The sequence below is a fragment of the Kocuria rosea subsp. polaris genome (genome assembly GCF_001483755.1).
GTDB lineage: Bacteria > Actinomycetota > Actinomycetes > Actinomycetales > Micrococcaceae > Kocuria > Kocuria cellulosilytica.
On the sequence record NZ_LQBK01000004.1, the window covers coordinates 109110 to 224452 of the forward strand.

Here is a 115343-nt window from a genome sequence, read left to right on the forward strand (position 1 = left end):
GGGTGCTGCGCCGGATGACGGCCGCCTTCGGAGCGGCGTTCCTGCTCGACGCCGCGGCCCGCGTGCTGATGGCCTACACGCTGCCCGTCGACGTCGTGCCCGCGGCCGGCACGGGGCTGCTCGTGCTGCTCCTGGTCGTCGTCGTGCAGACCGGCAAGGCCTGGGGCCGGCGCCACCTGGGACCCGGCACGGAAAGCGCGGCCGGCGGACCGGGAGGTCCTCCGGGAACGGCCGCGGGCACGGGGTCCTGACCGGGGAGCCCGCCGCCCGGGTCACCGGCCGCCCCGGACGCGGTCGAAGGTCTCCCGGGCGACCTCCCACGAGGTCTTGCCGACGTCGAAGTGGTCGGTGAGCATGTACACCGCGATCCAGCTCTGGTAGGTCCAGGCGCGGTCGAGGAGCCCGGGGTCCCCGGGGCCGGTCCAGCGCTCGTGCACCGCGCGGACGAAGGCCTCGCCGTACTCGTACAGCTCCGCGAAGTCCACGGCCGGGTCGCCGAGGCACATGTCGCTGAAGTCGATCACCCCGAGGCGGGCCGCGGCGTCGTCCCAGAGCAGGTGCCGGCTGTAGACGTCGTTGTGGACCACCACCGCGGGCAGTTCGGCGGCGAGCAGCGCGTCGACGTCCGCGAGGATCCGCTCCACCTCCTCGAGCTCCGCCGCGGTCAGCACGGCCGGCAGGTGCGCGGTGGCCGCGCTCCGGACGTCGGCCTGGTCCTCGGCCAGGGAGGAGGCGGGCACCCGGGCCAGCGGGGTGCCGGGCACCGGCGCGGTGTGCAGGGCGGAGAGGAAACCGGCCAGCTGCGCCACGAGCGCGCCGCGCGCGGCGGCGTCGAGGGAGGCGAGGACCTCCGGCTGCAGCGTCCGCCCGGGCAGGAGGGGATAACCGGCGAAGGAGCCGTCCGGCGCCACACGGTCGTAGCGGGGGATCCGCACGGGCAGCCGCGGCGCGAGGTGGTCCAGGACCGCGATCTCCCGGCCGAGCGCCTCCGTGTAGGGCGGCTCCTGCGGGAAGCGGAAGACCAGGGCGTCGTCCAGGACGACGACGACGTGGTCCCAGCCCTCCGTGATCCGCCGCGCCCTCGACCACCGCAGGTCCGGGAAGGCCGCGGCGATCCGCTCCAGCTCGTCCATGAACGTTCTCCCTGTCTCCGTGATCCGGTCTCAGCAGCCCGGGGAGATCAGCCCGGTCTCGTAGGCGAGCACCACCAGCTGCGAGCGGTCGCGGGCGCCGAGCTTGGCCAGCAGCCGGGACACGTAGGTGCGCGCGGTGGCGGGCGAGAGGAACAGGGCCTGGGCGATCTCGTCGTTGGACAGCCCCCGCCCCACCTGCTCGAGCACCTCCCGCTCGCGGTCGCTCAGCACCCGCAGCGGGGCGTCGTCGAGCACGGTCTCGGGCCTGGCCGCGATGGAGCCGAGCACGGTGCGGGTCACCGAGGGCGCGAGCAGGGCCTCCCCGGCGGCGACCACCCGGATCGCCCGGCGCAGGTCGGCGGGGGACACGTCCTTGAGCAGGTATCCGGCCGCCCCGGCGCGGATGGCCTCGAAGACGTGCTCGTCCTCGTCGAAGGTGGTCAGCACCAGCACCCGGACGTCGCCCAGCGCCGGGTCGGCCACGATCCGGCGGGTGGCCTCGAGACCGTCCAGTTCGGGCATGCGGATGTCCATGAGCACCACGTCCGGGTGCAGCTCGCGCACCCGGGCCAGTCCGGTCCGGCCGGTGGCGGCCTCCCCGACCACGGCGATGTCCCCGTCCCGTTCGGCCAGGGCCCGCAGCCCGGTGCGCACCAGTTCCTGGTCGTCGACGACGACGATGCTGATCACGGCTCCAGCCTCCTCGGCAGCGTCGCGCGGACCTGGAAGCCACTGCCGCCCCGGGCGCGGCTGTCCCGTGGACCCGCGGCGAAGGAGCCGCCGAGCAGGCCGGCGCGCTCGGCCATCCCGGCCAGGCCGCGCCCGCCGCCCGCTGCGCCGGTGTCCGGGGACGCGCCGCGCCCGTCGTCGGCGATCCGCAGCTCCAGGGTGCCGTCCCGCAGCCGGGCTTCCACCAGGGCGTGCCGGGCCCCGGAGTGGCGCAGGACGTTGGTGAGGGACTCCTGGAGAATGCGGTAGGCGGCGGCGTCGATGGTGGCGTCGAGCTCGTCCGGGTCGACGTCGATCCGCGCCGTCACCTCCACGCCGGCGTCCTCGGCCGTGGCGACCAGCTGCGGGAGCCCGGCGAGGCCGATGCTGCCGCGCTCCGCCGGGTCCGCGCCGGGAGTGCGCAGCAGCTTCACGGTGGTCCGCAGCTCTCGCAGCGTGGTGGAGGCCGCCGCACGGATCTGCTCGAGCGCCCGGGCCACGGCCTCGTCGTCCCGCCCGACCGCCTCGGCGGCCACGTTGCTGTGCACGGCGATCACGGACATCGTGTGCCCGATGGTGTCGTGCAGATCCCGGGCGATCCCCGCCTTCTCGGCCTGCATCCGGCGGCCGGCCTCGTGGCGCTCCTCGGCCGCGGCGAGCGCACGCAGCCGCTCCTGGTGCGCGCGGAGCTCCCGGCGGGCGCGGACGCTCACCCCGAGCGCAATGGCCGCGGCGACCAGGGCGACGTCGGTGAGCAGGTCGTAGCTGACCAGATAGGCGGCCGGCAGTCCCTCGTCCACGCGGAAGTAGGCGGCCACGGACACCAGCACCGCCCCGGCGGCGGCCGCCGAGCGGGTGCGGTCCGCCTCGGCGGCCGAGAACAGGGCGGCCACGGCCGGCAGGGCGATGCCGATCGGCGGCAGCTGGAACACGTAGTAGACGAAGATGCCGAGCACCGTCAGCACCAGCACCAGCCGGGGCGCGTGCCGCCGGGCCAGCAGCAGTGCCCCGAAGCCGGCCGCGAAGAGGTAGGCGAGGGCACCGGCGCGGCCGGTGCCCTCGAGGTCCGCGGCGGCGATGACGGCGACGAGCACGGCCATCGCGGCCGCGAGCGCACCGTCGACCAGCCGGAGGTCGGCCTCCTCGGCCGCCCGGCGCACGGGACGGGCCGCCACGGTGCTGGGCATGCTCCCAGGGTAGCCACGCCGCCCGCGGCCGTCGTGGGCCCCGGCGCGACAGGCGGGGTCACCCGCAGGCGACCGGGGCCATCGCCCCTCGGCGACGCAGGAGACGCGCTCCGACCGATGACCGCCGGAACGGTGCTCCGTAGCGTCGAGGCCATGACGAACCGACCCGGAACTCCTGCGAGCACCCGACCCGCCGTGAACTGGCTGCTGGTGCTGGGCCTGGGCGCCGTCGCCCTGGTCCGTCCCCTCGCCCGGGTCACCGGGGCGGCGGACGTCCTCGGGGCGCCCGCCGGGCCGCTGCTGCTGACGGGCCTGGTCACCGCCGTGTGGATCGGCGTGGTCGGGCTCGGTTGCGTGCCCCGCCCCGTGCTGACCCTGGTGCTGGCCGGTCTCGCGTACGGCGTCTACGTCATCCCGCTGAGCGCCGTCCTCTCGACCGTGCTGACCGGCACGCTGCAGGGCCCGGTCGCCGTGCCGGTCGCCGTCGTGCCGATCCTGCTCGGCAACGCCCTGTGGGGTCTCGTGGCAGGCCTGCTGGCCCTGGGCGTCCAGCGCCTGCGGGGAGCCCCGCGATGACTCCCGCCCTCGCCGCTGGCCGCGCACGTGGCCCTCGCCCTGAGCGCGTCCGACGAGGCGCTGCGCGTCCTCGAGGCGGCGCCCGCCCACTCGCGGCATCCCACGGTGGTCCTCGCCGCGCTGCACGATCTCGCCCTCGCCGGACGCGCCCCGGCACGGACGCGGTGGGGCTGGTCGATGTGGGCTGCTCGACCGCTCGGGCCTGCGGACCGAGGCCCTGGGCCGCTGCTGGTCGCGGGGCCGTCTGCCGGCGTGGACGGCGGGATCCTAGCGTCCGAGCCCGCGGCCCGGCCCCCGTGCCGGGGCAGGGTCGTACCCGTCGGGGTTTCTACGCCGGGGTCGCCTCCTCGGTGCCGTGCAGGTGGGCGCGCTGCTCGTTCTGGTTCAGGGCCAACTCTTGCGTTACCGGCAAGAGTGCATGCCATTGAAGCACTGTCTCGCTAGGGTGAGGGCATGACCGAGCACACGCATTCCCTGACCTCCACCGACTCCTCCCACGGGCACCGGCACGAGGAGGGCCTGGCCCGCCTGCTGGACCTGGACGCCGCGATGTCCGGCACCTCCGGGGACGAGGTGGCCGGCTGGGCCACCCGGTACGCCGGAGGCAGTCCGGACCGGATCGCCGACCTGGGGAGCGGAACGGGCACCGGCGCCCTCGCCCTGGCCCGGCGCTTCCCCGCCGCGGAGGTGCTGGCGGTCGACCGATCCCCCGTCATGCTCGAGCGCGTGCGGGCCGCGGCCCGCGAGCAGGGACTGGAAGGCCGGGTGCACGCGGTGCCCGCCGACCTGGACCAGGAGTGGCCGGCCCTCGGAGCGGTGGACCTGGTGTGGGCTTCCTCGTTCCTGCACGAGGTCGCCGACCCCGGCGCCGTCCTGGGCCACGTCCGCGGCGCACTGCGGCCCGGCGGGCTGCTGGCGGTCGTCGAGCTGGACGGCCTGCCACGCTTCCTGCCCGAGAACCTCGGATTCGGCCGCCCCGGCTTGGAGTCCCGGTGCCACCGGGTCCTGGCGGACGCCGGGTGGAACGCCCACCCGGATTGGCGGCCGCTGCTGGAGGCGGCCGGGTTCGAGGTCCACGGCCCGCACACCGTCAGCGCCTCGGGACACGAGGATCCCGCGGCCACCGCTCACTACGCCCAGGCCTGGCTCGCCCACATGCGTCCCGCCCTCCAGGAACGGGTCGGCGCCGACGATCTCGCGGTCCTGGACCGCCTCCTGGCCCCGGACTCCCCCGAGACGCTGCGCCACCGCCGGGACCTGAGCTTCCGGGCCGGCCGCACCGTCTGGGCGGCCCGGCGTCCCTGAGCGCCCGTCCGCCCCGGACGACGAGCAGGGTCGCCGCACGGCGACCGGAACCCTCCTCCGCGCGCGACCGAACCGACGCCTCCCGCCTGATGCCGGAGCAGGGCGCTGCTCCGTAGCGTCGGCGGCATGAAGCACCTGCCTGACACCCCCGCGGCGACCCGCACGCCCGGCCGCTCGCCCGGAGAGCCCACCCGGCCCGTCGCACACCGTCTCGCCCTGCCGGTCCTGACCGCCTACCTGTGGATCACCATGACCCTCTTCGGCGCCATCGTGCTGGAGACGTTCATGGTGTACCCCAATGTCTTCCACGACCCGCCGGCCTCCCTGGAGCTGGGCATGGAGTTCCTCGCCGTGAGCGGCCCCTCCGACTTCTTCCCCCCGCTCGGCCTCGCCGCCTGGGTGCTCGGGGCGGCCTCCCTGGTCCTGTGCCGGCGGATGCCCACGGTGCGCTGGTGGGTGCTGCTGAGCCTGACCATGTTCGTGGCGGAGGGGGTGGTCTCGATGCTGTACTTCTGGCCGCGCAACGACATCATGTTCCTCGAGGGCACGGCCGTGCACTCCGCCGAGCACCTCCGCCAGGTCGCCGACGAGTTCGTGACCTGGCACGCCCGCTCCCGCATGGTCCTCAACTCGGTCGCGGCAGTCGCCGCCTTCACCGCCTTCGTCAAGGCCTACCGGCACCGGCTCCTCGGTCCGGAGGCGACCAGCGGGCACCGTCGCCACCCATCGGGCGCGCGAGCGTAGACACTGGAACGGGGTGTCCACGGCCGGACGCGGACACCCCGGTTCCCCGAGAGGATCTTCCGGCCCGGACGCGAGTCCCGGCCGGGGACCACCGACTCCAGGAGGTCCCGTGCGCGGATCAGCCGTCGTCGTCGGGGCCGGCATCGCCGGCCTCGCCACAGCCCGCGGCCTGCTCGGCGCGGGCTGGGACGTGCACGTGCTCGAGCGCTCGCCGGGCCTGCCCGGCACCGGCACGGCCCTGGGCATGTGGCCCGAGGCGATGCGGGCCCTGGACCGGCTGGGGGCGGGGGAGCGCGTCCGGGCCACCTCCGTCGAGCAGCGCGGGGCGCGGCTCCTCCGGCCGGACGGGACCGAGATCGCCCACGTCGACCTGGACCGGGCCGCTCGGCTGGTCCCGCGCCCAGCGCTCCTGGCGGCACTGGCCGAGGGCCTTCCCCCGGGCCTCGTCGCGTGGAACGCCCCGGTCGCCGACCACCGTGCGCTGCCCGCGGCCGACCTCGTGGTCGCCGCCGACGGCGTGCACAGCCCCGTCCGCGCCGTGCTCTTCGGCGTCGCCCCGCGCCCGCTGGGCACCGTGGCCCTCCGCGGCACCGTCCCGGGCCGGGCGGACGGGACCACCGAGACCTGGGGGCCGGCGCGGCTCTTCGGCATCACCCCGCACGACGACGAGCACACCAACTGGTTCGCCAGCGTCCGCGCCGACGTGCTCGCCTCCGCGGGGCGCGGCCGCACCGACCCGGAGGTCCTGCGCCATCTCTACGGGGACTGGCACCCGGCCGTGCGGCGCGTCCTGGACGCCCTCGGGGACAGCCCGATCGACCGGCGCACGCTGCTCGACGTGCCCCCGTTGCCCTCCTGGGTGAGCGGGCGGACCGCGCTCCTCGGCGACGCCGCCCACGGCATGGCACCGAACCTCGGCCGGGGCGCGTGCGAGGCGCTGCTCGACGCCACGGCCCTCGTCGATGCGCTGACCGCGACCCCGGACGTGCCCGGCGCCCTGCGCCGGTACGACGCCGCGCGCCGCCGGCGGGTCACCCGTACGGTGCGCGTGGCCCGCCTGGCGAACGGCGTCAGCACGGCCCGGCACCTGCTGCCCGTGCGCAACGCCGTCGTCAGCGCGGCGGCACGGCTGGTGTGACCGGCCGCGCGCCCGCGTCCCGGGCCGGTGACACTGCCGTCCCCGGCGGAACCGGGCGTCAGTTGCTGACGGCCGGGGCGTCCCGGATGTAGGCGGTCTCCAGGATCTGGGAGGTGGTGAACCGCGCGATGTCGGCGGCGGTGGCCGAGGAGCCCACGGCGCCGGGGCCGAAGAACCCCACGTACTTCAGTCCCCGGGCGCTGCCGCCGGTGACGTGCATGAACCGCACGATCGTCCAGTCCAGCCCGGACTCTGCGACCACCTGCAGCATCCCTGCCATCTGCCGGTAGGCGCGCGGATCGAGGTGGCGGGCCAGGAACCGGTGGACCTTGATCCGGGTGGTGGGCCTCTCCTTGGGGCACAGGGTCACCACCGGGGTGCCGTGGCCGATGTAGCGGCGGATCCCGCGCCGGCGCATGCCGGCCACGATGTGACCGGCGCCCTCGACCAGGTCCAGGCCGCGGGCACGGGGCCGCACGCGCGGGTCCAGGGTGTTGACCACCGCCTCGGCACCGTCGAGTGCGGTGTCGACGGCCGCAGGGTCGGTGATCTGCCCGGTGACCAGCTCCACGTCCTCGCCCCAGGCGGGCGGCACGTGCGCGGCGTCGGTGACGAGGGCGACGACCTCGTAGCCGCGGAACAGCAGGTCCTCGACGAGCTCCTGGCCGATGGGACTGACAGCCCCGAACACGGTGACCTTCATCTGTCCCCCACCCGGTCCCGTTGTACGGACGAATTGCTTGCACCCTAGATCACGGCATTTTTAAATGAAATGCCATGGAGGACGTGTGACGTCCACAGATGGGGGCGCCGGCCGTCGAGCGGCAGGGCGGACCGGGACGTCCGCAGCATGCCGGGGCCGCCCCACCAGGGGCGGAACCGGATCAGGGGCGGGTGTCCCCGGCGCTGACGGCGTCCCAGCCCGTGGGCTGTTGTGGGGACAGTGCGGCCGAATTGTGACTCATCGGTAGCCAGTAAGCTGATGACAACACATCGACCGGGCTTCTCTCCCCTCCCACCCACGAAGCGAGACGACGATGATCACCCCCGAGATCCTCCAGGCCGTCAAGGACCTGGTGCAGACCCCGCCCCCGGCCGGCGTGCGGGTGGACCGGTTCGAGATCGTCGACGAGGTCGCCGAGCTCTCCCTGTCCTTCCGGGCCGACGTGCTCGAGAGCGTCCTGGCCTCCGAACTGGCCGCCACCGGCGGCCCCGCCGACTGGGACGACCCCCGCGCCCCGATGGACGAGGGCTCACCCACCTGGGCCTATGCCGGCGGGATCGCCGCCCTGCTGCACCACGGCTACTTCAACCAGACGATCCTCGCCCAGCACGAGGCCGCGCTGCAGCAGATCCTGACCGAGCACGGCCATCCCGGGACGCCGGTGACCGCCACCGCCACCTACACCGCCGCCGAGCTCATGCCCCACTACCGCAAGCTCAAGGCCGAGCACCTCGAGCAGCTGAGCGCCCCGCAGGGCTGAGGGGCGGGACGGCCGGGCGGTGGGCACGGGGCTCCGCCGCTCCGGGCCGTGGGTCCGGTCAGGTCCCGGGCGGCCGGTACTTGATCTGCTGGGCCTGGTGCAGGGCCTCCAGCGTCTCCTCGACGCTCATGAGCACCGTGGTCTCCAGGGAGCTCACGGCCCCGCCGCCGGTGATGGCCAGGGCCACCGCGGCCATGGACACGTCGTCGGGCGCTTCCCAGAGGCTGTAGCCGTCGTGCTCGCCGAAGGCGTACCAGAACCCGTGCAGCGTCCCGCCGACCGATTCGATGCAGTCCTGGCCCGCCGGGCGGCGGTCCTCGGGGTGGGAGATCAATCGGGCCCAGGTCTCGGGGGTGTAGCGGAATTTCGACAGATAGAGCGGCATCGTCCTGTCCCCTCGTGTCCGTCCCGTCGGATTCGATCAGGAGTGTGCTGACCGTAGGCACGCGGCGGGGCCGGCCCCAAGGGGGTCCGCCGGATCGTCGCCGGTCCGTGACCCATGGCGTCTCCGTGTCGGCGCCGGCGGCGTCCGGTCAGCTCGAGGCGCCGTCGCGGGCGCGGTCCGTCCACGGGCCGTCGCCGAGCTTGGCGTAGGACGCCGCGACGATCTGCTCGAGGACCTCCAGGTCCACGGCGTCGAGGTCCTTGAGGTAGATGCAGCCCACGCCGGTGGTGTGCGGGCCCAGGCGGGCCAGGTTCTCCTGGTGGGCGTCCACGCCGTCGTACACGTAGACCGTCGTCGCCGCCTTGCGTGCGGCGAAGCCGGCCGCGGGGGCATCCCCCTCGTGGCCGCTCGCGTACTTGTAGTGGTACTGGCCGAAGCCCACAACGGTGCCCCACATCTCGGCCGGTTGCCCGGTGACGCGGGTGAGCAGCGGGACGAGGCGCTCGGCGTCGGCCCGCCGCCGCTTCGGCGTGACCCCAGCGAGGTGTTCCTCGACCGGTTGTCCTGTCTTCTCCACGGCGGGCTCCTCGGGGTCGCTGGGACGACGATCGTCTCAGGGACCAGGGTCCCCGGCCCGTCCGACACGGCAGCGCAGGGATGGCCGATCACGGCCGCCGGGGTGGCTGGAGGCGGAACGGCCCCCCAGCACGTTCCGTCCCCAGCGCTGTCCCCCCGTGGGCGGATGACCGGCGGCGGGCTGCGGACTGCGTTGTCCGGGCAGCCTCTCTGCCGGTCAGGAAGGTCGCACCGGGGCCCTGGTCGGCCCATGGATGGCGCCCCTTCCGCCCACCATGATGTGGACCGGGTCACAGCCGAATCAAACGGGCGTGCAACATCGGCGGCTTTGGACGAGACATTCATGTGCACCAGCAAACAACCCCTTTGGTCCGATGGCCGCTCCTTCCGGGCGGGCGCGCCACGGTGTGCCATGGACCCGGCCCGTGCCGTGCTCCGGTCCCCGGCGGGCCGGCCGTGGGGTCAGCGGTACAGGGTGGTGCTGGGCGGCACGCCGTAGATGGCGCGGTAGCGGGATGCGAAGCGCCCGGAGTGGGCGAAGCCCCACCGGGCGGCGATGCCGGCCACGGTCTCCCCGGTGGTGGGATCGGCGTGCAGGAGCTCGGCGTGGGCGCCGGCCAGCCGTGCCTGGGCCAGGTACTCGGTGGGGCTGAGCCGGTGCGGGTGATTGGCGCGGAAGGCCTGGACCAAGGTGGGGGTGGGAGTGTTCGCCGCCCGGGCGGCGTCGTCGACGGTGATCGGCTGGTGGGCGTGGTCGTCGATGAACTGTTTGGCGATGCGGTAGCGGCGGGTCTGGGCGGCCATGGACAGGGCGCGCAGCTCCTGGTCCCCGACCAGGGGGAAGCACTCGAGCAGCGCCACGGCCAGGTGCCGGGTGAGGCCGGCGCGCACCAGCGGGGCGTCGAAGGCCCCGGAGTCCACGAGCTCCTGGGCCAGGCGGGTCAGGGAGGACCAGTACTGGCCCAGCCGGGGGGTGAGCGGGTGGGCGGAGGCGAACGCCACCGGGGTGTTCTCGGTGCCGTAGACGGTCTCGGCGATGTCCTGCACCACGTCCGCGGTGAGGTAGACGTTGCTGGCCCGCAGGGAGTCCACCACGAACAGGGTCGGGCTGGACGGGGTGATCAGCACCGGGGCGCCGATCCCGGTGCCGGACTCGGTGCGGGTGGACCAGTCGCACCGGCCGGCGGTGCGCTGGACCACGCTGAACATCTCGGTGTCCCCCCAGGAGGAGTAGGACCCTTCCACCTCCACCCGCGCCAGGGACACGTCCTCGTCCCCGGTCCTCTCCTCCCGGTAGGACAGGCCGCGCTCGGAGGGCTGGAAGGAGAAGCGCGCCCCGATGGTCTCGAACAGCAGCATCACGGCGTCCGGGTCCTCGGCTGCGAGCTCGAGATGGAAGGCCTCGCTCACCGGATCCACCCCCCTGGCCCGGGCCGCGCACCGGGGGCGGCGAGGACCGACCGGGTGTCCCGGCGGGACAGGGGCGCGTGGATGGTCATGTCAGGACCCTCGTCATGGAGGTGCAACGGGGCAGGGGTCGTGCTGGGCCCTATGATCCTCCCCGGCTCCGGCTACCACCAGCGGATCCCGGCCCGTGACGCCGGGCCGTCCCCCGGGTTCCGGGCCATCCGGCCCCGTCGGGGTCAGCAGGGCTTGAAGAACTTCCCCCCGGGCGCGTAGCACCGCGGACCGGTGTAGCCGGGGATGTCCGCGTAGTACCCCGGAGGGGCCTGGTTGACGATGTTGGCGCCCGGGTTCGGGGCGGGCTTCGGCGCAGGGGCAGGGGCAGGGGCCGGGGCCGGTGCGGGAGCGGGAGCCAGCCTGGGTGCGGGCGCAGGGGCCGCCGGGGCGGGAGCCGGGGCCGGTGCCGGCGCGGGCGCCCGTCGGACGGCGTCGGCTGCCGCCTGCCGGGCTGCTTCTGCCTGACGGGCCGCTTCGGCCTGCCGGTCGGCCTCCGCCTGGCGTGCTGCCTCGGCCTGCCGGCGCTCCTCGTCTGCCGCCGCGCGCTCTGCGGCCTCCGCCTCCGCCGCGCGGCGCTGCTCGGCGGCGCGCTCCTGGAGGGCGGCGACGTCCTGGCGGACTCCGGCGATCCCCCGCTTCAGCGACGGCATCCCGACCAGGTGGCGGACGTGCGGATGGGTGTCGCCGTCGATCGCGTCGAGGGCCGCGAGGAAGGCGACGGCGGCCGCGACCTCACCGGCCGGGTCGGCGAGATCCGCAGGCGTGGCGTCGGCGAGCGCGCTCGCGGCCTGCTGCACCTGCGCCGGGACGGTGCAGCCGTGGGCGGGGTCGAGCAGGCCGGCCTGCTGCTGCTCGGCCTCGGCGAAGGCCTCCTCCACCGGCGGCAGGAAGCGGTCGTTCGGCGCGATGTAGAGCGGCGTGCCCAGGCCCTGGCGGGCGATCTCGGCGTTGACCAGGGTGCCGTTCTGCAGGAACACCCCGGCCAGGGTGCGGTCGTAGGAGTCGGTGCGCTCCTGGTCGTACTCGAGGCCCACCACGGTCCCCTGCGGCAGGAGCTCCTCCAGCAGGGCGGTGGCCTCCGGCCCGAGGCACTCGACGACCTCGTTCGGGTCCTTGGTCTCCGGGGTGTCGATGTTGAGCAGCCGCACACGGACCACCTCGCCGCCCCGCCGGACGTCGACGGTGTCGCCGTCGATCACCCGCTCCACCACGGCGCGCTCGCCGCGCAGCTCCGGGGCGGCGGACGTCTCGGTCGAGGAGGTGTTCGACGACGACGGCGTCGCGTCGCTGGAGGCCGCCGTCCCGCCGCAGCCGGTCAGGAGCAGGAGGACGAGCGCCGAGGCGCCCAGGCGGAGGGAAACCGGGGGAGGTGTCACGGGGGGTCCTGTCAGGAAGTCGTCAGTTCCCCTCCAGCTTATGGATGCACATGCAATCACCGGGGGAGGCTGATGTCCCCAGTTCAGGGGGTGGAGCTTCTTGCGCGGGGGAGTGGTGCGTCCGTCCTGCTCCGGGGGAGCGTCACAATGCGGGGTCCAGCGGCACCGGCTTGTCGTATGCGAATGCAAAGACATGAAATACAGGGACACCGTTCTGCTCTGCTCGAAAGCTGTCCACCATGACGCCCTCCACGGACCCCACTTTTCAGCCTCCTGTGCCCATCCGCACCTTGGGGTTCGCCGCCTTCCGGCTCCTCGGCCCGGTGGCGGGTACCACCGCCCAGGAGTTCTCGTCGAGTCCGTCGAGCCTGTTGAGCCGGAGCCCAGGGCAGTCGGTCATCGCCGAGACGCTGCGCCTCCAGGGTGACGAGCCGCCCCGGGCGTGGTGGCAACGACTGGTCGGGAGCAGTCCCCTCGGTGCCTCCGGCCGATCCTGGTTCCATGGTGCACTGGGAGAGATCGCGGTCGGTCAGATCCTCCGCGGCCTGGGCTCGGAGTGGACGGTGCTCCACGCTGTTCCGGTCGGCGCCGGGGCCTCGGACATCGACCACGTCCTGGTCGGCCCCGCGGGAGTGTTCACGCTCAACACGAAGAACCACGCGGGCAAGAAGGTCTGGGTCGGTGAGCGCGCGATCCTCGTCGACGGGCACAGGCAGCACTACCTCTCCCGCGCTCGTCATGAGGCGGCGCGGGCGGCCAAACGGTTGAGCGCGGTGGTGGGGGAGCAGGTGCCGGTCACCCCGGTGCTGGTGCTGATCGAACCGAAGGACCTGACGATCAAGCAACGACCCGCGGGGGTCCACGTCATCACCGACCGGCGACTGCTGCGCTGGCTGCGGCGCCGTCGCCCCGCCCTGGCGCCTGAACAGGTCGCCCGGATCACGGCCGCAGCCGTGGTCCCGAAGACCTGGCACAACAGCCCCCCGCCGTCCGAAGACCCCATCGCGCTGCAGGAGCGCTTCGACGGGCTTCGGGCTTCCGTGCGGAGCGCGCGGCGCCGGCGTGCGCTGTGGGAACTCGCACTGCTCATCGGGGGCGTTGCTGCCGCCGTCAACACCGGCCCGGACCTCCTGGCGGCCCTGCTCGGCGCCGGTCCGGGGTTCGGAGCGAACGCATAGTCCCAGTCCCTTCAGTGCGTGTGCTGTGTGACACCAATACCGCGCCCCTGATCGTTCCTGTCGGACCGGTTTCGTAATACGATTCATGGTGTGGAGATCCACCGATCCGCCCGCAAGCACGGCATCGGCGACGCCATGAAAGCCGAACCCCGGTACTTGGACCTGTTGCCATGAGGAGGAGAGCTATGACCAGCACACCGCGGACCTCCAAGGGCCGCCCTGTCACCGAGAACCAGATCGATCGCCTCGCTCGGGAGGCGGAGGCCGGATACGATCCGGCGGAGCTCCGGCGATCCGGCGGACGCAGGCCGATCGGCTCCGCCGCGGCCCGAGTCGTTCCCGTCCGCCTGGACCCCGAGCTGGACGCCGCTCTGAAGCAGCGAGCGCAGTCCGACAACACCACTGCCAGCGAGGTCATCCGCGACGCCCTCCACGCGTGGCTCAAGAGCGCCTGACGGGACTGCGGCCCCTCTGAGCGACGGGCAGGCGGCGTTCAGAAGTGCAGCACGGCCGGCGCGAAGGCGCGCCCCCAAGGGCTCGGCGGAGCTCGCGTTCTCAGCGGCGGGCCGTCATCTCCCGTCCGTCCGGACCATTCCGGCCGCTCGGACCTAAAATGGAGACCCGCAACGGACTTTTCCGGAGGAGCGTGCGTGATGGCTTTCGTGCAGCTGATCGAATACACCACCTCGAGGCCGGAGGAGGTGGCCGAGGTCCTCGCGGAGTGGCAGCAGTCCTCCCAGGGGAAACGCACGGCTCGCCGCGTCCTGTCGGCGACGGACCGCAACGATCCGAAGCGCTTCGTCGAGATCGTCTTCTTCGACTCCTACGAGTCCGCCATGGAGAACTCGCAGCTCCCGGAGACCCAGGAGTACGCCCGGAAGCTGACCGAGCTCATGGACGGGGAGCCCGTGTTCCGGGACCTCGACGTCGTGGAGGACCGCGAGCTCTAGGGCCCGGCAGCGAGTGTTCTCCGCGGAGGTGACCGTGACCGCCGACCACGAGATGCACTCCTACCTGACAGCACACCTCCCCGAGATGCTGGACAAGCTGAAGGAGTGGGTGCGGATCCCCTCGGTGGCCGCGGCCCCGGAGCACGAGCACGATCTGCTGCGCTCGGCGCACTGGCTGGCCGGGGCGCTGCGTGACACGGGCTTCCCCACCACGCAGATCTGGCCGGGCGCCTACGGCCCGGCCGTCCACGCCGCCTGGTGCGAGGCTCCCGGTGCACCCACGGTGCTGGTCTACAGCCACCACGACGTGCGGGCGGTCAAGGAGGAGAACTGGGACCAGACGTCCCCCTTCGACCCGGTGGCCCGGGACGGGCGGCTCTACGGCCGGGGCGCCTCGGACGCCAAGGGCCAGGTCCTCGCCCACCTGTGGGGCGTCCGGGCGCACCTGGCCGCCACCGGGCGAGAGGTGCCGGCCGTGAACCTGAAGTTCCTGGTCGAGGGCGAGGAGGAGGCCGGGTCCCCGGGCCTGGCCCAATTGATCCAGGACCACCCGGAGGAGCTGGCCGCGGACGTGGTGATCTTCTCCGACACGCTGCTGTGGCGCGCCGATCACCCAGGACTGTGCACCGGGGTGCGCGGGATGCTCAGCGCGCACCTGGAGATCCACGGGCCCTTCACCGACATCCACAGCGGGGCCGTGTCCGGGGTCGCCCCCAACCCCGCCCTGGAGATGGCCCGGGTCCTCGCCCAGCTCTACGACGAGGACGGCAGGATCACCCTGCCCGGCTTCTACGACCGCGTCCCGGAGATCCCCGACGCCCGGCGGGCGGAGCTGGCAGCACTGCCCTTCGACGAGGGGGACTGGCTGGCCCGCACCCACACGCGCAGCATCGGCGGGGAGGCCGGCTACACCGTGCTGGAGCGGCTGTGGGAACGGCCCGCCCTGGAGGTCATCGCCCTGATCGCCGGCGACCCCACGGAGGTCTCGAGGGCGGTGATCCCCTCGATGGCGGCGATGGACCTGAGCATCCGCACGGTGGTCGGCCAGAAGGTGCAGGAGGTGGCCGAGCAGCTGCGCACCTGGGTGGCCGAGCGGGTCGGGGACGGCTACGAGTACGAGCTGACCGTGTCGACCAAGACCTCCCAGGAGGCCTACCGCACCCCGGACCACCCCGTGGTGGAGGCCCTGGCCCGGGCCATGGCCGCCGGTTTCGGGGTGGACGAGGTGGGACGGATGGGCAACGCCGGGGGCGGGCCGGCCGACCTGCTCGCCACCGCGCTGGAGGCACCGGTGGTGTTCTTCGGCACCGGGCTGCTCGAGGACAACTGGCACAACAGCGACGAGAGCGTCCGCACGGACCTGCTGCTGGCCGGGGCCGCCACCCTCGCCCACCTGTGGGACGAGCTGGGCCGGGCGTAGTCGGGGCCCGGGGGGCGGGAGTCGCGGCAGCGTGCGCGCTCCCTGTTGCGGACGCCTCCCCGGAGGCGCACAGTTCTGCTATGAGAACGACGACGCCGTTGTTCGTGCTGGCCGTGGTGGTCGCGGCCCTGGCCCAGCTGGTGGCCGGCTACTTCTACATGGCCAGCGGCCTGATGGCCCCGCTGTGGGCCATCGCGCTCCTGGGCGTGTGGTGGGTGCTCCTCACCTACGTCGGCGTGCGGCTGGTGCAGCGCCGGTCCTACCTGGTGCTCCTCGTCCCCGTCGTGGCCGGCGTGACCTGGTTCGCGGTCATGACGTTCGGGGAAGCGGTCCTCGGCTGGACGCCCTGAGTTCTCGGGCCGATTTCCGTTCACGGGGCGGTCACCTCGGGGTCGTCTGGCAGGCCTACTCTCGGCGACGCCGCGACTGCTCACCCGCGCGGCCCGTCCCGAGGAGTCTGCCCATGCGCACGTCCATCGTTTCCGCCGCCGTCCTGGCCCTGGGCCTGGGGTGCCTGAGCACCGGCCCGGCCGCCGCGAAGCCCGCGGCCGAGGAACTGCCCGCCGCCCCCGCCCTGTCCGGTTTCTCCGTGCTCCCCGCCGACACGTTCGTGCCCGGCTCGGAACCGTCGGGTGCTTTCCTCGACGGCCGCACGACGCCCGCCTACCCGGGGCAGCCCGTCCAGGGCTTCTCCGGGGTGCACGCCGCCGGTGACGGCACCTGGCTCGCCATGTCGGACAACGGGTTCGGCAACAAGGCCAACAGCCGCGACTTCCTGCTGGCCGTCCACCGCATCGCCCCCGACCTCGACGGAGGAGAGACCCAGGTGCTGGACACGATGCATCTCTCGGACCCGGAGGGCCACATCCCCTGGGACATCTGGCGCGACGGTGGGTGCGAGGCGGCCGGCGACCTGCCCGCCGGCTACGAGTGCCCCGTCCCGGACCGGGTGCTGACCGGCGGGGACTTCGACCTCGAGTCGATGCAGGTCGCCGAGGACGGCACCCTGTGGTTCGGTGAGGAGTTCGGCCCCTACCTGCTGCACACCGACGCCGAGGGACGCCTGCTGGAGGCCCCCATCAAGCTGCCCGGCGTGACCTCTCCCTCCGACCCGGACCCGGAGGCCCCGGCAGCCAACCTGGCGAACTCCAAGGGCTTCGAGGGCATGGCGATCGCCCCCAACTCCCGCACCCTGTACCCCATGCTCGAGGGCGCCACCGACGAGGACAAGACCGCCGGACTGGCCGCCGACCGTCGCATCTACGAGGTGACGCTGGGGGCGGGGAGCACGGCGACGACGTTCACCAGGGAGTACCTGCGCTACCGGATGGAGGCCGCCGACCACAACGTGGGCGACTTCATCGCGATCAACGCCCACGAGTTCCTGGTGATCGAGCGCGACGACACCCAGGGCACCGAGGCCGATTTCAAGAGGATCTACCTGGTGGACACCCGCGATCGTGACCGAGACGGATACGTGGACAAGCGTGAACTGGTGGACCTGATGGACGTGGCGGACCCGCAGGGGCTGGCCTCCGAGGACGGCACCTACCGGATGCCCTACTTCACGATCGAGGACCTGGAGATCCTCGACGAGAACACCATCGCGGTGCTCAACGACAATAACTACCGCGCCACCGGCGGGCGCGGGGAGGACGTCGTCGACGTCACCGAGTTCGCCACGATCGACCTGCCCGAGGACCTCAGGGTGGACCACCGTCTGCTCCCGGGTGCGGTCGAAGGACGACAGGGCGGGACGCACGGCCCGTCCCGGCCGGGCGAGACCCCGGCGCACTCCGCGACGGCCGCGGTCTCCTGGGTGGACTCCATGGTGCTGCCCGAGTAGGGCGACGCGGGGCAGGGCATCGACCCGGCCATCCGCGAGACCACCAAGGGCGTCAACGAGATCCAGGTCTAGAAGGCCTCCACCGCGGGCGCCACCAAGGTCTCCCGTCGTGCCGCGCTCGCCTGGGGCATGCCGCTCCCGTGCCGATCGGCGCGCTGCCGCTCAGGCTCGCGCCCGGTCGACCGGGTTGGTGAACCAGCCTCCCTGCGTCAACGCCTCGAGGTTCTCGCGCAGGAGGTCCGCGGCCCCAATGGGCCGGCCACCGGCCATGTGCGGGGTGATGGTCAGGTTGGGGGCCGACCACAAGGGGGAGTCCGCGGGCAAGGGTTCCTGGGCGGCGACGTCGATGGCCGCGCCGGCGATGGACCCGGTGCTGAGGGCCTCCACGAGAGCGTCCTCGTCCACGGTCGATCCCCGGCCCACGTTGACCACGAGGGCGTGCGGCGGAAGGGCGTCGAGCGTCTTGCGGTCCAGGGCGCGCTCCGTCGCGGGGTCGTGGGGCAGGACGAGGACGAGCACGTCGGTCCCGGGCAGGTGCTCGGGCAGCTGCTCCGGGGTGATGACCGGGTGCCCGCCGCGTTCGCCGGAACTCCGCGCGACGCCGGTGACCTGGCTGCCCAGAGCGGTGCACAGGTCGGCCAGGTGCTGCCCGATGGCGCCGAACCCCCAGATGAGGACCCGGGCATCGATGAGCGTGGTGACCCGGCCCTCGGGGTGCAGCGGCTGCAGGCCGCCCAGCTGCGGATCCCAGGTGCGCTCGCCCTGGCTCCGGGCCGCGGCGGGCAGCCGGCGGACCAGGTTCAGCAGGAGCGCCAGCGCGTGCTCGGTCACGGGACGGGTGTGCAGGCCGACACCGGAGCAGACGACCGCCTCCGCGCGGAACCCCGCCGCCAGCACGCTGTCCGGCCCGGCCGCCAACGCCTGGACGAGCTCCACGCGGGTGAGTCGGCGGGCTGTCTCCTGCAGGACGTCGCCGGAAGTGCCCCAGACGACGACGGCCTGCGCGTCGGCGTGCTCCGGCGGGACGGGCTCCGTCGCCGCGTAGCGGACGACCTCGTGGCCGGTGAGGTCCCCGGGGTCGATGTCGGTGGTGTCGGGAATCAGGATCTTCATCAGGTCATCGTCTCCCGGTCGGGACGGTGCGTCGAGCAACGGGGTGGCCGGCACGCGGTTGAGGCCACGGTGCAGGGCCCCGGTCCGTGTCTCTCGGCGTTCGGCCGCGTCCACAGCACGGGAGCTCACATGAGGACGTGCGGGGGAGAAATTTCCGGGGTCGGGATGATCTCCTCCATCGCCTCGAGGACGGCGTTGACGGCCGCCGAGTTCTCGTTCTTCCGCCAGACGATCACCGCGGCGAGATGCATCGGGGGCCCGGCGAGGTCGCGGTAGACCAGTCCGGGCGTGGCGATGTGCTGGACCGAGGACACTGTGATCGTGACCCCGATGCCCGCGGCGACGAGGCCGAGGATGGCGTAGGAGTCGGGTGCCTCCTGCAGGATCCGCGGAGTGAACCCGTGGGCGGCGGTGATGCGCATCATCGCGTCCCGCACGGTGGAGCCCTGGGTCGCCGGGAACGTCACGAACGGTTCGTCGGCGAGATCCTCCACGCGGACCGCAGTCCCGGCGGCCAGCGGGTGGTCGGCGGGCAGTGCGACGACGACCCGCTCGTGCACGAAGACGCGGCTGTTCACGTCCGAGCGTCGCACCGGCAGACGGGAAAAGCCGATGTCCACGGTGCCGGCCGCCACCTGGGCGGGAGCGGTGCCTCCGTACACCAGGCTCTGCAGAACCAGCTCTATGCCGGGATGCTCAGTGCGCACCGCGCGGGCCAACCGCGGAAGGAGCTCCCGGCTGCTCGCCCCGGCATAACCGATGCTCACCTTGCCGAAGACCTCGGAGCGGCCGACCAGCGCCGCGTGGCGCACGGCGTCCGCGTCGCGGAGCAGTGCGCGGGCGGGGTCCAGGGCGGCGGCGCCGGCATCGGTCAGGTGCACCGAGCGGGTGCTGCGGTCGAACAGGGTGGCGTTCAGCTCCCGCTCCAGCCTTCGGATCTGCTGGCTGAGCTGCGGCTGGGACACCCCGAGGCGGTCGGCGGCCCGGCTGAAGTGCAGTTCTTCTGCCACGGCCACGAAAGCTCTGAGGTGTCGGGTGTCCATTGTCCTATTTATAACGTTCTCGAATGCCTGTCGGAACGATTGTTCATTGGACGCCAATAACTTCTGCTGGCATCTTGAACCGTGGTCGTTGTCACACGTAGAAGTGTGCTGAACCACAGTCGGTCAACCGCCCGGGTGGAGGACGAACATGTCGAAGGAAGCGCTCGGGAGATCTCCGCGGTGGGTTCGACGTCCCGAGGACTCCACGTGGGGTGACTTCGGGCCCGACGACGCGCTCGGCCGCCTCAATCTGCTGACGCCCGAGAAGGTCCGGCAGGGCGTCGCCGAGGTGCAGGAGGGGCTGTCCTTCGCGCTGAGCCTGCCGCTGACGCTTCCGGGCGGCACAGCACTGAACCCGAATCGGCTGCCCCCGGTGGTCCGGCCGAACCGACGGCAGGGCCGGGTCAACTACAACTGCCGGATGGGCGAGCTCACCGCTGGTGCCACCGACGTGCTCAGCGACGACCTCGCCGTCCTCCACCTGCAGTACTCCACGCAGTGGGACTCGCTGGCGCACGCGGGGTCGATGTTCGACGCCGACGGCGACGGCGTGCCCGAGCCGGTGTACTACAACGGCTTCCGCGCCGGCACCGACGTGGTGGGACCGTCGTCGGTGGAGGACTCCGGCCTCGAGACCCTGCACGGTTCGACCACCTCGTCGGCCGGGCCGCTCGGCATCGACGGCATGGCGCGGACCGGTGTCCAGGGCCGTGCGGTGATGATCGACCTGCACGCCCACCTGGGCGACGACCGCGTCCTGGTGGACTTCGACCACCTGGAGGCGGTCATGGCCGCGGACCGGGTCGTGGTCGAGGAGGGTGACATCGTGTGCCTGCACACCGGCTGGAGCGAGAAAGTCCTGGCGATGGACGGAAACCCCGACCCGGAGCTGCTGCACGGCTCGGGCGCCGTCCTCGACGGGCGCGATCCCGCCCTGCTCAGGTGGATCACCGACTCCGGGCTGGCTGCCCTCGCCGCGGACAACTACGCCGTCGAGGCCTTCCCGGCGACCCCTGCCGAGCCGCCGTGCGCCCTCCTGCCCCTGCACGAGCACTGCCTGTTCAAGCTCGGCGTCCACCTCGGGGAGCTCTGGCGGCTCACGCCGCTGGCGGAGCACCTCCGGGCCCATGGGCGCAGTCGTTTCCTCCTCACCGCCCCTCCCCTCAACCTCCCCGGGGCGGCCGCCTCGCCCGTGACACCGATCGGAACCGTCTGATGAATGCTCACCCGCCCCGCCGCGTCCTCGTCACCGGGGGCGCCTCCGGCATCGGCGAGGCCATCGCCGAGCGCTGCCGTGCCGACGGTCTCGAGGTGGTGGTCATCGACCGTGCGGGCGGGGGGATCCGCGCCGACCTGTCGGATGCCGACTCGACTGCCGCCGCCCTCGACGAAGCGCTGGCGGACGGGCCCATCACCAGCATCGTCAACAACGTGGGCGCCGTCTTCCCCGGCTCCGCCGAGGAGCAGACCCTCGACGAGCTCGAGGCGGCGTGGTCGCTGAACCTGCGCAGCGCGATGCAGTGCACGCAGGCGCTGATCCCGTCCATGAAGGACGCCGGGTTCGGTCGGATCGTCACCATTTCCTCCCGTGCCGCACTCGGCAAGGAGCTGCGCTCCGCCTATGCCGCCACCAAAGCGGGGCTGATCGGGCTGACCCGTGTCTGGGCCCTCGAGCTGGGACGTCACGGCGTGACGGCGAACGCCATCGGTCCGGGACCGATCAGCACCCCGCTGTTCGAGGAGGCGAATCCGGCGGGCAGTCCGCGCACCCGGGCGATCGTGGACGCCGTTCCGGTCCAGCGCATGGGGACGCCCGAGGACGTCGCGCACGCCGCGTCGTACTTCCTCGACGAGCGCTCGGGCTTCGTCACGGGCCAGACCCTGTACGTGTGCGGCGGCATGACGGTCGGATCGGTGGCGATCTGACATGGCGTCCCGGGACACCCCGCTGGCCGTCGTCGGCGCCGGCAGCATCGGCGTCGCCTTCGCCCTGGTCTTCGCCCGGGCCGGATTCGCAGTCCGTCTGCAGGACCCCGACCGGCGCCGCCTCGAGCAGGCACCGGAGGAGATCCGCTCCCGGCTGGAGGCGCTCCTGGAGCACGGTCTGCTCCAGGAACCGGCCCAGGACGTCCTCGGGCGGATCCGGTGCGTGGAGGACCTGGCGGAAGCCGTGCCGGGCACTGCCCTGGTGCAGGAGTGCGCCCCGGAGCGGCTCGAGCTCAAGACACAGCTCTTCGCCGAGCTCGATCGGCTCGCCGACACCGGGACCGTGCTGGCGTCGTCGTCCTCGGCCCTGACCGCCTCGTCCTTCGCCGCCGATCTCGACGGCCGCGGCCGTTGCCTGGTGGCCCACCCCGGCAATCCGCCGTACCTGTTGCCGGTGATCGAGCTCGTGCCCGCTCCGTTCACCGCGTCCTCGAGCGTGGACCGCGCCCGGTCCGTCTACCAGCAGGCTGGGCTCAGCCCCGTGCTCGTGGAGCGCGAGGTGGAGGGCTTCGTCTTCAACCGGCTCCAGGGGGCCCTGTTGCGGGAGGCCTACTGTCTCGTCCGGGACGGCGTGGCCTCCGTCGAGGCCGTCGACCAGGTCGTGCGGGAGGGCCTCGGTCGCCGCTGGGCGTTCATGGGGCCGTTCGAGACCGTCGACCTCAACACCCGCGGCGGCATCGCCTCGCACGCCGAGAAGATGGGCCCGGCCTACTACCGCATGGGCCGCGAGCGCGGTCAGGACGACCCCTGGACCGACGACCTCGTGGGAACCGTGACCGACGAGCGCCGGGAACTCCTGCCGCTGGAGCACTGGGAGCAGCGCGTCCTGTGGCGCGACGAGCAGCTGATGCGGCTCGCGGAGCTGTTCCGGCGACACGATCCACCGCACCGCCCCTGACATCCCGCACGCCACCCGATCACGACGAGGACCCCATGAAAACTGCCGCCAAGCTGTTCACCAACCTCACCAACAAGTACCTGCCCGATCCTCTGGTGATCGCCATCGGCCTGACCGCCTTCACGATGCTGCTGGCCATGGTGATCCGCGGGAACTCGTTCCTGGAGGTCACCACGCAGTGGGGCGACGGGTTCTGGGACCTGCTCGCCTTCTCCATGCAGATGACCGTGATCCTGGTGGCCGGCTACATCCTCGCCAAGACCCCCATGGTGGACCGGGGTCTCACCGCCATCGCCCACCGGGTCACCTCGCCCCGGGCGGCCATCATCGTCGCGACCCTCGTGGGCGGCGTGGGCAGCTGGCTCAACTGGGGCTTCGGGCTGGTGCTCGGCGGGCTCATGGCCCAGAAGCTGGCCCTCAACGTCAAGGGACTGCACTACCCGCTGGCCATCGCCGCCGGCTACAGCGGCTTCGCCCTCTACGGAGTCGGCCTCTCCGGGTCCGTGCCGCTGCTCATCGCCACGCCGGGGCACTTCCTCGAGGACCAGATCGGTCTGATCGACCTCGGGCGCACCATCTTCGATCCGGTCATCCTGGGCATGGTGGTCGTCCTCCTGATCGGCCTGCCCCTGTTCAACGCCGCGCTCCACCCCAAGGACCCGGCCGACGTCAAGGAGATCGATCCGACCACGGTGGCACCCGCACCCGAGAAGCTCCAGGCCGACAAGTCCGGCCTCTCCGTGGGGGAGCGGCTCAACGCCAGCCCCGTCTTCAGCATCGGCATCGGCGCTCTCGCGCTGATCTACCTGGTGCAGCACTTCGCCCGGGGCGGAGGCCTTGACCTCAACACCGTGAACTTCGCCCTGCTGTTCCTGGGCATCCTGTTCCTCACCCGCCCGATGTACTTCCTCGACACCCTCAACGACGGGATCCGGCTGGCGGCCGGCATCGTGGTCCAGTACCCCTTCTACGCGGGCATCATGGGCATCCTGATGGGCTCCGGCCTGGTCGTCACCTTCGCCGCGTGGATCGGAGACATCTCCTCCGCGGAGACGCTGCCGTTCCTGTCCTTCCTCAGCGGCGGCTTGATCAACCTGTTGGCGCCCTCGGGCGGCGGCCAGTGGGCCGTGCAGGGCCCGGTCATGATCGAGGCGGCCAACCAGCTCGACGCCGACTACGCCAAGACCGCTCTGGGCGTGCAGATCGGCGACCAGTGGACCAACATGGTGCAGCCGTTCTGGATCCTGCCTGTCCTGGCCATCTCGAAGCTGAAGCTGGGCGAGGTCATGGGGTACCTGGTGCTCATCCTCGTCTTCATCGGCGTCGTCTTCGGCGCCGCCGTGCTCCTGTGGGGTTTCCTGGGCTGAATCCTGCTGACCGCACGAATCCGGCCCGCCCCGCGCACTCAGTGTGCTCGGGGCGGGCCGGATTACTTGGTCGCCCGGCGTCCAGCTACAGGTAGTTCTTCCCGTCCAGGTACGCCTTGCGCCAGCGCTGGATCTTCACCTCGCGGAAGAGACCGCCCCGGGAGAACGGGTCCGCCTCGATCAGAGCCTCGGCCTCCGCACGGGTGTCGACGTCGACGAGGTAGAGGCCTCCATCGGCCGTCTCGCCGTCGTCGGAGAGCTTCGCCCCGCAGGCCAGCAGCTTGTCGGCGACCGTCTCGAGGTACCGCAGGTGCTCGTCCCGCAGCTCCAGGCGCCGGTCGTAGGCGTTGGTTCGGTCGAAGGTCTCGATCATGTAGGGCACTGTGGTCTCCTCCGCGGTTCGTTCGGCACAGCCATCGTGCCACCCGCCTGGCCTCTCTCGGCGCCGGGCGGGTGGGGGAGCACCCGTCGTCAGGCATGCCATCGCCGCGCCAGGCACCGGTCACACACTCTCCCGGCTGATGCGAGCCTCGGGAACGTGCTCGTCCGCAGGGGACGACGGCCGACGGACTCGCCGGAAGCGGGCGCCGTCCGATGGTGCGGAGTCGCCGAGGAAGACCAGGCTGCGCCGCAGCGTCTGCCGCCAGCCGTCCCAGCCGAGGTCGCGCCACGGCACCCGCTCCTCCGCGGGAACGGCCAGGCGCCCGATCACCGTGTACACCGCCAGCACAGCGGCTGTGGCCGTCAGCAGAAATAGGAACGCGATCATGATGAGCTCCTTGCTCGTCGAGTGCCGGCCGATCCGGCTCACTCTCACGCTGACAAGCCTGGTCGCTCGGCGATCTCCGCACGAGTGGCAGAAATGACTACTGTCGATCACTTTCTGCCATTTCTGTCAGTGCCTCTTTTCGGTGCCGGCATGGGCCAGTTCTTCGCCCCTGATGGCGACCATGACGGAGCACCTCGGCCGCGCTCTCTCGGCCGAGGCGCTTGCGTGGCTGTGCTCAGGAAGTGGTCGCGAAGCGGCGGCGGTACTGCTGCGGGCTGAGCCTGCGGATCCGGGTGAAGTGGTGGCGCAGCGTGGCCGCGTTGCCGAAGCCCACGTCCGCGGCGATGCGCTCGACGGGCAGGTCGGTCTCCTCGAGCAGCTGCTCGGCCCGGTGCAGGCGCCGCGCGGTGATCCAGGCGTGCGGCGTGGTGCCCGTCTCGTCGCGGAAGCGGCGGGCGAAGGTGCGCGGGGACATGGCGGCGCGCCGGGCCAGGGCGTCGACGTCGAGCGGTTCGTCGAGGTGTCCCACGATCCAGGTGAGCAGCGGGTCCAGCGTCTCGGCCCGGCGCTCGGGGACCGGTTCCTTGATGAACTGGGCCTGCCCGCCCTGGCGCTGCGGCGGCACGACCATGCGCCGTGCCACGGTGTTGGCGGCCGCCGAGCCGAACTCCTGGCGCCACAGGTGCAGGCAGGCGTCGAGGCCCGCCGCGGTGCCGGCGCTGGTGAGGATGCTGCCGTCCTCGACGTAGAGGACCTCGGGCACCACCTGGGCGGCGGGGAACCGCACGGCCAGCTCCGCCGTGTGCATCCAGTGGGTCGTGCAGCGGCGGCCGTCGAGCAGGCCGGCCGCCCCCAGCACGAAGGCGCCCGAGCAGATGGACAGGATCCGGGCGCCGCGGTCGTGGGCCGCGCGCAGCGCGTCGATCACCTCGGCCGGGACCTCCCGGTCCCGGGACATGGCCGGGAGGACCACGAGATCTGCCTCGGCCACCCGGTCGAGCCCGTGCTGGACGGCCACGTCGAAGCCGGCGATCGTGCGAACCGGCCGCCCCCCGGGACTGCACACCGCGAAGTCCATCACCGGCAGGCCGTTGGCGGAGCGGTCGATCGCCCAGGCCTCGCAGGCCACGCCGAGCTCGAAGGGGGAGACCTCGCCGAACACGATGACGGCCACGTTGCTGATCATGGGTCCATGCTCCCAGCAGCGTGGCAGGAAGTCGACGGCAATATAGAAAGCGATACTCGCGGCGGCACAGCCAGACGAGGAGAATCGGGCCATCAGGACCGGAGCGCGGACGGACGGGAACAGGGCGGTGGACGATGGCGAGCACGGGTGAGGGCGAGCGCCGGAAGGTGGCGGTCCTGGGGGCGACCGGGGAGCTGGGCTCACGGGTGGTGGCGCATCTGCGCGAGCGCGGCGTCGACGTCGTCGAGGTCTCGCGCCGACAGGGCACTGACGTCTACTCCGGGAAGGGCCTGGGCGCCGCGTTCGACGGGGTCTCCACCGTGGTGGACTGCCTCCACCTGCCGACGCTGTCCCGCCGGCGCGCCGTCGACTTCTTCAGCACCACCGCCCGCAACGTGCTGGCCGCGGCACAGCGGAACGGTGTGTCCCGGATCGTGTGCGTCACGATCCTCAACGCCCGGGACCCGGAGGTGCACCGGTGGCTGGGCTACTACGCGGGCAAGGCCGCCCAGGAGCAGACCTACCGTGCCGGGCCGGTCCTGGTCACCGTCGTGGCCTCGGCGCAGTGGTACGAACTGGCCGAGACCCTGCTGTCGCAGCTGCGCATCGGCCCGCTCTCGGTGGTGCCGGGGATGCGCTCCCGGCCGCTGGCCGCCGAGGACGCCGCCGCGTTCGTCGCCGACCGTGCCCTGGAGCCGGCCAGCACCGCGACACCCGGCGACGCCGTCATCGCCGGGCCCGAGATTCGCGACATGGCGGAGCTGGCCCGAGCGCTCGCCGAGCGCCGCGGAGGACGCCGAAAGGTCCTCCGGGTGCCGGTGTCCTTCACCGCCCTCGGCAACGGCGGCCTCCTGCCCCGAGGGGATTTCACGACCGCCCCGGCCCGGTTCGAGGACTGGCTCCGCGGCACCCCTTGAGGAATGTGCTCGCCAGCACGGACAGGCGTGTTCCGGGCGGCACGATGAGCTCAGCCGGTACCCGTCGACCCGTTGGGTTTACTGCTTCATCCGGTCGGAACGGTCCGTGGTCCGGTACTGGCAGAGCCCCCGGACCGTCACCGGGTGGTTCCGACCAGGTCGCCCAGGGCCCGGTTGTGCGGCATTCTCAGGAGGGACAGCCGCTCGTCCTGGCCGATCAGGCCACCCATGGGAGAGACCTCGCGCATCTCGATGCTGCCAGGGTCGGGGGAGTCGAGGACCGTACGCAGGGTCTCCACATCGCGGGTCTCCACGATGCGGCGCCAGCGGCCGAGGTTCTCGACGTGCGGATGCCCTTGCACCGAGCTGCTGAGTCGCTCGAGGTTCTGGAGGATCTGCGGCGTCCAGGAGGACAGGGTCTCCTCGTTCAGCTTGGGGACCAGTGACCGGTGGAGCAGCAGGGTGCGCAGGCTTGACCGGTTCATCTCGGTGTCCTGGGGCATTGCTCCTCCTCTCCTCCTGGTGACCGATTCTACCGTCGCGCATGATGTCCGAGGGGGCTGGTGGCTCATCTCTGGTGCCCAGGTGAAACCTCCCCAGGCGTGGCCAGAAGAGCATCACGTTGGCCGCGCTCTGGGGAAATCGAGGGGGGCCGGCGGTCCTGCCTGGGCGACGGACGGCCCTGCTGCTAGCCGATCGGTGTCGGCGGTCGTTCCCCGCTGAGCACGGCGAGCGCGTTGTCGGCGGCGAGCACCGCCATCGCGGTGCGCGTCTCCACGGTGGCGGAGCCCAGGTGCGGCAGGAGCACCACGTTGTCGAGCTCCAGCAGCTCGGGATGCACCTGGGGCTCGTGCTCGTAGACGTCCAGCCCGGCGCCCGCGATCCGACCGTCCCGCAGCGCGGACGCGAGCGCCGCCTCGTCGACGATCGGTCCGCGCGCGGTGTTGACGAGGTACGCCGAGTCCTTCATCGCCGCCAGCTGCTCGGCGCCGATCAGATGGTGCGTGGCGGGCCCGTAGGGGCAGTGCAGCGAGACGACGTCGGAGACGCTCAGCAGCTCGTCGAGCTCGACCCGCCGGGCGCCCAGCTCGGCGGCGATTCCGGGATCGATCTCGCTGCGCGACTGGTAGACGATCTCCATGCCGAAGGCCCTGGCCCGGCGCGCAGTCGCCTGGCCGATGCCGCCCATGCCGACGACGCCGAGGGTCTTGCCCTGCAGGCTGCTGCCGAGCAGGAAGAACATGCCCCACTTCCAGTCCTGGCCGGAGCGGATGAGCCGTTCCGCCTCGCCGAGCCGGCGCGTCGCCATGAGGATGAGGCCGAACGCGATGTCGGCGGTGGCGTCCGTGAGCACGCCGGGGGTGTTGGTGGCCACGACGTCCCGTTCGGCGCAGGCCGGCACGTCGATGTTGTCGTAGCCGACCGCGACGTTCGCGACGACCTGGAGCTGCGGGCCGGCGGCGTCGAGCAGCTCGGCGTCGATGCGCTCGGTGAGCAGGCTGACGACGGCATCGGCGCCGGCGACCCGGCGCAGGAGCTCCTCGCGGTCGATCGGCTCCGGATCCGGCCAGGCGTCGACCTCGTGGGCGGCGCGGAGCTTCTCGATCGCGGCGTCGGGAATCCGTCCCGTGACGACGACCCGGCTCATGCCGTCTCGATCCACGCGCGCAGGCGGCCGAGGCCGTCGCGGATGTCGTCGACGTCGATGCCCGAGTAGGCGAGCCGGATGTACTGCCGGTCCTCGCCGGGCTGGCGCCGGCCGAAGTGCTCGCGCGTGCAGAAGGAGACGCCGGTCTCGTGCAGTGCGGCCGTGGCGAAGTCGCCGACCGCCGTGTACCCCATGCGTTCCATGGCGGCGGTGACGTCGGGGAACAGGTAGAAGGTCGACTGCGGCACGGCCACGTGCATGCCGGGGGTGGCGTTCACGAGCTCACAGGCGACATCGCGGCGCTCGCGCAGGATGTCGAGCGTCTGCTGCACGGGCTCCTGGGTGCCGCGGAGTGCTTCGATGCCGGCCCACTGCACATAGTGCGTGGTGCAGGACTCGTCGTTGGTGTTGAGCGTGCTGAGCACCTTCGCGATCTCCAGGGGCGCGACGGCGCAGCCGAGGCGCGAGCCGGTCATAGCGAACTTCTTGCTGAAGGTGTAGAGGATGACGGTGCGCTCCGCCATCCCGGGGAGCGAGGCGATCGAGCTCGAGACCCCCTCGTAGCGCGTCTCGAAGTAGGCCTCGTCGGAGAGCACCCAGAGATCGTGCTCCTGGGCGAGCTGCGCGACGGACTCGCGCTCGGCCGTCGTCGACTCGGCCGAGATGGGGTTCTGCAGGTCGTTGTAGATGATGGCGACCGTGTTCGGGGTGATCGAGGCGCGCACCTGGTCGAGGTCGATCGCGAAGCCGTCCTCCGTGGGGAGGTAGCGGTACGGCACGGCCGTGCCGCCGAGGTACTCGATCTGCGACTCGTAGATCGGGAAGCCGGGGTTCGGGTAGAGCACTTCCTGGCCGGGGTTCATGACCGCCTGCAGGAACTTCGTGATGACGGGCTTGCCGCCCGTCATCACCACGATGTTCTCGGGGCTGAGGCCGATGCCACGACGTGAGCCGATGTCCTCGGCGAGGGCCTCGCGTAGCTGCGGGATGCCCGGGCCCGGGCAGTAGCCGGTGTAGCCGTCGGCGATGGCCCGGTCCATCGCCTCGACGATGTGCGGGGCCGTCGGGATGTTGATGTCACCGAGGTGGAAGGGGTACACCCGGTTCCCCTTCGCCTTCCAGGCGGCGGCGGCCTGGGCGACGCTGAAGGCGGTTTCGGTGCCCAGCCGGTCGAGCCGGTGTGCGAGTTCCCGCATGCTGTTCCACTCCTCGTCGAGTTGGCGATCGATCCGCTGGCGGACCCGCACCGAGCATACGACTCATATATCAGCCTGGGAAGAGTGGTTTCCGGATGATGTCCTACATGGAGGCAACGAGCGCCGGAAGGGCGACCCTAAGGCTCATTCAGGTGGTCACTCTGTCATTCACTCCTCATTCAGGCTCAAAGAGTGAATGACAGAGTGAGTGAGGGAGTCCCGTGAGTGCGGAAACTGACCAGTACGAGGTCACTCAGCTTCTCGCCAACCAGGGTCAACCCACTGATGCCCAGCGCATGGCCCTGGCGATGCTCCACCACGGCACCGAGGTGTCCAACGAGCGGTTGCCCAGTTGGGGACTCGACAGCCGGGAAGCCACCGCGGCACTCACCGACCTCGTCGACCGGGGGTTGGCCGAGCGTTCTGGAGGGAGACGTTATGCCCGGTATCAGCTCTCACCGGACGTCGCGCTGTCTTTCCGAGTGGCCGGCCCCGATGTCGACCCACCGACGCTTCTCGGTGTCCTGAGGCGCCCCGTAACGAGACTCGGGTGTGCGGTTCCCGTCGGGACGGGAGCCGCACACCCGCATCGGGCGTGGAGTGTCAGCGCACGCGGAGGTAGACGGGGCCGGAGCCGACGTTGACGGTCTGGATGACCGTCTGGTTGCCGTTCCAGCCGCCGTGGACGGCCTTGCCGCCGCCGATGTACACGGCGATGTGGGCGAAGCCCATGCCGCCGTTGGCGTAGTAGACCAGGTCACCGGGCTGGGCCTGGGCGGCGGAGACCCGGGTGCCGAGCTTCAGGTAGGAGACCGGCCACCCGTGGTGCTTGACCCCGGCCGCGCGCAGGGCCTTGGTGACCAGGGCGGTGCAGTCCTGCCGCACGCCGAGCTGGTTCTTGGCCGCAGCGGCGATGGTCGCTGCCTTGCCGGACTGGGACTGGGTGCTGAGGACCTGCTGGGGGGCTGCGGCGGGGGCGGCCTGGGCCGGGGCCACGCTGCTGAGCGCCAGGGCGCCGCCGGCGACCGCCAGGATGGCGGTGCGCCCGAGGCGGAACGAGCTCTGGGCGCGGTGGCGGGGCGTGCGGGACTGGAAAACGGGCATGAGTGATGTCCTCCCTCTTGCCTGCGAGGTGAGCTGTCGGATGCGGGTGGGAGACACCCGGTCGCAGGGTGGGGGCCCTGACGACTTAACCCCTAGGTCCCGGGGGAGGGACCGTTTCTGGTTCCCCCGCTTCTGCCGAGCGATGTGTCTGGGGGGCCCCGGGCACCGGCAGAATTCGGCGATGTGCACGGGGACGCCGATCGATAAGGCGATCGGCACGGAGAGAACACTAATCGAAAAATAACGGAAAAGTCTCGTTTAGATCACGGGCGTGTCTCGACATTGGTGCTGATCCGGCAGGGCACCTCCGCCACCGGACGACGCGGCGCGGTGAGGGGCGCCTGTGTGGATCCCCCAGGAGGCTCAGCACGAGACGAGAGTCGTCTTGACCTGGAGCTCTGCCCAGATCCTGTCGACAGGCAAGCACGCCCCTGCCCTGGGGCCGAGTGCCGAGTGGCGCCACCCGTAGCAGGGCGCGACCGTTTGCCGGGAAAGGTCCACAGAACATTAGATCGCCCACGGGGCCGGCCCCTACTTCAAGGGTCGGGACAAGCAATTCCCTCCGGCAATCTCCATTCCTGTCCCAGGAATTCGCAAAAAGAAAGAAACGCGTTTGCGGCGCGTCGATCTCGCTCTCCTGGCGTCTCGCGAGCCTCAGGCTGCCGAGGAGGGGATGCGCCCCGACGCCCCGGCCTGCCGGCATGCGGAGGGCTCCGGTGCCGCAGCACCGGAGCCCTCCGTTCGGCTGTTCAGCCGCTCAGGCGACGCTGAAACCCTCGTACTGCCGGGAGGCGACCTCGTCGCACTTGGCGCGGTAGGCGCCGACCCCGCCCACGTAGGGCATGAACACCCGCGGCTTGCCGGGCACGTTCGCGCCCAGATACCAGGAGTTCGCCTGCGGGAACAGGGTCATGTCCGCGGCGTCGTTGACGTGCTGCACCCACGCGTCCTCCGCCTCGGGAGAGGCCTCGGAGCGGACGAGGCCCTGGTCCTCGAGGTAGCGGATGTGGTCGGTGATCCAGTCGACGTGCTGCTCGATCGAGGTCACCATGTTGCTGAGCACCGACGGGCTGCCGGGACCGGTGACCAGGAACAGGTTCGGGAACCCGGCGGTGGCCAGCCCGAGGTAGGTCCGCGGACCGGCGGCCCACTTCTCGGCCAGGGCGAGCCCCTCGGTGCCCCGGATGTCGATCCGGTTCAGAGCCCCGGTCATGGCGTCGAAGCCGGTGGCGAAGACGATCGCGTCGACCTCGTACTCCTGCTCCGTGGTGCTCAGCCCCCGCTCGGTGAGCCGGGTGATCGGCGCGGGCCGGACGTCGACCAGGGAGACGTTCTCCCGGTTGAACGTCGTGTAGTAGTCGGTGTCCACGCAGATCCGCTTGGTGCCCACGGGGTGGTCGTACGGCTTCAGCAGCTCGGCGACCTGCGGGTCCTCGACGATCTCGTCGATGCGCTCGCGGATGTACTGGGCCACGACGTCGTTGGCCTCCTTGCTGATCGCCAGGTCCGAGAAGCACTGTCCGAGGCGGAACCCGCCCAGCGTCCAGTGCTCCTCCATGACCTTGCGCTGCTCCGCCGGGTCGGTTTCCAGTGCGGAGGCGGTGCTGGGCGGGAACGGCAGCCCGGTCGGGGTCTGCCGGGCGATCTCCCGGATCCGCGGGTAGTCGGCCTTGATCTGCGCCCACTCCTGCGGGTCCAGCGGCTGGTTGCGCGCCGGGACGCTGAAGTTCGGGGTGCGCTGGAAGACTGTGAGGTGCTCGGCCTGGCGGGCGATCTCGGGGATCGACTGGATGCCCGAGGACCCGGTGCCGATCACCGCGACGCGCTTGCCGGTGAAGTCCACGCCCTCGTGCGGCCAGAAGCCGGTGTGGTAGACCTCCCCGGTGTACTCGGCCAGGCCCTCGAAGTCCGGCACGCGCCCGGCCGAGAGGCAGCCGGTGGCCATGATGCAGTACCGGGCGCTGACCGTCTCCTCGGTGCCGTCCACGGTCGAGCGGGTGGTGACGGCCCACCGTGCCGCGGCGTCGTCGTAGACGGCGGAGACCACCTCGGTGTCCAGCTGGATGTCGCGGCGCAGGTCGAAGCGGTCGGCCACGTGGTTGAGGTAGCGCAGGATCTCGGGCTGGGTGGGGTAGCGCTCGGTCCACTCCCACTCCTGCTCCAGCTCCCGGGAGAAGGAGTAGGAGTAGTAGGGGCTCTCCACGTCGCACCGGGCCCCGGGGTAGCGGTTCCAGTACCACGTGCCGCCCACGCCGTCGCCCTTCTCGACGACGGCCACGGACCGTCCCTGCTCGCGCAGGCGGTGGAGGAGGTAGAGGCCGGAGAACCCGGCGCCGACGACGACGACGTCCAGCTCGCGCACCGTGCTCATCGCTCGCCCGCCTCCTCCAGCTCGGCCTGGACGTCCGTGGCGATCGACTCCACCACGAAGTCCAGGGCCTCGGCGCTGGCCGGCAGCACGTTGACCATGGAGAAGAAGCCGTGCATCTGGCCCTCCCAGCGGCGCTGGTGGACCTCCACCCCCGCCTCCTGGAGCTTCTCGGCGTAGGCCTCGCCCTCGTCCCGCAGCACGTCGTGGGCGGCGGTGATGACCAGCGCCGGCGGCAGGCCGGAGAGGTCCTCCGCGTGGAACGGCGCGGCGTCCGGGTGTTTGCGCTGCTCGGCGTCGGGCACGTACTGGTCCCAGAACCAGGTCATGAACTCGGTGGTCAGCAGCGTCTGGTTCTCCTCCTCGGTGTAGGAGGGGCGGGTGAAGTCGGCGTCGGTGACCGGGTAGATCAGCACCTGCTTGGCGATGGCCGGCCCGCCGTTCTCGCGCGCCCGCAGGGCCATGACGGCCGAGAGGTTGCCGCCGGCGCTGTCCCCGCCGACATAGAGCGGGACCTGCGCCCCGGCGATCTCCGCCAGGTGCTCGCCCGCCCAGGTCAGGGCGGTCCAGGAGTCCTCCACCGCGGCGGGGAAGGGGTGCTCCGGGGCCTTGCGGTAGTCCACGAGGACGACGGCGCAGCCCGACTTCTCGGCCAGCTGCCGGCCCAGGGTGTCGTAGCCGTCGATGTCCTGCAGCACCCAGCCGCCGCCGTGGAGGTAGACGAACACGCCGGCCGGGGACTCCCGCGGCACGTGCACCCGGATGCGGAAGCTCCCGCCGTCGGAGGCGTCCAGGACGTGGTCCTCGGTGCGGTGCATCTCGGGGCCCGTCCCGAACATCTCGTTCATGGCCGCGGCGGTGGCGCGGGCCTCGGCGGGGCTCATCTGCCACATGGGCTTGGCGTCGGGCCCGGCGGCCTCGGCGGAGGCGGCCAGGAAGGCGAGGGTGGCGTGGTCCAGGGACATGGGTGTCTCCTCATCGACGGAACGGTTCCGGCACCGCTCGTGCTGAGTGATGCAGGTCACATGACCGTAGACTGCACAATGCATTGTTTCTAGGGGGTGCCCGAATGTTTCTTGCGCCCCGGTGGCTACGCTGGGGGCAGCACCGGCCGGCCGCCTGTTGTTGTGACACCAGCGGCGACGTCCGGACCGGCGAGACGGAGGGACACGACAACTGTGGCGTTCGAGATGCCGGCCACCCGGCGGGAGGCGGTCGCGGAGCACCTGCGGGAGGAGATCCTCTCCGGGGTACTCGCTCCCGGCGCCCCGATCCGCGACGCCGAGATCGCGGCCCGCCTCGACGTGAGCATCACGCCGGTGCGTGAGGCCATCACCGAGCTCATCGGCGAAGGGCTCGTGGTCAGCACCGCCAACAAGCGCCGGCACGTCGCCGTGCTCACCCAGCGGCAGGCCATCGAGCTGATGGACGTGCTGGGGGTCGTCACCGTGGCCGCGCTCGAGCGCGCCGTGCCCTCCCTCGACGACGGCCTGCTCGACGCGCTCGCCGACACCGTCACCCGCTTCACCCAGGAGGCGGGGCAGCACCACTTCGAGGAGTCCCGCACCGGCCTCATCGACGCCGTGCGTGTGCTGCTGGCGGCCGCCGACAACGACGAGCTGACCGCCATGGCGGAACAGGTCATGCTGCGCTCGCTGCGGCGGATCACGCTCTATCCCTCAGGCCACCTGGTGCCGCTCTGGGTCGAGGGCTGGCAGGACATGCTGCAGCTGCTGCGTGCGGGCGCCGGTCCGGAGGCGGTAGCCCGGCTGCGGGCGTTCTTCACGGAGCTGACCATCCGGATGCGGGAGGACCGGCCGCTGGACGCGACGGTGGGACCGGCGGCGCAGGGCTGATCGCGCACCGGGGCATCAGCTGCAGCTGGGACACTTTTCGTAGAACTGCAACGATCTGCCGCAACTCCTGCAGGATGGCGCAGCCCATGGCCAGTTGAGGCTTCCTGCGTTGATCTTCTTCGCGAGCTGGGGTGTGGGCAGAGGAACCGCATTGTCGGGCACATCGGGGCAGTACAGGCGGTAAGCCGCGAGCCGTTCCTGGGCCGCCACTGTTTCGAGCTCGTAGACGTCGTCTATAGGACCGCGGTTCTGCCGCTGAAGCCACGCATTGAACCCGGGGCCGACCACGCCGGATTGCTTGCGCACGACGAGTGCCGTGATGGCCGGCAGATCGTGCTCGACGCAGTGGTCGAGCACGTCGAAAAGGGGATTCGTGATCCACCTGTTCAGCAGGTTCGTGGTGCGGACCTTGGTGGTCTCGAACAGATGATCACCGAGATCCTGGTAGGTGATATAGCCGCCATACGTCGAGGCGACGGACTGGAGCTTGGGGATCGCCTGCTCGGCCCACAATCTCCGCGCTTCCCGAGGAGGAAAGGGGACTTCACGGTGCGGTTCTTGCCATGTTCCCGGCAGTTGGCTCGTCATGGTCAATCCTCTCAACGAGGAAGGCAATGTTCGCATTCACAAATGTACTCCGAATTTGCGCTGGATTCTCGTTGGTGGCGTAAGTCCGCACGGAGAAATCTGGGCCCTGCGCGCAACGGAACATTCACGCTGACAGTCCGGTACCGCTCGCCACAGCGTTACAAAGGCGCCCACAGTCGAAGGAGAGCGACCGGCTCGAAATCCACGGGCAGGTCAAGAACGGATACCCGGTGTCCCGGACTGCTGCTCCGTCGGGACGGCGGCCGAAGAATGTCCCCTCTGCTGAATGTGTGTCTGATCTTCATGTGGACTGAGACAGCGGCGTCCGCCCCGGACCCGGCCGGCCGGCGAAGGCCTGGACGATGTCGAGCCAGGCGTCGGCGTCGGGGCCCTCTGCGACGAGGCTTCCGTCCTGGCGGTGCCGCCGCCGGGTGGCGAGCAGGGCGAAGTCCAGGGCGGGGCCGTGGACGCGCTGAGCCGCCACGGCCGGTCCCCAGGTCCACGTCTCGTCCTCATGGGTGAGCTCCACGCGGAACGGCTCGGCCGGCGGGTCCAGCCGGCGCTGCCGGAAGGCGTAGTCGCGGGTGGCCACGCCCAAGTGGGCGACGTGCCGCAACCGGTGCGAGGCGACTGGCGGAACCCCGAGCGCGTCGCGGACGTCTTGGCCGTGGGCGAAGGTCTCCATGATCCGGGCGCTGGCCATCATGGGCGCGCCCATGGGCGGGCCGATCCACGGGATGTGCTTACCCTCCGGCACGGCGGAGAGCCGCTCGAGCACGCGACGCCGGCTGTCCTGCCAGGACGCCAGGATCGGGGCCGGGGGCCGTGCGGCACCCTCCTGGGCGCCGCGGTCGACGACGTCGGCCTCCGCCCGGAACCGCTCCCGCAGCTGTGCGAAGACCTTGGGCTCCTCGAGGGCGGTCAGCACGGTCCGCTCCGTCCAGGTGAGGTGCGCGACCTGGTGGCGGATCGTCCACCCCTCCGCCGGGGTGGGAGAGTCCCAGCCGGAGTCGGGCAGCTCACGCAGCAACGCCTCCAGGAGGTCGCCCTCCACACGCAGGTCGGCCAACAGGGCGGTGAGGTCGGGGTTGGTCATGGACTCACCATATTTTGGAGAGACCCTCAGGATCGGTCGCACCGCTCTTGAAGCTCGGCGATGACTGTTTTCTCACGCGTGTTGACGGCACCGTCCACAGTTGCCACCCGCTCGGCTGCGTCGACAATGTCGCTCAGGTTTCCTGGTTCGGCGTCCAGGCGTCGCCACACCTCCGCGGGGTCGACATCGACGAGGCGAGCAAGCTGTTCGTCGATTACCTGGTGCCGATCTCGGACCAGCCTCACTAGGTGACGGATCAGCAGGGCCTCGTCGTCGGCGATTTTGCCGTCCGCCATGATGACGAGCCAGGCGACCCACAGCATCAGCTGCGGATGCCGACTCCGCTCACTCAGATTCTCGGCGAGTTCGATCACCCGCGCCTCGTTCCGGAAGACAGCTTGCGCGTGCCGCCCCGCGACCAACGTCGTGTAGCGGTTCAGCACCACCGCGAGCGGAACGCCAACGAGCGGAATGCCGATCTTGATGACGTTGCGCTGCAGAAGGAACTTGCCGACCACCGGAAGCCCCTTCCCAGCGGCCAGGACTCCTTTGGAATAGAAGCGCTTGATCACCGGCCGCATGACGGCTGGGACGGCCTTGATCACGCCCCCACTCACGGCTTCCCCGCTCTTGATCGTGAAGGCCACCCGAATGAGCTTCCACAGGTCATCAGGGTCGGACAGGTCGAGGGGGACCCGGTAGAGGACTGCGACGTCGTAAGCCAGGCGGAGCTGGAGCCGGGTGATGTAAGCGACATCGACCATCATGGTCGTGACGGCGGCCGGGACGGTCGCCGCCGAGGCGCCACCAAGGCTCCCGAGGGTGGCGATGATGGCCGCCGAGTAGGCGCCGGCGGAGATCCCGCCTTCGAGCGCGGCGTACCTCGTTGCCATCTTGATCCGCTGGTCGACGATGGCGTCCGCGGGTACGCCCTCGTACCGTGCCTGGAAGTACTGCCAGTTGACCTTGTCGGTGTAGGAGCCCAGGGCCTGAGCGCTGAGCTTGGTGAACCATCCTCCCGACTTGATGTCGTCCGGGCTCAGCCCCGTGACGAATTCCCTTAGCTTGTCTCGTTCATCCTCGACGACTTTCCGGTCGGCGTCATTGGCATCGTCGGCGTCGATACCGTCAATGGGAGCTTTGGACATGTCGAGTCCTCCCGAGTGGGTCAGCGTCCAGCTTGGTTGCCGGACTTTGGACGAACTCACTGACCTCCCAACAGGGTGGCCCAGCGATGAGCACGGCTGTTGACTCTCAGCGGCGTAGATCCAATGTTTTTACATACTAATGGCGCAGGCGACATCTCCGGGAGCGCCGAGCCCTTTCACGTTCAACAGCGAACAAGTTTCGCGGCGGGGCGCTGCCAGCGGCGGACCCAAATCAAGTTAGGCACCGTTGATGGGCGCTCGGCTCACATCACATCGTCTGGCGAGGCGATGTTCCGCCGTTTCCACGCTCTCTGCAGCACCGCCCGGTCCTTCCTGGGGCGTCCAAAGTGCGGCCGCTCCTATCCCCGGCCAACTCATGCCCTCATTCCCGTCTCTCCCATGATTCGAAGAGTATGTATGAACGCGAATCTATCGTTCAGCGGGGGGTGCCGATGTCCGATGGGCGCGGAGATGACGGCAGACGAGACGGCTTGGGTGTGCAGCGGTGAGCGCAGCTCAGTGCGCCCCAGAGCTCTGCACCGCCAGGTCCGACACCCCCGGGTTCCTGAAAGGAGCCCATGGCCCTTCACTGCCCTCTACACCGGCACCTCCTCGTGGTTGCCGCGTCACGACCTTGGTGCCGCGGTGCCTTCTGAAAACGCCACCACCTCGGAAATCGAACAACGGGTGAAGCAGAAACATGAGGCCGGAATGCCGGTGCGCCAAGGAGTGCCGATCCAGTGGAGCTACGGCCTCTTCCGTAACAGGAACCTCGTCCTCACCCCGACTTCCTGGTGCGCGACTTGATGCGAATCCTGGCAAAGTCGAGGGTCTCGTGCCGGCGGCACGTGCAGGGGGTTGGGTCGATCACAGGGACTGGTAGACCTCCGAGATCTTGTAGATCGCCCGTGCTTCCATTTCCACCGGGTCCGAGACCAAAACGCGAGAGCCGATTTCGGTGCGCGCTTCTTCAAGAGATTGCTCGAGCTGGGCGAGCCTGCCCTCCCCCCGTAGCCAAAGGGGGTGGGCAAGGAGTATTCCTCGGTGGTCCGGCATGGACAGTAGCGGAAGTTCGAGTGGACCGACCTCCTGGAGGTCGACTTTGTCCCCGAGGGCCTCGGCCACCTGGCGCCGCAGAGAGCGCGCATTCGCATCCCATCTCCGTACGTCGAGCTGCCGTCCAAGTGCCAAATCGGTCATGTCCAGAGCCAGACGCCAATTGATGGCGCCGTGCAGTTTCTGGTTGTCCCAACTACGTAAACAGTCTGGGCACGAGCCCATGCAGATCGAAGCATGCTCGTGCGTGTCGAAATCATCACCCAACACATGCCGAGCGTGGCGGAGGAGTTCCGCGACGGATGTCTTGCGTGCGAGCTCTACCGCGTAGCCGGCGCCGTTCTCGGCTGAGTCGGCGATGAACACCCGGAAGAGTTCCCGCCCTTGTCGGGTGAACGGTTGAAGGCCTGACTGGAGTTCTTGCGGATCGATGTCGAGCATGGTCTGGGCCGCCCTGCGGAGCAGCTCGGACCACGAAAGGAACGCCGCGTGTCCCCCTGGCATGTGATTCGTCCCAGCCACGACCTTCTCGCCGCTGATCGGGTCAGGCTGCAGTTCGATGGTCAGCACATCGGTGACTTTGAGCTCGCCGATGGCGGCATTGTCAAGATGAAGGTCTTTGTTCGGCTTGGGGGTCCAGCCGGAGTATTGGACAGACTCACCTCCCACGATCACTGACCGATCCGATGGTGAAGCGCGGTACATGCTGTACAGGCGTCCACGATTGTCGTTGTACCGGACGATCTTGCTCTGCTCGTACAGACGCACATCGGTGTGTGCAATTGTTCGGGACTCGGAAGGATCGCCCACCGGGAAGAACGCGGGGGAAGAACTGGACTGCGGTACGGTCCGATCTCGGGTGAAGGGCTGGGTGTATCGGCCGGTGCGGAAGCCCAAAGGCTCATACATGCGGAAGACACGTCGTGGCTCATTGCAAACAGGACAGTCTCTGACGTCGTCGATGGATTTCACCAGCTCGACGATCCCGCACTGGTCGCAGACCTCGACGTGCTGGGCCGGACCCAACGGGTTGTCGACCTGCTGGAACTGACCCTCGCGACGCTCGAATGCCTCAAAGCCGACGCAGAGGTGGACCAAACCATCGCGAACTACTTCTTGCCCCGGGGCGTAGTGACCGATGGCCTGAGTGAGGGAGCGGTCGGCCACGGTCACTGCATCCACGTCACTGGTCGGCTTGTGAGCGGGTGCGTCGTAGAGACCACGGACGCGGGTGGGGAAACCGAACATGGGGAGCAAGCCGCCTTCGGCGAGCACGAGGGAAAGCTGTGCCTGAGAATCGGTGGCCTCGGAGACCAGTTCATCGATCCGCGAGGGCAGATCCTCCTGAAGTTCGCGCACGAGTTCCTGATGGAGCTCCGCAGACAGTTCCACCCCGTGCGTCATGGTCACGACAACTTGCTGCAGGAACGCGGTATCTTTCAGCTGACTCAGCACATGTGGCTTGTACCCGGCCCACTCCTCGACGGTGCCGAAGGACCCGTGAAGGCTCTCCGGTCGCCATTCCGGCGAATTGGGAACGCGGAGGAAAGCTTGGTGTAATACCTCGGAGGCGACTACCCGCCGAAGGATCTGGAGCCGATCGGTAGTCAGGAAGGGTTGGGGAGGAACGTCCCCGGTCATGCGCTCGGGGTGCTGGAAATAGTACTCGTCGTGGGCGGAGTCGCGGCAGGCGGTCACCGCGTAGGAGAAGGCCTGACCGGCACGTCCGGCTCGTCCCACGCGTTGCTGATAGTTGAAACGTTGCGGGGGCATGTTGGCCATCAAGGTCAGGTTCAGCGCTCCGATGTCCACGCCGGCTTCCATCGTGGTGGTGACGCTGAGGACGTCCAAGGAGCACGTGAGTTCGTTCTCGGCAGGCTGCGGGCGTTGGACGCCGCGGAACCACCGTTGGCGACGGCGTTGCTCCTCCGGCGGCTTGGTCTGGGCCGTCAGTTCCGCCACGGCAATGCGCCGGCTCTGTTGCTCGGACATCCATGCCACGTAACTGTCCGGTACCTCGGATAGCGGCAATTGCTCCAAATCTGTGCCGCTGCAACCAGCATTGGCGCAGGCCCCACCGGATGGGTGGAGGTGCACGTAACGACACGTGCGGCAAACCCACGCGTCGCCACCTGGTCTGGAGACCAGCAAGCCGTCGAGGGCGGTGTCGGGGCTCACGGTCCAGGTCTGGACGTCGACGAGGCCGTAGCGTCCGAGCAAGTGAATGATGCGTTCCCCGAGTTCGTCCGGGTTCAGGTCGTGAACGGTTGCCACCCGAAGCATGTAGTCCTTGATTGCCAGCGGCATGTCCCGGGGACGGGGCTTTCTCAGCGAACTCCCAATGCCCAGGATGCGCAGGACCGAGGACAGCACGTGCAGCATTTTGTCGCCGGACAATGGGGTCGCGTCGGGAATGTGACTCGGACGCACCCAGCACACGAGCGCGCTCTCGAGGTCATGGCGCTTGGAGGCGTAGAGAACGGACAACAGCTCGGTTTGCAGCTGTCGAGTGATGCTGAGCTGTCGCTCGGCAGCCACGGTGTTGGAACGCCGTTGCCAGAGGCCTGTACGGGGAGGATCAAAACACTCGTACCAAGGCACCATGTCCGCATCGTGGCCGGCCGACTCACCGGGGCCTCCCGGGTTGACCCCCAGCTCGACGCAACGGTGGATCACCTGATCGGTGAGTGCCTTCCAGGACACGCTGTCGGTCTGTTGGCCGGCTGCCCATTCATCCCACACTGCTAGTTGCTCGGTAGTGGCGGTGCCGGTCGCTACGGGAACGACGACGGTAATCAGGTCAGGTCTCTGGGCGATGACTTCCTGTGCGAGCTGTACCAGGTCCGACGGCATGCTGGCGGAGCCCTCCGTGAAGAGCCGTTTGACCGCTTCCGTGCGGTCCGCCGACCACGCGTTGCGGACGGCGTCCACAGCAACCTGTGTGAGGACGTCGGAGTACTGCCGCCGATTCAGGGAGGCGGACGTCCGGGCGGCGAGGTCGCGGTTGTCCGAGAAGATGATGGTCTTGTAGGCAGAGGGGTCCTCACCGAGAGTGCGGGGAATCTGCCTCATGAAGGTCTGGATGATTTCCTGATTCTGCGCACGGTGCGACCGGATCGGGGAATAGATCGCGCCGGCTTCGAACATGGCTCGGTCCTGGCGACGGTTGGTAGAGGTACGACAGGCGGGACATGCGCTGGGAAGTGCCGCGACGTTGTCCACCGCGCCGCGTGCGCCGGCGGAGGCCAGCAGGACCGTCACATCATGCTGCCCTTCCTCAGCGGGGCCGCGGGCGTGCTTCGTGAGAACACCGCTGGCCGACAGCCGGGCAGGCGCAAACCGGAATTGGACGTTGTTGTGGCTCCAGGCCTCTTGAGTCGTTCCATCCACCCGGTGAGGCCAAATCCACCGATATTCGCGTCGACGGCGTGCGCTGACTCGCGGAGAGGCGTCAACGTTCATACCGGCAGGTGAGGCACCCAATATTTCGTCGTCGTCCGATTCGGGGAACGGCAGCCAGTACCCACCGAGGCTGAGGTCGCCACAGTCGGTGCAGACCAGCGCCTCCAGCACGCGCCCTCCACAGTCCGCGCAAGCGGCACGAGGTGACAAGTACAGTCGGCCAACGCTGCGAGGCTTCTGCTGCTCGCTCGTCGAACCGGAGGCCGTAGCTTCTTCCGACGTCGCCGGAACACCATCGCACTTGGGATTGACACAGGCCCAGAGCCCCGGCACGGAACGGCTGAAGAGATGGGCACGCAAGGGGACCCGGGAACCCTCGGCGCACTCCTCGGAGATGCGGGACAGGCAATGACTCAATCGCTGCAGGGCGTCCTCGGACGCATCCCCTGGGAAGAGCCGTTCCGAAAGTCTGGTCAACGATGTGGCGCGCAGACGGGAGATCGGGACGTCGTCATAGCAGGCGGCGGCGATGCGCTCAGGGAGCACCTCGGCCGGAAGTGTTTGCTCCTGGCCCTTGCCGAGGGGCTGGAACGCGGGTATGTCCGCGGGCTCACCCGGGTCCACGCGAAACGTGCTGCGGTCCGCACCGAAGAAGTCCTGAAGGTATTGGAGTCCGCTCTCGTCAGCTTCCAAAGACGCGGACGAGCCGATGATCTGCAGCTGTGGGTGGTCGGGATGCAAGCCGAGGCGGTCGAAGAGCTTGCGCATGACATAGGCGACTTCGGTGCCCGATGTTCCACGGAAGGTGTGCAGCTCGTCGACGGCCACGGTGAAGACGTGGTCGGGAGATACCTTGAGCCACTCCCGAGTGGCTCGGAACACCGGGGCCTCGAAATCGCGCATGAGGACGGCATTGAGCATGGCGTAGTTGGTCACCATGATGTCCGGCGGGGCGGCCACCACGTCCCACTTGGTCATCAACTCGTTGCGGCGAGGATCCGTGAACAGGGCTTGGTCCTTCTCGTCGATGTCGCGAAGAGCGTCGAACTCCTCGGCCATGGACCGGAGCTGGTCGCGCACATGCCTGGATCGCGACGCCGTCGGTTTCTTGCCGTCTCGGAGGATGCTCCCGAGCGTGCCGCCTGTGTAACGGGCAAACCACAGGCGGGCTTGCGGGTTCGACTGCTCGATTCGTCGGCAGGCATCCCGGAGGCGAGTCAGCTGATCCTCGACGAGAGCGTTGGTGGGATACATGACAAGCGCGCGGACCGCCGCAGGGCGGGTCTCGGTCCGGCGGACCGGGCGCCAGGCGATGTCGCCGGGTTGCTCCCACCAAGCATCGACCGGACCCGGAGAAACCGCCCAGTCTGAGGATTCGGCCACCAGACGGGTCAGGATCGGCAGCAGGAAGGCTTCCGTCTTGCCGGAGCCTGTGCCGGCCGTCACGATGGTGTGCCGTTTGTCGGGGTGAGCGCCGAAGCTGGTGAGAAAAGCGTTGGCTTGGTGCCCACGCAGTTTCACAGGTGCGTCGGTGTCGGTGTAACGCCCGAACAGGGCCCGACCGACCACTTCCGCGGCAAGCGGGTCTACGCTACATCGCCGGGCGATGTCTTTGAGCTTGATATTGGAGGCATAGGGAAGCACCGGCTCCAGGAGCGGCTCAGCGAGGAGCCGGCCGGGTTCCTGGAGGAGCGCAGCACGCTCCTTGGCCAGTTCTTTGTCACGCAGCATGAACTCGGATTCGTAGTGGCGCAGGTACGCCTCTTGGAGGTCGGCTGCCAGATCGGACGGTGGGGGCAGAACGGGGGTCACAGTCAGACCATCTTTCCTGTGAGAGCAGCGGCGAGATCGATATCGACGTTCGGATAGACGATGGATCTGCGCTGTTTGTTGGATCGGGGCAGAGCAAAGGTCGATAGGACGACGGCTCTCTCATAGAGCCCGGGCAGGCGAGCTCCCAAAGGAACACGGAGCTCCTCGGCCTCGGCGTCATAGCTGATGAGCGCTCGTCGTTCGAGCGCCGCTGCTGCATGCTTGCCGAATTCTTTGTCGACGCGCAGACAGGTCACATCGTCGACCACCAGGTAGTGCTGTGTGATCCATCCACTGGTGTCCCGGTACAGACCGGCGGTCCCTATCCCGTCCACCGCTATCCAGGCAGCCTGTCCCACGGAGAACCAGTCGAGTTCCTGGCACGGTGAGGGCAACGGAATTTGGGGGAATCCGGCCAATGCCTCGGACAGGGGTGGGAGGCAATCGACCAGGACTTCGGCGGATCCGCAGTACACCGTCTCCGGCACCAGATCGTCTGCGAGCTGGGAAAGGTCCGTGACGCGGACGACGGTGGGAGCTCCTTCATCGGTGGGCACTCGGCCGTCCGACAGATCGATGAGTCGTTCCAACTGGGATTCGGACCATCCGCCGACGGCCGCCACGCCGTCACGGAACTCGACGAGCACGGGATCATTGATTTCCCAGTCGACGGCACGCATGTTCTCGTCGCGCCTGATCTCCAGAAACCCCGTCGACTCGAGGTCTCTGACCATCTCGTGCAGGTCGCTGGCATCCAGGTCCGTCTCCCGGGCCATGTAGCGGAGATCGGCCATCGTCCCGTACCCCAGGTGCACCATAAGGTCCTGAATCTCTTCCCGTCCCACCGCGTGCCGCATGGTCCGGGTCAACGGCGCGTAACGCGGCATCTCCTGCGCCGTCATGGGACCCCGCGTCTTGAGGTTGCCGGGGTCGAGCAGGTGCCTCTTTGTGAGGCCGCATTGACTGCAGCCCTTGTAGATCCACACGGCGCGCTTGCTGCGCTTGCGCGGTGTAGGAGGCAGGAGAAACCGGTGAGCCCCCGTGACGAGACACGAAGTCGGATCGGGGACCGGCAGACCGACGTGAGGCCGAGCCGTGGCCTGGCGAAGCTGGTTACGGCCGTCTTTCCACGGCAAGTCAGTACCTGGAACTGTGTTCGTTGTGTCGGCAGGAAACGCTTCTACGCGGGCCCCCTTAACAATGACGTCGTCATCGCCAATCTCCGCGGTCAATAGTTCGGCTGAAATCACCCCGCGCTGCATGTCGAGGTGGGCGAGGCCGGGCCTCTGCGACCACCGGCGCGCGTCCCTGTCGTCACCACGCTTGAGACGCAGGGAGCGTCGAATCTCCCGTACCGCAGAACCGGACGCTTGCGAGGCCACGACCGTGAAGTCCCGGCAAGGAATGTCAGCGGGCACCTCCAGAGTCAGAGGGGGCTCGGCCTTATCTGCCAGAACCTTGGTGCGACGAGCGATCCCGTCGGACTCGACCTCCATCCACTCCAGGCGCACGGAGACGGGTAGTGATTCCGACGCCGTGACAGTCATCGACGGCTTGGATGTGTAGCTCCAGCGGGCGATGCGACCCGGTAGGCGCAGACCTCCGTTGAACTCGACCGACAGCGAGGTGAGGGGGGCGAGCATGTCGAGCCCGTGGCCCGTCTGCGTAGGGCTCGGAGGGCGAAGCAGGACGACCTTCTCGAAGATGTCCCATCCTTCTGGGACGCTGCCATGTCCGGCGAGGGAGTGGACGAATCCGGGCTCGGCACAGTCCGTGAGGAGGGACTTCACCCGGCTGACAAGGTTTCGGTCGTGCCGCACCAGAATGGATATTTCACGGCCGAGTTGGGCCCGAGGCGTTTCCAGGAAGCCTTGGATACTCTCGGAGCGAGAGAAAATAATCACGGGACGAGGAACTCGCTGGTGATTTCGCCCCACCGGGTCGGTGACATCCAGCTGACCCTCGAGTAGCGATCGTTTGTTGATGTTGACGTCCTCAGCGGTGAATGCCACCGCGGTGGGAGTCGCCTGATCGACCGTCAACTGGATCGGCGAGTCCTCGGTCTGCAGGATCCAGCCATCGGCTGCTTCCGTGCCCTGCATCAGGGCGCCGAAGTGAAGTGTTCGTTGCCGAAGTTTCCGGCGTTGGGACCAGTAGGCGAGTTGCACTCGCCCGGGTCGCTTCTCGCCGGCCTCGTTCGGCTCGTCTTCCGGGGCCTCGGGAGTCCACGTGCTCAACTCCACAACGGCGATATCTGCCACTTGTTGACGTGCACTCTCGTTCTCGAGGAGCCGCCGAAGGTTGGCCGTCAGGTCGTGGCTGGTCTCGCACCACTCACGAAGCATGACCGCCATGTCTTCGGGGCTCACACTGCCGCCTGGCTCGAGGTCGAACTGTCGGAACATGCGATGGAGGCGGGGGATGTCCGCCTCCCGGATGAGCGCCTGGGAGGTCGGCAAGCCCACATATCGGTAGCTGAACGCGGCGGCGCTCGGGAGCCCGAAGCGCCCATCGTGAAGTTCTAGCCAGTACGCCAGCGAGTCCCACCAGTTCTCGCTGCTGTGCCGGATGGCAGCTGAAACACGTCCGTGCTCGGACTGCGGAAGCATGAGCAGAGAGGTCAGGTGTGAATAGAAGCCGGAGTCGTGCGCGCCCGCTCCCAGGTCAGCCGTCCCTTGGAGCTCGGCCGCACGTGCCGTGAGTGCCAGCAGTCCCACCACGGGGGGTGCCGGCGCGTCCTGCGAACCGAAGCCGAGCTTCTTCTCGCGTTTGAGGCGTAGCCACCACCGGGTCAGCTCCCGGTCGAAGTGACGGAAAACTGGACCGGAATGACGCTGGAGGACGGCGTGAATGGCAGCCTGAAACTCCGGCTCTGCGCATTGGACCGGCAAATCCAACTGACTGGCCAGGGCATGGAACACGCTGTCTTCCATGTCCAGGTAGACGGGCTCACCGGCTCGGGATTCTTGAAAGAAGTGGTCGACCACGGCGTCGTTCCACATCAAGTATTTGTCCCATGCGTAAGGATTGCTGTATTTCACGGCGTCGTCCAAAGGTCCCGAGAGGTGGATGCTGGAAATCAACGTAACCTACGTCTCAGTAGCAACCCTTGTGCGGCGGGTAACAAATGTAAAAACAACGGTGTTCAGGCAACCCTCGAGCCGGAGGCCTGGAGTGGGGCCTGCGAAGTGGCCAGGAACTTGCCAGCTCATGAGACGCCGTGGAGCCTTCCCCCGAGGTCGAGCGTTAGGTTAGGACCTACGCCTGACACACCGCACCCCCCTGCGAGGATCGATGACCATCACCCCCGAAAAGACCCAGTCCGCCCCCATGGTCCCGGGCGTCATCGTAGTGATCCGTGACGAGGAGTGGATGGTCACCAAGACCGAGCAATCCGAGGACGGCTGGCTCGTCCACGTGCGGGGGCTCAGCGAGCTGGTCAAGGACACCACCGCGGTTTTCTACGACGCCCTGGACGACATCGAGGTCATGGACCCCACCCAGGCCCCTGTGGTCGCGGACAGCAGCCCGCACTACCGCAAGGCCCGACTGTGGATCGAGTCCACTCTGCGCAAGACCCCGTTGCCCCTCTATGACCCGCACCTCGAAGTGTCCATGAGGATGCTCGCCGATTCGCTGGAGTACCAGCGCGCTGCGGTGAAGAAGGCCCTGGACACCGACAATCTCCGGCCCCGGATGCTCATCGCCGACGCCGTGGGCCTCGGTAAGACGCTCGAGATCGGCATGATCCTCTCCGAGCTCGCCCGGCGCGGCCGCGGCGACCGCATCCTCGTGGTCACGCCCCGCCACGTCCTGGAACAGATGCAGCACGAACTGTGGTGCCGCTTCGCCCTGCCCTTCGTACGGCTCGACTCCGTCGGCATCCAGCGGGTGCGGCAGAAGCTGCCGGCCACGCGCAATCCGTTCACCTACTACAAGCGAGCGATCATCTCGATCGACACCCTCAAGTCGGCCCGGTACAAGGCCCATCTGGAAAAGGTCCGCTGGGACGCCGTCGTCATCGACGAGTCCCACAACGTGACCAACGCGGCCACGCAGAACAACGAGCTGGCCCGCATCCTGGCGCCGAACACTGAGACGCTGATCCTCGCCTCGGCAACCCCGCACAACGGCGACGGCAAGTCCTTCGCCGAACTGCTGCGCTTGCTCGACCCCACGGTGGTGCGCCCGGACGGGACATTCAACACCGAGGACGTCGACCGGCTCATTGTTCGCCGTCACCGGCACAGCCCCGAGGTGGCCCGGGAAGTAGGCGCCGACTGGGCCGAGCGCAAGGAGCCACAGAACCTCCACGTCCCGGCCTCGCCGGAGGAGGACGCCGTCGCCCAGGAACTGGCCGACACGTGGCTGTACCCGCTCAGCGGGACGTCCCCCTCCGCCGCGGGTGGCGATCGCAGCCTCTTCCCGTGGACCCTCGCCAAGGCATTCCTGTCCTCGCCGGCCGCGCTGGGCGCCACGATAGGCAACCGCCTCAAGAACGCGAAGGGCGACGAGCACGAAGCACTTCAGCGCCTGCAGCAGCTGACGGAGGAGATCACGCCGAAGCGCTCGGCCAAGTACCTCAAGCTTGTCGAGTACCTGAAGGGCATCGGCGTGGCCAAGGGCTCGGACATGCGGGCGGTGGTCTTCTCCGAGCGCGTGGACACTCTCGCCTGGCTGAAGGACCACCTGCCCCAGGACCTCGGGATGCCGGCCAAGAACTTCGAGGTGCTGCACGGTGGTCTCTCCGATGTGGAGCAGCAGCTGGTCATCGACGACTTCAAGCGCGCCGGCTCGGATGTGCGCGTCCTCATCACCGGCGACGTCGCTTCCGAGGGCGTCAACCTGCACGCCCAGTGCCACGAACTGATCCACTACGACATCCCGTGGAGCCTCATCCGCATCGAGCAGCGCAACGGCCGTATCGACCGCTACGGGCAGGAGTTCCGGCCGCAAATCACCACCCTGCTACTGGACCCGGGTCACCCGAAATTCTCCGGGGATTTCCGTGTCTTGACCCGCCTCATGGAGCGCGAGCACGAAGCCCACGCCACCCTGCACGACGTCGCTTCCCTCATGGGTGCCTACTCCGAGGGCAGGGAGGAAACCGCCCTGCGCGAGGTCCTCATGGGAAAAAGGAAGTTCGACGACGTCGTGCGCTCGCCGGAGGAGGTTCAGGCCAAGGCACAGGCTGCCGCCGCGAAGGAGGATAACGAGTTCAGCGACTTCGACGAACTGCTAGAGGTCCTCGGTGAGACCAAGGCCGAGGACGCCGTGCTGGAGACCCAGCCGCGGAGGACCCGTGGCCTCTACGCCAACGAGCTCGCTTACCTGGACGACGCCCTCCGCGAGGCCTTTGTCGCTCCCGAAGAGCCGCCCGCCCGCGGCGGCGTGAACTGGCAAGTGCACCAGAGCCACGGCATCGCCGAGCTGGACCCGCCCGCGGACCTCAAGCAACGGCTGTCCTACCTGCCGCAGAGCTACGTGGCGGACTGCAAGGTAGCCGATCACCTCAAACTCGCGACGACCCCTGACGTGGGCAAGGGCGAGCTGGAGAAGGCCAAACAAGGCAAGTCGACGAGCACGTGGCCGGAGGCCCACTTCCTCGGCCCGCTGCACCCGGTCACCGAGTGGGCCGCCGACCGCGCGCTGTCCTCGATGGCCCGCCAGGAAATCCCGGCCATCCGCGCGGACGTGGAGAACCCCACGGTCCTGCTCATGGGGACGCTCATGAACAAGCGCGGCCAGGTGGTGTCGAGGGCCTTCCTCGCCGCCACCTTCGACATGCCCATGTTCCCGGAGATGGAGACCATCGAGGATCTCAGTGCCTGGCTCCGAGACGTCGGATTTACGGAGAAGGCCGTCAATCCGGGGCCGGTCGCGAACGCAGCCGAGCTGCAGGATCTCATCGCCCCGGCGGTCCGGCACGCCGAGCAGCTGCTAGGCGAGACGACCAAGGTCGCCGCCGAGGACGCGCAGGAGCGCATCGAGCGATGGACGAACCGTGCTGCCTCGTGGAAGCAACTGGCCCTGGAGGGCACGCAGTTCAGTACGGTCAAGCGTCTGACCAACCGGGTGTCCGAGGAAGAAAAGCTTGCAGGCATGCTCGCGCCCGACCAGCGCCTGCTCCGGCCCTTGCTGGTCCTTACCCCTCAGGACACCCCCGTGGCCGAGCCGCAGCAGGAAGCCCCGACCCTGGAACAGGAGACCGCCTGACATGGCAGCGTACGACTCGATCGTGGTGGTGGAGGACTGGATCAGTGAGCACTACCTGACCACGGATTCCACCAAGGCCTCGTTCAAGGCCAAGGTCGCCGACCGCGTCAAGGAGTGGAAGGCCGAGGAGGCCGACGGCCAGGAGACCGTGCGCTCCCGATTCTCGGCTACTCGGACCCGGCTCATCCCCGCGCTGTCTGCCTTCGGGGACGCGGAGGACGCCAAGGACACCGGCCGATCCCTGGAGGAGGCAGCGGCGCCTGCCCACGAACTCGTCCGGACGGTCCTCGACTACCGGGGTCCCACACAGGGGCAAACCTTCACCCGCGGCAGCGGCGAACTGCAGCTGGAGGCGTGGCGCTCGGGGGAGGGCGACGTCGTCGTCCTGGAGGCCCGTCCCGCCGGGTCACTGGAGGACGTCGTCTCCTCGGACTCCCGGCTCCTCGGCACCGTGGCGCAGGACGGCAAACCCGTTCCTCTGTCCACACCCAAGGCGGTCTCAGCGGTCTACGCCGCTGACGAGCCGCCGGCGTTCGTCGCGGTGCAGGCCGGCCGCTGGTTCGTGCTCACCGAGCGCGAGCGCTGGGAAGAGGGACGCTACCTGGCCGTCGACCTCCTGCTGATGGCGGAACGCAACGACACCACGCGCGACGGCGAGGTCGAGCGCGCCCTGGCTGTCACCGCCCGCGAGTCCGTGGTCCAGGCTGCCGACGGCACCGTGTGGTGGAACGAGGTCCTCGAGGACTCTGTCAAGCACACCGTGGGCGTCTCTTCCGAACTGCGCGAGGGCGTCCGGGAGTCCATCGAAATCCTCGCCAACGAGGTCCTCGAGCGCCGCACCGCCCAGGGACTGAGCAACGACGACATCGACGGCCAGGACCTGGCCCGCCAGTCCCTGCGCTATCTGTACCGGATTCTGTTCCTTCTCTACGCCGAGGCGTCTCCGGAGATGGGCGTTCTTCCGGTCGGCGACGAGAACTACACCGAGGGCTATGGTCTTGATCGACTCCGCGAGGTGGTGCTGACGGATCTCGGCACTCCGAAGGCACACCATGGCACGCACCTGTACCAGTCTCTCGACGTCCTGTTCCGGCTGGTCAACAATGGTCACCGGCCGAGGAATCAGCAGGCCGAGGACGACGTCTCTCGCGCTCCAGGGCTGACCTTCAGCAACCTCTCCGCCGACCTCTTCCTGCCCCGCGCCACCGCCCTCATCGACGAGGCGAAACTCGGCAACTTGGCCCTCCAGCAGGTGCTGCAGAAGCTCCTGCTGAGCAAGGAAGGCCGGGGCAAGGACCGCGGCTTCATCTCCTACGCGGAGCTGGGCATCAACCAGCTCGGTTCCGTCTATGAGGGCCTCATGTCCTACACAGGTTTCATCGCCCAGGAAGACCTGCACGAGGTCGCCAAGGACGGCAACGCCACCAAGGGCTCCTGGGTAGTCCCGGTGACACGCTCCCAGGACATCGCCACCAAGGACTTCGTCACCCGTGAGGATCCGATCACCGGGGAGATCACACCCGTGGTGCACCACAAGGGCAGCTTCGTCTTCCGCCTGGCCGGCCGCGAGCGCCAGCAGTCGGCGTCCTACTACACACCCGAGGTCATGACGAAGTTCGTGGTCTCCCAGGCCATCGAGGAGCTCCGGGGGTCCGGGGCCATCACCGACGCGGAGAGCGTGCTCCACCTGTCGGTCTGCGAGCCGGCTCTGGGCTCCGGCGCATTCGCGGTGGAGGCCGTGCGGCAGCTCGCCGATGAGTACCTCACACTCCGCCAGAAGGAGCTGGGTCAGCAGATAGAGCCGGAGGACATGCCCCGAGAGCGGCAAAGGACCAAGGCGTACCTCGCCCTGCACAACGTTTACGGCGTAGACCTCAATGCCACCGCTGTAGAGTTGGCGGAAATTTCCCTGTGGTTGGACACCATGGTGAAGGACCTTAAGGCCCCGTGGTTCGGTCTACACCTGCGCCGCGGCAATTCCCTCATCGGCGCCCGCCGTGCCACCTACAGCGAGAAGCAGGTCCTCTCGAAGAGCTGGCTCAAAGAAACTCCACGTGAAGATCCGCTGAGCGGAATGGCCGCGGCCATGGAGCACGACGACGTCGATCCTGCCGTCGCTGGGCGGATCCACCACTTTCTGCTCCCCGCAGAAGGATGGGGCGCTGCCGCCGAAGCGAAGGACGTCAAGGACCTAGCAGGTCCGGCTCAGTCGGCGCTCAAAGAGTGGCGAAAGTCCGTGCGCACAAAGCTCACCAAAAAAGACGTCGCCCGCCTCCAGGGGCTCGCCCAGCGGGTGGAGCGGCTGTGGCAACTGGTACTGATCCGCCTGCAAATGGCCGAAGAACAGATCCGCCGCGACATCCCGCTGTGGGGACGCGAGTCGGAACGGCTCCCAACGGATGCAGTTACGCGTGAGGAGATTGAGAGTACTTTTGAGGACCCCAATGGCGCCTACCAGCGTCTGCGGCGGGTCATGGACGCTTGGAACGCCCTTTGGTTTTGGCCGCTGAATGATACACCGGTGACTGTGGCCGGCCAAAAAGTCATTCCTCCCAGCGTAGAAGCCTGGCTGGAGACCCTCGAAGGCCTCCTCGGCGTCGAGCAGATGCTGTCTCGAGTCGAAAAAGCCCGTCTTGTCGCAGGGCAAATGCAGATCGGTCGTGACCTCACCTGGGAGGACCTCAACGCAATCGAGGACCTCGACCGTGTGACGGCCAATCTGCGATCCATTTCCAACCTGCGTCAAAACCACCCGTGGCTGGTCGTATGCGAGCGAGTGGCCAAGGACCAAGGCTTTTTTCACTGGGAGTTGGACTTCGCGCCAATTTTCGCCAATGGGCGATTCGATCTGCAAGTGGGGAACCCGCCCTGGGTGCGTCCTGACTGGGATGAAGACATGTTCCACGCTGAGTTCGACCCTTGGTGGCATTTAGTTTCTGTCGCTACGCAAGCAGAGAAGTTCCAAAAGACAACGCAAGCGAACTCCGATATCGTTCACGTTGAATTCCTTCGTAACATGGCCACCGAAATATCAGGAACAAGGGCTTTCCTGACCAGCGTGGCTACCTATTCGATTATTGCGTCCTTGCGTCCTGATCTATACAGGGGATTTATGGAACGCGCATGGCGATCTATGGCTGATGGTGGAGTAGTTGCTTTACTGCACCCCGAGTCTCATTTTACAGAGAAGAAAGCGGGCTTGCTCCGCGCGGAATCCTATCGAAGGCTTCGAAGGCATTGGCAGTTTGTCAATGAATTGTCTTTATTCGATATCCACCACCGCATCACCTACGGGGTTCACGTTTATGGACCCCGACGCCAAGAACCTAGTTTCCTTATGGCCGCCTCCTTATATCATCCTCAAACCGTTGCTCGTTCACTGGTGCACGATGGTTCGGGTGAAGTCCCTGGACTTAAGGATGAAAATAATAGGTGGGATGTCCGGCCGCATAAGGAACGTATTATCCGTGTCGATCCAGGCGAATTGAAAGTTTGGTCTGATGTATTGGGTGAGGATGCTGCTCATTGGGTTCAGGCCCCCATGATATATCCGATGAACCAGTCGAGCGCATCAGTCTTGCGTAAATTGGCCGAAGCGCCGCGCGCGAGAGATCTTGACCTCTACTACTCTTCGGGTTGGAATGAAACTACGGATCGTAAAAATGGATATTTTGACGTCGGTTCTGCAATCCCTGACTCGTGGAATGATGTAATCTTGCAGGGGCCTCATTTTTCTCTTGCTACTCCCTTTTCGAAGCAACCGAATCCTTCAATGAAAAATAACCTGGATTGGTCGGAGGTCGATCTTGAAGCTTTGCCCTCCAAATTCATTCCGCGCACAAGTTTTCAGAGATCTTGTGGCGATCGATATGACAAAGGATATGCGCGCTGGCTAATCAATGGAATGGAATGTCCTTCGAGGAACTTTTTTAGGGTTGCATGGCGTCGCATGGCCGCCATTCCGGGTTGGAGAACCTTGCAAGCAACAGTCATACCCCCAGGGGCAGCTCATGTGGGCACTGTTCTTTCACTAATTTCCTTTCATGAGTCAACGAAGGTCCAAAATCAGGATATTCTTAACATGTGCGGGCAAATGAACAGTTTGCCAATAGATTTCTTGACTCGCGTTGCTCAATTTGGGGACTTGCGCCAACCTGCGATCGATGCCACTCCGCATATAAAAATGCACCCGCTTGCGATGGATGTAGCAAAATTGTCGGCGAGATTAACTTGCCTTAGTGAGGACTACGCTCCGCTGTGGCATTCTGTATTTGACTCCCCTTGGGAATTATCTAGCCCGGTCCGAAAGTCCGAAGAGCGTCGCCAAGCGCTTCTTGAGATTGACGCCATTGTGGCGATTATGCTCGAAATCACAGTTGACGAACTTTGTACTATCTATAGGACACAGTTTCCTGTTCTTCGTAGCTATGAAAGCAAGGATCTTTATGATGCTAACGGCCGCAAGGTGGCCGACCCTGTCGCCAAGCTGTATCGGACGCGTGGGGAAGATCTAAGTAAGGAAGATCGTTCCTGGACGCACCCACAGTCGGGCATGGAATACGTGTTCGAGTTCCCCTTCCGCGTTCTCGACCGGGAGGAAGACATGCGCGCGGCCTACACTCGCTTCGAGAAGCTCCTCGCCGAGCGGCAGGGACGGGGCGAACTCGCTGAGGTGACCAATGGCTGAGTTGCTTCCCAGCCTCGCCGCGCGAAATCTGCAACAGGGACTGACTGATTACCTGTCCACCACGTTCTCCCTGACCGACGTTGAGGCCCGCGCTGAGTTCGAGGAATTCCTTGCCGACGAACAGCATGGGCTGTTCCAAGGGCCGTTTGTGCGAACTCGACTGCCGTTTCAGGCGGCAATCGAGAGGTGGCGGGATTTGCTGGACTGGTTGCCGTCGTGGTTCACGCCCTATGGACACCAGGCGGCGGCGTTCCGGCGGCTCAGCTCAAAGCCGGATGCGGCGTCGTCGTCGGATTTCCGACGACCGGATCCCACGCTCGTGGTGACTGGCACGGGATCGGGGAAGACCGAGGCGTTCCTGATGCCGCTGATCGACCACGTGCTCCGGGCGCAGGCCCGTGGCGTCGAGGGCATCAAGGCGCTGATCCTCTACCCGATGAACGCGCTGGCCAACGACCAGGCCTCCCGGCTGGCCAAGCTGATCGGAGACAACCCCGATCTGGCCGGCGTCCGTGCCGCCCTCTACACGGGGCAGAACGGGCCGAGCCGTACCAAAGTCAGCGGTGACGGCCTCATCACCGACCGTGGAGTGATGCACGATGACCCGCCGGACATCCTGCTGACCAACTACAAGATGCTGGACATGCTCCTGCTCCGCCCCGCGGACGCGGCCATGTGGCAACGCTCCAGCACGTCCCTGCAGTACGTGGTGCTCGATGAGTTCCACACCTACGACGGCGCGCAGGGCACGGACGTCGCCATGCTGCTACGCCGCCTCGGCCTGGCCCTCAAGTCAGGATGGCCGGAGGACCTCACAGGGGCGCCGTACGGGCTCACCGAGGAGGACCGGGAGCGTCCTTTGGGTCGGGTGACGCCCGTGGCCACCTCCGCGACGCTTGGGGCCAAGGGCGAGCCGTCGACCATGCTCGACTTCGCCCGGACGGTCTTCGGGGAGGAGTTTTCGCCCGATGCGGTGGTCACTGAATCACGGGATTCGGTGGAGGAGTGGTGTGCCGGCAGTGCCGCGGTGGGGTCTACCGAGTCGCGGGCTGCCCTCGCCGAGATCGTAGGGCGCATTGAGGAGCTGAACGGAGCCGTAGCCGAGGCCATGGAGGAGGCAGAGAACCCGGTCGAGGCCGTCGTGCCGATCTTGGCGCGCGACGTGTTCGGCCTGGGTGCCGTGGGCACCTCGGCGACCGATCTTCCGCTGGACGCCGTGCGCGCGCACCCACTGGTACGGGCCGTGTTGGAGCACACCCAGGACGCGATTTCCCTCCGGGAGTTGGCCGACAAGATCTTCCCCACTGGCATGGCTCCCCGTCTGAACCGCGAAGAGGTGCAGGAGTTCCTCAGCCACGTCGTCGCGTTCCTCTCCCACCTCCGTTTCCTGCACGAGCGCTCCGCTCCCACGGTCGAGACGCACCTGTGGACCCGCGAGCTGACCCGCGTCGACAAGGCCGTCGACGCGACGTCGCGCTTCCGCTGGGGCGACGACGGCGTGACGGACGCCGCCGAAGACGGCACCGACGCCCAGACGCTGTGGTTGCCGGCGATCTTCTGCCGTCATTGCGGCCGCTCCGGATGGGGCACCGTCCTCAAGCCCACGGGGGAGGACCTCGATGCCGACCTCAGCGGCATCCGCCGTGCGGCCGCCCACGACGATCCCCGCTTCCGCCCACTCATCTACGCGCCGATCGAGGCCCAGCGCGCGTCGACGGCGTCGTCAGACGCGGGACCGGGGGAGGAGCAGCTGCCCGGACTGCGGTGGTTCGACGCGCGCAACCGGACCCTGCTCGTCGAAGCCCCCGACCCGGACAGCGAAGCGGTCCTCAACGGTGAGATCCTGCCGGTGCTGACGCTTGCCGGCCCTGACGTCGACGACGATGCCAAGGACGACGTATGTCCCGTGTGCCTGACCCGGGACAGCATCCGCTTCCTCGGCTCGGCCGTGGCGACGATGCTTTCGGTGACCATTTCCAATCTCTTCAGCGCTGCGGGACTGGACGCGGCAGAGAAGAAGGCGCTCGTCTTCACGGACAGCGTTCAAGACGCCGCTCATCGAGCGGGGTTTGTCCAGGCTCGCTCGCACGTGCTGACCCTGCGGACGGCGTTGCACAGGGCGCTGGACGAGGGAACCACCACGCTCCAGGAGTTGGTGGACAGGCTCGTGCAGCAGGCCGGCGACGCCGGCGAGCGCTACCAGCTCATTCCCCCGGTGCTCGCGGACCGGAAAGAATTCAAGGACTTCTGGGAGAAGCCGAAACCGCCCCCACGTGCGCGACGGCGCGTCCTCGACCGGCTGCTCTTCGACGCGGCCCTCGAGTTCGGCCTTCAGTCCCGCATCGGCCGGACGCTCGAACTGACCGGTGCCGTGAGCGCTGAGACGGACGCCGAGGGCAGCCCCGCTGTCCTCCTCAGCATCGCCCGGAAGGCGTACGAGTCCACCGCCACCCAGCAGTTCCTTGAGGCTCAGGAAGTCTCCGACGCGGCCCTACTGCAATGGGCTCGCGGCACGCTCGAGCGCATCCGCGTTCAGGGGGGTATCCATCACGGCTGGCTGAACAAGTACATCCAGGAGGACGGCAATCGCTGGTCCCTGTGGGGTGGACGCAATCGCAGCGTCGGCATGCCGGCATTCCCCGCCGGTCGTCCAGCGCCGTCCTTTCCGCGGGTCGGCAAGACCCAGGGCAAGGACCAGGCGTTCGACGCTGTCACCACGAGCCGGTCCTGGTACGCCCGGTGGGCCTCCCGGACACTGGGTGTCCCGGCCGCCGACGGCGCGTTCCTGGCCAAGAACCTGCTCGCCGAACTGCACACGGAGCTGATCCTCCAAGCGTCCACCACCAAGAACGGCGCCACGGTCTACTCCATCCCACCGGGCCGCGTCCTGCTGCGTTCCACGGAATCGCCGCGACACCTGGTGTGCGAGGTGTGCCGCGTGCAGACGCCCGGCTCTGACACGGTGGTGGATCAGCTGGACGGCGCGCCGTGCCTGCAGAACACCTGCCCCGGCACCTTGGAGGCGCAGGAGATTGAGCCGAACTACTACCGGAACCTCTACAGTTCCTCGGACCTGCGCCGTGTCGTCGCCCGAGAGCACACCTCCCTGCTCAAGGACGAGAAGCGGCTGGCCTACGAGGACCACTTCAGGAACTCCGCCGATCACCCCGATGCCCCCAACGTCCTGGTGGCCACACCGACCCTGGAGATGGGCATCGACATCGGGGACCTGTCCTGCGTGATGCTCGCGTCCCTGCCGACCTCTGTCTCCTCGTACATCCAGCGCGTGGGGCGTGCCGGTCGACTGACCGGCAACGCCCTGATCCTCGCATTCGTGCGCGGCCGTGGACAGCACCTGCCCAAACTCCACGACCCCTTGTCCGTGATCAACGGCGACGTCCGCCCGCCGGCGACCTACCTCAACGCCGAGGAGATCCTCCGGCGGCAGTACCTCGCTCGGCTCGCCGACCTTCTGGCCCTGGACCTGCAGGCGCCGCACCCCAGCAGGCCCACCGATGTGTTCTCCGAGAGCGACACCAGCTTCCTCACCGCCCTGGCACGGCTCGCCGACGAGAGTTCGGCCGAATTGCTCCCGGAGTTCCTGGCCGCTTTCAGCCCGTTGCTGAGCGAGGAGGCCGCGCGGGGTCTCCAGGACTGGACCGAGCCGGACGAAACCGGCTGCAGTCCGCTGCGCCACCGACTCCTCGACGCGCTCCGCAGGTGGACCCGCGACCGGGACGAGCTGCGCCACCGCAAGCAACGCATCGAGGAATCCCTCGACGAGCTGCGGGAGGTGGCGGCAAGACCGACGGCGACGGACGAGGAGGTCCGGGCGCTGCGTTCCGCGGAGGCGGCGCTGCGTCGGGTCCGGGGGCAGCTCAGCGACCACGAGGTCAAGGAGTACTGGATCTCGGCCATGGAGCGCTACGGTCTGCTGCCGAACTACACGCTCGTCGACGACTCCGTGAGCCTGGACGTGGGCGTCTCCTGGCAGGACCCGGACACCATGGAGTTCAACAGTGACCGGCTCGAGTACCGCCGTGGAGCCGCCTCGGCATTGACGGAGCTGGCCCCCGGATCGACCTTTTACGCCCAGGGCCTCGAGGTCCTCATCGATGCTGTGGACCTGGGGCCGGAGCAGTCTCGCGTCGTCCGTTGGCAGCTCTGTCCGGCCTGCGGGTGGGTCAACGAGCGTGTAAGTGAAGGTGTGCGCGTCTCCAACTGTGCACGTTGCCAGACTCCGGACATCGCCGACACGAGCCAGGACCTCAGCGTGGTCCCGCTGGCCAAAGTGTCGGCTGAGGTTCGGCGGGACGAGGCAACCATCAATGACACCGTCGACCAGCGCCGCACGGCCGTCTACAGCGTCGCCGCGCTCGCCGACGTGGTCGAGAAGAACGTGGCCAGCCGCTGGTTCGTGGAGCAGAACGGCTTCGGCGTGGAGAGCCTGCGTTCCGTGGACCTCCGCTGGCTCAACATGGGCCGCGGGGACAAGAAGGGGCTCGAGCGCTACGTCGCCGGCCGGCCGTTCCGGGCGCCGCTGTTCCGGGTCTGCGAGTACTGCGGCAAGCTCGACAACGCCACCCGACGCAACTCCCGCTCCGAGCACCGGGCCTGGTGCGTCCACGCGACTGCGGCGGAGGAGCAGACGCTGACCGTGGCCCTGGGTCGCCAACTCACCACGCAGGGTGTGCTGCTGTTCCTGCCGGACTACATCACGGCTGCCGACAGCACCTCGCTGCCCAGCCTCACCTCGGCCTTGCTCATGGGCGTCCGCACTGTGCTGGGTGGGGAGCCGGACCACCTCGACATCGTGCCCGTGAGCGTCGGCACCAGCGACGGTCCGCGCGACGGTCTGCTGCTGCACGACACCGTCCCCGGCGGCACCGGTTACCTGGCCGGCTTCGCATCCCAGGAGAAGGTGTGGGACCTGCTGGAGACCGCGTGGCAAACCGTGCGGGACTGCCCCTGTCGGCTCGAGAACCGGCTGGCCTGCCACCGGTGCCTGCTGCCCTTCACCCGCCCGTGGGAGATGGACAGGACCTCCCGGGCCACCGCTGAACGTCAGCTCCTGCAGCTGCTGGCCGCGACCGACCGGGTCAGCGAGCTCTCCGGCGAACCTCGGCTCGGGGACTGGACAGTTCAGCACGCCCGTCTCAAAACCCCGGAGACCGAGTCCCACTTGGAAGTCCGGTTCCGCGAGGCCCTCGCCAAGCGGCTGGCGACGATGGGCGTGTCCGTCCAGCGGACGCCCGGGATGTACGGGGACATGCTGACGTTCGCGTTCTCCGGCAGCCCACACACCTGGACCCTCGAAGCGCAGAAGCTGCTCCCGCAGGCGGGGACCCGCCCGGATTTCGTGCTATCGACCGCCGACTTCAACATCCCGGACGTTGCCATCTACACGGACGGCTATGCCTTCCACGCCACAGCAGCGCACAATCGCGTGGCCGACGACAGCCAGAAACGCCAGGCGTTGCGGGAGCACGGGATCATCTCGTGGGCCGTGACCGACCAGGACCTGAATCGGTTCGAGGACGACGCCGCCGAGGATCCAGAACCGGAGTGGTTCCGGGCTCAGCTCACTCCCAAGCTGATGCAGGACTACACGCTCGTGCCGGACGTGGTGCGAGCCGTTCCGCGCAATGCCGTGGACCGGCTCCTCAGCTGGATCCGGCACCCGGTACGGAAGGACTGGGCGGCGCTCGCCGACGTCGTGGGCCTGCACTTGCTGTCGAAGCCGGTGAAGACCGACCGGGAACGGCGGTTGTCCTGGGGCCGGGAACTGCTGGGCGAACCGGCGGCTCCTGCACCGGAAGGTCTTGATGTCGCATGGGCGTGGACGCACGGAGCAGTGTCGGCCGTGTTCACTGGGTCCCCGAAGAACCCCTCTGGCATCACTGCGGACCTCGTCCTCGACGACACCAGCACGGGCTTGGCCCAGCCCTCCCAGCACGAGGATTGGCAGATGTGGCTGCACCTGTCCACGCTGTTGGCTTTCAAAACCTCGGGCCTCACCGTGACCACGGCGTTTCTGGTTGATGCGCAGGCGCCCACGGCCCCGCCGTCGTCGTTCCCGGACATCGCACTCACCCCCGAGTGGCAAGACGTGCTGAAGGACGCGCTGGACGAGGAGAAGGAATTGTTGGAACCGCTGGCCGCCGTTGACGCAATTGGAGTTCCCGAGCTCGGTTACGAACTCTCCGGGGAACCGATCGACATTGCTTGGCCGGACCTCCAGATCGGTGTCCTTCTCGATGCGGAGGACGGCGATGCACGCATGGCGGTCCTCGAAGCTGAAGGGTGGACCGTCGTCGAACCCACGGTCGAAAGCGTGAAAGCTGCTGTGGCCCCGCACCTTGTGAAGGACAACGCCTGATGCCCACCATCACGATGATGAAGAGCAAGCAGAAGATCGACGGCTCGCTCAAGAAGAAGGTCTTCGACATGCTGACGAAGATCACCGATGACGACACCACCGCCGGTCTACATGTGGAGCCCGTGAAGAACGCAGTCGATCACCGCGTCCGCACGGCGCGCGTGGACATCAATCACCGGGCCATCCTGTTCAAGGAGACCGTCGAGGATGACACCCACTACATCTACGTGGGCACCTGGCCACACGATGACGCCTACGTCGAGGCGTCTCGAAAGCGTCTGCAGGTGAACCCGATCAACGGTGTGCTCGAGGTGCTCAATGAGTCGCCGGTGCCCTCTGAATCGAAGAACCTGCCAAAGCCCCTGTTCACGCCACCGAAGAAGGGGCCCTCGGAGTCGTCGGGGACCCCGGAGCCGCCCGCGACTCCGGTGTTCGTCAATCCGATCGGGGCTGCCGGGCATACAGTGGACTCGCTCTACGAAAAGCTCGGCTTGGATCGCCGAGTGACCGGCGCTGTTCTCGCCGCTCGGTCGGAGGCCGAGCTGGATACCGCGACCGAGGATGCGCCGGCGTGGCAGCAGGACGCGCTGCTGGGCCTGCGGGCGGGCATGTCCGTCGACGACGTCAAGGACGAACTCCAGTTGGGCACGGTGCCCGACAAAGAGAAGGACCTGCCCGAGAGCGAGCGCTTCAAGAAGTCCTTCGACAAGCCCGCCACGAAGATGCAGTTCACCTACGTCGGCGAGGACGCGGAGGCGCTCAAGGACATCATCGAGAACAGTTCCTTCGACGCGTGGCGTACGTTTCTCCATCCCAGCCAGCAACGGTACGTCGACAAACATTGGAACGGGCCGTTCCGGCTTTCGGGCGGCGCCGGTACGGGCAAGACCGTGGTAGTACTGCACCGGACACGGGCCCTCGCCCTGGCGAACCCTGCAGCGCGCGTCGTCGTGACCACCTACACGAAGGGCCTCGCGGCGTCGTTGGACGACCAGCTCCGGCTACTGGATCCCGACCTGCCCCGTGCCGAGCGGCTGGGAGAGCCGGGCGTCTGGGTCACGGGCATCGATGCCCTCGGCGCGCAGATCGTGAAGTCCGCCTCGCCGACCGAGCTCGCCTCTGCAGGGCTCGCGATCCTGGACTCCTCGGACGTGAGACTGGAGGGCCGTACGGACGGCCGCCAGCAGTGGAACGAAGCACTCTCCGTCACGCAGCACGCGCTAGACGCGGACATCGCCAACCCCACGTTCCTGGGCGAGGAGTACGAGGCGATCGTGCTTGCCAACTCCATCATCACGAAGGCCGACTACCTCCGCGTGTCGCGGGCCGGCCGAGGCACAGCCCTCAACCGGACCCGCCGCCTGGACGTCTGGAACGTGGTGGAGGCGTTCCGGGCGATCTGCCGCCGGCAGGCCACAGCCACCTATGCCGAGGTCGAGGCGCTCGCCGCCGCGGTCCTCGGTTCCCGGATCAGGCCCGGCGTGGCGGACCACGTGGTGGTCGACGAGGCCCAGGACTTCAACGCCGGTCACTGGCTGCTGCTGCGTGCCGCGGCCCCTGTGGGGCCGGACGACCTGTTCATCGCCGAGGACTCCCACCAGCGGATCTACGGACAGCGGATCCCGCTGTCCCGCTTTGGGATCAAGATTGTCGGCCGGTCCCGCCGGTTGACGCTGAACTACCGGACGACCGCGGAGAACCTGCACTACGCCGTGGGCATCCTATCCGGCGATGCCTACCGGGACATCGAGGGCGATGAGGAGTCGACGACCGTCTACCGGTCTCTGCGCTCGGGTCCGGTCCCGACTATCGAGCAGGGTAGGTCGTTCGCCGACGAGCTGGACACCGCGGCAAAGGCCATCTCTCGCTGGCAGGGCGCCTCCGAGGAGGCGACCATCGGCATCCTGGCGCGTTCGAGGCACGATGCCTCCCGCATCGTCGAGGGCCTCAACGAGCGCGGTATCCCGTCCCGGACAAGTACGAGTACCGCAGCCAAGAACGCCAAGGACCAAGGAACGCCTCTGGTGATGACCATGCACGGAGCCAAGGGCATGGAGTTCAGCCACGTGATCCTCATGGGCGTCGGGGCCAAGTCAATCCCCCAGGCGGCTGCGCTGACCTCCCTCGCCGAGGCCGAGCGCCAAGACGTGCTGCAACGGGAACGGTCGCTGCTCTACGTGGCGGCCAGCCGGGCGCGGGACGAGTTGGTGGTGACGTACAGCGGGGAACCATCAGAATTTCTGGCGGCATGAGCGCGCCGCTCCCTTGAAGAATGGTCGAAGTGCGTGTCGCAGAAGAGGCACCGCCACGTCTGGATAAAGTCAGCGCATGGAAAACTTCAGGGCCATCGATCCCCATCTCTGCTCCATTGTCGAGACGGCAGAAAAGGGTGTGGAGCTTCAACGGATCGTCGTCATGTGCGGTGCTACGACGTATGTGGGCATCCCCGTCTCCACCGGTGGGTTCATCAAGGCTACGCACAAAGCCTATGTGGACGAAGTGGTCAAGGGTGTAGGCGGTTGGAAAACCTCCTGGCAGGAGAAGGAAGTAATTGCCACTGAGCGAGTGAACGACATGTTCGCCTCCATCGCACTGCAAGACTCCGGATCGACTCCAGAAGTGCTGTCCCTCCTCAATGCCACCGTCATCCCACCGGGAATGACGAGCTACGAGGTGCCAGCCCTGCGCATCCACCTCGGACAGATCGACTCCTGGTGGACCGCTCCTTTCCTGGACCACCAAGTCAAGATCCGAGGCGGAGGCGTGGGCGTCAGCTTTTGATTTCGTCCCGGGCGGCACCGATATGGTGTCGCCCGGGACTGAGCGGGCGCCCGCTGTTATTCGGAAATTCCGCTCAACACCTCACTCGTGCGGTAGACCTCCAGCCGTTGGGGCGACCAGATCTCCTTCACAAGCCGGGACACGAGCCCACTTCGTTCTGATTGTTCCGCGAGACCGTAGTGTTCGTACGGCCGGAATGGCAGTTCGCGTTCCTGAACAAATTTCGAGAATTGCGGACTGTGCTCATATGCGGAAGCCGTAAGGCTCGCCGCGTAAAGGTTTTGTTTTGCGTAATGCGGGGCCTTCTCCTCGAAGGTTTTATCCTGGAAGCTCCGGTTGACGTCGGCGGGCAACAAGACCAGGCCAGCGATATTCTCCCGCGAGTTCTCAAAATCTCGTTCGGAGTCGAATTGATCCGCATACGGTTCGTAATGATTTGCCCAGATGTGCTCGATATCCAAAGGATTGCCGGATGTTCGATCAACGTACTTGTCGAAAAGGTCCAATCGACCTGACTGCGTCTCGACGTATGCTGTGATCCGCGCGAGCATGTGGTAGACGTACCGCTTGCTGAACTGGTTGATGCTCAACTGGGGGATGCCGTGACGCCCCCTGCCTTGGATCCCATCAAAGCTGACGTCATCGAGCGTCAACTGCTCCAGGAGAATGTCGACCAACTCGTCCAAGGACTTGCGGCGAATCTTCTTCGTCAGGAGATGCATGGCGTAGCTGACGGAGGAGTAACCCACCCGGACGTAGTTCGAGGTCCGGCGCATGATCCAGATGTCCAAGTAGGTCGCGGTGGCTGCGATCTTGCGCCGCACTGTTTCGTCGTCGTCGTTGACGTCCAAGGGGGCGAGCAGTACGGTGCTCTGCCATGTGAACTCGTTGTGGGCGTTGTAGAACACCGGTTCGAGGCCCGCGGTATAGCGCTGTCCGGCGTGCCGGACGAGGGCGAAGGCGCGGGCGAAAAAGGGAAATTCCTCGGTCATCAACCGAAAATTGGCATTTTCGTCACCGACGCCAATGTGCTCCCGGCGATCTCTAACCCATCGGTGGAAGACCGAGCCAATAAGTTCCCAATCTTGGTCCACAGCCCCAGCGCGACGCTCACGGGTGCTTTCAGAGTACTGAGCACGCAGCCATGCCTTGATGCACGCGGCGTCCTGTTCCATGTCTGGGGCGTCGTCAGATGTGTTCAAGCGCAGGACTGTTTCGCGCCATTTCTTGTTGGCATGCCGGCGGTTCTCATCGTCTTCGATGGGAGCCAACAAGTATGCCTTCAGCATGTCGACAGGGCTCAATGGTTTTCCCCTGTCGTTCATGGTTTCGAATATGGCGTACGCCTGGGTGTCACTGCCAGCGCTGATTTCAATGAGTCCAACGTTGGCGACCAGCCAATAGATGAAGTTCGCCAGGGACGAGCCCAGTTCGTTGGCCAAGTCGAACGATTCGATGTCCCTGTATCGAGCAAGAATGTTGCGGACAGACTCGTCCTTGCCCTCAACATTGTAGTCTTCTCCGTTGAACAGGGCCCGCACGACGGGGACACGTTCAGGGATGTCCAGATTGAACTTTTGCTCTCCGTAATCGTCGGAATAGATCAGTGGCTCGAGGGTAGTGATCACACCGAGCCCGCGGTCTTTGGCCTCTCGATAGAGGTGGATGAGCAATAAAGTGAGTGACGTGACGCGCTGTTGACCGTCGACCAGATAGGTCTTCGCGTTCCGGTCGGTCACGATGATTGAGCCCAGGAAATACTGGCCGTATGTCTTGACCTTGCTCGTCGGGTCGCCTTCATCGTACTCATTACGGAACTTGCCGATAAGATCGAAGACGAGTTCCTCGATGTTCTTGTAGTCCCACTTGTATTCACGTTGGTAGTCATCAATGGAGAACGTTCGCGCTTGAAGCAGGTTCTTGATTGATCGGTACGTTGGCTGAATATTATTGCTCACGGAATTCCCCTGTCACGTCCTCGAGCTTCTGTGGTTACTCCCCGTTCTACCAGTGATTCCGACGGTACTGTCGCGGTGGGCACCCGCGTCACCGTTGCCGGTCTCGATGTTGGAATAGGAGTCGTGCTCCCCCACCACGAGTGCACGCCTGGCGCCTGCGGAGGCCCAGCCTGTGCGGGTAGGACCAGCGGCGTCGAGGGGAGGCCGGGCTGGCCCCAAAGACCTATCACGTCCAAGAGCACACATCGGCTCGGCCGTTAGAACGGTTCCTTCCCCGGGGCGGGAGCGCGCCTACTTCCGCCTTGGATCACGTCCGTGGGAGTCCGGCGCTACGTCCGTTGAAGTCGTCCGTTCGCCGCTCGCTTCGAGCGGCTCCGTGGTGTGCCACCGCCCCAGCGCCCGCCACAGCAGGACCCCGCCGCCGGCGATGAGGGCCAGCGGCCACAGGTAGTCGAGCACGCTCAGCAGCGCCGCGGCCTCCAGGGCGATCAGCACGGCGAGCACCGCCAGCGCCGCGGCGGGGATCCACGCCCACCGTTGTCGTCCCGGTCCGCCGGGCAGGACGGCAACCAGGGCGAAGGTGAGGGCGAGGCCCGCGAAGAACAGGGCGCCGGACGCGCGCTCCCTGGACACGGCGGCGTCCCACACGGACGTCACCGCGAGGGTGATCAGCACCCCGGCGGGAATGATCGCCCACCAGCGCTCGTGCTGGCGCAGGTACACCGCCGCGAAGCCGGCGCCCATCGACCCCAGGAACAGCGACCCGCCCCACATCGCGGCGCCGGGCAGCCCGGCCTCGCCCGCGAGCACGGTCAGGCCCAGACCCAGCAGCGCACCGCCGGGCAACGCCGCCCACCAGGTCTCCCGGCCCGTGGCGAACAGATACCAGAAGACGGCGGCGGCCGCGAGGAACAGCACGCCCCAGAACAGCCCGACGGCCACCGCGGCCCCCATCGCCTGGAGCAGCAGCAAAATGCCTGCGACGAGCAGGAGCGCTCCGAACAGGGCGACGACGGTCCGCTGCGTTCTCATACCCCTCACCTCTTTCGCTTCCAGGGTGCGATCGACGACGCATCCGTCGTTCGGCACCGGAATCACCCTCTGGCCCCGTCGGTACCGCCCGGCCCTTCATCTTGCATTTCGATCTTCCCATCCCCTCGAGTTCGGCTCATGCTTCAGGGAACATCGTTCGCGCGCGTCCGTGGGGGAGATCGGCATGCCGGAGCAGAAGATGGAAAGGCACTACCCGAAAGTGGCGGCACTCCGTCCGCGCACCGAAGGGGATGTTCCCGAGGAAGGGCAGCGACAGCTCTACCTCGCGCGCATCGTCATGGCGGAGGCCGCGGCAGCAGAGGCCGCCAGAAGGGTTCCCAGGAATCCGCGGCTGGTGTCGAGCACCCACGGGGAGATCGGCAGGATGTTGTTGGCCATCCCCTCCTATGCCGTCACGGACGTCGACGGCCGCCCGAACCCGCTGGCAGCTGCATACCGGGACCTGGTGTCCAAGCTCGGCCCGGAGGTCGACCTCGAGGTGATCACCCACGAATCCGTCGAGGCCGAAGTGCGCGCCTGGTTCGACGCCGACCGGCAAGGGGACGTCCACGTCATCGCCGTCGTGGATCATCTGCACTTCTCGGTGTGGGCTGAGGACGGCTATGCCATCGTGCAGGACGAGGGCGCGGGAACCCCCGCCTTCGTCGAGCCGTTCTCCTTCCCTCGCTACGGGGACGCCCTCCTCGCGGACATCGTCAGCAACCACACCGACATGGGTCACTCCCAGGCCCCCCTCTACTTCCAGGGGGGAAACCTGCTCATCGGCGACGACTTCTTTTTGATCGGCGCCGACTATCCCGCCAACTCGCTGAGCTACGTGTATCAAGCGATCATCCCGGCTCCGGGAGAAAGCCCTCCGGCAACCGTTCGACGCCTGTACTCGGAGTACTTGGACACGTCCCGAGTCATGCACTATGTGGGAAGCACTGTTCCCGTACCGGCTCAGGCGGTCCGGCCGATCACAGTCGATGGGACGGAATGGCAGGAGATCGTCCACTTCGGCAACAAGGCCGGAACGGTCCAGCCTCTCTTCCACATCGACATGTTCATCACCCTGGCGGGCAGGGGCTCTGACGGCCGATACCGGCTGCTCGTGGGAGACCCCCGGATGGCGGCGCAGATTCTGGACGTGCCGCTCTGGCCCGGTGCCATGCAGGAAGTGTTCGACAACATCGCACTCCACTTGGATGCCCTGGGCTTCGACGTCCACCGGAATCCTCTTCCGCTCACCCATGTGGACGACCCGGCTGACCGATTGCGCACCTGGTACTTCGCGACCAGCAACAACGCCCTGGCGCAGATCGGGAGCGACGGGACGAAGCGTGTGTGGCTGCCCACCTATGGGCACGGCGCATGGAGCGATCTGGCCAGAACGGATGAGGCGAACCGGGAGGTCTGGCAGTCCCTCGGCTTCGAGGTCACGATGCTCGGGGATTTCCACCCGTTCGCCGAGAATCTCGGGGCGGTCCACTGCATCAAGAAGTACCTGGACAGAACCGACGGACAGGGGAGCCTTCCCACCTAGGCCGGCCACTCCGCGACGACGGCGGGAGAGAAGCTCCGCGCCGGTCCGCCCGCCGCGGTGAGTGATGCGGTCAGGAGGTCGTCGCCGCGATCTCCCGCGCCACCCGCTTCGCGATCGTCCCGACGTACCCGGTCAAGCCCGGGCGGAATACGTAGCCGACGAACCGCAGGCCCGGGGCCACCTCGCGGCCGGTGCCGTCCAGCGGCAGGCCGCGCTCGTCCAGCACCCCGAGAGCGCCGACGAGGTCCTCCAGACCGGTCCGGTAGCCCGTGGCGGCGATCACGGCGTCGGCGGGCTCGCGCCGGCCGCCCGCCAGGAGCACGCTGTCGCCGTCGAGCCCGACCACCGCGGGGACGCACTCGATCGCTCCGCTGCGGATTTCGTCGAGGACCTCCGCGTCGACGATCGCGGGCGTGACACCGCGGCTCCTGATCGAGGCCATGGCGCCCTCGACGGGGCGGGGCAGCCCGTAGGCACTGAGATCCCCGACCGTCCTCCGCTGGAGAGCGAAGAGCAGCCGGTCCACGAGCGCGTCCGGCAGGCGCAGCAGCAGCGGGACCGGCAGATCGCCGGGCAGGCCGTGGAGCTCCCGCAGGAGGATGTTGGGCGGGGTGCGCACGGCGAGCAACACCCGCCGGGCACCGCCGGCCGCGAGCTGGTGGGCGATCTCCATCCCGCTGGTGCCGGCGCCGGCGACCAGCACCGTGCGCCCCGCGAAGGGCGCGGGATTGCGGTAGGCCGAGGAGTGCAGGACCTCGCCGTCGAAGGCATCCTCGGAGGCCCAGGCCGGCAGCTTCGGCCGGTTGAGGGCGCCGGTGGCGACCACCACGTGCTCGGCGTGCCGCTCGCCGGCCGAGGTGCTGACGCACCAGCCGCCGCTGTCGGGGCGGATCCCGAAGACCTCCACCCCGGTCTCCAAGGCCAGGCCGCGGTCGGCGGCGTAGCGCCGCAGATAGGCGATGTACTGGTCGCGGGTGGGGAACTGGCCGTACTCGCGCGGAAAGGGCGCCCCGGGCAGTGCGGAGTGGCGCCGGGAGGTGTTGAACCGCAGGGCGTCGTAGCGGCCCGTCCAGGCGGCGCCGGGCTGCGGGCCGCGCTCGAGCACGATGGCCGGCACGCCCCGGGCGCCCAGTTCGGCGGCGGTGGCCAGGCCGGCCGGGCCGGCGCCGAGGACCAGGACGCGGGGAGTGATGTCCATGGCGTGTCCTTTCGGATCAGGGGGCTGGTCCACCCCGGCCACGAGGTGTGGCCGGGGCTCAGGGCCGAGCCTGGAGGACCATGTTGAACGGAGTGTCCGCCACCCGGCGCACGTCCCGGAAGCCGCCCTCGGTGAGGACGTCGCGCAGCGCCCGCTCCCCGGCCTGGCCGCCGAGCGCGAGCCCCACCGGCTGGGACAGGGAGTTGGGGGTGCACAGGAACGTGGACGCCGCGTAGCCGAGCGGCGCCGCCGGGTTGGCGAGGTTCGCCGCGAGGTCGTCGCCGGCCTGGAGCTCGACGAGGACGAGCGAGCCGCCGGGCGCGAGGGCGTTGCGGGCGTAGGCGGCCGCCCCCACGGGGTCGCCCAGGTCGTGGAAGGCGTCGACGAACGTCACGAGGTCGTAGTCGTGGCCCGGGTACTCGTGGCAGTGGGCGACCTCGAAGCTCACCCGGTCCGCCACCCCGGCCGCCGCGGCTCGGGCCCGGGCGATCTCGATGGATGGTTCGTGGGGATCGAAGCCGACGAATCGGGAGCGGGGAAACGCCTGCGCGAGCATGATCAGCGGCGCACCGTGCCCGGTGCCCACGTCCGCCACGGTGGCGCCGGCGGTGAGTCGTTCGGCGACGCCGTCGAGCGCCGGGACCCACTCCGTCACCAGGCTCCGCCGGTACTGCGCCGACCAGAAGCGCTCGGTCTGCTCGAAGACCACGGGGTCGTGCTCGCCCCAGGCGATTCCCTCGCCCGTGCGGAAGGCCTCCAGCAGGGGGTCGACGTCCCGGAACATCCCGCCCGGGAGCAGGCACGCTGCCACCGTCCCGTCGTCGGTGAGCACCGCGGCCCACTCCGCAGGCAGGGTGAAGGTCTCCTCCGCCGCGTCGTATCCGAGGATCCCGGCGGCGGCCTGCTGGGCCAGCCACTCGCGGACGTAGCGTTCGTGGGTGCCGGTGGCCGCGGCGAGCCGGCCGGGCGTGGCCGGGCCGAGGTGCTCCAGCGCGGCGTAGAGGCCGAGCCGGTCGCCGACGAGGACCATCGCCGTCGTCGCGGCCGCGGTGACGAGGCCGAAGTACTCCTGGGCGCGCTGCGCCACGAGGTCCTCGGTGCGGGTGGTGGTCATCGGAGGGTCCCTTCGTCGTCGGTCGTGTCCCACGATGCTCCCCGGCCCTGTCACGGACCTTTCATCGCGCGGTCAGCGGCGGACAATGGGGAACATGGCACAGGACCCGGTGGAGATCGGCGTCCTGGGGGCGCTCGAGGTCCGGCGCGCCGGGACGCCCGCCGCGCTGCCCGGTGCGCGGCCGCGCGCGGCCCTCGCCGCGCTCACCGTGCACGCCCCGCACCCGGTCTCCGTGGACGCGCTCGTCGCGGCGGTGTGGGGCGACGACGCGGTGCCGGCCCGGCCGCGCGGCGCCGTGCACACCGTGGTGTCCCGGCTGCGCGCGGTCCTGGGCGGGGAGGCCGTGCGGGCGGGACCGGCGGGCTACTGCCTGGCGCTGCCGGACGGGGCGGTCGACGCCGGCCGCTTCGAGGCGCTCCGCCGGCGGGCCGCCGGACTGCCGCCGGACCGGGCGGCCGGGACGCTCGACGAGGCGCTGGCGCTGTGGCGCGGCCCCGCCTACGCCGAGTTCGCTGACCGCGGCTTCGCGGTGGCCGAGGCCGCGCGGCTGGAGGAGCTGCGGCTGCGGACCGTGGAGGACCGGGCCGTGCTGGCCCTGCAGGCGGGGGCCGTCGACGACGCCGTGTCCGCGCTCGAGGAGCTCGTCGCCGAGCAGCCGCTGCGGGAGCGGGCCCACGGGCTGCTCATGACCGCCCTCTACCGCGCCGGCCGGGCGGCGGAGGCCCTCGACCGGTTCGCCGCGCTGCGCCGCACCCTCGCCGGCGAGCTGGGCCTGGACCCGGCACCGGCCCTGCGGGAGCTGCAGCTGCGGATCCTCGGCCACGACCTGCCGGAGGGGCCGTCGTCGTCGCCCGTGCGCCCGGCGCCACCGGTCCGTCTGGTGCCGTCCGCCCCGCCGGTGCCACCCGCCTGGCGGCCGGCCGCGGACGCCTTCGTCGGGCGGGAGGACGACGTCGAGCAGCTGCTGCTGGCCGTGGCCGCGCACCGCCTGGTGTGCGTCACCGGTTCCGGCGGGATCGGCAAGTCCCGGCTCGTCGCCGAGGCCCTGCCCGCACTGTCCCGGCGGCTCGACCGCCCGGCCGTGGTGGTCGAGCTCGACGACGCCGCCCCCGCACAGGCGGACGCCCGCGTCGCGGCGGCCCTGGGCCTGGGCGCGGCCGGGGAGCTGCGGACGGCGGTGCTCGAGTACCTCGCGGCCTCCTCGCTGATCCTCGTCCTCGACGGCTGCGAGCGGGTCCTGGGTGAGATCCGCGAACTGGCCGAAGCGGTGGGCCGGGCGGCGCCGCGGGTCCACGTCCTGGCGACGAGCCGGCACCGGCTGGAGCTGCCCGCCGAGCAGGTCCTCCCGCTGGCGCCGCTGCCGCTGCCGGACCCGGCGGACGCCCCGGACCGGGCCGCGCTCACCGCCTCCGTGCGGCTGTTCCTCGACCGGCTGCGCCGCGTCCGGCCGGCTGCCCCGCTTCCCGCGCCGGTCCTGCACGACATCGGCGAGCTGTGCCGCCGCCTCGACGGGATCCCGCTGGCCCTGGAACTGGCCGCCGTGCAGGCGGCCGCGCTCGGCGTCCGACCCGTCCTCGAGGGCATCGGGTCGGGGCTGCAGCTCGACGACGGAGCGCACGGGCCGCTGCGGGCCGTCGTCGCCCGGTCGTACGCCCTGCTCGCCCCGCCCGACCGGGCGCTGCTCGGCCGGCTGTCCGCGTTCACCGGCACCTTCGACCTCGAGGCCGCCGAGCAGGTCGTCCCCGAGCCGGGCGAGGCCCGGGCGGTGCTCGCCCGGCTCGTCCAGGCCTCGCTGGTGCTGCCCGTGGAGGACGGCGCGGCCACGCGGTACCGGCTGCTCGGGATCATCCGGGCCTTCGCCGCCGAGCGCGCCGACGACGGCACGGCCGCGGCCTTCTGGGCCTGGGCGGCCGGGCACGCCGAGCGGTGCGCCCGCGAGGCGGCCGGTCCCGCATGCGGCGCGGCGCTGCGCGGGCTCGAGCTCGCCCGCGGGGACCTGGCCTCCGCCGTCGCCGGCGCCCTCGCGGCCGGGCACCTCGAACCGGCCACTCGCACCGTCGGCGCCCTCGGGCTGTGCGTGCACTGGATCCCGGGCCCGGTGCTGTCCGAGCTGGCTCTCCGGGTGGGGGAGCACCCCGGCATCGACGGGACCGCGGCCGCCGCCCTCGCCCTCGGGGCTGCCACGCTGGCCGCCGACGAGCGCGGTGAGCCGGCCCGCGCGCGCCGGCTCGGGGCGCGCGCGCTCCGGGCGGCCTCGACGCCGGCCGAGCGGTACCTGGCGCTGGCGGCCCGGGGCATCGCGGCCATGTACGCCGGGGACCGGGGAGAGGCGGCGCGCTGCTGGCAGGACGTCCTGGCGATCCCCGGCCTGCCGGACGCGTACGCGGTCGACGCCCACGCGGTGCTGGCGCTGGCCCACGCGGCGGACGGGGCGAAGCAGATGGCCGAGGAGCACGCGGCCGCGGCCCGCCGGGCGGCCGAGCGCAGCGGCGCGGCGTCCCGGGTCGCGTTCGCCCTCTACGCGAGCGGGGAGGTGCTGCTGCCCGCCGACCCGGAGGCGGCGGCCGACGTCCTGCGGGAGGCCGCGCGGCTGGCCGACGGCGTGCGCGCCGAGCAAGTCTCGGCGGTCGCCCGGGTGGCGCTGCTCTCCGCGCTCACCCGGACCGGGCGGGCGGCGGAGGCCCTGGAGCTGGCGCGCACGCTGCTCGAGCTCCAGCGGCGCGCCGGTCACTGGCCCCAGCTGTGGACCACGCTGCGGATCCTTGCCGAGCTGTTCGCCGCCGCCGGGCGCCCGGACGCGGCCGAGCTGGTCCTCGCGGCCGCCGAGACGGCCGAGTCGGCCCCCGGGCTGGCCGGCCCCGACGTGGAGCGCTACCGGGCGCTGCGGGCCACCGTCCGGGAGGGGCTCGGTGCGGAGCGCGCGCACCGGATCGCCACGCTCGCGCGGCTGCTCCCGCGCACCGAGGTCCTCGACCGGGCCCGGGACACCGCCGAGGAGCTCAGTGTCCGCCCGTCCCCGGGTCCGGCCGGCACCGCGTAGGGACGCCGCCCGGTGTCCTCCGGGCGGCGTTCCTGCGGTTCTTCTCGGGCGCCGGAGCACCCCGGACGTCCTACAGCGCGCCGTTCTCCCACGGGCCGGTGACGGCGTAGGTGATGCCGGGGCTCTGCACGTTGAAGAACAGGATCCGGCCGTCCGGGCTGAACGTGGCGCCGGCCAGCTCACTGGTGTTGGGCGAGTTCAGCTCCGCCACGTCGAAGATCCGGCCCTCGGTGGTGACCCCGCGCAGCAGGTCCTTGCCGCCGCCGTCCTCGCACAGGACCAGGCCGCCGGTGTTGGGGGACACGCAGAGGTTGTCCGGGGCCTGCAGCACCTCCGGGTCGGTCGACTCGTAGACCAGCACCAGCTGGCCGCCGGAGTTCCCGCGGGGCCGGTACTCCCACACCTGGCCGAGACCGGCGTCGCCGCCGCTGGTGGAGTTGATGTAGATCGAGCCGTCCCCGTACCAGGCGCCCTCGAGCCGGGCGAAGACCGCGCCGCCCTGCCGGTGGCCCTGCTTGAACACGGCCAGGGTGTCGGTGCTGTCCGGGTCCGGATCGGCGATGTCGACCCACTCGACCGGCAGGGGCTTGCCGACGCGCTGGCTGTAGCGGGTGTCGTACTGCGGCTGGTCCTTCACGGCCAGCATCTGCAGCGTCCCGCCGGCGGCGAGCCGGTCGCGGTCGTTCGGGAGGAACCGGTAGAACCCCGAGGTGCCGCGGTCCTCCGTCTCGTAGACGATGCCGGTCCTCGGGTCGACCGCGACGGCCTCGTGGGTGAACCGGCCCATCGCCTTGAGCGGCACCGGGTCCACCGGCGCGGTGGCGTCCGCGGGGACCTCGAACACGTAGCCGTGCGGGTGCGCCACGTCCAGGCCGGTGAACGTCTCCTCGCAGGTCAGCCACGTGCCCGCCGGGGTGGGGCCGCCGGCGCAGTTGCGGATGGTGCCGGTCAGGGACGGCCAGGTGCTGACCAGCGCCATGGCGGCGGGGTCGAAGACCAGGTTGGTGGTGCCGCCGGCGGCGTTCGGGTCGTAGCTGCGCGCGCCGAAGGCCGGCCCCTCGGCCTGCTCGTGGTTGCGCACCAGGTGGATCATGCCGTTCCCGCCGTCGAACGCGGCCATGCCGTCGTGCTTGCCCGGCGTCGGCGTGCCGTCGCTCATGGGGGTGCCGGTGTGGCCGAAGGCCACGTAGGAGAAACCGGCCGGCAGCAGCAGCTCGCCGCCCGGAGCGGGCCGCAGCGGGCCGTAGCCGCCGTTGTCCGGCGCCTGCATGGTGTCGTCGCCGCGCGCCCGCCCCTGGGCGGCGTGGGCGGTGTTGCCCATCAGCGCGGCCAGGGCGGCGGCGGCGCCCATCGCCCCGCCGGCCTTCAGGAGTCCGCGGCGTCCTACCGCTGCCGTCGTCGGGGTCTGTGCTGTCGTCATCTCGGTGCTGTCCTCACGGGGGGGGTCGGGGGTGCTTCCGTCGACCGAGCCCACCAGGGCAATCCGAACAGCGGGCCAGCACACCGTGAATGCCGAGCGTCGAGGACGTGGCGGATTCCTTCCCGTTCGTGAACGAGGACTGTTGTGGTGCGGCTCGGTGGCCGCGTGGTCCGCGGACCGCGCGCCACGCCCGGGGCGGCCGACGACGACGGGAGCGCTCGCCGGCGTCGCGTCCCTCGTAGGCTGGGACGCACCCGAGACGGACAGGAGGCCGAGGTGGCCGAGACGACGGTGGCCGAGGTGCTGGCCGAGCTGGCCGCCCTCGAGGACCCGAGGGTGCGCGCGGTGAACGAGCGGCACGGCGACGACCACGGGGTGAACCTCACGAAGCTGCGGGCGGTCGCCAAGCGGCTGAGAACGCAGCAGGACCTCGCGCACCGGCTCTGGGAGACCGGGGACACCGCGGCGCGGCTGCTGGCGCTGCTGATCTGCCGCCCGAAGGCGTTCGAGCGGGACGAGCTGGACGCCATGCTGCGCGAGGCGCGCACCCCCAAGGTGCACGACTGGCTCGTGAACTACGTGGTGCGGAAGAGCCCGCACGCCGAGGAGCTGCGGCTGGCCTGGTTCGCCGATCCCGATCCCGTGGTGGCGAGCGCCGGCTGGGCGCTGACCACCGAGCGCGTGGCGAAGCGGCCCGAGGGCCTCGACCTCGCCGGCCTGCTCGACGTCATCGAGGCGGAGATGCAGGACGCCCCGGACCGCCTGCAGTGGGCGATGAACTCCTGCCTGGCGCAGATCGGGATCGAGCACCCCGAGCACCGGGCCCGGGCCCTCGAGATCGGGGAGCGCCTGGAGGTGCTCAAGGACTACCCGACGCCGCCGAACTGCACGTCCCCGTTCGCGCCGGTCTGGATCACCGAGATCGTCCGCCGCCGCAGCGAACCCTAGATCGCGGCCGGGGCCTCGGGCCCCGGGTCAGGACTGCTCCGGCTCGCTCTCCCCGGCCCAGACGCCCCGGACGTGCCGGAGGTGCTGGGCCATGATCGACGCCGCCCGCTCGGGATCGCCCTCCTCCATGGCGTCGAGGAGCAGCTCGTGCTCCCGGGTGGACTCCACGAAGTCCGGCGAGCCGGCCATCTTGTCCAGGCCGAAGAGGCGGCTCTGGTCGCGCAGGGAGCCGACGAGCTCGAGCAGCTTCGGGTTGCCCAGGGCGGCGAGGAGGGACAGGTGGAACTCGCGGTCGGTGTCCAGGAAGCCCACCCACTCGCCCGCCTCGGCGAAGACCATCGTCCTGCGGCTCAGCTGCCGCAGCGGCGCGAAGTCGGTGACCAGGCCGCGCTCGGTGATCTCCCGCACCGCGGAGACCTCCAGCATGGCCCGGATCTGGACGATCTCGTCGAGCTCCTGGCCGGAGGGCGTGCGCACCAGGAAGCCGCGGTTGCGCCTCATCTCGATCAGGCCCTCCCGGGCGAGATCGTGCAGGGCCTCGCGCACCGGGGTGATCGAGACGTTGAGCTTCTCGGCGATCTCCCCGATGGAGTAGAGGGAGCCCGGTTCGATCCGTCCCGAGATGATCTGCGCCCGGATGATGCGCGCGGCCTGCTCCCGGTAGCTCTGCCGGGCGACCGACTCCCCAGGGGTGTCGTTCCAGGTCAGTGGCATGCTCACGGTGTTCCCCTCCCTCCTGCGGTGCTTAAGGTTTCACACCCAGGATAGCGGGGCCGGCCGCCCCGGCCGGTCAGAAGCGGTCGGCGGCCAGCGCTGCCCGGTGCCGGGCGGGGGACCGGCCCGTGACCATCTCCGCGATCAGCCGGCCCGTGGGCGGGGCGAGGCTGATGCCCAGCATGGCGTGGCCGGTGGCCACCAGCACGTGCGGGTGCCGCGGCAGGGGCCCGATGATCGGCAGCCCGTCGGGGGTCATGGGGCGCAGCCCCGTCCACGGCTGGGGCTTCGTGGAGAGGTCGGGCCACCGGGTGAAGTAGGCGGGCAGGCCGGCGAGGACCCCTCCGGCGCGCACCGCGCTGATGGTCTCGTCGAGGCCCCCGAAGCCCATGGTGCCGGCGACGCGGACCTTGGCGGCCAGCGGGGTGACCGCCACCTTGGCCTCCGCCAGGTACAGCGGGTGCGCCGGACCGCCGGCCTCCAGGGGCAGGTCGAAGCCGTAGCCCTTGCCCGCCTGCAGCAGCACGCGCTCGTGGATGCCCCGGAGGATCTGATCGGTCCAGACCCCGGCGGCGACCACGACACGGTCGCCGCGCAGCACCTCGTCGCCGACGACCACCGAGACGGAGGCGTCCGCCTCCTGCCGCAGGGAGGCGGAGCGGCCCAGGCGGAACTCGATACCCTCCCCCGCGCAGGCGGCGGCGAGGCCGGCGGTGAAGGAGGCCGGGTCCAGGGAGCGGTCCCCCAGGGTCTGCAGTCCACCGGCGACTCCGCCCGCGACGTCCGGGAGCTCCCGGTCGAGGCCGGAGCGGTCCAGGGTCCGCCAGGAGAAGCCGGGGATGAGGGCGGCCATGGTCTCCAGCTCGCCGATGTGGGCCTCGAGCTTCGCGGCGTCCCGGAACAGCATGGTCAGGGGGCCGGTGTGGCTCTCGAACTCCACCCCGTCGGCGGCCATCTCGTCGAACAGCTGCAGGGTCTCCGCGCCGAGCTCGGCCAGGACCTTCAGCCCGGCCTCGAACCGGGCGGTGGTGCAGTGGCGGAGCATGGTGAGCATGAACCGGGCGAACTGCGGGTCGAGGACGGGGGAGACGTAGAGCGGGCTGTCCCGGCGCAGCATCCAGCGCAGCGCCTGGGGCAGCATGCCCGGGGCCGGGACCGGGGTCGACATGCTGGGCACCACCCAGCCGGCGTTGTGCGCCGAGGCCTTGGACCCGGGCGGTGCCGGGTCGACGACGGTGACCTCGACGCCGCTCTTGCGCAGGTAGTACGCCGAGGACAGGCCGATGGCTCCTGCCCCGATAACGATCGTTCTCATGGGGTTCCTTCCTAGGGCGTGGGGTGCTGCCCGGGCGCCGGGGTGCACGGTTCCGGCGCCCGGACGGGTGGGTAGTCCTCAGTCCACGGTGCTGTCGAGGTCCTCGTAGACGACGCGGGCGGTGACCAGGTCCTGCCAGCCCATGCCCACGCTCTTGAAGAAGGCCGGACCGGTTCGGGGCCGGGGGCCGCTGCGGACCAGGTCGGCGAGCTCGTGCAGGTCCTCCGCGGCGATGGCCCCGTGCTCGATGCCGATGATCACGTCGCCGGCCTCGCGCAGCGCCGTCGCGACGTCCTCCACGTAGACGGTGCTGCGGGCCACCAGCTCGTCGTCGACCTCGCGGGCGTCGGGCTCGTGCGAGCCCATGGCGACGACGACGGCGTCGTCCCGCACCAGCGAGCCGTCGAAGAGCGGCTCCCGGGCGCTGGTGCAGCAGGTGATGATGTCCGCCCCGGCCACGTCGGCGGCCGTGCCGCGGCGGGCGTCGTGGCCCTCGGCCCGCAGCCCGTCGACGAGCGCGTCGGTGCTCGTCTCCGTCCGGCCGACCACCGTCACCGTGGTCAGAGTCCGCACGGCCGCGACCGCGCGCACGTGGTGCAGGGCCTGCGGCCCGGTGCCGAACACGAGCAGGGCGGCGCTCCCGGCGGGGGCCAGGTGGTCGACGGCCAGGGCGGAGACGGCCGGGGTGCGGATGGCCGTGAGTGCGGTGCCCTCGATCAGCGCCAGGGGCCGGAGGGTGTCGGCGTCGAAGAGCAGGAAGTTGCCCTGGATCTTCGGCAGTCCTCGCCGGGAGTTCCCGGGGGCGACCGTGAGCACCTTCACGCCGGCGTATCCACCGTGCTCTCCGGGCATGAGCAGGAAGCTGCCCTTCTCCAGGGGGACGCTGCTGCGGGGGAGGGCGGCCGCGGGGTCCAGCCCGTCCTGCAGGGCCTGTTCCAGGGCGGCGACGGCCCGGTTCATCGGCAGGTGTTCGGGCACCTGGCCGGCGGTGACGACGGCAATGTCGTGGATGTCGGTCGGGCTCATCGGGGTCTCTCCAGTAGGTCGCAGGAAGTGGTGCGGAAGGCGGCGCGGCGGATCACGTCTCCACCACGCTCGGGCCGGTGTCCGTCCGGGTCCCCGTGGTGGGGTTGCCCATGATGGTGCTGCGGTCGGCGTGGGCCACGAGGGGCAGCTGGCCGGTGCGGAGGTCCTCGCGGTGGCCGAAGATCTCCTTCCGGATCACCTTGGCGAGCAGGAAGACGCCCAGCAGGTTCGGGACGGTCATCAGGAAGAACATGGCGTCGGAGAAGCGGATCACGGTGTCCAGGGACACGGCCGCACCGACCACGATCATGACGACCCACACGAGGTCGTAGAGGCGTTCGGCGATCCAGCTGTCGCCGAAGAGGTAGCCGGTGGCCTTCTTGCCGTAGTAGGAGTAGCTGAGGATCGTGGAGAAGGCGAAGAGCACCACGCAGACGGTCAGCAGGTACGGGAAGACGGAGTTCACCGTGGCGAAGGCCGCGGTGGTGATGCCCACCCCGTCGGACGAGGTGTTGAGGTACTGGCCGGTGACGATGACGGCCAGGGCGGTCATGGTGCAGATGACCACGGAGTCGATGAACGGCTCCCAGGCGGCCACGAAGCCCTCCTGGGCCGGCCGGCGGTTCTTCGTCACGGAGTGGGCCAGCCCGGCGGTGCCCACCCCGGCGGCGTTGGAGAACACGGCGCGCTGGATCCCGATGATGGCCACCCCGACCAGGCCGCCGGTGACTCCCTCCCCGGTGAAGGCGCTGGAGAACATGAGGCCGATCGCCGCGGGCAGCTGGGTGATGTTCACGGCGAGGATCACGAGCACGCAGCCGAGGTAGAGCATGGCCATCAGCGGGGTGAGCTTGCTGGTCCAGCGGGCGATCGAGGTGATGCCGCCGAGGATCACGGTGCCGGCGACGACGGCCACGCCGAGGCCGATCAGCCAGGCCGAGCCGGCGAAGAAGCTGTCCTCGCCCCCGGTGGCCAGGGTCACCTGGGCGGCGAGCTGGTTGGCCTGGAAGACGTTGCCCGCGCCCAGGGCGCCGATCATCATGAAGACCGCGAAGGCGTAGGAGAGCACCTTGCCCAGCCGCGGCAGCCCGCGCTCGGCCAGGCCGTCGCGCAGGTAGTACATGGGTCCGCCGGAGATCGTGCCGTTGGCGTGCACCCGGCGGTACTTCTGGCCCAGGACGGCCTCGGCCATCTTCACCGACATGCCGAGCAGCCCGGCGATGATGATCCACAGGGAGGCGCCGGGCCCGCCGATGGAGATGGCCACGGCCACGCCGGCGATGTTGCCCAGCCCCACCGTGCCGGAGAGCTCGGTGGCCAGGGCCTGGAAGCTGGTGACCTGGCCGGGGTCGTCGTAGCGGTTGTAGTGGCCGCGGATGATCTTCAGGCTGTGCGGCAGATCCCGCCACGGCTTGAAGCCGACCAGGACCGTGAGGAACACGGCGCCGCCGAAGAGCCACACGACCAGCAGCGGCAGCTGAGCCTCGCCGATCGGGACGGCGAAGAACACGATCGACTCGAGGACGTCGACCAGGGGGCCGAAGAAGCCCTCGAGCGCCTCGTCCACGCTCACGCGGGGAACGATCGGCACGGACATCGGCACGGACATCGGAACGGCAGCGGAGGGGCTCATGCCGGCATCACCGCGGACGAGCGGGCGGGAGGGGCTGTGGGGTTCATGGCGGTTCTCCAGACGGTCGGACGGTCTGCGGTGGTGGGTGGGAGGCGGTGGATCGTCGGGCCGCGGCCCGGGGGCTTGGACACCACACGGGCCTGTGATGTGGATCTCCCGGTCATCAGCGTAGCGCACAGAGGTGTAATACCTCACTCTCGTTCCCAGGTTTTTTCCTGCTCGAAACCGGCTCTTGACGCGGAGTGGAAGTGGCTCGGACATGGCCCGCACTGCTCGGGCCTCAGGCATCAGTATCTGTTCGGGAAGCGATTCTGATGATTTCTGCCCACTAATCGTCACTGTTCCTGATGGCTCCCGGGGCGCACACTGGTGTTGTGCACGTCACACTGCCGCCGGCAGGAGTTGCTCGTGCCGCGCCCTCCCTTCCCTGCCGCCAGGAGAACCAGCTGCCATGACCACCGACGTGCCGTCCCTGCCCGAGATGGGTACCACCTCCCACACCACGGGCCCACTGGTCGACGCCCAGGCGCAGCTGGCCTCCGCCGTGGCCACCCTGGGCTACGGCCCGGGCCTGCACGCCCTGCTGGCCCGCCCGCGGCGGGAGATGACCGTGTCCATCCCGCTGCGCCGTGACGACGGCTCGGTGGACGTGCTGACCGGCCACCGGGTCCAGCACAACGTCTCCCGGGGCCCGGCCAAGGGCGGGGTGCGCTACAGCCCGCGGGTCGACCTCGACGAGGTCCGCGCCCTGGCGATGTGGATGACCTGGAAGTGCGCCCTGATCGACGTCCCCTACGGCGGCGCCAAGGGCGGGATCACCGTGGACCCCCGCCGCTGCTCCCGCCCCGAGATCGAGCGGCTGACCCGCCGCTACACCTCGGAGATCCTGCCCATCATCGGCCCCGACAAGGACATCCCCGCCCCGGACATCGGCACCGACGAGCAGACCATGGCTTGGATGATGGACACCTTCTCGGTCTCCTCCGGCTACACCGTGCCCGGGGTGGTCACCGGCAAGCCGGTGAGCCTCGGCGGGTCCCTTGGGCGTGCCTCGGCGACCTCGGCCGGGGTGGTGCACATCGCCCTGGCCGCCCTCGAGCACGTCGGCATCACCGCGGCGCGGGCCACCGCGGCGGTGCAGGGCTTCGGGAAGGTGGGCGCCGACGCCGCGCTGTTCCTCACCGAGGCCGGCGTGAAGGTCGTGTCCGTCTCCGACCAGTACGGGGCCGTCCACCAGGCCGAGGGCCTGAACATCCGCGCCCTCCAGGAGCACGTGGCCGCCACCGGCTCCGTCGGCGGCTTCCCCGGGGCCGAGGAGATCCCCGGCGAGCAGGTGCTGACCCTGGAGGTGGACCTCCTGGTGCCCGCGGCCGTGGAGGGGGTGCTCACCGGGGCCAACGCCCGCGACGTCCGCGCCCGGGTGGTCGTGGAGGGCGCCAACGGCCCCACCACCGCCGACGCCGACCGGGTCTTCACCGAGAAGGGGGTGCTCGTCGTCCCCGACATCCTGGCCAACGCCGGAGGCGTGATCGTCTCCTACTTCGAGTGGGTGCAGTCCAACCAGGCCTACTGGTGGTCCCGCCAGGAGGTCGACCACCGGCTCGAGCACCGCATGCTCTCCGCGTGGCACCACCTGCTCGACGTCGCCGCGGCCCGGGACCTCACCCTGCGGGAGGCCGCCACCGTCACCGCCGTCGAGCGCGTGGCCGACGCCCACCGCACCCGCGGCCTCTACCCCTGATCCACCGGGGGGGCGGGCGCCCGGAGGGCCGGGGCCGGGCACGGGCATCCCGCCGGGGCGGCGCGAATCTCCTGCGGGGCCTCCGGGGCGCTACCGTGAGCTTCGATCGCAGCCCTCGCGCTGCCCCGGTCCGTCCCGAAAGGTCCGCATGCCCTCCGTCCCCGGTGCCGCACCTCGTCGTGGTCCCGTGCTGTCCGCCCGTGCGGCCTTCTGGGTGCAGGCGTCCGTGCTCGTGGTGCTGCTGGCCGCCTCCAGCGCGCCGAGTCCGCTGTACCCGCTGTACCAGGAGCTGTGGGGCTTCCCGCCGGTCGTGCTGACCGTCATCTTCGCCGCGTACGTGGTGGCCCTGCTGACCGCGCTGCTCACGGTGGGGTCGCTGTCCGACCACCTGGGGCGCCGCCCGGTGCTGCTGGCCGCCCTGGTCCTGGAGATCGCCGCGATGGTCGTGTTCGTGGCTGCCGACAGCGAGGCCACCCTGGTGGCGGCGCGCCTGGTCCAGGGCGTGGCGACCGGCACCGCCACCGGCGCCCTCGGGGCCTACGTGATCGAGCTCGAGCCGGAGGGCCGCCGGGGGCTGGGCACCGTGCTCACCGGGGCGGGGCCGATCCTGGGCCTGGCCGGGGGAGCGGTGGCCTCGAGCCTCATCGTCGCGGCCGCCCCGGGGATGATCGACGCCGTCTACCTGGTGCTGCTCGGGCTGCTGGCGCTGCAGGTCGTGGGCACAGCGCTCGGCCCCGAGACCGTGGAGCGGGTCCCCGGGGCGCTGGCCTCGCTGCGCCCGCGCGTCTCCTTCCCGCCGGCCGTGCGGCGCTCGGCGGTGTGGGTGCTGCCCGCAGCGGCCGCGTGCTGGTCCCTGGGCGGGCTGATCATCTCCCTGGGCCCCAGCCTGGTGCGCTCGCTGACCGGGGCGGACTCCGTGGTGCTCACCGGCGTGGTGGTCGCGGCCCTGACGGGCACCGGCGGGATCGCGATCCTCTTCTTCGGCTCGACCGCACCCCGGCGGGTGCTCGCCGTGGGCATGAGCGTCCTGGTGGCGGGCATGGCCGCCACGATCGCGGCGCTCGCCGTCGGGTCCGTGGGCCTGTACCTCGCGGCCACGGTGCTGGCCGGCGTCGGCTTCGGGGCCGGCTTCCTCGGGGTCCTGCGCCTGCTCCTGCCGCAGGCGGCCCCGCACGAGCGGGCGGGGCTGCTCTCGGCGATCTACGTGGTCAGCTACCTCTCGCACAGCATCCCGGCCGTGGCGGCCGGGGCCGTCGCGGGTGCGGCGGGCCTGGTGCCCACGGCCGTCGGCTACGCGGCCATGGTGATGCTGCTGGCCGTGATCGTGCTCCTGGGCCTGCTCCGGAACCGCCCGCCCCGCTCATGATCTCCGGCGGTGGTGCAGGATGAGCAGCCGGGCGTAGCCGTCCATGAGGCGGTCGATGAGGTCGACCTTCAGGCACTCGTGCTCGGAGATCCTCCGCAGGGTGTGCAGGGAGGTCCCGTCGAACCGAACGGGCGGAGGCAGCTCGAGTCCGTCACCGGGCGGCTCGACGTCCAGCCGCCACGCGCCCAGGTCCTGCTGCGGGGTGGCGCCGTGTTCCCGTCGGCGCGCCCACAGCCGGCCGTCCGTGCCCACGACCACGCCGCGCACCACGTGCCACCCGTGGCCGCACGCCACCCGGGAGAACGCGTGGCCCACCAGGGGATAGGACCTGGCGCCGCGCGGAACGTGCGCGAGCTTGGCCGGCTTCAGGCCCTCCCGGCGCAGCAGCTCGCTCGCCTCGATCCCGACCTTCCGCACCTCGTCCAGGGCCCGTTGCAGCGCCGCCGCGTGGGCTCCGGACACCGGTGGGGTCCCGCGGCCGGGCTCCTGCCGTCTCGTAGGCTGTGCGGCGTCCCGGGAGCGGTGCTCGTCCTCGATGCTCATGTCACCCCTCATGTCGTCGGTGTCGATTCTATGTGCGTCACCTCACACGGACGGCGACCAGGAGCGGGCGGGACGGATGTGTCTCCGCCCGGGCCGGCGGGAGGGCCGGGTGGCCGAGGAGCTCTTGTGCGTCACCGGCGACCGACGATGATGGAGGGTGAACAGCCGCTCGGGCACCGGCCACGGCAGGGATCCCCGTGCCGCGAGGCCGTCGGCGGCGGCGACCTGGCCGCCCAGTTCGCCGAGGCCGGACTCCTGGACCAGCTGATGGTCTCCATCGCGCCGGTCACCCTTGGCGCCGGCCGCCCTCTGTTCCCCCGCCGCTTCGACCTGGAGCTGACGGACGTGGCCCGCAACCGCGCGTTCGTCTGCGCGACCTACCGGGTGGTGGGCCCGATGGCGCCCTCGGGTGGAGGGCCGACCTCCTGACCCCGAGGGGGCTCACATCTCGATGCGGTGGGCCTCCCGCAGGTTCACGAAGCGCTCGGGGTTCGAGGTCAGCACGATCGCCTGGGGCCGCTCCCCGGCGGTGGTGATGGCTGAGGCCAGCCGGCGGAGCCGCTGCGGATCGGAGGGGTGCTGGTCAGGCGACGCGGACGCTCCGTCGCAGAGGTCGCCGCCGTCGGGACGGGCACGGCGGAGTACCTGAAGGTGCTCGAGCAGGTGTACGGCTACGTCATCCCCTACCCGATCGAGCAGCTGCACGTGTCGAACCACGACCACCTCGGGCTGGTCCGGGCACTGGCCGCACGCGACGCTGCAACGGCCGTGCAGATCTCCCATCAGCACGTGGACCGGCTGCACCGGACCATGTTCGTGGGGCTCCTGGAGGCTCGCCCGGTGGGGGCTCCTCCGGATCCGCGTGACGCGCCGCCGCCCGGTGGGCGGTGCGCCGCACGCAACAGGTCAGCCGTTGATCCGGCTCACCCGGGCCGGGACGGGGGAGTCCGCCGTGGTGCCGGTGCCCAGCTGCCCCACCTGGTTCCGGCCCCAGGCCCAGACCGTGCCGTCCTGCGTGAGCGCGTGCGCGGCCAGGTGCATCGGCTCGAGCTCCCGGACCGGGGGAAGGCCGGCGACCTGCACCGGGACGGACGAGTTCGTCGTGGTGCCGTCCCCGAGCTGCCCGAATCCGTTCAGACCCCAGGCCCAGGCCGTGCCGTCCGCCGTGACGGCGTACGCGGAGGAGCCGTTCACCGCGACGTTCTCGACCTGGGAGAGCCCGGTGACCCGGACCGGGACGGAGGAGTTCGTCGTGGTGCCGTTGCCCAGCTGACCGGCGTAGTTGCCGCCCCAGGCCTGGACCGTACCGTCCTCCGTCAGTGCCTGCGCGAAGGCGAGGCCTGCCGCGAGGCTCTCGACCCCGGAGAGCCCGGTGACCTGGGCGGGGACGGAGGAGTTCGTCGTGGTGCCGTTGCCCAGCTGACCGGCGTGGTTGCCGCCCCAGGCCCGGACCGTGCCGTCCGAGCGGAGCGCGTAGACCGAGGAACCGCCCGTCGTGAGGCTCTCGACCCCGGACAGTCCGGCGATCCGGACCGGGACGGAGGAGTTCGTCGCGGTGCCGTTCCCCAGCTCACCGCTCCTGTTGTAGCCCCAGGCCCAGACCGTTCCGTCCGTGGTCAGGGCATACGCGGAGGCACCGCTCGCCGCCAGGCTCTCGACCCCGGGCAGTCCCGTGACCCGGACCGGGACGGAGGAGTTCTTCGTGCTGCCGTTGCCCAGCTCGCCGAAGGCATTCGAGCCCCAGGCCCACACCGTTCCGTCCGTGGTCACCGCATACGAGGAGCGTCCGTTCGTCGCGAGGCTCTCGACCCCGGGAAGTCCCGTGACCCGGACGGGGACGCTGACCCGGGCGGGGGAGCCCGCCGTGGTGCCGATCCCGAGCTGCCCGGCGTGGTTCCCGCCCCACGCCCAGACGGCGCCGTCGGCCGTGAGGGCGAACACGGAGGCACCGCCCGTTGCCAGGCTCTCGACGTCGGAGAGCCCGGCGACCTGGACGGGGAAAGAGGAGTTCGTCGTGGTGCCGTTGCCCAGCTGACCGGCGTAGTTGCCGCCCCAGGCCCAGACGGTGCCGTCGGCCCGGACCGCGTAGGCCGCCTCGTAGCCGGTGCCGAGTTCAGCGGTCGGGACGTCCCGGCCCGGCAGGAGCGGGTCGAGACGGTGGAGGAAGGCGGCCATCTGGTCGCGCAGCACGGGCTGGTAGGGGCGGAAGAGCCGGGTGCCGTCGGGCCCGGACCAGCCGGTGGAGATCCCGGTCTGGGCCAGCCAGGAGATCTCCTCGTAGAAGTCCTGGCTGGTGGGCACGTCCGCGAACGGAACCGCCCCGCTGTGCTCGGCCTGCGGCGCCGTCAGCGGGACGACCTGCGGAGCCCCCGGCGGCGCCTGGGCGCGCACCGGAGCCGTGCCGGCCTGGGCGAGACCGGCGGCGCCCAGCAGCATCAGGGCCACCAGCACTCCGAGGATCGAGCGGAAGAGGCGAAATCCGGGACGCACCATGTCCGCGACTCCTTGCCGGCAGGGGCACCGACCGCGGACGTGCTGCGAGGGCCGGCGAGTACTGATGCAAATCATACCGAGCCGTGCCTCGAGCCGTTCCTGTGTGACAGAGGCGCCCGGGAACGCGCCGGTGGGCCCGGGATCCCGAGCGCCCGACTCGTGGTGGTTCCGGCCGGGCTCACATCTCGATCCGGTGGGCCTCCCGCAGGTTCACGAAGCGCTCGGGGTTCGAGGTCAGCACGATCACCTGGGTCCGCTCCCCGGCGGTGGTGATGGCCGAGGCGAGCCGGCGGAGCCGCTGCGGATCGGAGTGGCCCAGGGCGTCGTCGAGCAGCACCGGCACGCCGTCCTCCGGGTCCACGAGCAGAGCGGTGGCGAGCCGGATGAGGATCACCAGCTGCTCCTTGGCGCCCGTGGACAGGGCGGAGAACGGCAGCCAGTCGCCGTGGAGCTTGCGCTGCTCGACCTCCAGGGACCCGCTCACCAGGACCTCGAAGTCCGGTCCGTAGACCGCCTTGCCCAGCTGCTCCACCTCGGTGCGGAACGGCTGGACGTACTGGGCGTGGGCGCGCTCGCGGTGCTCCAGCAGGGTCCGTTCCAGGAGCAGGGCGGCCTCGGCCCGTCGTTCGACCCCGGCGAGGTGGCGCCGGGCCGCCTCGAGCCGCGTCCCGGCCTGGTCGTGGGCCAGCTGCACCCGGTCCCGGCCCATGCCCTCGAGCCGGCCCTGCAGGGAGTTGTGGCGGCTCCGCCGCTCGGCCAGCAGCGTCTCGAGCCCCTCGATCTCGTCCGAGACGTGCTGCCGGTCCCCGAGCACCCGGTCGGCGTCGAGTCCGGCGAGGGCCGCCTCGTGGCCCTCGATCTCCTCCTGGACCGTGGCGAGCGCCTCGGCCGCCGCGGCGGCGGCACGGTCGAGGTCCTCGTCCGGCACCTCGCGGCGGGCGTCCTCGAGCCGGGCCCTGCCGGCGGTGAGGGCCCGCTCCTGCTCGAGCGCGGCGCCCTGGAGGGAGTGCAGCGTGGTCTGGGCGGACTGCAGGGCGGACCGGGCCGCCTCGGCGGCTGCCTCGGCGCGGTGCACGGCGTCCTCGGCCTCGGTGAGGGCGGCCTCGGCGGTCTCCACCGTCTCCTGGGCGTCGGCGGCGGTCGCCGGCAGCGGCACCCCGTCGTCGCGCCGGCCGCCGTACTGCTCGATCGCGGCGGCGAGGCGGTCCCGGTCGTCCCGCAGGCGGCTCTCGTCCTCGCCGCCGAGCAGGCGGTCGCGCTGGGCCGCGGCCTCGCGCACCTGCTGCGCCAGCTCCTGGGCCGCGCGCCACTCCGCGCGGGCCTCGGCGACCGACCCGACGCCGTGCCGCGCCAGCAGCGCGGTGCACCGTTCGCGGGCGGTGCGGGCGGCGTCCCGGCGGGTCTCGATGCCCTGCTCCGGGAGGACCCGCACCCGCCACTCGCCGGGGATCTCGACCTCGACCTCGTCCGTCACCGGCACGGACCACGGCTCTCCCGGGCCGACCTCCTCGGTCTCGCCGCCGCGCACGATCGGGCGTGCGCGGCCCAGCGCGGTGAGCTCCACCCGGGCGCTGCCGGCCGCCAGCTCCGCCTCGGCCTTCTCCGCCGCCCGCTCGGCCCGCTCGAGCTCGTCGACGATCTCCTCGTCGATCTCGGTGCCGGGGCGGGAACCCAGCTCGGCCAGCTGCGCCCGGACCGCCTCGAGGGAGTCCAGGATCTCGAGCGCGCGGCGGTGGCGCTCGACGTCGTCGAGGTGCTTCCGGTCCTCCCGCGCGGACCGGTGGGCGGCGCGGGCCTCCTGCACCGCGGCCTGGGCCGCGGCCCGGCGCTCCTCGGCCTCCTCGGCGTGCTCGCGCACCGGGGCGAGCTCCTGCTCGCAGGACCGCAGGTCCCCGGCGAGCGCCGTGCTGCGCTCCTCGTCGGCGGCGAGCGCGGCCACGAGCTCCGTGCGGCGGGCGGAGCGCTCGCGGGCCCGGTCCAGCTCGGCCCGGGCGGCGTCCCGGCGGCGCTGCGCCTCCTGCCGCTGCCGCTGGACGGCCTCGATCTCCCCGGCGGCCCGGTCCAGCTCCGTCTTCTCCGTGCGGGCGGCGCCGAGCTTCCGGCCGGTGGCGGCGATCACCTCGGTGAGCTCCGCCAGCTCCTCCTCGACCACCGTGATGTCCCGCAGCTCCTCGGCGGTCTCCGCGGCCGCGGTCTCGGCCGCATGGCAGTCCGTCTCGGCCTGGACGAACCGGGCGTTCTTCTTCCGGGTCGCGGTCCAGTACTTGTCGCACTCGGCGCGCACGCGCTCCAGGAGGGAGGCGACCTCGCGGTCGTCGCCCTGGGCCTGGTCGGCGTGGCACTCCAGGGCCCGGCGCAGCGCCGCGCTGTCGGTGAGGGCGTTCTGGGTCAGCCCGCCGGCCTGCATGAAGCGCAGGGCCTTCCACAGCGCGGTGTCGGCTCCGCCCCACAGCTGCTCGGCGGCGTCGTGGGCCTCGCGGCCGGTGAGCGTGCGGCCGTCCCCGCCCACGTGGCGGAGGGTCGTGGACGGCCGCTTCAGCCACTGCTTGGTGTAGACGACCCGGGTGGGCCCGATCGAGAACTCCGCCTCCACGAGGACAGGCACGTCCCGGCCGGCGGGCTTCGCCCCGGTGATCTTCTTGTGCTTGCTGTTGTCCGGGAGCTCGATCAGCGCGTCCAGGGCGTCGATCATCGAGGTCTTGCCGATCTCGTTGCGGCCGGTCAGCACGACGACCCCCGCGTCGGGGAACTCGACCTCGCGGGCGGTCACGCCGCGGAAGTTCTCCAGCCGGAGACGGTGCAGCTTCATCGGGCAGGTCCTCCCACGAGTCGGTACAGGAGTCTGAGGGCGTCCCCGGCGGCGGGCGCGTCCTCGCCCTCGGACGCGGCCAGCTCGCGCAGCTCGGTGACGGCCTCGGCGGCGTACCCGCCGACGTCGAGGTCCTCGAACTCGTGCTGGTCCGGGACCACCGCGAGGTCGGTGTGCCGCTCCCACGCGTTGAGGCTCGCGAAGACCTCGGCCTGCTGCTCGAGCAGCAGGTCCAGCTCCGCGGACTCCGAGAGGTTCAGGGTGCCGGTGAACACGGTCTTGAGGATGATCCGCTCCTTCGGGGTGAGCGCGGCGAGCTCGGCCCGCAGCGCCTCGACGTCGCCGGCGCCGTCGAGCTGGCGTTCGAGCACCCGGTGCTCCCACCGCCCCACCTCGTGGGAGGTCACCCGGGCGCCGGAGCCGTCCAGCGCCACCTCGAGGACGTGTCCGCGGCCGGGTTCGCGGAAGCCCGTGGACTCGTGGGTGCCGGAGTAGTGGATCGCGCCGCGGTCGTCCTCGGGCCAGCGGATGTGCCGGTCGCCGAGCGCCACGTAGTGGATCAGCCCACCGGCCAGCGCCTCGTCCAGGGGCGCGCGGCGCACGGTGACCTGGGAGGTGCGGTCGGGGTCGAGCTCGTCGAGCATTCCGTGGCCGACGACGACGCGCAGCGTCCCGTCCGCCGCCAGCCCCTCCAGGGCCGGGGCGACCGGGTCCGCGTCGGGGCGCTTGCTGCGCCAGGGCGCGGCCACCAGCTCGACGCCCTCGGCGACGGGCCACGGGCCCACCTCGTCCAGGAGGACCACGTTCTCGGGCTTCGCGCCGAGGAAGGCCTCCTGGGCGTAGAGGGATCCCGGCCCGAGGGGGTCGTGGTTGCCGGGCAGCAGGTACACCGGCAGCTGAACCGAGCCCATGGCGTCCAGGGCGCGCCCCACGTCCCGCCGGCTCAGGTTGGCGTGCTCGAAGACGTCGCCGGCCACCAGCACGAACGCGCAGTCCCGGGCGCGGGCCAGCTCCCCGATGCGGCGGATCGTCTCGACCCGGTCGCCGGTGTAGCGGGACTGGGCCTCGCCCTCGAGGTAGTGCCGGGTCATGCCCAGCTGCCAGTCGCTCGTGTGGAGGAAACGGATGCTCGTCATCGAGGCTCCTCGTGCGGTCGGGGGTGCTGTCCTGGGGGTGCGGCTCCTCTGCCACGCTATCGGCACCGGCGGACACCGCAGGCCCCGGCACCCCGGTCCGCCCCTGACGGGCGCCGGGGAGGCGACGGACGGGCCGTCGCCTCCCCGGGCGTGCGGTCAGCGCTGCACGGGGTCGCCGGCGCCGAGCAGCCGCGCGATCGCGCCGCGGTCGGGGACGGCCTCCCAGTCGCCCGGCGCCGTGCAGGCGATGGCCCCGCACGCGGCGGCCGTGCGGAGCCGCTCCGGCAGCGGCTCGCCGGCGATCAGCTCGGCGAGGTAGCCGGCCACGAAGGCGTCGCCGGCGCCGACGGTGTCGACGGCCTGCACCGCGAACGCCGGCACCTCCGCCCGCTCGCCGCCCTCGAAGCCCACGGCGCCGTGCTCGCCGCGCTTCACGACCACCTGCGCCGGCCCCATCGCGGCGACGGCCTCCGCCTGCGCGGTCAGGCCGCGCTCGCCGGTCAGCAGCTCCGCCTCGTCCTCGCCCGCGAAGACGAGGTCGGCGCGGGCGGCGAGCGAGCGGTAGACGGGCACCGCCTGCTCGGCGTCCCACAGCCGCGAGCGGTGGTTGACGTCGAACGAGACGACCGCGCCCGCCCGGTGCGCCGCGTCGATCGCCGCGTCGAGGGCGCGGCGGGCGGACTCGCTGACGGCGGCGGTGATGCCGGTCAGGTGGAGCACGCGCGCGGCGCGGATGCGGTCGAGGTCGAGGTCCGCGGGCCCGAGGCGGGAGCCCGCGCTGCCGGCGCGGTAGTAGCTGATGGCGCTGGCCCCGGCTGTGGGACGCTCCTTGAGCATGAGCCCGGTCGGGGCGCCCGGGTCGCGGGTGACGACCGGCACGACCCCTTCGGCGCGCAGCTGGCGCTCGACGAGCCGGCCGAGCGCGTCGTCGCCCAGCCGGCCCACCCACGTGACGGGCACGCCGAGGCGGGCGAGCCCGATCGCGACGTTGCTCTCGGCGCCGCCGAAGCCCAGGTCCATCGACGGCACGAGCTCGAGCCGGCCGATCCGGGAGGCGACGAGCAGCCCGAGGGACTCGCCCAGGGTGATGACGCTCATGCCGCCGCCTCCTGGACGGCGACGGCCTCGCGCGCGGCCGCCTCGACCGCGCCGGCCCCGGCCGCGACCCGCTCGCCCGAGGCGATCCACGAGCCGCTGGCGGCGAAGACGGCCGGGTGGGCGAGGTACTCGGCGAGGTTCGCCGGGTTCACGCCGCCGCTGGGCATGAAGCCGATGCCGGGGAAGACGGGCGCCAGCGCGCCGATGAGCGCCAGACCGCCGGCGACTCCCGCCGGGAAGAGCTTCAGCCGGTCGAGCCCGAGGCGGATCCCGCGCTGCACGTCGCTGGGCGTCATGATGCCGGGCAGCACGGGCACGCCGGCGGCGAGGGCCGCCTCGACCACCTCCTCGTCGAGCCCCGGGGCGACGACGAACGACGCGCCCAGGTCGAGGCTGCGCCGCAGCTGCTCGACGCTCAGCACCGTGCCGGCGCCGACGACCACGTCCCCGCGGGCGGCGATCCGCTCGATCGCCGCCAGGCCGTAGTCGTTGCGCAGCGCGACCTCGAGGACCGGCAGGCCGCCGGCCACCAGGCCGTCGGCGATCGTGTCGGCGGCGGAGGCGTCCTGGACGGTCGCCAGCGGCACGACGCCGCCGAGGAGCGGGGAGCGGGTTCCGGTGAGGTCGCTCATCGTGCCATCCACCCGCCGTCGACCGGCAGTGTCACGCCCGTGACGTAGGCGGCGGCCGGGCTCGCGAGGAACGCGGTGGCCCCCTGCAGGTCCGCCGGCCGCCCCCACCGGCCGGCGGGGATGCGCTCGAGGATCGCCTGCGAGCGGTCCTCGTCCGCGCGCAGCGCCGCGGTGTTGTCGGTGGCGATGTAGCCGGGCGCGATGGCGTTGACGGTCACCCCGTGCCGCGACCACTCGTTGCTGAGCGCCTTCACCAGGCCGACGACGCCGGACTTCGCCGCGGTGTAGCCGGGCACGTTGATGCCGCCCTGGAAGCTGAGCAGGCTGGCCGTGAAGATGATGCGGCCGCCGCCGCGCTCGACCATCGAGGCGCCGACCGTCTGGGTGAGGACGAACTGGCTGCGCAGGTTCACGTCCAGCACCTCGTCCCACCACTCGAGGGGGTGCTCGGCGGCGGGGGAGCGGCGGATGGTGCCGGCGTTGTTCACCAGGATGTCGGCACGGTCCCGCACCGCGTCGCCGAAGGCGCAGACGGCCTCGCGGTCGGTGAAGTCGACGGCGTGGCCCTCGAAGGCGCGGCCGAGCTCGCGCACGCGCCCGCCGATCGCCCCGCCATCGGCCTCCTGGCGGGTGGAGGCGGCGATGATGTCGGCGCCGGCCATCGCGAGCGCCTCCGCCATGGCGAAGCCGATGCCGCGGCGGGCGCCGGTGACCACGGCGGTCGTGCCGGTGAGGTCGAAGGAGATGCTCATCGGGACACCCCCTGCACGTCGACCAGGATCTTCATCGCGGCCGCGGACAGCAGCGCGTCGAAGGCGGTCATCGTCTCCTCGAGCGGCACGACGCACGTGATCAGCGCGTCGGCGGGCACGGCGCCCTCGGCGAGCAGGCCGACGGCACGCTCGAAGTCCTCCCGCTCGTAGACCCGGGCGCCGAGCACCTCGAGCTCCCGCCAGAAGATCCGGTGCAGGTCGACCGGCACCGGCTCCGGGTGGATGGCGACGAACACGACGCGGCCGCGGGTGCGGGCGTGGCGGGTGGCGTCGAGGGCGGTGCCGCGGGTGCCGGCCACCTCGAAGACCACGTCGGCGCCGGCGCCGGCGGTGCGCTCCGCGACGACCGCGGAGAGGTCCTCGGCGGCGGGGTCGACGACGACCGCGCCCTGCTGCTCGGCGAACGCGCGGCGGGCGGCGTCCGGTTCGGCGAGGACCACCTCGGCGCCGGCCGCGCGCGCGACCACGGCGATGAGCTGGCCGATGGGGCCGCCGCCGATGACCACGGCCGTCTCGCCCGCCGTCAGCCGCGAGCGGCGCACGTCGTGCACCGCGACGGCGAGCGGCTCGACGAGCGCGGCGTGCTGGAGGGAGACGCCCTCGGGCAGCGGCACCACGAGCGAGGCCGGCACGGTCCACTGCTCCTGGAGCGCGCCGGGCGAGTCGACGCCGACGAAGTCCAGCCGCTGGCAGATGTGCTGGTGCCCGGCGCGGCAGGAGGCGCACTCGCCGCACCAGCGCAGCGGCATCACGGTGACGGGCCGGCCGATCTCCAGGGTGTCGACGTCGTCGCCGACCGCGTCCACGACGCCGCTCATCTCATGCCCGATCACGGCCGGGGCCGCGACGCGCGCGTCCATGTGTCCCTGCACGATGTGCAGGTCGGTCCCGCAGATGCCGTTGTAGGCGACGCGGATGGTCACCTCGCCCGGCCCGGGGCGCTGGGGCTCGGCGCCGCCGACCTCGATCCGCCCGCCGCCGATGTATCTCGCTGCTCGCACTGCCGTCTCCTTCGTGAGGCCGGTCCGCCACTTTGTGAAACTCAGTTCTGTTCGGAGTTCCGTCTGGCGCAACTCGGTTCTGTCTGGTTAGAGTAGCCCCTGACCCCGCCAGTGGCGCAAATCACGTCGCCACGGCGACTCACCGAGGAGGAACTCATGCAGGGACGACGGATGCTGGGCACGATGGGCGTCGCAGCGGTCATGACGGCGGGACTGGCGTCCTGCTCCGCCGAGGCGGGAGACGGCGCAGGGACGACCTTCCGCGTCGCCTTCAACCAGGACATCGACCACCCGCAGGCGCAGGCGCTCACCGAGCTCTCGGAGGAGCTGGAGACCCGCACCGAGGGCCGGTACGCGCTCGAGCTCTACACCGACGAGACGCTCGGCGACCAGGCGGCCACCATCGAGCAGGTGCAGTCGGGCACCATCGACCTCGCGGTCGTGGCGGGACCGCTGCTCGAGAACTTCGAACCGGACTTCTCGACCGTGAACCTGCCCTACCTCTACGAGTCGCCCGAGCACCAGCTGTCGGTGCTCAACGACCGCGAGGTCGTCGGGGAGCTCTACGACACCCTGGTCGACGACGACATCCAGGTGCTCACCGCCTACCACGGCGGTGTGCGCAACGTGTACTCGAGCGAGGGGCCGGTCGAGACGCCCGCCGACCTCGCGGGACAGAAGATCCGCGTCATCGGCTCGGACACGAACGTGCGCATGATGGAGCTCATGGGCGGCGTGGGCACGCCGATGGCGCAGGGCGAGGTCTTCACCGCGATCCAGTCGGGCGTGCTCGACGGCGCGGAGAACAACGAGCTCATCTACTCCTCGCTCTCGCACGACGAGATCGCCCCGTACTACTCGCGCACCGAGCACCTCATGATGCCGGACTACCTGGTCGCGAACCCGGGCGTGTGGGAGGGCATCCCGGAGGAGGACCGCGCGGTCTTCGAGGAGCTGCTCACGGCGTCGGTCGACACCGAGCTGGAGCTGTTCGGAACGGCGGTCGAGGAGGCCACCGCCGCCGCCGAGGAGGCCGGCGCGCAGTTCAACGACGTCGACGTCGAGGTGTTCCGCGAGGCCGTGCAGCCGCTGCACGAGGAGAGCGTCACCAGCGACCTGGCCCGCTCGGTCTACGACGCGATCGAGGCGGCGCGCGGCTGATGGCCACCACGGAACTCACGACCACCGCGCGGGCGTGGCTCGACGGCGCGCTCCGCGGGATCTGCGTCGGCCTCTTTGCGCTGCTGGTGCTGCTGGTGGTGTGGCAGGTCTTCACCCGCCTCGTGCTCGGCCAGCCGAGCGCCTGGTCCGAGGAGGCGGCACGGCACACCTTCGTGTGGGTCAGCCTGATCGGCATTGCCATCGCGGTCGGTGAGAAGGCCGACGTCATCATGGACTTCCTCGTCGAACGGCTGCCGGTCCCCGTCCAGCGCGGCGCCGACGTGGTCGCGTACCTCGCGACGCTCGCCTTCGTGCTGTACGTGATGGTCTTCGGCGGCCTCCAGCAGTCCGTCCTGGCGTGGGGGCAGCAGAACCCGCTGCTGCCCCTCACGCAGGGCCAGCTCTACCTGGCCCTGCCGGTCTCCGGCGTGCTGCTGACCGTCTACCTGACCATCCACCTCGTCGGCACCTTCTTCCCCGGCTACCAGGGGCACGTGGGCGTCGACGAAGACCTCGAGGCGGCGGCGCTGTGATCGATCCCGCTGCCATCAGCGCCATCCTGATCGGCGGGCTCGTGCTGCTGCTCGCGGTCGGCGCCCCCGTCTCCGTGTCCATCGGCCTGCCGTCGGCACTGTGCATGCTGCTGATCGTCGACTTCGACCGGGGCGCGGTCACCGCCGCCCAGCAGATGGTCGGCGGGGTCGACTCGTTCGCGCTGCTCGCCATCCCGTTCTTCGTCCTCGCCGGCGTGATCATGAACACCGGCGGCATCGCGGAGCGGCTGATCAACCTCGCCCGCGTGCTGGTGGGTCGCACCCCCGCGCCGCTGGTGCAGACCAACGTGATCGCCAACGCGATCTTCGGCTCCGTCTCCGGCTCCGCGGTGGCCAGCGCCGCCGCCATCGGCTCCACCATGTCCCCGATGCAGCGGCGCTCGGGCTACGACCGGGCCTTCAGCGCGGCGGCGAACATCGCCTCGGCCCCGGCCGGCATGCTGATCCCGCCGAGCAACACCCTCATCGTGTACTCGCTCGCCGCCGGCGGCACGTCGATCGGCGCGCTGTTCGTGGCCGGCTACGTCCCGGGCCTGCTGTGGGCGCTGGCCTGCGGGGCCGTCGGCTTCGCCTACGCGCGCCGGCACCCCGAGCTGCGGGGCGAGCCGTGGCCCGAGCTCTCGGTCCTCCTGGCCACGCTGTGGCGCGCGGTCCCCTCGCTCGGGCTGATCGTGGTGGCGATCGGCGGCATCGTGGTCGGCTTCTTCACGCCGACCGAGGGCTCGGCCGTGGCCGTGGTCTACTCGCTGCTGCTCTCGTTCCTCTACCGCACCGTCTCGGCCAAGGACCTGCCGCGCATCCTGTTCGACGCCACCCGGACGAGCGCGATCGTGATCTTCCTGATCGCGGTCTCGACGATCATGTCCTACGTCATGACCTACGCCCGGCTGCCGCAGCTGATCGCCGAGTCGCTGTTCGGCTGGACCGACTCGAAGGTCGTCGTGCTGCTGATCATGATGCTCGTGCTGCTGCTGATCGGCATCCCGCTCGACCCGACGCCGGCGATCCTGATCTTCACGCCGATCTTCCTGCCGATCGCCGTGTCCTACGGCATCGACCCGGTGCACTTCGGCATCGTGATGGTCTTCAACCTCTCGATCGCGGTCATCTCGCCGCCCTCGGCGCCCGTGCTCTTCGTCGGCGCCCAGGTCGCGAAGCTGAAGCTCGAGCCCGTCATCGTCAAACTGGTGCCGTTCCTGCTCGTGCTCATCGCGCTGCTGTTCGTCATCGTCTTCGTCCCCCAGCTGTCCCTGTGGCTCCCCGGCCTCATGGGCCTGCTCTGAACACCCCACCGGAAGGAAACACCATGACCGCCGTCCACGGCCCCACCTCGCCCGAGCAGATCCCCGGCGCCACCCAGCAGCAGCTGCGCGAGCGCTACCTCGTCGAGGACCTCTTCGTCCCCGGCAGCGTGCGCACCGCCGTCACCCACTACGACCGCGTGGTCGCCGTCGGCGCCGTGCCGACCGACGCGCCGCTGGCCCTCGAAGCCGTGCCGGAGATCCGCAGCGACCAGTTCCTCGACCACCGCGAGATCGGCATCGTCAACATCGGTGCGGGCGGCGCCGTCGTCGCCGACGGCGAGCGTCACCCGATGGCGACCGGCGCGTGCCTCTACCTCGGCCGCGGCGTCCGGGACGTCTCGTTCGAGTCCGACGACGCCGCCGCCCCCGCCCGCTTCTACGGCTTCTCGGCGCCGGCGCACACCACGTACCCGATCGCGCTCGTCGAGCCGGGGCAGGGCACGGTGCGGGAGCTCGGCGACCCGCTGACCTCGAACCGCCGCACGCTCAACCAGTACATCCACGAGAACGGGGTGCGCAGCTGCCAGGTGGTCATGGGCGTGACGCAGCTGCACCCCGGTAGCATGTGGAACACGATGCCGGCGCACACGCACGACCGCCGCACCGAGTTCTACGTCTACTTCGACGTGCCCGAGGACGCCCGCGTGGTCCACCTCATGGGTGAGCCGTCCGAGACGCGCCACCTGCTGGTCGGCGACGGCGGGCTGGTGCTCTCGCCGTCGTGGTCGATCCACTCGGGCGTGGGAACGTCGAACTACTCGTTCGTGTGGGCGATGGCCGGCGAGAACCAGTCCTTCGACGACATGGACGGCGTCGCGATCGTCGACATGAGATGAGGTGGCCATGACCACGGAGCCCCGGGCGCTCGACACGAGACCTGCGCCCTCGGCGGGCGCGAGCGAGAAGACGCTGCGGGTGCTCGAGGCCGCGATCCTCTACGACCGCTTCACCGACATCGTGGAGGAGACCGGACTGGCCAAGGCCACCGTGCACCGGATCCTCGCGACGCTCGTCGAGCAGAAGTTCATCACCGGTGACAGCGATCGCGGCTATCACCCGGGCTCCCGCTTCCTCGGCATCGCCGGGCGGGCCATCTCGCGGCTCGACATCTCCTTCCTCGCCGAGCCGATCGTCGAGGAGCTCGTGCGCGAGGTCGACTGCACCATCCACGTCGGCGTCGTCAACGGCTTCGAGATGGTCTATGTCATCCGCAAGGACTCGTCGAAGCCCTACCGGATGGCGTCCCGCGTGGGCCTGTCCATGCCGATGCACTGCTCGGGCATGGGCAAGGCCGTGCTCGCGTACTGGCCTCCCGAGCAGGTGGACCGGCTCATTGCCGAGGTCGGCCTGCCGCCGCGCACCGACCGGACCATCACGGACGCCGGCCGGCTGCACGCCGAGCTCGCCGAGGTGCGGCAGCGCGGCTACGCGCTCGACCTCGGCGAGAACGAGGTCGGCACTGTGTGCGTCTCCGCGCCGATCCGCGACCACCTCGGCCACGTGACGTACGGCCTGTCGATCTCGTCGATCGCCCTCGAGCACCCCGGTTCGAGCATCGAGCAGTTCGCGCCGCAGGCGATCGCCGCCGCCGACGCGATCTCCCGGGCGCTCGGCTCCTCGGTCGGCCGCGCCGGCGAGTAGCACGACGGCGCGCTCCGGGCCCAGCACTCCGAGCCCCGCGCTCCGGGCCCCGCGCTTCGGCGGCGTGTGCTTGAGTGGACGCATGGAGCCGAGCAGCCGGAAGGACCTGTGGGCGGCCGTCCACGCCGAGCGCGCCCGCCTGGCCGAGGACCTGGCCGGCCTGGACGACATGCAGTGGGCGGAGCATTCCCTGTGCGGTCGGTGGACCGTGGAGGACGTCGTCGCCCACCTCACCGCGGCCGCGAGCACCGGCCGGCTCCGCTGGCTCCGGAGCGTGCTGGGGGCCCGCTTCGACTTCGACCTGCACAACCAGCGGCGGCTCGAGGAGCACCGGGGCGCCACCCCGGCCGAGACGCTCCGGCGCTTCCGGGCCGTGGTCGGGAGCACGAAGGCGCCCTCGGGGGACACCGCGGCCTGGCTGGGGGAGGTCGTGGTGCACAGCCAGGACGTCCGCCGCCCGCTCGGGCTGCCGCGCACGCCCCCGGTCGGGACCGTGACCGCGGTGGCACGGTTCTTCGCGGGCCGGGACTTCGCGGTGCCCAGCCGCAGCACCGCCCAGGGCCTGCACCTCGTGGCGACCGACGGCCCGTTCGAATCCGGAACCGGGCCCCTGGTCCGCGGGACCACGCTGGCGATCGTCATGGCGATGGCCGGCCGCGAGGCCTTCTGCGACGACCTCACGGGTGAGGGCGTGTCGATCCTGCGGTCCCGCTGCTCGCCCGCCTGAGCGAGCAACCTGAGAGAGTGAGGAGAGGACCGGCCGCGCGCCGGTCCCGCACGACACCACACACCCGAGCAGAGGAGACACCTTGGCCGAGACCATCGCCGGCATCACCGTTCCGGACTCCGCCCTCGTCCGCGAGACCACCGAGCTGGTCCGCCGGGCCGCCGACGAGAGCCTGTTCAACCACTCCCGCCGAGTCTTCCTCTTCGGCATGCTCAAGTCCGCCGCGCGCGGGCTCGAGGTGGACCCGGAGCTCGCCTACGTGGGGGCGATGTTCCACGACCTCGGCCTCACCGACGAGTACCGCACCCAGGACCAGCGCTTCGAGATCGACGGCGCCGCGGCGGCGCAGGCGTTCCTGCGGGACCACGGCCGCTCCGCGGCGGAGGCCCGCCGCGTGTGGCTGGCGATCGCCCTGCACACCACCCCGGAGATCCCGCTGCACCTGGAGCCCGAGGTTGCCGTGGTCACCCTCGGCGTCGAGACCGACGTGCTGGGCCTGGACCTGGACCAGATCTCCGAGGAGCACCGCGCCGAGGTCGTCGCCGCGCACCCCCGGCCGGACTTCAAGAACAAGATCCTCCGCGCGTTCTACGACGGCATGTCCGACCGTCCCGACACCACCTTCGGCACCATGAACGACGACGTGCTCGCTCACTTCGACCCGGACTTCCACCGGGAGGACTTCGTGCGCGTCATCCAGGAGAACGCCTGGCCCGAGTGAGCGCCGAGGGCCTCCGCAGTCCGGCGGAGGCCCCGGAGCCTGCGGGCTCGCCGCCGCGCGGTCGCACCGTTGTGCCGATCGGAGGGCAGGAGGAGCATGGAACCCCGGCCCGTCGATGCTCCAGGAGTTCCCGTGGCGTACAAGTTCTTTCCCCACGTCCCCGTCGCCGACCTGGAGCGCTCGCGGTCCTTCTACCAGGCCCTGGGCTGGCGGACGGCTCCCGGCCTGGCCGAGGGGCACAGCATGGTCCTGGACCTCGGCGAGGACTTCGGGGTCACGCTCGTCGAGCGGCGGTTCATGCAGCAGGCCGTCGGCGAGGACCAGGAGCTCGCGGATCCCCGCCGCACGGTGAGCGGAAGCTTCGCCCTGCTCGTCGACATCCCCGAGGACGTCGACGTCCTGGTCGAGCGGGCGGTCGCCGCCGGCGCCACCGCGGGGCACCGGAAGGACGACAGCTACACGAGCCACCGGGTGTTCGCCGACCCGGACGGCCACCGGTGGAACATCGTGTGGATGGACCCGCTCCTGACGGCCCGGGAGTGAGGCGCGCCCCGAACGACGAGACCGGACGCTCCGTGGCCGGAGAGCTGAGGCCGGAACCCCGCCCCGGAGCAGCATTCACAAGATTCACCGGATTCACCGACGTTCACCGGGCCGTGAACGGTGCGGGGGATCGCCGGCATCCGGCCGGTCCGCCAGCTGCCGTCGTGCCTCCGCCCCGGCTCATCCGCGCCGGTAGGCGTGCCCCATCTCGGTGTGGGACCAGCGGGCCTCGAACCGGGAATCGCCGCTGCGCCGCACGGCCTCCGCGGTCTCCTGGTCCAGCGCGGACCGCCACTCCTCGATGGTGAGCAGGTCAGAGGACCTCAGCAGCGGCTGCCGGTAGATGTTCAGCGCCCGGGCGACTTCGCCCTGTTCGAGCGCGGCCCGAAGCCGCAGGACGTCGCTGGTGACTGCGTCCGGGTCGGCAAACCGGTAGGGCCCGGTGGTGATCACCGCCCCGAGCCGGCGGCGGACCCGGTGGATCTCCGTGCGGACCGTCCCCGGTGTGCCGTGCTCGCCGTAGAGCTCGTAGGCCATCTCCTCGGCGCTCCACCCGCGTTCGCGCAGGCTGAGCAGCGCGAGGATCTCCGCCGACCGCGTCGGCAGGGGGAACCAGTCCCCGCCGCCCACCCGGGCCATGGCCGGCTCGGCGAGCAGGCGCAGCTCCAGGGGCGGCGTGCCGGTCGTGCCAGCGGGGTGTCCAGAGGCCGTCTGGGCGGTGAGCAGCGTCTCGACGACCCGCGCGGCCGAGCGGACCAGAACCCTGGTGTCCGGGGTGGCGCTGCCTCGGGGCCCGGACAGGTCGATGACGCCGAGCACCTCTCCGCTGCCCGGGTGACGCACGGGGGCGGACGTGCAGTCCCAGTCGCTGTGGGACCGGGCGAAGTGCTCGGCTCCGCGCAGCTCCTCCGCGGCCCCGCTGCGCAGCGCCTGGGCGATCGCGTTGGTGCCCACGCCGTGCTCGTCCCAGCCGGCGCCCTCGACGAAGCCGAGCCTGTCGGCGCGCCCGAGCGGTGAGCGTCCCCCGCGCCGCCACAGCACCGTGCCATCGGGTCCCGTGAGGACGGCGACCCGGGCTTCCGCGGTGTCACGGGCGACGCCCAGGAGATCCGCGACGAGGTCGACGTGCGACCCCAGCGGTGAGAGCGTCCGCTGGTGCTCGATCTCGTGGTCCGGGAGCACCTCCCGCGGGCCGTCCAGGTCGCGGGACATGCCGCGGGCGGCGCACCGCTCCCAGGCGGAACGCACCCGTTCCGGTGTCCTCGTCGATCCGCAGCTGTCCACAGCGCGCTCCTCCGTCCTCTGCGCTCGTCCCCGATGCAACGCCGAGGAAACCCCCACGGCCCCACAGTGGTGACACGCATCACATCGGAGCCTATGCCACGGGGCGTCCGGCGTACATCGAGGAGGAACCATGACCGAGACCGACACCGGCGTGCGCGCCGGGACTGACATCGCCCGCACCTGGCTGGCTTCGCTCGAGGAAGCCCTCACGGCCGGCAACGCGGACGCGGCGGCGGCGCTGTTCGAGGAGGACGGCTTCTGGCGCGACTTCCTGGCGTTCACCTGGAACCTCAAGACCCTGGAGGGCCGCGACCAGATCTGCCGGATGCTCGCGCAGACCCTGCCGCACGTCCGGCCCTCTGGGTGGGAGGTCGAGGGTGAGCCCACCACGGCGGACGGGGTGACCGAGTGCTGGGTGCGCTTCGAGACCTCCGCCGGGTCCGGGTGGGGCTATCTGCGGCTGCGCGACGGGAAGGCGTGGACCCTGCTGACCACGCTGCAGGACCTGCGCGGGTTCGAGGAGCAGAAGGGGTCGCGCCGGGACCGCGGCGTCGTCCACGAGATCACCCGGGAGCGCACCACCTGGCTGGAGCGGCGCCGGGCGCGGGAGGAGGCCCTCGGCCGGACCGAGCAGCCGTACTGCCTCGTCGTCGGCGGCGGACAGGGCGGGATCGGCCTGGCCGCCCGGCTGCAGCGCCTCGGCATCCCCACGATCGTGGTGGACAAGCACGAGAAGGCCGGAGACGCCTGGCGCAACCGCTACAAGTCCCTGCACCTGCACGACCCGGTCTGGTACGACCACATGCCCTACCTGCCGTTCCCCGACGACTGGCCGGTGTTCCCCGCCAAGGACAAGATCGCCGACTGGCTCATGCACTACGCCGACATCATGGAGCTCAACTACTGGGCGAAGACCGAGTGCCGGTCGGCCGAGTGGGACGAGGAGACGGGGACCTGGACCGTGGTCGTGGACCGCGACGGTGAGGAGATCACCCTGCACCCCACCCAGCTCGTCTTCGCACTGGGCGTCTCCGGGTACCCGAGGATCCCCGAGTTCCCCGGCGCGGACGTCTTCCGTGGCGCACAGCACCACTCCTCCGCCCACGCCGGCGGCGACGACTGGGCGGGGAAACGGGCCGTGGTCATCGGGTCCAACAACTCCGCCCACGACATCTGCGCCGACCTCTGGGAGCACGGGGCCGAAGTCACGATGGTCCAGCGCTCCTCCACCCACATCTCCCGCAGCGAGTCGCTCATGGACCTCGTCCTGAAACCGCTCTACTCCGAGGAAGCACTGGAGGCCGGCATCACCACGGACCGCGCAGACATGCTGTTCGCGTCGTGGCCGTACCGGGTCCTGCCGGACGTCCAGCGGCCCGCGTTCGAGGAGATGGCCCGCCGGGACGAGGACTTCTACGCGGCGCTGGAGTCGTCCGGCTTCGATCTCGACTTCGGGGAGGACGGCTCCGGGCTGTTCCTGAAGTACCTGCGCCGTGGCTCCGGGTACTACATCGACGTGGGCGCCTCGCAGCTGATCATCGACGGGCGGGTCCGGCTGGTCTCCGGCCAGGTCGACCACCTCACGGAGGACGCGGTGGTCCTCGACGACGGGACCGAGCTGCCGGCGGACCTGGTCGTCTACGCCACCGGGTACGGGTCCATGAACGAGTGGCTCGCGGACCTCGTCTCCCCGGAGGTCGCCGACCGGGTCGGCAAGTGCTGGGGCTACGGCTCGGACACCACCCGGGACCCCGGGCCCTGGGAGGGCGAGCTGCGGAACATGTGGAAGCCCACCAACGTGGAGAACCTCTGGATCCACGGCGGGAACCTGCACCAGAGCAGGCACTACTCCAAGTACCTCGCCCTGCAGCTCAAGGCCCGGATGGAGGGTCTGCCCACGCCGGTGTTCGAGCTCGAGGAGTCCCACCACCCCCGGTGACGCCGACCCGGCACGACGGCGGGGCGCCGGAAGGGATCACCCGTTCCGGCGCCCCGTCGCCTGGTGCTGGGCTCTGTCGGGCGGCGGAAAGCTTGATCCGCAACGCCTCGGCCTCGGCGATGATCTCGGCCTTCGATCTCGAGGGCACCACGATGACGCGATTCCCGTCGCCCGGAAGGCGAATGCTGTAGGTGCCGTCAGAGTTCGGCGTCACCAGCTCGTCGAAGGCGTGAGTGAGACCGACCTCGTACCGGGGCGTCTTCTTGTCCATAGGAGTCGCTGGCCTCTGCGTTTCCAGGGGCACCACCATCGGCCCGATGCTGCCGGGTCACTCCTCGAGCTTCCGGGCCTCCTCCTCCCAGGCGGCGCGGGCGTCCCGGTCCTCGGTGGGCCGGCGGGTCTCCCGCAGGGCGCGCAGTGCGGCGGTGCGCTGTTTTGCGAGGGACTCCGCGGCGGCTCTCGTGGCGGCGTCCTCGCGGGCCTGGGCCCGGGCGGCGGTGACGGCGTCCATGATGTGCTCCACGCCCAGCGCGCCGCCCTCCAGGTAGGCGGCGCGGACGGCCCGGTCCGGGTGGTACAGGTACTGGTCGTTGACCTGGCCGAGGCTGGTGTCGAACTCCTCGTCGGTCGCGTCGGAGATCATCGCGACCACCCGGTCCAGGCGGGCGTCCACCTGGTCGATGAGGCCGTGGCGTCGCGCGCTGCCGCGCAGGGACCACAGTGCCCGGCCGTGCTGCCGGAGCCGGTCCGCGTCCCAGTCCGCCTGGGGCACCACGGAGAGGGTCCCGGTGAGGAGCCGCGCGTCCCTGCTCTCCTCCGGCCGGGGCAGGGAGCGGAGGTGCCACGAGATCCAGGCCGTGCGCATGTTGGAGGCTCCGGCCGCCCGGGCCTCCTCCGCGGACGGCTGCCCGGACCAGCGGGGACCGGCCGGTGGCCCGTCGGCGTCGTCGTCGGGAGCGGTCTGCCGGGTGGCGCGGGTCCGGCTCGTGATGAAGCCGGCGCTGAGCCAGACGAGCAGCCCGGCCAGGGCCAGGCCGAGAAGGGCCGCCCCGCCCAGGAGCAGGAACCGGAACAGGCCGAAGAAGACCACCACGGCGATCAGGACCACCCATACGGTGGCGCCGCTGCTGCTCCCGGTGTTCTTCATGACGGCCCCCGACGACCACGTGCTTCCTGGCCGCCCATTCTACCGCCGCGTCCTGGGTGTCGCGGGGCCTGTCAGGTCGCCTTCGCGTGGGTGGAGGCGTCCCGGTAGTCGGTGTACATGTACGGGTTGTCCAGGATCCTGGTCTCGGGGATGTCGGGGTTCATCCCCTTCTCCCAGGCCTCCTCGCCGAGGGTGGCGCGCAGGTGCTCCACGGTGGCCTCGACCTTCGAGCGCAGGGACCGCAGGTCGACGTCGACCAGGCGGTGCTCGTGCTTGACCGTCCGGCCGTTGACCAGGACCGTGTGCACGTCGCCACGGCCGGCCTGCAGGGCCACGTGGCCGTAGGGGTTGAGCATCGGGAAGGACGCGGGCGAGGCGTCGTTCTTGATGAGCACCACGTCGGCCTTCTTCCCCGGCTCGAGGCTGCCCACCGCGTGGTCCAGCGACAGCGCGGTGGCCCCGCCGCGGGTGGCCCAGTCCACCACGTGCTCGGCGCGCAGGGCCGAGTGCGTCACGGTCTCGCCGGCTTCGTGGGCGCGCAGGTGCTCGTAGGAGCGGTCGGCGCCGAGGGTGGCGCGCATCGCGACGAACAGGTCGCTGCTGAACCACACGCTGGTGTCGATCGACAGGGACATCGGGATGTCGTGCCGGCGCAGCACCCAGGACGGCGGGTAGCCCTGCCCGCAGCTCTGCTCGCTCTCCGTGGACAGGGACACGGACCCGCCGGTCGCGCCGATGCGCTGGTAGGAGTCGTGGCTGAGGGTCGCGGCGTGGACGTAGACCGTGCCCGGGGTCATGAAGCCGTGCTCGTGCATGAGCCGCACGCCGTCGTCGTTGGTGGCGCCCCAGACCCCGGCGTGCGTGGTCACCGGGAGGTCCAGCTCCCGGGCCACCTCGAAGGCGCCCTTCTCCGGGAAGGACGGGTCACCGGTGACGTCGAAGGCCAGCTGGAACTTCAGCATGTCGGAGCGCGGGTTGCGCCGCTCCACGAAGTTCTTGAAGTCCGGGGACGCGCTCCACTCGGAGGGCCCGGCGAAGATGTTGCCGGGGGCGAAGACGAAGCGCCCGCCGGTCCCCTCGAGCGCCTCCAGCGCGGCCTCGGCGTGGTCGATGGTGCTCAGCCCGTGGGACCAGTCCACGCTGGTGGTCACGCCGGCGTCCAGGGCGTCGTAGGCCGAGAGCAGGTTGCCCGCGGCGATGTCCTCGGGGCGGAACGCGGTCCCGTGCTCGAGGTAGTACCAGACGAAGTACTGGGTCAGCGTCCAGTCCGCCCCGTAGCCGCGCATCGCGGTCTGCCACATGTGCCGGTGCGTGTCGATCATCCCGGGCATGATCACGCCCCCGGAGGCATCGATCTCGAAGGTCCCCTCGGGGACCTCCAGGGCGGGACCGACGGCCTCGATGTTCTCGCCGACGACGAGGACGTCGGCGTCGGTGAGCACCCGCTTGGACGCGTCCATCGTCAGGACGGTGCCGTGGCGGAACACGACGGGCTGGCCGGGGGCGGGTGTGCGGGTTTCAGCGGTCACGGTCGACTCCTGGTTGGTGGGTGCTGGTGGGTGCTGCAGGACGGGTGGACGGGCTGGGCTCACCCCGGGCGCGCCGCGGGGCTGCGGCGGAGGACCAGCCACAGAAAGAGCAGGGCGGCGACGGCGGCCAGCAGGAACGCGGCCGCGCCGATCCCCGTGCCGCCGAGGAACGGGGCCAGTCCCGGAGCGGCGCCGCCGAGCCACGCGTCGGCGGACCAGGCGCCGGCGCCGGTGAAGGCCAGGACGAGGGCCGCGACGGCGAGCACGTAGGGGTACTCACCGCCCTTCCGGGCGTTCCAGAAGGAGCCTGCGCTGAGCTGGGAGGTGGCGCCGGCCACGGCCATCGTCCCGGCGGCGGCCGCGGCGCCCAGCGGTGTGAGCAGGCCCAGCAGCAGGGAGACCGCGGCCAGGGCCTCCGTGATGCTGGCCATCAGCACCATGGGCCGCCCCGGACGCAGTCCCAGGGACTCGAAGGCCCCGGCCATCACCGACAGCCCGAGGCCCTGGAACCAGCCCAGGGACTTCTGCGCGGCGTGGGCCAGCAGGACCAGGCCCAGCAGGACCCGCAGGAGCAGGATGCCCTCGTCCATGACGACCTCCGTTCACGACCGTCCGGGCGCCTACAGCGCCACGGAGGGATAGGGCTTGCCGGTCCAGGCCTCGAGCCGCTTCGCCCAATTCCGCTGGTAGGACAGCGGGCCCAACTCCCGCGCCCAGTCCTCGTCGAAGAGGCCGATGAACAGGGTGAGGTAGAGGAAGAAGTGGGCGCCGTAGGCGAACAGCCACTCGTAGTCGTAGGTCTCCAGGGCCCGGCGCTCGTCCTCGGTGAAGGACAGCCACGAGGTCTTCTCCGCGGCATTGAGCCAGGTGCCGACCTCCTCCTCCCACGCGGTGATCGCGGCCGCCGGGTCCGCCTTGTACCGGGCGACCCAGGCGGGGTCGCGGTCCACGGTGTAGAGGAACTTGTTGACGTAGTACTTGCTCATGCCGACGCACCTTCCTTCACGGAGTCCTTCGCGGAGTCCTGCCCGGTGTCCTGCCCGGCGCGGACGGGACCGAGGACGGCCCCGGAGGACGCGGCGGCCCGGGCCGCCGCGGCGGCCTGCTGCTCGGTCTTGCCCGGGTACCAGGTCATGAACATCTCCCGGGTGTGGAAGAGGTCCAGCTGGTCCACGTAGTCGGCCTCCTCGGGGCCGGCGATGCCCATCATGAGGATCAGGTCCATGAACCCGTGGGTGGCGTTGCCGGCCGCGGCCATGGACTCGTGGGTGACGTCGGCCAGGATCGCCTCGATGTTGCCGGTGGACAGCCACTCGATGGCCTTCGCGTCGAACGCCGGGTCCGGGCCGTGCTCGCCGAACATCCGGGGCCCGCCCAGTTCCAGGGACAGGTGGCCGGTGCCGATGGCGGCGACCTTCTTGTCGGAGGGCCATGCGTCGATGATCCTGCGGATGGCCCGACCGAGGTCCCAGAACCGCTTCGGGGAGGGCAGGGGCGGGGCGAAGATGTTGGTGTAGATGGGCACCACCGGCAGATCGGCCTCCGGGCGCACGGTGATGATGGGGCAGACGATGGAGTGGTCGATCTTCAGTTCGTGGCTGAAGGAGAAGTCGAAGCCGGCCTCCAGCAGCTCCTCGTGCAGGTGGTTGGACAGCTCCACGTCGCCGTCGAGCAGGTACTCGGGCAGCCCGAACTCACGGACCTCGTTGTAGAAGGTCGCGTCGTACTTCTCCTGCTTGCCGATCAGGAAGGTCGGGTAGTTGTCCAGGAAGAACTGGTGGAAGTGGTCGGCGCCGACCATCACCAGCACGTCCGGCTCGGCGGCCGTCAGGGTGTCGCGGTAGGCCTCGACCTTGCGCTGCCACTCGTCGGCCTGCGGCATCCGGTTCTCGGAGTGGTCGGTGGTGGCCCGGAGGTAGAACGGGTGGTGCGTGCTGGCCAGCACGGCCGTCAGATCAGCCATCGGTCGTCTTCTCCTGCTCGGGTGGTTCGGGGTCTCAGGCGTTCGGGGTCTCGCCGGGCTCGACGTAGACGGCGTGGCGGTCCACGGCCGTGTAGATGTCCTGGGCGATCGGGTGGCGCTTCTCCTCGGCGATCTGGCCCAGCAGCCCGGCCGAGCGGGCCAGCAGGGCGAAGCCGCGCAGCAGGTCGGTGGGCAGGCCCAGGTCGGCCAGGGCCGCCCCGCAGACCCCGGCACCGTTGAGCGGCAGGCGCCGGCCCAGGACCGGCCCGCTCATCCGCCCGATCGCCTCGAACAGCCGCAGGTGCGGGCCGCGCAGCCCCTCCTCCTCGGCGATGCCGATGAGCACCGGGGTCCGCGGGTCGCCATCCTTGTGGTTGGGGTGGCCCAGGCCGGGCACGAACTTCCCGGCCGCCTTCTGGGCACGGATGGCCTTCGCGGCCATCTCGTCCCACTCCGCGTCGGTGCCGGGCAGTTCGCCCTCGCGGGCGGCCAGGGTGGCGGCCAGGAACTGCCCGCAGTCCTCGGTCACCCCCAGGAAGCGGGACCCGCCCCCGAGCAGACCCGCCGCCATCGCGCCCTGCACGGAGTCCGGGGCGCTGAGATAGGTGACGCGGGCGGCGATGGCGGTGGGGGTGAAGCCGTGGTCGGCCAGGGCGACGAGCACGGACTCGAAGACCCGCACCTCGCCGGCGGTGGGCCGGCGCATCGCGACCAGCCAGAACGCCAGTTCGCCGAAGCCGACCTTGCCCATCAGGTCCTGGGCCAGGTCCTGGCCCAGCAGCCGGATCTCCGTGGCGCTGGAGGTGCCCAGGGACGTGGGGAAGCGCAGTGCCGGCTCGGGCTCGGTGGTCATCAGGACTCCTTCCGCGGAACGGTGGTCGTGGCGGTGGTCGGGGTGGCCTCCGGCGTGCTGAGCCAGGCGCGGACCTGGTCGGTGTGCTCGCCCAGCTCGGGCGGGGCCAGGTCGTAGCGCGGCGGGGTGGCCGAGAACGTCACCGGGTGGCGCACCACCGGCACCGCCCGCTCGCCCGTGCCGGCGCTCACCACCGGCTCCAGGCCGAGTTCCTTGGCGTACTCGACGCCCTGCCCGATCGTGTTGATGGGACCGTTGGGCACGCCGACCTCGTTGAGCTCGGCGAACCAGTGCTTCGCGGGGTGCTTGCGCAGCTGCTCCACGAGCAGGGGGCGCAGCTGCTCCCGGTTCGCGGTGCGGTCGCCGTTCTCGGCGAACCGGGGGTCCTCGGCGACCTCGGGGATGCCCAGCGCCGTGCACAGCCTGCGGAACTGGGCGTTGTTGCCCGCGGTGACGATGAGGTCGTCGTCGGCGGTGGGCAGCGGCTCGTAGGGGAAGAGGCTGGGGTGGGCATTGCCCATCCGGTGCGGCACCACCCCGCCGGCCACGTAGGCGGCGGTCTGGTTGACCAGCCCGCTCATCGCGGAGGCCATCAGGCTGGCCTCGAGGTGCTGACCGGTCCCGGTGGCGTCCCGGTGGCGCAGGGCGGCCAGGACGGCGACGGCGGAGTGCAGCCCGGCCATGACGTCGAAGACGCTGATCCCCGCCCGGAACGGCGATCCGTCCGGATCGCCCGTGAGGCTCATCAGCCCGGACATGGCCTGGACGATGAGGTCGTAGCCCGGCAGCGAGGCACCCTCCGCGGAGCCGAAGCCGCTGATCGAGCAGTAGACCACCGCCGGGTTGGCCTCGGCCACCGCGGCGTAGTCCAGGCCGAAGCGCTCCAGGCCGCCGGGCTTGAAGTTCTCGATCACCACGTCGGCCCGCCGAGCCAGTGCCTGGGCCGTGGCCAGGTCGTCGGCGTCCGTGAAGTCCAGGACCACGGACTTCTTGCCGCGGTTGATCGCGGTGTAGTAGGTCGACACCCCGTCCGGGCGGACCGGCGGGACCCACGTGCGGGTGTCGTCCCCAGCCGGGCCCTCCACCTTGATCACCTCGGCCCCGAGGTCGGCCAGCAGCATCGTGGCGTACGGGCCGGCCAGCACGCGGGAGAAATCGGCGACCACCACCCCTTCGAGCGGGCGGGCCGCGCCGACGGGCGGGTCCTCGGTGCTGTTCACGAGCGCCTCCGAAAGTCTGGTGTCCGCTATGCGGATAGATGTCCGTTGTGTTGGAGATCACTCTCGTCCATGTTCGGTGACGTGTCAAGGGTTGACTGCGAGCGACAGGCGTCCGGTGTGCGGGTGCCTACACTGACTGGTGGCTGCGCCGCTCACCGGGGGCGCGGCACCACGGACGGAAGAGGGCGGACATGTCGGGTCGCAGTGAGACCGCGGGCTTCGTCGAGGCGCTCGCCCGGGGGCTGGACGTCATCCAGGCCTTCGGCGCCGATCGGCCGCGGATGTCGCTGACCGAGGTGGCCTCGGCGACCGGGCTGGCCCGGCCCACGGCGCACCGGCTGCTGCTGACCCTCAAGGAGCTCGGGTTCGTCCGGCAGGTCGACCGGGAGTTCCAGCTCACCGTCCGCGTCGTCGATCTCGGGATGTCCTACGTGGACTCCCTGGGGCTCTGGGACATCGCCAGGCCCCACCTGGAGGCGCTGGTGGGCAGGACGGGGGAGTCCTCCTCCATGGCCCAGCTCGACGGCGCCGACATCGTCTACACCGCGCGGGTGTCCGTGCCCAAGATCATCGCCCTGCGCGTGGAGCTCGGCACCCGGTTCCCCGCCGCGGTGACCTCCCAGGGCAAGGTGCTGCTGTCCGGGCTGGAGGCCGCGCAGGTGCACGCCGCCCTCGACACGCCGTCCCGGTCCTCCGTCCGGACCCGTCCCGTGGATCGTGCGCGGCTGCTCGAGGAGCTCGAGCTCGTGCGGGAGCGGGGGTGGGCCGTGGCCGACGAGGAGCTCGCCCCCGGGGTCCGCTCCATCGCCGCGCCGGTCACGGACGAGTCCGGGCGGGTCGAGTCCACCGTCAACATCACGGTCCACGCCGCGGAGACCCCGCTCGAGACGCTCACCGACGAGTACCTGCCCCACCTGCTGCGCACCGCGGACGCGATCTCCGCGGACTGGGCCGCCTGGCGCCGGCGCCCCCGCCGCGACGGCTGAGCGCGGGCGGGCCCGTCGCGAGGCTGAGCGCGGGTCGATGCCCGCGACCCCGCCGGCCGCGCGGCGCACCGGCCGGGCTCGCCCGTCAGGGCTGTCCGGCTGAGCGCCGGTCCTGCGCCGTTGCCGGGCCGCTCCTCAGGAGCCTCAGGTCCGGACGGGCAGGCCCTCGCGGAAGACCCGCTTGAGCTCGGTCAGCTCGGGCCCGTGCCTGGTGGCCTCGGTGTTGAGCACCGGCTGGTGCACGGCGATCCAGCGCTGCTCGAGGGCGTCGACCTCGTCCTTCGTCTCGCACCGCGCCCAGCCGAGGAGCAGGTGCTCCTGCATCCAGGCGGTGAGCCGCTGCTCGTGCTCCGCGTCGAGGACCACCCGGCCCCGCCCGTCCACGGCCGCGCCCGCCCGCCAGGAGGGGTCCCCGGGCAGGAGCACGGCCAGCAGCGTGCGCCGCAGCGCCGAGGAGCGGGTGCGCCGCAGGTGCTGGCCGGTGATCCGCTTGTGGAGGTCCCGCCGGGCGCGGCCCACGTAGAGCAGCTCGGCGCGGCCGGAGGCGTGCCGCAGCCGCGGCACCTCGGGCAGCCGCAGCCCCGCGGCCTCCGGGGAGGGGGAGCGGGCGGTGTCCAGCCACCAGGCGTAGACGCCGCGGGAGCGGTAGACCTCGGCCTCCAGCGGCGTGCTGAGCGGCAGTCCGGCCAGGCCGGGCTCAGGGAGCTGCGTGCTCACGGGCCACCACCTTCCGCATGTGTTTCCATTCGCAACGTGTTCTCGACTGTAGGGGCAGGAGGGCTCGGTGCCCAGTCCGTGCCCTCCGCGGCGTCGTTCCCGGCGCCTCCTTGCCATACCTAGCGCTGCTAGGGTTCAATACCTAACAGAACTAGGTATAGGAGGCGCGATGCGCATCGACAAGGACCTGGTCGCCGCCTCGGCCACCCCGCTCGTGCTGGGGATCCTGGCGGACGGCGACCTGTACGGCTACGCGATCCTCAAGCGCGTCAGCGAACTCTCCGGCGGCTCCATGCAGTGGACCGACGGCATGCTCTACCCCCTGCTGCACCGGCTCGAGCGCCTCGGCTACGTGTCCTCCTCGTGGGGCACGTCCGAGGCCGGGCGCCGGCGCAAGCACTACGCGATCACGCCGGCGGGCCGGGCCGCGCTCGCCGACCGGCAGGAGCAGTGGACCGTGGTGGCGGACGCGCTGCGGCAGGTGTGGCAGGCCGCGCAGCAGCCGCCGGCCACGACGGAGAGGTGGGCGTGATGGAGCTGCACGCGGAGCGGGAGGCCCAGATCGGGCGGTGGCGCGGCTACGTCCAGCGCCGCCAGGCGATCTCCCCGGCCGACGTCGACGAGCTCGAGGACCACCTGCGCGAGCAGGTCGCGGACCTGAGGGCCACCGGGCTCGACGACGACGAGGCCTTCCTCGTCGCGATCAAGCGCATGGGCAACCTCGACGCCGTCTCGCACGAGTTCGCCCGGGAGCACTCCGAGCGGCTGTGGAAGCAGCTGGTGCTCGTGCCCGAGGACGCCGGGGACGCCGGCGCGCCCTCGTGGCGGGAGCTGGGGATCGTCCTGGCGCTCGCAGTCGGCGCGGGGCTGGCCGTCCGGGCCGGCATGGCCTGGTCCGGCGAGGAGGCGGTGCTGGCCCGCAACCTCGGCCTGCTCGTGCTGCCCTTCCTCGGCGCGTACTTCGCGTGGAAGCGCCGGCTCACCGCCCGCGTGCTGGTGGGGCTGCTCGTCCCCTTCGCGGTGCTCGCGGTCGTGCTCAACGTCTACCCCTTCGCTCCCGGCGGGTCCACGGAGCTGCTCGCCGCCCTGCACGCCCCGGTGGTGCTGTGGCTGCTGGCCGGAGTGGCCTATGTCGGCGGGAGGTGGCGCTCCGACGGCCGGCGGATGGACTTCGTCCGGTTCACCGGCGAGCTCGTGATCTACTACACGCTCCTGGCCCTGGGCGGGGCGGTGCTGGTGGGGCTCACGTTCGGGGCCCTGCAGGTCGTCGGCATCGACCTGGAGCCGGTGATGGAGGACTGGATCCTGCCGTTCGCGGTGCCCGGGGCGCTCGTCGTGGCCGCGTGGCTGGTCGAGGCCAAGCAGAACGTCGTGGAGAACATCGCTCCCGTCCTCACGCGCGTGTTCACGCCGCTGACCATCGTCATGCTGCTGGCCCTCCTGGCGGTGCTCACAGCGGCCGGCGGGCTGGTCGACGTCGACCGCGGGCTGCTGATCCTCATGGACGCGATCCTGGTGCTCGTCCTGGCCCTGCTGCTCTACTCGATCTCCGCCCGGGACCCGCTCGAGCCGCCCGGTCTCTTCGACGGCCTGCAGCTGGTGCTCGTCGTCGCGGCGCTGGCGGTCGACGCGGTGATGCTGACCGCCATGCTGACCCGGATCGCCGAGTTCGGCTCCAGCCCCAACAAGATCGCCGCGCTCGGGCTGAACCTGCTGCTGCTGGTGCACCTGCTCCGGGCGGGCTGGCTGAGCGCCGGGTGCCTGCGGGGGCGGCGGCCGTTCGCCGTGCTGGAGCGCTGGCAGACCCGCTACCTGCCGGTCTACGGGGTGTGGGCCGCGATCGTGGTGGTGGTCTTCCCGCCGCTCTTCGGCTTCGCCTGACCGGCGGGCTCCCCGGGTGGGTGGTGGTGCGGACGGGGGCCTGCGCGTCCCGGTGGCAGGGGAGTCGCCCCCCGACGACTGACCGAACGGTCCGAGGCCCGCTGCCACCAGGACGGCGGCATCATGATCGACGTCCTGCCGACGGCCTTCCGGCCGGTCGCTGCGACGCGATCCTCACGCGGCGGCTCAGCCCCCCGGCTGACCACCTGCGTGATGCGTCAATACTAACAGCGGGTTACTACCTGATCGATCCATGTCCTGTCCACAGTTGCGCCGACTTGCCCCGGGCCCCTCCCCGGGCTCTCTTCTCCGGCCTCCCTCATCGGGGCTCCCGCCCCGGCTCAGGCGGTGCCCCACGGCCGGTGCGTGAGCCCGTGGGCGCCCCGGTAGTCCGGGGAGGCGGGCTCGGACCAGCCCTGCAGCAGCTCGTCGTCGAGGGCGTGGACGGTCACGGCCAGGGGGTGGCAGATCTCGACGGGGTCGGTGACGCCGGGGCCGAACATCGGCTTGGACAGGTCCCCGCCCGGGCACGTGGAGAGCGCCACGAGCAAATC

General features: G+C 70.2%; 94 protein-coding genes and 1 riboswitch (2 of these 95 cut by a window edge). Of the genes, 42 read left to right on the forward strand and 52 right to left on the reverse strand.

Features of this window, described 5'->3' with window-relative positions; translation table 11 throughout:
- Positions 1-251: the 3' portion of a VC0807 family protein gene (locus AVL61_RS03000; protein ID WP_058872870.1), read on the forward strand. It extends 472 nt beyond the left edge of the window; only the last 251 of its 723 coding nucleotides appear in the window; its start codon lies beyond the left edge, outside the window; it ends in the stop codon at positions 249-251.
- A gap of 21 nt (positions 252-272) precedes the next feature.
- Here AVL61_RS03000 and AVL61_RS03005 read toward each other — a convergent pair whose 3' ends face one another.
- Genes AVL61_RS03005 through AVL61_RS03015 form a run of 3 tightly spaced genes read right to left on the reverse strand, consistent with a single transcriptional unit; the run spans position 273 to position 3028 of the window.
- On the reverse strand, positions 273-1133 hold the full coding sequence (locus tag AVL61_RS03005) for a phosphotransferase family protein (protein ID WP_082696921.1): 861 nt from the start codon (positions 1131-1133) through the stop codon (positions 273-275).
- A gap of 30 nt (positions 1134-1163) precedes the next feature.
- Entirely contained in the window at positions 1164-1823 is a 660-nt protein-coding gene (locus AVL61_RS03010) for a response regulator (RefSeq protein ID WP_058872871.1), read from the reverse strand.
- Positions 1820-3028, reverse strand: a complete 1209-nt coding sequence (locus AVL61_RS03015) for a sensor histidine kinase (protein WP_058872872.1) — start codon at positions 3026-3028, stop codon at positions 1820-1822. The genes AVL61_RS03010 and AVL61_RS03015 overlap by 4 nt, the downstream gene beginning before the upstream one ends.
- 195 nt (positions 3029-3223) lie before the next feature.
- Between AVL61_RS03015 and AVL61_RS03020 the strand changes: the two genes are divergently transcribed.
- The 5 genes from AVL61_RS03020 (at position 3224) to AVL61_RS03035 (ending at position 6791) form a co-directional block, all read left to right on the forward strand.
- Positions 3224-3604 (forward strand): hypothetical protein, encoded by a 381-nt coding sequence (locus AVL61_RS03020; RefSeq protein ID WP_197412623.1) that lies wholly within the window; start codon positions 3224-3226, stop codon positions 3602-3604.
- A gap of 15 nt (positions 3605-3619) precedes the next feature.
- On the forward strand, positions 3620-4048 hold the full coding sequence (locus AVL61_RS18700) for a DUF2332 family protein (RefSeq protein WP_157571294.1): 429 nt from the start codon (positions 3620-3622) through the stop codon (positions 4046-4048).
- Positions 4049-4057: 9 nt separating this feature from the next.
- Entirely contained in the window at positions 4058-4909 is an 852-nt protein-coding gene (locus AVL61_RS03025) for a class I SAM-dependent methyltransferase (protein ID WP_058872873.1), read from the forward strand.
- A gap of 126 nt (positions 4910-5035) precedes the next feature.
- Positions 5036-5653, forward strand: a complete 618-nt coding sequence (locus tag AVL61_RS03030; RefSeq protein ID WP_197412624.1) for a hypothetical protein — start codon at positions 5036-5038, stop codon at positions 5651-5653.
- 109 nt (positions 5654-5762) lie between these two features.
- Positions 5763-6791 carry an FAD-dependent oxidoreductase gene (locus AVL61_RS03035; RefSeq protein ID WP_058872874.1) on the forward strand — a complete coding sequence of 343 codons (1029 nt, stop codon included), beginning with the start codon at positions 5763-5765 and terminating at the stop codon, positions 6789-6791.
- Positions 6792-6849: 58 nt separating this feature from the next.
- Here the strand turns inward: AVL61_RS03035 and AVL61_RS03040 are convergent, their stop codons facing one another.
- Positions 6850-7494, reverse strand: a complete 645-nt coding sequence (locus AVL61_RS03040) for an NAD(P)H-binding protein (RefSeq protein WP_058872875.1) — start codon at positions 7492-7494, stop codon at positions 6850-6852.
- Between the two features lie 334 nt (positions 7495-7828).
- Here AVL61_RS03040 and AVL61_RS03045 point away from each other — a divergent pair, with 334 nt between their 5' ends.
- A complete protein-coding gene (locus AVL61_RS03045) occupies positions 7829-8275 on the forward strand; it encodes a hypothetical protein (protein WP_058872876.1) in 447 nt (148 codons plus the stop codon).
- Between the two features lie 58 nt (positions 8276-8333).
- Here AVL61_RS03045 and AVL61_RS03050 read toward each other — a convergent pair whose 3' ends face one another.
- The 4 genes from AVL61_RS03050 to AVL61_RS18570 all read right to left on the reverse strand — a co-directional run bounded on the left by AVL61_RS03050 (position 8334) and on the right by AVL61_RS18570 (position 12073).
- Positions 8334-8660, reverse strand: a complete 327-nt coding sequence (locus AVL61_RS03050) for a GYD domain-containing protein (RefSeq protein WP_058872877.1) — start codon at positions 8658-8660, stop codon at positions 8334-8336.
- A gap of 148 nt (positions 8661-8808) precedes the next feature.
- Entirely contained in the window at positions 8809-9237 is a 429-nt protein-coding gene (locus AVL61_RS03055; protein WP_058872878.1) for a DUF1801 domain-containing protein, read from the reverse strand.
- A 461-nt stretch (positions 9238-9698) separates the two neighbouring features.
- Positions 9699-10646 carry a helix-turn-helix domain-containing protein gene (locus AVL61_RS03060; RefSeq protein ID WP_058872879.1) on the reverse strand — a complete coding sequence of 316 codons (948 nt, stop codon included), beginning with the start codon at positions 10644-10646 and terminating at the stop codon, positions 9699-9701.
- Between the two features lie 233 nt (positions 10647-10879).
- The gene (locus tag AVL61_RS18570) at positions 10880-12073 is read right to left on the reverse strand and encodes a thermonuclease family protein (protein ID WP_058872880.1); all 1194 of its coding nucleotides are present in this window, start codon (positions 12071-12073) and stop codon (positions 10880-10882) included.
- A gap of 275 nt (positions 12074-12348) precedes the next feature.
- Between AVL61_RS18570 and AVL61_RS03070 the strand changes: the two genes are divergently transcribed.
- From AVL61_RS03070 to AVL61_RS03095, 6 genes are all read left to right on the forward strand, one after another.
- Entirely contained in the window at positions 12349-13251 is a 903-nt protein-coding gene (locus AVL61_RS03070) for a nuclease-related domain-containing protein (protein WP_231738263.1), read from the forward strand.
- 185 nt (positions 13252-13436) lie between these two features.
- Complete coding sequence (locus tag AVL61_RS03075; protein WP_058872881.1) at positions 13437-13706, forward strand: ribbon-helix-helix domain-containing protein; 270 nt, start codon at positions 13437-13439, stop codon at positions 13704-13706.
- 198 nt (positions 13707-13904) lie between these two features.
- The gene (locus tag AVL61_RS03080; protein ID WP_058872882.1) at positions 13905-14201 is read left to right on the forward strand and encodes a hypothetical protein; all 297 of its coding nucleotides are present in this window, start codon (positions 13905-13907) and stop codon (positions 14199-14201) included.
- Positions 14202-14235: 34 nt separating this feature from the next.
- Complete coding sequence (locus AVL61_RS03085; protein ID WP_231738264.1) at positions 14236-15621, forward strand: M20/M25/M40 family metallo-hydrolase; 1386 nt, start codon at positions 14236-14238, stop codon at positions 15619-15621.
- Between the two features lie 80 nt (positions 15622-15701).
- Positions 15702-15971: a hypothetical protein gene (locus AVL61_RS03090; protein ID WP_231738265.1), complete on the forward strand. Its 270-nt coding sequence runs from the start codon at positions 15702-15704 to the stop codon at positions 15969-15971.
- A 113-nt stretch (positions 15972-16084) separates the two neighbouring features.
- Positions 16085-17467 carry an esterase-like activity of phytase family protein gene (locus tag AVL61_RS03095; protein ID WP_058872884.1) on the forward strand — a complete coding sequence of 461 codons (1383 nt, stop codon included), beginning with the start codon at positions 16085-16087 and terminating at the stop codon, positions 17465-17467.
- A gap of 162 nt (positions 17468-17629) precedes the next feature.
- Here AVL61_RS03095 and AVL61_RS03100 read toward each other — a convergent pair whose 3' ends face one another.
- Positions 17630-18580, reverse strand: a complete 951-nt coding sequence (locus AVL61_RS03100) for an NAD(P)-dependent oxidoreductase (protein ID WP_058872885.1) — start codon at positions 18578-18580, stop codon at positions 17630-17632.
- Positions 18581-18705: 125 nt separating this feature from the next.
- On the reverse strand, positions 18706-19623 hold the full coding sequence (locus AVL61_RS03105; RefSeq protein WP_058872886.1) for a LysR family transcriptional regulator: 918 nt from the start codon (positions 19621-19623) through the stop codon (positions 18706-18708).
- 148 nt (positions 19624-19771) lie between these two features.
- On the opposite strand from AVL61_RS03105, the gene AVL61_RS03110 reads away from it, so the two are divergent.
- Genes AVL61_RS03110 through AVL61_RS03125 form a run of 4 tightly spaced genes read left to right on the forward strand, consistent with a single transcriptional unit; the run spans position 19772 to position 23874 of the window.
- Positions 19772-20839: a cyclase family protein gene (locus tag AVL61_RS03110; RefSeq protein ID WP_058872887.1), complete on the forward strand. Its 1068-nt coding sequence runs from the start codon at positions 19772-19774 to the stop codon at positions 20837-20839.
- Positions 20839-21549, forward strand: a complete 711-nt coding sequence (locus AVL61_RS03115; protein ID WP_058872888.1) for an SDR family oxidoreductase — start codon at positions 20839-20841, stop codon at positions 21547-21549. The genes AVL61_RS03110 and AVL61_RS03115 overlap by 1 nt, the downstream gene beginning before the upstream one ends.
- Position 21550: 1 nt before the next feature.
- Positions 21551-22507 carry a 3-hydroxyacyl-CoA dehydrogenase gene (locus AVL61_RS03120; protein WP_058872889.1) on the forward strand — a complete coding sequence of 319 codons (957 nt, stop codon included), beginning with the start codon at positions 21551-21553 and terminating at the stop codon, positions 22505-22507.
- Between the two features lie 35 nt (positions 22508-22542).
- Positions 22543-23874, forward strand: coding sequence for a short-chain fatty acid transporter (locus tag AVL61_RS03125; protein WP_058872890.1), 1332 nt, complete (start codon positions 22543-22545; stop codon positions 23872-23874).
- 85 nt (positions 23875-23959) lie between these two features.
- On the opposite strand, the gene AVL61_RS03130 is transcribed toward AVL61_RS03125, so the two are convergent.
- The 3 genes from AVL61_RS03130 to AVL61_RS03140 form a co-directional block, all read right to left on the reverse strand.
- The gene (locus AVL61_RS03130) at positions 23960-24247 is read right to left on the reverse strand and encodes a YciI family protein (RefSeq protein ID WP_231738278.1); all 288 of its coding nucleotides are present in this window, start codon (positions 24245-24247) and stop codon (positions 23960-23962) included.
- Between the two features lie 129 nt (positions 24248-24376).
- Positions 24377-24691: a hypothetical protein gene (locus tag AVL61_RS03135; protein ID WP_157571270.1), complete on the reverse strand. Its 315-nt coding sequence runs from the start codon at positions 24689-24691 to the stop codon at positions 24377-24379.
- A gap of 187 nt (positions 24692-24878) precedes the next feature.
- Entirely contained in the window at positions 24879-25829 is a 951-nt protein-coding gene (locus AVL61_RS03140; RefSeq protein ID WP_058872893.1) for a helix-turn-helix domain-containing protein, read from the reverse strand.
- A 134-nt stretch (positions 25830-25963) separates the two neighbouring features.
- On the opposite strand from AVL61_RS03140, the gene AVL61_RS03145 reads away from it, so the two are divergent.
- On the forward strand, positions 25964-26746 hold the full coding sequence (locus AVL61_RS03145; RefSeq protein ID WP_058872894.1) for an SDR family oxidoreductase: 783 nt from the start codon (positions 25964-25966) through the stop codon (positions 26744-26746).
- A 137-nt stretch (positions 26747-26883) separates the two neighbouring features.
- On the opposite strand, the gene AVL61_RS03150 is transcribed toward AVL61_RS03145, so the two are convergent.
- The 6 genes from AVL61_RS03150 to AVL61_RS03175 all read right to left on the reverse strand — a co-directional run bounded on the left by AVL61_RS03150 (position 26884) and on the right by AVL61_RS03175 (position 34027).
- On the reverse strand, positions 26884-27249 hold the full coding sequence (locus AVL61_RS03150) for a hypothetical protein (RefSeq protein ID WP_058872895.1): 366 nt from the start codon (positions 27247-27249) through the stop codon (positions 26884-26886).
- 185 nt (positions 27250-27434) lie between these two features.
- On the reverse strand, positions 27435-28394 hold the full coding sequence (locus AVL61_RS03155) for a 2-hydroxyacid dehydrogenase (RefSeq protein ID WP_058872896.1): 960 nt from the start codon (positions 28392-28394) through the stop codon (positions 27435-27437).
- A complete protein-coding gene (locus AVL61_RS03160) occupies positions 28391-29590 on the reverse strand; it encodes a pyridoxal phosphate-dependent aminotransferase (protein ID WP_058872897.1) in 1200 nt (399 codons plus the stop codon). The genes AVL61_RS03155 and AVL61_RS03160 overlap by 4 nt, the downstream gene beginning before the upstream one ends.
- 603 nt (positions 29591-30193) lie before the next feature.
- On the reverse strand, positions 30194-30694 hold the full coding sequence (locus AVL61_RS03165; protein WP_058872898.1) for an NlpC/P60 family protein: 501 nt from the start codon (positions 30692-30694) through the stop codon (positions 30194-30196).
- Positions 30695-30699: 5 nt separating this feature from the next.
- Positions 30700-30885, reverse strand: a riboswitch (cyclic di-AMP (ydaO/yuaA leader).
- Between the two features lie 566 nt (positions 30886-31451).
- Complete coding sequence (locus AVL61_RS03170) at positions 31452-33065, reverse strand: flavin-containing monooxygenase (protein WP_058872899.1); 1614 nt, start codon at positions 33063-33065, stop codon at positions 31452-31454.
- A complete protein-coding gene (locus AVL61_RS03175; RefSeq protein WP_058872900.1) occupies positions 33062-34027 on the reverse strand; it encodes an alpha/beta hydrolase in 966 nt (321 codons plus the stop codon). The genes AVL61_RS03170 and AVL61_RS03175 overlap by 4 nt, the downstream gene beginning before the upstream one ends.
- A gap of 213 nt (positions 34028-34240) precedes the next feature.
- Here AVL61_RS03175 and AVL61_RS03180 point away from each other — a divergent pair, with 213 nt between their 5' ends.
- Positions 34241-34918 carry a GntR family transcriptional regulator gene (locus AVL61_RS03180; RefSeq protein WP_058872901.1) on the forward strand — a complete coding sequence of 226 codons (678 nt, stop codon included), beginning with the start codon at positions 34241-34243 and terminating at the stop codon, positions 34916-34918.
- 15 nt (positions 34919-34933) lie between these two features.
- Here the strand turns inward: AVL61_RS03180 and AVL61_RS03185 are convergent, their stop codons facing one another.
- The 5 genes from AVL61_RS03185 to AVL61_RS03205 all read right to left on the reverse strand — a co-directional run bounded on the left by AVL61_RS03185 (position 34934) and on the right by AVL61_RS03205 (position 47061).
- Positions 34934-35506, reverse strand: a complete 573-nt coding sequence (locus tag AVL61_RS03185; protein WP_157571271.1) for a hypothetical protein — start codon at positions 35504-35506, stop codon at positions 34934-34936.
- A gap of 301 nt (positions 35507-35807) precedes the next feature.
- Positions 35808-36602, reverse strand: coding sequence for a TIGR03084 family metal-binding protein (locus AVL61_RS03190; protein ID WP_058872903.1), 795 nt, complete (start codon positions 36600-36602; stop codon positions 35808-35810).
- A 26-nt stretch (positions 36603-36628) separates the two neighbouring features.
- Positions 36629-37750, reverse strand: a complete 1122-nt coding sequence (locus tag AVL61_RS03195) for a hypothetical protein (protein WP_058872904.1) — start codon at positions 37748-37750, stop codon at positions 36629-36631.
- An 867-nt stretch (positions 37751-38617) separates the two neighbouring features.
- On the reverse strand, positions 38618-44020 hold the full coding sequence (locus AVL61_RS03200) for a DEAD/DEAH box helicase (RefSeq protein WP_058872905.1): 5403 nt from the start codon (positions 44018-44020) through the stop codon (positions 38618-38620).
- Positions 44021-44022: 2 nt separating this feature from the next.
- A complete protein-coding gene (locus tag AVL61_RS03205) occupies positions 44023-47061 on the reverse strand; it encodes a hypothetical protein (protein ID WP_157571272.1) in 3039 nt (1012 codons plus the stop codon).
- Positions 47062-47314: 253 nt separating this feature from the next.
- On the opposite strand from AVL61_RS03205, the gene AVL61_RS03210 reads away from it, so the two are divergent.
- The 5 genes from AVL61_RS03210 (at position 47315) to AVL61_RS03230 (ending at position 64083) form a co-directional block, all read left to right on the forward strand.
- A complete protein-coding gene (locus AVL61_RS03210; protein WP_197412625.1) occupies positions 47315-50236 on the forward strand; it encodes an SNF2-related protein in 2922 nt (973 codons plus the stop codon).
- 1 nt (position 50237) lies between these two features.
- A complete protein-coding gene (locus AVL61_RS03215; protein ID WP_058872907.1) occupies positions 50238-54923 on the forward strand; it encodes an Eco57I restriction-modification methylase domain-containing protein in 4686 nt (1561 codons plus the stop codon).
- Positions 54916-61302, forward strand: coding sequence for a DEAD/DEAH box helicase (locus AVL61_RS03220; RefSeq protein ID WP_058872908.1), 6387 nt, complete (start codon positions 54916-54918; stop codon positions 61300-61302). Before AVL61_RS03215 ends, AVL61_RS03220 begins: the two co-directional genes overlap by 8 nt.
- Positions 61302-63554 (forward strand): 3'-5' exonuclease, encoded by a 2253-nt coding sequence (locus tag AVL61_RS03225; protein WP_058872909.1) that lies wholly within the window; start codon positions 61302-61304, stop codon positions 63552-63554. The genes AVL61_RS03220 and AVL61_RS03225 overlap by 1 nt, the downstream gene beginning before the upstream one ends.
- Before the next feature lie 76 nt (positions 63555-63630).
- Positions 63631-64083: a hypothetical protein gene (locus AVL61_RS03230; protein ID WP_058872910.1), complete on the forward strand. Its 453-nt coding sequence runs from the start codon at positions 63631-63633 to the stop codon at positions 64081-64083.
- 56 nt (positions 64084-64139) lie between these two features.
- Here the strand turns inward: AVL61_RS03230 and AVL61_RS03235 are convergent, their stop codons facing one another.
- Both AVL61_RS03235 and AVL61_RS03240 read right to left on the reverse strand, forming a co-directional pair.
- Positions 64140-66041 carry a DUF262 domain-containing protein gene (locus AVL61_RS03235; RefSeq protein ID WP_058872911.1) on the reverse strand — a complete coding sequence of 634 codons (1902 nt, stop codon included), beginning with the start codon at positions 66039-66041 and terminating at the stop codon, positions 64140-64142.
- Between the two features lie 291 nt (positions 66042-66332).
- A complete protein-coding gene (locus tag AVL61_RS03240; protein WP_058872912.1) occupies positions 66333-67073 on the reverse strand; it encodes a hypothetical protein in 741 nt (246 codons plus the stop codon).
- A 184-nt stretch (positions 67074-67257) separates the two neighbouring features.
- On the opposite strand from AVL61_RS03240, the gene AVL61_RS03245 reads away from it, so the two are divergent.
- Positions 67258-68619 carry a hypothetical protein gene (locus AVL61_RS03245; protein ID WP_058872913.1) on the forward strand — a complete coding sequence of 454 codons (1362 nt, stop codon included), beginning with the start codon at positions 67258-67260 and terminating at the stop codon, positions 68617-68619.
- Between the two features lie 70 nt (positions 68620-68689).
- Here the strand turns inward: AVL61_RS03245 and AVL61_RS03250 are convergent, their stop codons facing one another.
- Together AVL61_RS03250 and AVL61_RS03255 are read right to left on the reverse strand one after the other, a co-directional pair.
- Positions 68690-69817, reverse strand: a complete 1128-nt coding sequence (locus AVL61_RS03250) for a flavin-containing monooxygenase (protein WP_058872914.1) — start codon at positions 69815-69817, stop codon at positions 68690-68692.
- A gap of 58 nt (positions 69818-69875) precedes the next feature.
- Positions 69876-70931, reverse strand: a complete 1056-nt coding sequence (locus AVL61_RS03255; RefSeq protein WP_058872915.1) for a class I SAM-dependent methyltransferase — start codon at positions 70929-70931, stop codon at positions 69876-69878.
- A gap of 94 nt (positions 70932-71025) precedes the next feature.
- On the opposite strand from AVL61_RS03255, the gene AVL61_RS03260 reads away from it, so the two are divergent.
- Complete coding sequence (locus AVL61_RS03260) at positions 71026-73971, forward strand: AfsR/SARP family transcriptional regulator (protein ID WP_197412626.1); 2946 nt, start codon at positions 71026-71028, stop codon at positions 73969-73971.
- A 70-nt stretch (positions 73972-74041) separates the two neighbouring features.
- Here AVL61_RS03260 and AVL61_RS03265 read toward each other — a convergent pair whose 3' ends face one another.
- Entirely contained in the window at positions 74042-75391 is a 1350-nt protein-coding gene (locus AVL61_RS03265) for an alkaline phosphatase PhoX (RefSeq protein WP_058873218.1), read from the reverse strand.
- A gap of 276 nt (positions 75392-75667) precedes the next feature.
- Between AVL61_RS03265 and AVL61_RS03270 the strand changes: the two genes are divergently transcribed.
- Complete coding sequence (locus AVL61_RS03270) at positions 75668-76339, forward strand: DNA alkylation repair protein (RefSeq protein WP_058872917.1); 672 nt, start codon at positions 75668-75670, stop codon at positions 76337-76339.
- A gap of 27 nt (positions 76340-76366) precedes the next feature.
- On the opposite strand, the gene AVL61_RS03275 is transcribed toward AVL61_RS03270, so the two are convergent.
- The 4 genes from AVL61_RS03275 to AVL61_RS03290 form a co-directional block, all read right to left on the reverse strand.
- Positions 76367-77053, reverse strand: a complete 687-nt coding sequence (locus tag AVL61_RS03275; RefSeq protein ID WP_058872918.1) for a GntR family transcriptional regulator — start codon at positions 77051-77053, stop codon at positions 76367-76369.
- Between the two features lie 76 nt (positions 77054-77129).
- Positions 77130-78368 (reverse strand): FAD-dependent oxidoreductase, encoded by a 1239-nt coding sequence (locus tag AVL61_RS03280; protein WP_058872919.1) that lies wholly within the window; start codon positions 78366-78368, stop codon positions 77130-77132.
- Positions 78369-78446: 78 nt separating this feature from the next.
- Positions 78447-79394 (reverse strand): ornithine cyclodeaminase family protein, encoded by a 948-nt coding sequence (locus AVL61_RS03285; protein ID WP_058872920.1) that lies wholly within the window; start codon positions 79392-79394, stop codon positions 78447-78449.
- A gap of 52 nt (positions 79395-79446) precedes the next feature.
- On the reverse strand, positions 79447-81027 hold the full coding sequence (locus tag AVL61_RS03290) for an alanine/glycine:cation symporter family protein (RefSeq protein WP_231738266.1): 1581 nt from the start codon (positions 81025-81027) through the stop codon (positions 79447-79449).
- 451 nt (positions 81028-81478) lie between these two features.
- On the opposite strand from AVL61_RS03290, the gene AVL61_RS03295 reads away from it, so the two are divergent.
- Together AVL61_RS03295 and AVL61_RS03300 are read left to right on the forward strand one after the other, a co-directional pair.
- Positions 81479-82768 (forward strand): Glu/Leu/Phe/Val family dehydrogenase, encoded by a 1290-nt coding sequence (locus AVL61_RS03295; RefSeq protein ID WP_058872922.1) that lies wholly within the window; start codon positions 81479-81481, stop codon positions 82766-82768.
- Positions 82769-82916: 148 nt separating this feature from the next.
- The gene (locus AVL61_RS03300; protein ID WP_058872923.1) at positions 82917-84134 is read left to right on the forward strand and encodes an MFS transporter; all 1218 of its coding nucleotides are present in this window, start codon (positions 82917-82919) and stop codon (positions 84132-84134) included.
- On the opposite strand, the gene AVL61_RS03305 is transcribed toward AVL61_RS03300, so the two are convergent.
- Complete coding sequence (locus AVL61_RS03305; protein ID WP_058872924.1) at positions 84129-84677, reverse strand: hypothetical protein; 549 nt, start codon at positions 84675-84677, stop codon at positions 84129-84131. The two genes, AVL61_RS03300 and AVL61_RS03305, sit on opposite strands and share 6 nt — an antisense overlap.
- 147 nt (positions 84678-84824) lie before the next feature.
- Here AVL61_RS03305 and AVL61_RS18340 point away from each other — a divergent pair, with 147 nt between their 5' ends.
- The gene (locus AVL61_RS18340) at positions 84825-85106 is read left to right on the forward strand and encodes a dihydrofolate reductase family protein (protein ID WP_331457098.1); all 282 of its coding nucleotides are present in this window, start codon (positions 84825-84827) and stop codon (positions 85104-85106) included.
- Positions 85107-85118: 12 nt separating this feature from the next.
- Here the strand turns inward: AVL61_RS18340 and AVL61_RS03315 are convergent, their stop codons facing one another.
- The 8 genes from AVL61_RS03315 to AVL61_RS03350 all read right to left on the reverse strand — a co-directional run bounded on the left by AVL61_RS03315 (position 85119) and on the right by AVL61_RS03350 (position 94619).
- Complete coding sequence (locus AVL61_RS03315) at positions 85119-85481, reverse strand: hypothetical protein (protein ID WP_058872925.1); 363 nt, start codon at positions 85479-85481, stop codon at positions 85119-85121.
- Between the two features lie 102 nt (positions 85482-85583).
- On the reverse strand, positions 85584-87170 hold the full coding sequence (locus tag AVL61_RS03320) for an RCC1 domain-containing protein (protein WP_058872926.1): 1587 nt from the start codon (positions 87168-87170) through the stop codon (positions 85584-85586).
- Between the two features lie 178 nt (positions 87171-87348).
- Positions 87349-89979 (reverse strand): AAA family ATPase, encoded by a 2631-nt coding sequence (locus AVL61_RS03325; RefSeq protein ID WP_058872927.1) that lies wholly within the window; start codon positions 89977-89979, stop codon positions 87349-87351.
- The gene (locus tag AVL61_RS03330; protein ID WP_058872928.1) at positions 89976-91115 is read right to left on the reverse strand and encodes a metallophosphoesterase family protein; all 1140 of its coding nucleotides are present in this window, start codon (positions 91113-91115) and stop codon (positions 89976-89978) included. Before AVL61_RS03330 ends, AVL61_RS03325 begins: the two co-directional genes overlap by 4 nt.
- 156 nt (positions 91116-91271) lie before the next feature.
- On the reverse strand, positions 91272-92213 hold the full coding sequence (locus AVL61_RS03335) for a sugar kinase (protein WP_058872929.1): 942 nt from the start codon (positions 92211-92213) through the stop codon (positions 91272-91274).
- On the reverse strand, positions 92210-92845 hold the full coding sequence (locus AVL61_RS03340) for a bifunctional 4-hydroxy-2-oxoglutarate aldolase/2-dehydro-3-deoxy-phosphogluconate aldolase (RefSeq protein WP_058872930.1): 636 nt from the start codon (positions 92843-92845) through the stop codon (positions 92210-92212). Before AVL61_RS03340 ends, AVL61_RS03335 begins: the two co-directional genes overlap by 4 nt.
- Positions 92842-93597: an SDR family oxidoreductase gene (locus AVL61_RS03345; RefSeq protein ID WP_058872931.1), complete on the reverse strand. Its 756-nt coding sequence runs from the start codon at positions 93595-93597 to the stop codon at positions 92842-92844. The genes AVL61_RS03340 and AVL61_RS03345 overlap by 4 nt, the downstream gene beginning before the upstream one ends.
- Positions 93594-94619 carry a zinc-dependent alcohol dehydrogenase gene (locus tag AVL61_RS03350; RefSeq protein WP_058872932.1) on the reverse strand — a complete coding sequence of 342 codons (1026 nt, stop codon included), beginning with the start codon at positions 94617-94619 and terminating at the stop codon, positions 93594-93596. The genes AVL61_RS03345 and AVL61_RS03350 overlap by 4 nt, the downstream gene beginning before the upstream one ends.
- 156 nt (positions 94620-94775) lie before the next feature.
- On the opposite strand from AVL61_RS03350, the gene AVL61_RS03355 reads away from it, so the two are divergent.
- The 8 genes from AVL61_RS03355 to AVL61_RS03390 all read left to right on the forward strand — a co-directional run bounded on the left by AVL61_RS03355 (position 94776) and on the right by AVL61_RS03390 (position 101270).
- A complete protein-coding gene (locus AVL61_RS03355) occupies positions 94776-95780 on the forward strand; it encodes a TRAP transporter substrate-binding protein (RefSeq protein ID WP_058872933.1) in 1005 nt (334 codons plus the stop codon).
- Positions 95780-96313, forward strand: coding sequence for a TRAP transporter small permease (locus AVL61_RS03360; RefSeq protein WP_058872934.1), 534 nt, complete (start codon positions 95780-95782; stop codon positions 96311-96313). The genes AVL61_RS03355 and AVL61_RS03360 overlap by 1 nt, the downstream gene beginning before the upstream one ends.
- A complete protein-coding gene (locus AVL61_RS03365; RefSeq protein ID WP_058872935.1) occupies positions 96310-97617 on the forward strand; it encodes a TRAP transporter large permease in 1308 nt (435 codons plus the stop codon). The genes AVL61_RS03360 and AVL61_RS03365 overlap by 4 nt, the downstream gene beginning before the upstream one ends.
- 23 nt (positions 97618-97640) lie before the next feature.
- Positions 97641-98474: a 5-dehydro-4-deoxy-D-glucuronate isomerase gene (gene kduI / locus AVL61_RS03370; RefSeq protein ID WP_058872936.1), complete on the forward strand. Its 834-nt coding sequence runs from the start codon at positions 97641-97643 to the stop codon at positions 98472-98474.
- A 7-nt stretch (positions 98475-98481) separates the two neighbouring features.
- Entirely contained in the window at positions 98482-99279 is a 798-nt protein-coding gene (locus AVL61_RS03375) for an IclR family transcriptional regulator (RefSeq protein ID WP_058873219.1), read from the forward strand.
- Between the two features lie 82 nt (positions 99280-99361).
- Positions 99362-100006: a maleylpyruvate isomerase family mycothiol-dependent enzyme gene (locus tag AVL61_RS03380; protein WP_058872937.1), complete on the forward strand. Its 645-nt coding sequence runs from the start codon at positions 99362-99364 to the stop codon at positions 100004-100006.
- Positions 100007-100088: 82 nt separating this feature from the next.
- Positions 100089-100727: an HD domain-containing protein gene (locus AVL61_RS03385; RefSeq protein ID WP_058872938.1), complete on the forward strand. Its 639-nt coding sequence runs from the start codon at positions 100089-100091 to the stop codon at positions 100725-100727.
- Between the two features lie 96 nt (positions 100728-100823).
- Positions 100824-101270, forward strand: coding sequence for a VOC family protein (locus tag AVL61_RS03390; protein ID WP_082696928.1), 447 nt, complete (start codon positions 100824-100826; stop codon positions 101268-101270).
- A 180-nt stretch (positions 101271-101450) separates the two neighbouring features.
- On the opposite strand, the gene AVL61_RS17755 is transcribed toward AVL61_RS03390, so the two are convergent.
- Positions 101451-102518, reverse strand: a complete 1068-nt coding sequence (locus AVL61_RS17755; RefSeq protein WP_058872940.1) for a GAF domain-containing protein — start codon at positions 102516-102518, stop codon at positions 101451-101453.
- A gap of 166 nt (positions 102519-102684) precedes the next feature.
- Here AVL61_RS17755 and AVL61_RS03400 point away from each other — a divergent pair, with 166 nt between their 5' ends.
- A complete protein-coding gene (locus AVL61_RS03400; RefSeq protein ID WP_058872941.1) occupies positions 102685-104493 on the forward strand; it encodes a flavin-containing monooxygenase in 1809 nt (602 codons plus the stop codon).
- A 328-nt stretch (positions 104494-104821) separates the two neighbouring features.
- Here the strand turns inward: AVL61_RS03400 and AVL61_RS03410 are convergent, their stop codons facing one another.
- From AVL61_RS03410 to AVL61_RS03440, 7 genes are all read right to left on the reverse strand, one after another.
- Entirely contained in the window at positions 104822-105640 is an 819-nt protein-coding gene (locus tag AVL61_RS03410) for a hypothetical protein (protein WP_058872943.1), read from the reverse strand.
- Between the two features lie 71 nt (positions 105641-105711).
- Positions 105712-107169, reverse strand: coding sequence for an amidohydrolase family protein (locus AVL61_RS03415; RefSeq protein ID WP_058872944.1), 1458 nt, complete (start codon positions 107167-107169; stop codon positions 105712-105714).
- Between the two features lie 59 nt (positions 107170-107228).
- Entirely contained in the window at positions 107229-107759 is a 531-nt protein-coding gene (locus AVL61_RS03420; protein WP_058872945.1) for a DoxX family membrane protein, read from the reverse strand.
- 30 nt (positions 107760-107789) lie between these two features.
- On the reverse strand, positions 107790-108155 hold the full coding sequence (locus tag AVL61_RS03425) for a hypothetical protein (RefSeq protein ID WP_058872946.1): 366 nt from the start codon (positions 108153-108155) through the stop codon (positions 107790-107792).
- Positions 108152-109132, reverse strand: coding sequence for a DODA-type extradiol aromatic ring-opening family dioxygenase (locus AVL61_RS03430; protein WP_082696929.1), 981 nt, complete (start codon positions 109130-109132; stop codon positions 108152-108154). Before AVL61_RS03430 ends, AVL61_RS03425 begins: the two co-directional genes overlap by 4 nt.
- Before the next feature lie 34 nt (positions 109133-109166).
- A complete protein-coding gene (locus tag AVL61_RS03435; protein WP_058872947.1) occupies positions 109167-109985 on the reverse strand; it encodes a citryl-CoA lyase in 819 nt (272 codons plus the stop codon).
- Positions 109985-111205, reverse strand: coding sequence for a CaiB/BaiF CoA transferase family protein (locus tag AVL61_RS03440; protein ID WP_058872948.1), 1221 nt, complete (start codon positions 111203-111205; stop codon positions 109985-109987). The genes AVL61_RS03435 and AVL61_RS03440 overlap by 1 nt, the downstream gene beginning before the upstream one ends.
- 191 nt (positions 111206-111396) lie before the next feature.
- On the opposite strand from AVL61_RS03440, the gene AVL61_RS03445 reads away from it, so the two are divergent.
- Positions 111397-112191, forward strand: coding sequence for an IclR family transcriptional regulator domain-containing protein (locus tag AVL61_RS03445; protein ID WP_058872949.1), 795 nt, complete (start codon positions 111397-111399; stop codon positions 112189-112191).
- 144 nt (positions 112192-112335) lie between these two features.
- Here the strand turns inward: AVL61_RS03445 and AVL61_RS03450 are convergent, their stop codons facing one another.
- Positions 112336-112908 (reverse strand): GIY-YIG nuclease family protein, encoded by a 573-nt coding sequence (locus AVL61_RS03450; RefSeq protein WP_058872950.1) that lies wholly within the window; start codon positions 112906-112908, stop codon positions 112336-112338.
- 169 nt (positions 112909-113077) lie between these two features.
- Between AVL61_RS03450 and AVL61_RS03455 the strand changes: the two genes are divergently transcribed.
- Both AVL61_RS03455 and AVL61_RS03460 read left to right on the forward strand, forming a co-directional pair.
- Positions 113078-113440 (forward strand): PadR family transcriptional regulator, encoded by a 363-nt coding sequence (locus tag AVL61_RS03455; RefSeq protein WP_058872951.1) that lies wholly within the window; start codon positions 113078-113080, stop codon positions 113438-113440.
- Positions 113440-114789, forward strand: a complete 1350-nt coding sequence (locus AVL61_RS03460; RefSeq protein ID WP_058873220.1) for a permease prefix domain 1-containing protein — start codon at positions 113440-113442, stop codon at positions 114787-114789. The genes AVL61_RS03455 and AVL61_RS03460 overlap by 1 nt, the downstream gene beginning before the upstream one ends.
- 341 nt (positions 114790-115130) lie before the next feature.
- Here AVL61_RS03460 and AVL61_RS03465 read toward each other — a convergent pair whose 3' ends face one another.
- Positions 115131-115343, reverse strand: partial view of an urea carboxylase-associated family protein gene (locus AVL61_RS03465; RefSeq protein ID WP_058872952.1) — the 3' portion only. It continues 642 nt past the right edge of the window; 213 of the gene's 855 nt are visible here — the last part of the coding sequence; the start codon falls outside the window, past its right edge — the gene reads right to left on this strand; it ends in the stop codon at positions 115131-115133.

Coding starts and splice junctions, on each gene's coding strand:
- AVL61_RS03005 (WP_082696921.1), bottom strand. CDS start 1,133: ATGGACGAGCTGGAGCGGATCGCCGCGGCCTTCCCGGACCTGCGGTGG.
- AVL61_RS03015 (WP_058872872.1), bottom strand. CDS start 3,028: ATGCCCAGCACCGTGGCGGCCCGTCCCGTGCGCCGGGCGGCCGAGGAG.
- AVL61_RS03025 (WP_058872873.1), top strand. CDS start 4,058: ATGACCGAGCACACGCATTCCCTGACCTCCACCGACTCCTCCCACGGG.
- AVL61_RS03030 (WP_197412624.1), top strand. CDS start 5,036: ATGAAGCACCTGCCTGACACCCCCGCGGCGACCCGCACGCCCGGCCGC.
- AVL61_RS03040 (WP_058872875.1), bottom strand. CDS start 7,494: ATGAAGGTCACCGTGTTCGGGGCTGTCAGTCCCATCGGCCAGGAGCTC.
- AVL61_RS03045 (WP_058872876.1), top strand. CDS start 7,829: ATGATCACCCCCGAGATCCTCCAGGCCGTCAAGGACCTGGTGCAGACC.
- AVL61_RS03050 (WP_058872877.1), bottom strand. CDS start 8,660: ATGCCGCTCTATCTGTCGAAATTCCGCTACACCCCCGAGACCTGGGCC.
- AVL61_RS03075 (WP_058872881.1), top strand. CDS start 13,437: ATGACCAGCACACCGCGGACCTCCAAGGGCCGCCCTGTCACCGAGAAC.
- AVL61_RS03080 (WP_058872882.1), top strand. CDS start 13,905: ATGGCTTTCGTGCAGCTGATCGAATACACCACCTCGAGGCCGGAGGAG.
- AVL61_RS03090 (WP_231738265.1), top strand. CDS start 15,702: ATGAGAACGACGACGCCGTTGTTCGTGCTGGCCGTGGTGGTCGCGGCC.
- AVL61_RS03095 (WP_058872884.1), top strand. CDS start 16,085: ATGCGCACGTCCATCGTTTCCGCCGCCGTCCTGGCCCTGGGCCTGGGG.
- AVL61_RS03100 (WP_058872885.1), bottom strand. CDS start 18,580: ATGAAGATCCTGATTCCCGACACCACCGACATCGACCCCGGGGACCTC.
- AVL61_RS03105 (WP_058872886.1), bottom strand. CDS start 19,623: ATGGACACCCGACACCTCAGAGCTTTCGTGGCCGTGGCAGAAGAACTG.
- AVL61_RS03110 (WP_058872887.1), top strand. CDS start 19,772: ATGTCGAAGGAAGCGCTCGGGAGATCTCCGCGGTGGGTTCGACGTCCC.
- AVL61_RS03115 (WP_058872888.1), top strand. CDS start 20,839: ATGAATGCTCACCCGCCCCGCCGCGTCCTCGTCACCGGGGGCGCCTCC.
- AVL61_RS03120 (WP_058872889.1), top strand. CDS start 21,551: ATGGCGTCCCGGGACACCCCGCTGGCCGTCGTCGGCGCCGGCAGCATC.
- AVL61_RS03125 (WP_058872890.1), top strand. CDS start 22,543: ATGAAAACTGCCGCCAAGCTGTTCACCAACCTCACCAACAAGTACCTG.
- AVL61_RS03130 (WP_231738278.1), bottom strand. CDS start 24,247: ATGATCGAGACCTTCGACCGAACCAACGCCTACGACCGGCGCCTGGAG.
- AVL61_RS03140 (WP_058872893.1), bottom strand. CDS start 25,829: ATGATCAGCAACGTGGCCGTCATCGTGTTCGGCGAGGTCTCCCCCTTC.
- AVL61_RS03145 (WP_058872894.1), top strand. CDS start 25,964: ATGGCGAGCACGGGTGAGGGCGAGCGCCGGAAGGTGGCGGTCCTGGGG.
- AVL61_RS03150 (WP_058872895.1), bottom strand. CDS start 27,249: ATGCCCCAGGACACCGAGATGAACCGGTCAAGCCTGCGCACCCTGCTG.
- AVL61_RS03155 (WP_058872896.1), bottom strand. CDS start 28,394: ATGAGCCGGGTCGTCGTCACGGGACGGATTCCCGACGCCGCGATCGAG.
- AVL61_RS03160 (WP_058872897.1), bottom strand. CDS start 29,590: ATGCGGGAACTCGCACACCGGCTCGACCGGCTGGGCACCGAAACCGCC.
- AVL61_RS03165 (WP_058872898.1), bottom strand. CDS start 30,694: ATGCCCGTTTTCCAGTCCCGCACGCCCCGCCACCGCGCCCAGAGCTCG.
- AVL61_RS03170 (WP_058872899.1), bottom strand. CDS start 33,065: ATGAGCACGGTGCGCGAGCTGGACGTCGTCGTCGTCGGCGCCGGGTTC.
- AVL61_RS03175 (WP_058872900.1), bottom strand. CDS start 34,027: ATGTCCCTGGACCACGCCACCCTCGCCTTCCTGGCCGCCTCCGCCGAG.
- AVL61_RS03185 (WP_157571271.1), bottom strand. CDS start 35,506: ATGACGAGCCAACTGCCGGGAACATGGCAAGAACCGCACCGTGAAGTC.
- AVL61_RS03190 (WP_058872903.1), bottom strand. CDS start 36,602: ATGACCAACCCCGACCTCACCGCCCTGTTGGCCGACCTGCGTGTGGAG.
- AVL61_RS03195 (WP_058872904.1), bottom strand. CDS start 37,750: ATGTCCAAAGCTCCCATTGACGGTATCGACGCCGACGATGCCAATGAC.
- AVL61_RS03210 (WP_197412625.1), top strand. CDS start 47,315: ATGACCATCACCCCCGAAAAGACCCAGTCCGCCCCCATGGTCCCGGGC.
- AVL61_RS03215 (WP_058872907.1), top strand. CDS start 50,238: ATGGCAGCGTACGACTCGATCGTGGTGGTGGAGGACTGGATCAGTGAG.
- AVL61_RS03220 (WP_058872908.1), top strand. CDS start 54,916: ATGGCTGAGTTGCTTCCCAGCCTCGCCGCGCGAAATCTGCAACAGGGA.
- AVL61_RS03225 (WP_058872909.1), top strand. CDS start 61,302: ATGCCCACCATCACGATGATGAAGAGCAAGCAGAAGATCGACGGCTCG.
- AVL61_RS03230 (WP_058872910.1), top strand. CDS start 63,631: ATGGAAAACTTCAGGGCCATCGATCCCCATCTCTGCTCCATTGTCGAG.
- AVL61_RS03240 (WP_058872912.1), bottom strand. CDS start 67,073: ATGAGAACGCAGCGGACCGTCGTCGCCCTGTTCGGAGCGCTCCTGCTC.
- AVL61_RS03245 (WP_058872913.1), top strand. CDS start 67,258: ATGCCGGAGCAGAAGATGGAAAGGCACTACCCGAAAGTGGCGGCACTC.
- AVL61_RS03250 (WP_058872914.1), bottom strand. CDS start 69,817: ATGGACATCACTCCCCGCGTCCTGGTCCTCGGCGCCGGCCCGGCCGGC.
- AVL61_RS03255 (WP_058872915.1), bottom strand. CDS start 70,931: ATGACCACCACCCGCACCGAGGACCTCGTGGCGCAGCGCGCCCAGGAG.
- AVL61_RS03260 (WP_197412626.1), top strand. CDS start 71,026: ATGGCACAGGACCCGGTGGAGATCGGCGTCCTGGGGGCGCTCGAGGTC.
- AVL61_RS03265 (WP_058873218.1), bottom strand. CDS start 75,391: ATGACGACAGCACAGACCCCGACGACGGCAGCGGTAGGACGCCGCGGA.
- AVL61_RS03275 (WP_058872918.1), bottom strand. CDS start 77,053: ATGCCACTGACCTGGAACGACACCCCTGGGGAGTCGGTCGCCCGGCAG.
- AVL61_RS03280 (WP_058872919.1), bottom strand. CDS start 78,368: ATGAGAACGATCGTTATCGGGGCAGGAGCCATCGGCCTGTCCTCGGCG.
- AVL61_RS03285 (WP_058872920.1), bottom strand. CDS start 79,394: ATGAGCCCGACCGACATCCACGACATTGCCGTCGTCACCGCCGGCCAG.
- AVL61_RS03290 (WP_231738266.1), bottom strand. CDS start 81,027: ATGAGCCCCTCCGCTGCCGTTCCGATGTCCGTGCCGATGTCCGTGCCG.
- AVL61_RS03295 (WP_058872922.1), top strand. CDS start 81,479: ATGACCACCGACGTGCCGTCCCTGCCCGAGATGGGTACCACCTCCCAC.
- AVL61_RS03300 (WP_058872923.1), top strand. CDS start 82,917: ATGCCCTCCGTCCCCGGTGCCGCACCTCGTCGTGGTCCCGTGCTGTCC.
- AVL61_RS03305 (WP_058872924.1), bottom strand. CDS start 84,677: ATGAGCATCGAGGACGAGCACCGCTCCCGGGACGCCGCACAGCCTACG.
- AVL61_RS18340 (WP_331457098.1), top strand. CDS start 84,825: ATGATGGAGGGTGAACAGCCGCTCGGGCACCGGCCACGGCAGGGATCC.
- AVL61_RS03320 (WP_058872926.1), bottom strand. CDS start 87,170: ATGGTGCGTCCCGGATTTCGCCTCTTCCGCTCGATCCTCGGAGTGCTG.
- AVL61_RS03325 (WP_058872927.1), bottom strand. CDS start 89,979: ATGAAGCTGCACCGTCTCCGGCTGGAGAACTTCCGCGGCGTGACCGCC.
- AVL61_RS03330 (WP_058872928.1), bottom strand. CDS start 91,115: ATGACGAGCATCCGTTTCCTCCACACGAGCGACTGGCAGCTGGGCATG.
- AVL61_RS03335 (WP_058872929.1), bottom strand. CDS start 92,213: ATGAGCGTCATCACCCTGGGCGAGTCCCTCGGGCTGCTCGTCGCCTCC.
- AVL61_RS03340 (WP_058872930.1), bottom strand. CDS start 92,845: ATGAGCGACCTCACCGGAACCCGCTCCCCGCTCCTCGGCGGCGTCGTG.
- AVL61_RS03345 (WP_058872931.1), bottom strand. CDS start 93,597: ATGAGCATCTCCTTCGACCTCACCGGCACGACCGCCGTGGTCACCGGC.
- AVL61_RS03355 (WP_058872933.1), top strand. CDS start 94,776: ATGCAGGGACGACGGATGCTGGGCACGATGGGCGTCGCAGCGGTCATG.
- AVL61_RS03360 (WP_058872934.1), top strand. CDS start 95,780: ATGGCCACCACGGAACTCACGACCACCGCGCGGGCGTGGCTCGACGGC.
- kduI (WP_058872936.1), top strand. CDS start 97,641: ATGACCGCCGTCCACGGCCCCACCTCGCCCGAGCAGATCCCCGGCGCC.
- AVL61_RS03375 (WP_058873219.1), top strand. CDS start 98,482: ATGACCACGGAGCCCCGGGCGCTCGACACGAGACCTGCGCCCTCGGCG.
- AVL61_RS03380 (WP_058872937.1), top strand. CDS start 99,362: ATGGAGCCGAGCAGCCGGAAGGACCTGTGGGCGGCCGTCCACGCCGAG.
- AVL61_RS03390 (WP_082696928.1), top strand. CDS start 100,824: ATGGAACCCCGGCCCGTCGATGCTCCAGGAGTTCCCGTGGCGTACAAG.
- AVL61_RS03400 (WP_058872941.1), top strand. CDS start 102,685: ATGACCGAGACCGACACCGGCGTGCGCGCCGGGACTGACATCGCCCGC.
- AVL61_RS03410 (WP_058872943.1), bottom strand. CDS start 105,640: ATGAAGAACACCGGGAGCAGCAGCGGCGCCACCGTATGGGTGGTCCTG.
- AVL61_RS03420 (WP_058872945.1), bottom strand. CDS start 107,759: ATGGACGAGGGCATCCTGCTCCTGCGGGTCCTGCTGGGCCTGGTCCTG.
- AVL61_RS03425 (WP_058872946.1), bottom strand. CDS start 108,155: ATGAGCAAGTACTACGTCAACAAGTTCCTCTACACCGTGGACCGCGAC.
- AVL61_RS03430 (WP_082696929.1), bottom strand. CDS start 109,132: ATGGCTGATCTGACGGCCGTGCTGGCCAGCACGCACCACCCGTTCTAC.
- AVL61_RS03435 (WP_058872947.1), bottom strand. CDS start 109,985: ATGACCACCGAGCCCGAGCCGGCACTGCGCTTCCCCACGTCCCTGGGC.
- AVL61_RS03445 (WP_058872949.1), top strand. CDS start 111,397: ATGTCGGGTCGCAGTGAGACCGCGGGCTTCGTCGAGGCGCTCGCCCGG.
- AVL61_RS03455 (WP_058872951.1), top strand. CDS start 113,078: ATGCGCATCGACAAGGACCTGGTCGCCGCCTCGGCCACCCCGCTCGTG.
- AVL61_RS03460 (WP_058873220.1), top strand. CDS start 113,440: ATGGAGCTGCACGCGGAGCGGGAGGCCCAGATCGGGCGGTGGCGCGGC.